Origin of the sequence: Zestosphaera sp. (assembly GCA_038727705.1) — an archaeon.
Classification (GTDB): domain Archaea; phylum Thermoproteota; class Thermoprotei_A; order Sulfolobales; family NBVN01; genus Zestomicrobium.
The window spans coordinates 324249-439591 of sequence record JAVYVJ010000002.1; the positions used below are offsets into that span (position 1 = coordinate 324249).

The 115343-nt window shown below is 54.2% G+C and carries 122 protein-coding genes, 4 tRNA genes and 1 rRNA gene (2 of these 127 cut by a window edge); 51 read left to right on the plus strand and 76 right to left on the minus strand.

All coding sequences use genetic code 11. From position 1 onward, the window contains the following. Positions 1 to 1464: the 3' portion of an FGGY family carbohydrate kinase gene (locus QW772_05840; GenBank protein MEM0038429.1), read on the plus strand. Its footprint begins 12 nt before the window's first position; the window shows 1464 of its 1476 coding nt (coding positions 13-1476); its start codon lies off the left edge, out of view; its stop codon occupies positions 1462 to 1464. A 12-nt stretch (positions 1465 to 1476) separates the two neighbouring features. Here the strand turns inward: QW772_05840 and QW772_05845 are convergent, their stop codons facing one another. The 5 genes from QW772_05845 to QW772_05865 are packed head-to-tail and all read right to left on the minus strand — an operon-like array spanning position 1477 to position 6550. Then, positions 1477 to 2175, minus strand: a complete 699-nt coding sequence (locus QW772_05845; protein ID MEM0038430.1) for an ABC transporter ATP-binding protein — start codon at positions 2173 to 2175, stop codon at positions 1477 to 1479. Between the two features lie 56 nt (positions 2176 to 2231). Next, the gene (locus tag QW772_05850; protein MEM0038431.1) at positions 2232 to 2636 is read right to left on the minus strand and encodes a hypothetical protein; all 405 of its coding nucleotides are present in this window, start codon (positions 2634 to 2636) and stop codon (positions 2232 to 2234) included. Beyond that, positions 2615 to 4216 (minus strand): hypothetical protein, encoded by a 1602-nt coding sequence (locus QW772_05855; GenBank protein MEM0038432.1) that lies wholly within the window; start codon positions 4214 to 4216, stop codon positions 2615 to 2617. Before QW772_05855 ends, QW772_05850 begins: the two co-directional genes overlap by 22 nt. A gap of 1 nt (position 4217) precedes the next feature. Beyond that, entirely contained in the window at positions 4218 to 5894 is a 1677-nt protein-coding gene (locus tag QW772_05860) for a hypothetical protein (protein MEM0038433.1), read from the minus strand. 17 nt (positions 5895 to 5911) lie between these two features. Further along, positions 5912 to 6550 (minus strand): DUF447 family protein, encoded by a 639-nt coding sequence (locus tag QW772_05865; GenBank protein MEM0038434.1) that lies wholly within the window; start codon positions 6548 to 6550, stop codon positions 5912 to 5914. 66 nt (positions 6551 to 6616) lie between these two features. On the opposite strand from QW772_05865, the gene QW772_05870 reads away from it, so the two are divergent. Both QW772_05870 and QW772_05875 read left to right on the plus strand, forming a co-directional pair. Beyond that, the gene (locus QW772_05870) at positions 6617 to 7390 is read left to right on the plus strand and encodes a 6-hydroxymethylpterin diphosphokinase MptE-like protein (GenBank protein ID MEM0038435.1); all 774 of its coding nucleotides are present in this window, start codon (positions 6617 to 6619) and stop codon (positions 7388 to 7390) included. Next, positions 7317 to 8279, plus strand: a complete 963-nt coding sequence (locus QW772_05875) for a hypothetical protein (GenBank protein MEM0038436.1) — start codon at positions 7317 to 7319, stop codon at positions 8277 to 8279. Before QW772_05870 ends, QW772_05875 begins: the two co-directional genes overlap by 74 nt. A 27-nt stretch (positions 8280 to 8306) precedes the next feature. On the opposite strand, the gene QW772_05880 is transcribed toward QW772_05875, so the two are convergent. Continuing rightward, the gene (locus QW772_05880) at positions 8307 to 9290 is read right to left on the minus strand and encodes a hypothetical protein (protein ID MEM0038437.1); all 984 of its coding nucleotides are present in this window, start codon (positions 9288 to 9290) and stop codon (positions 8307 to 8309) included. A 73-nt stretch (positions 9291 to 9363) separates the two neighbouring features. Here QW772_05880 and QW772_05885 point away from each other — a divergent pair, with 73 nt between their 5' ends. Next, entirely contained in the window at positions 9364 to 10248 is an 885-nt protein-coding gene (locus QW772_05885) for a RimK family alpha-L-glutamate ligase (protein ID MEM0038438.1), read from the plus strand. A 25-nt stretch (positions 10249 to 10273) separates the two neighbouring features. On the opposite strand, the gene QW772_05890 is transcribed toward QW772_05885, so the two are convergent. Together QW772_05890 and QW772_05895 are read right to left on the minus strand one after the other, a co-directional pair. Beyond that, positions 10274 to 10774 (minus strand): Lrp/AsnC family transcriptional regulator, encoded by a 501-nt coding sequence (locus tag QW772_05890; protein MEM0038439.1) that lies wholly within the window; start codon positions 10772 to 10774, stop codon positions 10274 to 10276. Beyond that, the gene (locus tag QW772_05895; GenBank protein MEM0038440.1) at positions 10755 to 10982 is read right to left on the minus strand and encodes a hypothetical protein; all 228 of its coding nucleotides are present in this window, start codon (positions 10980 to 10982) and stop codon (positions 10755 to 10757) included. Before QW772_05895 ends, QW772_05890 begins: the two co-directional genes overlap by 20 nt. An 84-nt stretch (positions 10983 to 11066) precedes the next feature. On the opposite strand from QW772_05895, the gene ilvA reads away from it, so the two are divergent. After that, on the plus strand, positions 11067 to 12281 hold the full coding sequence (ilvA, locus tag QW772_05900) for a threonine ammonia-lyase (protein ID MEM0038441.1): 1215 nt from the start codon (positions 11067 to 11069) through the stop codon (positions 12279 to 12281). Continuing rightward, positions 12274 to 12612: a hypothetical protein gene (locus tag QW772_05905; GenBank protein ID MEM0038442.1), complete on the plus strand. Its 339-nt coding sequence runs from the start codon at positions 12274 to 12276 to the stop codon at positions 12610 to 12612. Before ilvA ends, QW772_05905 begins: the two co-directional genes overlap by 8 nt. Positions 12613 to 12688: 76 nt before the next feature. Here QW772_05905 and QW772_05910 read toward each other — a convergent pair whose 3' ends face one another. Then, on the minus strand, positions 12689 to 13405 hold the full coding sequence (locus tag QW772_05910) for a DUF1614 domain-containing protein (GenBank protein ID MEM0038443.1): 717 nt from the start codon (positions 13403 to 13405) through the stop codon (positions 12689 to 12691). 262 nt (positions 13406 to 13667) lie between these two features. Between QW772_05910 and QW772_05915 the strand changes: the two genes are divergently transcribed. Then, positions 13668 to 14516 carry a hypothetical protein gene (locus QW772_05915; GenBank protein ID MEM0038444.1) on the plus strand — a complete coding sequence of 283 codons (849 nt, stop codon included), beginning with the start codon at positions 13668 to 13670 and terminating at the stop codon, positions 14514 to 14516. Positions 14517 to 14539: 23 nt separating this feature from the next. Here the strand turns inward: QW772_05915 and QW772_05920 are convergent. The 3 genes from QW772_05920 to rrf all read right to left on the minus strand — a co-directional run bounded on the left by QW772_05920 (position 14540) and on the right by rrf (position 14933). After that, positions 14540 to 14629 (minus strand) — tRNA-Gln (locus tag QW772_05920). Positions 14630 to 14633: 4 nt separating this feature from the next. Next, positions 14634 to 14723: transfer RNA gene (locus tag QW772_05925), tRNA-Met, on the minus strand. Between the two features lie 92 nt (positions 14724 to 14815). Then, positions 14816 to 14933, minus strand: a 5S ribosomal RNA gene (rrf, locus tag QW772_05930). Positions 14934 to 15147: 214 nt separating this feature from the next. On the opposite strand from rrf, the gene QW772_05935 reads away from it, so the two are divergent. The 3 genes from QW772_05935 to QW772_05945 all read left to right on the plus strand — a co-directional run bounded on the left by QW772_05935 (position 15148) and on the right by QW772_05945 (position 16532). Continuing rightward, complete coding sequence (locus tag QW772_05935; GenBank protein ID MEM0038445.1) at positions 15148 to 15837, plus strand: SagB/ThcOx family dehydrogenase; 690 nt, start codon at positions 15148 to 15150, stop codon at positions 15835 to 15837. Next, complete coding sequence (locus QW772_05940) at positions 15834 to 16187, plus strand: hypothetical protein (protein ID MEM0038446.1); 354 nt, start codon at positions 15834 to 15836, stop codon at positions 16185 to 16187. The genes QW772_05935 and QW772_05940 overlap by 4 nt, the downstream gene beginning before the upstream one ends. A 213-nt stretch (positions 16188 to 16400) precedes the next feature. Then, complete coding sequence (locus QW772_05945; GenBank protein ID MEM0038447.1) at positions 16401 to 16532, plus strand: hypothetical protein; 132 nt, start codon at positions 16401 to 16403, stop codon at positions 16530 to 16532. A gap of 40 nt (positions 16533 to 16572) precedes the next feature. Here QW772_05945 and QW772_05950 read toward each other — a convergent pair whose 3' ends face one another. Further along, positions 16573 to 16755, minus strand: coding sequence for a hypothetical protein (locus tag QW772_05950; protein ID MEM0038448.1), 183 nt, complete (start codon positions 16753 to 16755; stop codon positions 16573 to 16575). A 62-nt stretch (positions 16756 to 16817) separates the two neighbouring features. Here QW772_05950 and QW772_05955 point away from each other — a divergent pair, with 62 nt between their 5' ends. Next, entirely contained in the window at positions 16818 to 17450 is a 633-nt protein-coding gene (locus tag QW772_05955; protein MEM0038449.1) for an IS607 family transposase, read from the plus strand. Next, positions 17425 to 18693, plus strand: coding sequence for a transposase (locus QW772_05960; protein MEM0038450.1), 1269 nt, complete (start codon positions 17425 to 17427; stop codon positions 18691 to 18693). The genes QW772_05955 and QW772_05960 overlap by 26 nt, the downstream gene beginning before the upstream one ends. Before the next feature lie 287 nt (positions 18694 to 18980). Here the strand turns inward: QW772_05960 and QW772_05965 are convergent, their stop codons facing one another. After that, complete coding sequence (locus QW772_05965) at positions 18981 to 19118, minus strand: hypothetical protein (GenBank protein MEM0038451.1); 138 nt, start codon at positions 19116 to 19118, stop codon at positions 18981 to 18983. An 87-nt stretch (positions 19119 to 19205) separates the two neighbouring features. On the opposite strand from QW772_05965, the gene QW772_05970 reads away from it, so the two are divergent. The 4 genes from QW772_05970 to QW772_05985 all read left to right on the plus strand — a co-directional run bounded on the left by QW772_05970 (position 19206) and on the right by QW772_05985 (position 23791). Further along, entirely contained in the window at positions 19206 to 20507 is a 1302-nt protein-coding gene (locus QW772_05970) for a hypothetical protein (GenBank protein MEM0038452.1), read from the plus strand. Further along, positions 20504 to 21958 carry an acyl-CoA reductase gene (locus tag QW772_05975; GenBank protein MEM0038453.1) on the plus strand — a complete coding sequence of 485 codons (1455 nt, stop codon included), beginning with the start codon at positions 20504 to 20506 and terminating at the stop codon, positions 21956 to 21958. The genes QW772_05970 and QW772_05975 overlap by 4 nt, the downstream gene beginning before the upstream one ends. 17 nt (positions 21959 to 21975) lie before the next feature. Beyond that, on the plus strand, positions 21976 to 22968 hold the full coding sequence (locus QW772_05980; protein MEM0038454.1) for an NAD-dependent epimerase/dehydratase family protein: 993 nt from the start codon (positions 21976 to 21978) through the stop codon (positions 22966 to 22968). A 112-nt stretch (positions 22969 to 23080) separates the two neighbouring features. Then, positions 23081 to 23791, plus strand: coding sequence for a phenylalanine--tRNA ligase beta subunit-related protein (locus QW772_05985; protein ID MEM0038455.1), 711 nt, complete (start codon positions 23081 to 23083; stop codon positions 23789 to 23791). Positions 23792 to 23920: 129 nt separating this feature from the next. On the opposite strand, the gene QW772_05990 is transcribed toward QW772_05985, so the two are convergent. Genes QW772_05990 through QW772_06010 form a run of 5 tightly spaced genes read right to left on the minus strand, consistent with a single transcriptional unit; the run spans position 23921 to position 28438 of the window. Further along, positions 23921 to 24349, minus strand: coding sequence for a hypothetical protein (locus tag QW772_05990; protein MEM0038456.1), 429 nt, complete (start codon positions 24347 to 24349; stop codon positions 23921 to 23923). Positions 24350 to 24397: 48 nt separating this feature from the next. Then, on the minus strand, positions 24398 to 25876 hold the full coding sequence (locus tag QW772_05995; GenBank protein ID MEM0038457.1) for a hypothetical protein: 1479 nt from the start codon (positions 25874 to 25876) through the stop codon (positions 24398 to 24400). 37 nt (positions 25877 to 25913) lie between these two features. Next, positions 25914 to 26891 (minus strand): hypothetical protein, encoded by a 978-nt coding sequence (locus tag QW772_06000; protein MEM0038458.1) that lies wholly within the window; start codon positions 26889 to 26891, stop codon positions 25914 to 25916. A gap of 2 nt (positions 26892 to 26893) precedes the next feature. Continuing rightward, positions 26894 to 27901, minus strand: a complete 1008-nt coding sequence (locus QW772_06005) for an SPFH domain-containing protein (protein ID MEM0038459.1) — start codon at positions 27899 to 27901, stop codon at positions 26894 to 26896. A 6-nt stretch (positions 27902 to 27907) separates the two neighbouring features. Continuing rightward, positions 27908 to 28438 carry a hypothetical protein gene (locus tag QW772_06010; GenBank protein MEM0038460.1) on the minus strand — a complete coding sequence of 177 codons (531 nt, stop codon included), beginning with the start codon at positions 28436 to 28438 and terminating at the stop codon, positions 27908 to 27910. 112 nt (positions 28439 to 28550) lie between these two features. Here QW772_06010 and aspS point away from each other — a divergent pair, with 112 nt between their 5' ends. Beyond that, positions 28551 to 30305, plus strand: a complete 1755-nt coding sequence (aspS, locus tag QW772_06015; protein MEM0038461.1) for an aspartate--tRNA ligase — start codon at positions 28551 to 28553, stop codon at positions 30303 to 30305. A gap of 82 nt (positions 30306 to 30387) precedes the next feature. On the opposite strand, the gene QW772_06020 is transcribed toward aspS, so the two are convergent. From QW772_06020 to QW772_06050, 7 genes are all read right to left on the minus strand, one after another. Then, the gene (locus QW772_06020) at positions 30388 to 31092 is read right to left on the minus strand and encodes an ABC transporter ATP-binding protein (GenBank protein MEM0038462.1); all 705 of its coding nucleotides are present in this window, start codon (positions 31090 to 31092) and stop codon (positions 30388 to 30390) included. 1 nt (position 31093) lies between these two features. Next, entirely contained in the window at positions 31094 to 31864 is a 771-nt protein-coding gene (locus QW772_06025; GenBank protein MEM0038463.1) for an ABC transporter ATP-binding protein, read from the minus strand. After that, entirely contained in the window at positions 31861 to 32910 is a 1050-nt protein-coding gene (locus QW772_06030) for a branched-chain amino acid ABC transporter permease (GenBank protein MEM0038464.1), read from the minus strand. Before QW772_06030 ends, QW772_06025 begins: the two co-directional genes overlap by 4 nt. Continuing rightward, positions 32907 to 33863, minus strand: coding sequence for a branched-chain amino acid ABC transporter permease (locus QW772_06035; protein ID MEM0038465.1), 957 nt, complete (start codon positions 33861 to 33863; stop codon positions 32907 to 32909). The genes QW772_06030 and QW772_06035 overlap by 4 nt, the downstream gene beginning before the upstream one ends. A gap of 78 nt (positions 33864 to 33941) precedes the next feature. Continuing rightward, entirely contained in the window at positions 33942 to 35207 is a 1266-nt protein-coding gene (locus QW772_06040) for a penicillin-binding protein activator (GenBank protein MEM0038466.1), read from the minus strand. A 508-nt stretch (positions 35208 to 35715) separates the two neighbouring features. Beyond that, complete coding sequence (locus tag QW772_06045) at positions 35716 to 37182, minus strand: sodium:solute symporter family protein (protein MEM0038467.1); 1467 nt, start codon at positions 37180 to 37182, stop codon at positions 35716 to 35718. A gap of 7 nt (positions 37183 to 37189) precedes the next feature. Then, positions 37190 to 37414, minus strand: coding sequence for a hypothetical protein (locus QW772_06050; GenBank protein ID MEM0038468.1), 225 nt, complete (start codon positions 37412 to 37414; stop codon positions 37190 to 37192). An 89-nt stretch (positions 37415 to 37503) separates the two neighbouring features. Here QW772_06050 and QW772_06055 point away from each other — a divergent pair, with 89 nt between their 5' ends. Further along, the gene (locus QW772_06055) at positions 37504 to 38415 is read left to right on the plus strand and encodes a hypothetical protein (protein MEM0038469.1); all 912 of its coding nucleotides are present in this window, start codon (positions 37504 to 37506) and stop codon (positions 38413 to 38415) included. A gap of 242 nt (positions 38416 to 38657) precedes the next feature. On the opposite strand, the gene QW772_06060 is transcribed toward QW772_06055, so the two are convergent. The 5 genes from QW772_06060 to QW772_06080 form a co-directional block, all read right to left on the minus strand. Further along, on the minus strand, positions 38658 to 39335 hold the full coding sequence (locus tag QW772_06060) for a hypothetical protein (GenBank protein ID MEM0038470.1): 678 nt from the start codon (positions 39333 to 39335) through the stop codon (positions 38658 to 38660). Next, the gene (locus QW772_06065; protein ID MEM0038471.1) at positions 39332 to 40294 is read right to left on the minus strand and encodes an ArsA family ATPase; all 963 of its coding nucleotides are present in this window, start codon (positions 40292 to 40294) and stop codon (positions 39332 to 39334) included. Before QW772_06065 ends, QW772_06060 begins: the two co-directional genes overlap by 4 nt. Next, the gene (locus QW772_06070; protein MEM0038472.1) at positions 40291 to 40584 is read right to left on the minus strand and encodes a hypothetical protein; all 294 of its coding nucleotides are present in this window, start codon (positions 40582 to 40584) and stop codon (positions 40291 to 40293) included. The genes QW772_06065 and QW772_06070 overlap by 4 nt, the downstream gene beginning before the upstream one ends. A gap of 104 nt (positions 40585 to 40688) precedes the next feature. Further along, positions 40689 to 42530: a carbon starvation protein A gene (locus QW772_06075; protein ID MEM0038473.1), complete on the minus strand. Its 1842-nt coding sequence runs from the start codon at positions 42528 to 42530 to the stop codon at positions 40689 to 40691. A gap of 10 nt (positions 42531 to 42540) precedes the next feature. Continuing rightward, entirely contained in the window at positions 42541 to 42786 is a 246-nt protein-coding gene (locus QW772_06080; GenBank protein MEM0038474.1) for a hypothetical protein, read from the minus strand. Between the two features lie 352 nt (positions 42787 to 43138). Here QW772_06080 and QW772_06085 point away from each other — a divergent pair, with 352 nt between their 5' ends. After that, complete coding sequence (locus QW772_06085; protein MEM0038475.1) at positions 43139 to 44431, plus strand: SLC13 family permease; 1293 nt, start codon at positions 43139 to 43141, stop codon at positions 44429 to 44431. A 37-nt stretch (positions 44432 to 44468) separates the two neighbouring features. Here QW772_06085 and QW772_06090 read toward each other — a convergent pair whose 3' ends face one another. The 12 genes from QW772_06090 to QW772_06145 all read right to left on the minus strand — a co-directional run bounded on the left by QW772_06090 (position 44469) and on the right by QW772_06145 (position 58236). After that, positions 44469 to 44882: a hypothetical protein gene (locus QW772_06090; protein MEM0038476.1), complete on the minus strand. Its 414-nt coding sequence runs from the start codon at positions 44880 to 44882 to the stop codon at positions 44469 to 44471. 77 nt (positions 44883 to 44959) lie between these two features. Next, positions 44960 to 45937 carry a biotin-dependent carboxyltransferase family protein gene (locus QW772_06095; protein ID MEM0038477.1) on the minus strand — a complete coding sequence of 326 codons (978 nt, stop codon included), beginning with the start codon at positions 45935 to 45937 and terminating at the stop codon, positions 44960 to 44962. Then, positions 45930 to 46649 carry a 5-oxoprolinase subunit PxpB gene (gene pxpB / locus QW772_06100; GenBank protein MEM0038478.1) on the minus strand — a complete coding sequence of 240 codons (720 nt, stop codon included), beginning with the start codon at positions 46647 to 46649 and terminating at the stop codon, positions 45930 to 45932. The genes QW772_06095 and pxpB overlap by 8 nt, the downstream gene beginning before the upstream one ends. A 5-nt stretch (positions 46650 to 46654) precedes the next feature. Further along, on the minus strand, positions 46655 to 47434 hold the full coding sequence (locus QW772_06105) for a 5-oxoprolinase subunit PxpA (GenBank protein MEM0038479.1): 780 nt from the start codon (positions 47432 to 47434) through the stop codon (positions 46655 to 46657). A gap of 54 nt (positions 47435 to 47488) precedes the next feature. Then, entirely contained in the window at positions 47489 to 49039 is a 1551-nt protein-coding gene (locus tag QW772_06110; protein MEM0038480.1) for a sodium:solute symporter family protein, read from the minus strand. Further along, entirely contained in the window at positions 49032 to 49250 is a 219-nt protein-coding gene (locus tag QW772_06115; protein MEM0038481.1) for a hypothetical protein, read from the minus strand. Before QW772_06115 ends, QW772_06110 begins: the two co-directional genes overlap by 8 nt. A 105-nt stretch (positions 49251 to 49355) precedes the next feature. Next, the gene (thrS, locus tag QW772_06120) at positions 49356 to 51083 is read right to left on the minus strand and encodes a threonine--tRNA ligase (GenBank protein ID MEM0038482.1); all 1728 of its coding nucleotides are present in this window, start codon (positions 51081 to 51083) and stop codon (positions 49356 to 49358) included. Positions 51084 to 51126: 43 nt separating this feature from the next. Next, complete coding sequence (locus QW772_06125; protein ID MEM0038483.1) at positions 51127 to 51261, minus strand: hypothetical protein; 135 nt, start codon at positions 51259 to 51261, stop codon at positions 51127 to 51129. 26 nt (positions 51262 to 51287) lie between these two features. Further along, a complete protein-coding gene (locus tag QW772_06130; protein ID MEM0038484.1) occupies positions 51288 to 52598 on the minus strand; it encodes a radical SAM protein in 1311 nt (436 codons plus the stop codon). Between the two features lie 228 nt (positions 52599 to 52826). After that, a complete protein-coding gene (locus QW772_06135) occupies positions 52827 to 54041 on the minus strand; it encodes an FtsX-like permease family protein (protein ID MEM0038485.1) in 1215 nt (404 codons plus the stop codon). A gap of 2 nt (positions 54042 to 54043) precedes the next feature. Next, a complete protein-coding gene (locus QW772_06140; GenBank protein ID MEM0038486.1) occupies positions 54044 to 57643 on the minus strand; it encodes a hypothetical protein in 3600 nt (1199 codons plus the stop codon). Positions 57644 to 57864: 221 nt separating this feature from the next. Further along, on the minus strand, positions 57865 to 58236 hold the full coding sequence (locus QW772_06145) for an iron-sulfur cluster assembly protein (protein MEM0038487.1): 372 nt from the start codon (positions 58234 to 58236) through the stop codon (positions 57865 to 57867). A gap of 132 nt (positions 58237 to 58368) precedes the next feature. On the opposite strand from QW772_06145, the gene QW772_06150 reads away from it, so the two are divergent. Further along, positions 58369 to 58794: a hypothetical protein gene (locus QW772_06150; protein MEM0038488.1), complete on the plus strand. Its 426-nt coding sequence runs from the start codon at positions 58369 to 58371 to the stop codon at positions 58792 to 58794. Next, complete coding sequence (locus tag QW772_06155; protein MEM0038489.1) at positions 58787 to 59320, plus strand: flavin reductase family protein; 534 nt, start codon at positions 58787 to 58789, stop codon at positions 59318 to 59320. The genes QW772_06150 and QW772_06155 overlap by 8 nt, the downstream gene beginning before the upstream one ends. Before the next feature lie 63 nt (positions 59321 to 59383). Here the strand turns inward: QW772_06155 and QW772_06160 are convergent, their stop codons facing one another. Together QW772_06160 and QW772_06165 are read right to left on the minus strand one after the other, a co-directional pair. After that, positions 59384 to 59986: a lysine exporter LysO family protein gene (locus tag QW772_06160; protein ID MEM0038490.1), complete on the minus strand. Its 603-nt coding sequence runs from the start codon at positions 59984 to 59986 to the stop codon at positions 59384 to 59386. A 6-nt stretch (positions 59987 to 59992) separates the two neighbouring features. Continuing rightward, a complete protein-coding gene (locus tag QW772_06165) occupies positions 59993 to 60271 on the minus strand; it encodes a hypothetical protein (protein ID MEM0038491.1) in 279 nt (92 codons plus the stop codon). Between the two features lie 96 nt (positions 60272 to 60367). On the opposite strand from QW772_06165, the gene QW772_06170 reads away from it, so the two are divergent. The 3 genes from QW772_06170 to QW772_06180 all read left to right on the plus strand — a co-directional run bounded on the left by QW772_06170 (position 60368) and on the right by QW772_06180 (position 62785). Further along, positions 60368 to 61105 (plus strand): ABC transporter ATP-binding protein, encoded by a 738-nt coding sequence (locus QW772_06170; protein MEM0038492.1) that lies wholly within the window; start codon positions 60368 to 60370, stop codon positions 61103 to 61105. 172 nt (positions 61106 to 61277) lie between these two features. After that, complete coding sequence (locus QW772_06175; protein ID MEM0038493.1) at positions 61278 to 62525, plus strand: ORC1-type DNA replication protein; 1248 nt, start codon at positions 61278 to 61280, stop codon at positions 62523 to 62525. Then, positions 62525 to 62785: a winged helix-turn-helix domain-containing protein gene (locus QW772_06180; protein MEM0038494.1), complete on the plus strand. Its 261-nt coding sequence runs from the start codon at positions 62525 to 62527 to the stop codon at positions 62783 to 62785. The genes QW772_06175 and QW772_06180 overlap by 1 nt, the downstream gene beginning before the upstream one ends. A 2-nt stretch (positions 62786 to 62787) precedes the next feature. Here the strand turns inward: QW772_06180 and QW772_06185 are convergent, their stop codons facing one another. The 3 genes from QW772_06185 to QW772_06195 all read right to left on the minus strand — a co-directional run bounded on the left by QW772_06185 (position 62788) and on the right by QW772_06195 (position 65602). Continuing rightward, positions 62788 to 64203: a replication factor C large subunit gene (locus tag QW772_06185; GenBank protein ID MEM0038495.1), complete on the minus strand. Its 1416-nt coding sequence runs from the start codon at positions 64201 to 64203 to the stop codon at positions 62788 to 62790. Then, complete coding sequence (locus QW772_06190; protein ID MEM0038496.1) at positions 64190 to 65206, minus strand: replication factor C small subunit; 1017 nt, start codon at positions 65204 to 65206, stop codon at positions 64190 to 64192. Before QW772_06190 ends, QW772_06185 begins: the two co-directional genes overlap by 14 nt. Positions 65207 to 65311: 105 nt before the next feature. Next, a complete protein-coding gene (locus tag QW772_06195) occupies positions 65312 to 65602 on the minus strand; it encodes a TRAM domain-containing protein (protein MEM0038497.1) in 291 nt (96 codons plus the stop codon). Between the two features lie 400 nt (positions 65603 to 66002). On the opposite strand from QW772_06195, the gene QW772_06200 reads away from it, so the two are divergent. The 5 genes from QW772_06200 to truD are packed head-to-tail and all read left to right on the plus strand — an operon-like array spanning position 66003 to position 68619. After that, positions 66003 to 66275 (plus strand): hypothetical protein, encoded by a 273-nt coding sequence (locus tag QW772_06200; protein ID MEM0038498.1) that lies wholly within the window; start codon positions 66003 to 66005, stop codon positions 66273 to 66275. Continuing rightward, a complete protein-coding gene (locus tag QW772_06205) occupies positions 66226 to 66684 on the plus strand; it encodes a hypothetical protein (protein MEM0038499.1) in 459 nt (152 codons plus the stop codon). Before QW772_06200 ends, QW772_06205 begins: the two co-directional genes overlap by 50 nt. A 2-nt stretch (positions 66685 to 66686) precedes the next feature. Continuing rightward, positions 66687 to 67019, plus strand: a complete 333-nt coding sequence (locus QW772_06210; GenBank protein MEM0038500.1) for a hypothetical protein — start codon at positions 66687 to 66689, stop codon at positions 67017 to 67019. Between the two features lie 4 nt (positions 67020 to 67023). Next, positions 67024 to 67380: a peptidyl-tRNA hydrolase Pth2 gene (gene pth2 / locus QW772_06215; protein MEM0038501.1), complete on the plus strand. Its 357-nt coding sequence runs from the start codon at positions 67024 to 67026 to the stop codon at positions 67378 to 67380. Positions 67381 to 67398: 18 nt separating this feature from the next. Further along, positions 67399 to 68619 carry a tRNA pseudouridine(13) synthase TruD gene (truD, locus tag QW772_06220; protein MEM0038502.1) on the plus strand — a complete coding sequence of 407 codons (1221 nt, stop codon included), beginning with the start codon at positions 67399 to 67401 and terminating at the stop codon, positions 68617 to 68619. A 337-nt stretch (positions 68620 to 68956) separates the two neighbouring features. On the opposite strand, the gene QW772_06225 is transcribed toward truD, so the two are convergent. The 5 genes from QW772_06225 to lysW/argW all read right to left on the minus strand — a co-directional run bounded on the left by QW772_06225 (position 68957) and on the right by lysW/argW (position 72823). After that, the gene (locus QW772_06225) at positions 68957 to 69292 is read right to left on the minus strand and encodes a YbjQ family protein (protein ID MEM0038503.1); all 336 of its coding nucleotides are present in this window, start codon (positions 69290 to 69292) and stop codon (positions 68957 to 68959) included. Positions 69293 to 69566: 274 nt separating this feature from the next. Beyond that, complete coding sequence (locus QW772_06230; GenBank protein ID MEM0038504.1) at positions 69567 to 70637, minus strand: M20/M25/M40 family metallo-hydrolase; 1071 nt, start codon at positions 70635 to 70637, stop codon at positions 69567 to 69569. Further along, on the minus strand, positions 70606 to 71772 hold the full coding sequence (locus tag QW772_06235; protein ID MEM0038505.1) for an aspartate aminotransferase family protein: 1167 nt from the start codon (positions 71770 to 71772) through the stop codon (positions 70606 to 70608). Before QW772_06235 ends, QW772_06230 begins: the two co-directional genes overlap by 32 nt. Before the next feature lie 2 nt (positions 71773 to 71774). Then, positions 71775 to 72641 (minus strand): lysine biosynthesis protein LysX, encoded by an 867-nt coding sequence (gene lysX, locus QW772_06240; protein ID MEM0038506.1) that lies wholly within the window; start codon positions 72639 to 72641, stop codon positions 71775 to 71777. After that, positions 72629 to 72823 carry an alpha-aminoadipate/glutamate carrier protein LysW/ArgW gene (lysW/argW, locus tag QW772_06245; protein ID MEM0038507.1) on the minus strand — a complete coding sequence of 65 codons (195 nt, stop codon included), beginning with the start codon at positions 72821 to 72823 and terminating at the stop codon, positions 72629 to 72631. The genes lysX and lysW/argW overlap by 13 nt, the downstream gene beginning before the upstream one ends. Positions 72824 to 73018: 195 nt before the next feature. Between lysW/argW and argC the strand changes: the two genes are divergently transcribed. From argC to QW772_06265, 4 genes are all read left to right on the plus strand, one after another. Then, positions 73019 to 74071 carry an N-acetyl-gamma-glutamyl-phosphate reductase gene (gene argC / locus QW772_06250; GenBank protein ID MEM0038508.1) on the plus strand — a complete coding sequence of 351 codons (1053 nt, stop codon included), beginning with the start codon at positions 73019 to 73021 and terminating at the stop codon, positions 74069 to 74071. Positions 74072 to 74080: 9 nt separating this feature from the next. Next, entirely contained in the window at positions 74081 to 74881 is an 801-nt protein-coding gene (locus tag QW772_06255) for a [LysW]-aminoadipate/[LysW]-glutamate kinase (GenBank protein ID MEM0038509.1), read from the plus strand. Continuing rightward, complete coding sequence (gene lysM / locus QW772_06260) at positions 74878 to 75306, plus strand: HTH-type transcriptional regulator LysM (protein MEM0038510.1); 429 nt, start codon at positions 74878 to 74880, stop codon at positions 75304 to 75306. The genes QW772_06255 and lysM overlap by 4 nt, the downstream gene beginning before the upstream one ends. Before the next feature lie 242 nt (positions 75307 to 75548). Next, positions 75549 to 77252 carry a thiamine pyrophosphate-binding protein gene (locus QW772_06265; protein ID MEM0038511.1) on the plus strand — a complete coding sequence of 568 codons (1704 nt, stop codon included), beginning with the start codon at positions 75549 to 75551 and terminating at the stop codon, positions 77250 to 77252. 246 nt (positions 77253 to 77498) lie between these two features. Here QW772_06265 and QW772_06270 read toward each other — a convergent pair whose 3' ends face one another. Beyond that, positions 77499 to 77774, minus strand: coding sequence for a hypothetical protein (locus QW772_06270; protein MEM0038512.1), 276 nt, complete (start codon positions 77772 to 77774; stop codon positions 77499 to 77501). 241 nt (positions 77775 to 78015) lie between these two features. On the opposite strand from QW772_06270, the gene QW772_06275 reads away from it, so the two are divergent. After that, complete coding sequence (locus tag QW772_06275; GenBank protein ID MEM0038513.1) at positions 78016 to 78408, plus strand: tripartite tricarboxylate transporter permease; 393 nt, start codon at positions 78016 to 78018, stop codon at positions 78406 to 78408. 317 nt (positions 78409 to 78725) lie between these two features. On the opposite strand, the gene QW772_06280 is transcribed toward QW772_06275, so the two are convergent. The 6 genes from QW772_06280 to QW772_06305 form a co-directional block, all read right to left on the minus strand. Further along, positions 78726 to 79769 carry a hydroxyacid dehydrogenase gene (locus QW772_06280; protein MEM0038514.1) on the minus strand — a complete coding sequence of 348 codons (1044 nt, stop codon included), beginning with the start codon at positions 79767 to 79769 and terminating at the stop codon, positions 78726 to 78728. Positions 79770 to 79823: 54 nt separating this feature from the next. Continuing rightward, complete coding sequence (locus QW772_06285; GenBank protein MEM0038515.1) at positions 79824 to 81035, minus strand: PLP-dependent aminotransferase family protein; 1212 nt, start codon at positions 81033 to 81035, stop codon at positions 79824 to 79826. A gap of 64 nt (positions 81036 to 81099) precedes the next feature. Next, entirely contained in the window at positions 81100 to 83049 is a 1950-nt protein-coding gene (locus tag QW772_06290) for a TRAP transporter large permease subunit (GenBank protein MEM0038516.1), read from the minus strand. A 33-nt stretch (positions 83050 to 83082) separates the two neighbouring features. After that, positions 83083 to 84267 (minus strand): TAXI family TRAP transporter solute-binding subunit, encoded by a 1185-nt coding sequence (locus QW772_06295; protein MEM0038517.1) that lies wholly within the window; start codon positions 84265 to 84267, stop codon positions 83083 to 83085. A 194-nt stretch (positions 84268 to 84461) separates the two neighbouring features. Then, positions 84462 to 85448, minus strand: a complete 987-nt coding sequence (locus tag QW772_06300) for an alpha/beta hydrolase (protein MEM0038518.1) — start codon at positions 85446 to 85448, stop codon at positions 84462 to 84464. A 120-nt stretch (positions 85449 to 85568) separates the two neighbouring features. Continuing rightward, a complete protein-coding gene (locus QW772_06305; GenBank protein ID MEM0038519.1) occupies positions 85569 to 86234 on the minus strand; it encodes a Snf7 family protein in 666 nt (221 codons plus the stop codon). Between the two features lie 115 nt (positions 86235 to 86349). Here QW772_06305 and QW772_06310 point away from each other — a divergent pair, with 115 nt between their 5' ends. Further along, positions 86350 to 87339, plus strand: coding sequence for an SIS domain-containing protein (locus tag QW772_06310; protein MEM0038520.1), 990 nt, complete (start codon positions 86350 to 86352; stop codon positions 87337 to 87339). Positions 87340 to 87548: 209 nt separating this feature from the next. Beyond that, positions 87549 to 88364: a GTPase gene (locus QW772_06315; protein MEM0038521.1), complete on the plus strand. Its 816-nt coding sequence runs from the start codon at positions 87549 to 87551 to the stop codon at positions 88362 to 88364. On the opposite strand, the gene QW772_06320 is transcribed toward QW772_06315, so the two are convergent. Together QW772_06320 and QW772_06325 are read right to left on the minus strand one after the other, a co-directional pair. Beyond that, entirely contained in the window at positions 88345 to 89613 is a 1269-nt protein-coding gene (locus QW772_06320) for a VWA domain-containing protein (protein ID MEM0038522.1), read from the minus strand. The two genes, QW772_06315 and QW772_06320, sit on opposite strands and share 20 nt — an antisense overlap. Continuing rightward, complete coding sequence (locus QW772_06325; protein ID MEM0038523.1) at positions 89610 to 91862, minus strand: AAA family ATPase; 2253 nt, start codon at positions 91860 to 91862, stop codon at positions 89610 to 89612. The genes QW772_06320 and QW772_06325 overlap by 4 nt, the downstream gene beginning before the upstream one ends. Before the next feature lie 161 nt (positions 91863 to 92023). Here QW772_06325 and QW772_06330 point away from each other — a divergent pair, with 161 nt between their 5' ends. From QW772_06330 to QW772_06345, 4 genes are all read left to right on the plus strand, one after another. Then, a complete protein-coding gene (locus tag QW772_06330) occupies positions 92024 to 92383 on the plus strand; it encodes a transcriptional regulator (protein MEM0038524.1) in 360 nt (119 codons plus the stop codon). 31 nt (positions 92384 to 92414) lie between these two features. Continuing rightward, entirely contained in the window at positions 92415 to 93806 is a 1392-nt protein-coding gene (locus tag QW772_06335; protein ID MEM0038525.1) for an MFS transporter, read from the plus strand. Between the two features lie 380 nt (positions 93807 to 94186). Beyond that, on the plus strand, positions 94187 to 94435 hold the full coding sequence (locus QW772_06340; protein MEM0038526.1) for a DUF433 domain-containing protein: 249 nt from the start codon (positions 94187 to 94189) through the stop codon (positions 94433 to 94435). Beyond that, positions 94416 to 94784 carry a DUF5615 family PIN-like protein gene (locus tag QW772_06345; protein MEM0038527.1) on the plus strand — a complete coding sequence of 123 codons (369 nt, stop codon included), beginning with the start codon at positions 94416 to 94418 and terminating at the stop codon, positions 94782 to 94784. Before QW772_06340 ends, QW772_06345 begins: the two co-directional genes overlap by 20 nt. Positions 94785 to 94837: 53 nt before the next feature. Here QW772_06345 and QW772_06350 read toward each other — a convergent pair. Next, positions 94838 to 94911: transfer RNA gene (locus QW772_06350), tRNA-Pro, on the minus strand. A 365-nt stretch (positions 94912 to 95276) separates the two neighbouring features. Between QW772_06350 and QW772_06355 the strand changes: the two genes are divergently transcribed. Beyond that, a complete protein-coding gene (locus tag QW772_06355) occupies positions 95277 to 95687 on the plus strand; it encodes a secondary thiamine-phosphate synthase enzyme YjbQ (GenBank protein MEM0038528.1) in 411 nt (136 codons plus the stop codon). Positions 95688 to 95692: 5 nt separating this feature from the next. Here the strand turns inward: QW772_06355 and QW772_06360 are convergent, their stop codons facing one another. After that, positions 95693 to 96424 (minus strand): hypothetical protein, encoded by a 732-nt coding sequence (locus QW772_06360; protein ID MEM0038529.1) that lies wholly within the window; start codon positions 96422 to 96424, stop codon positions 95693 to 95695. Positions 96425 to 96482: 58 nt separating this feature from the next. Beyond that, positions 96483 to 97202 (minus strand): HesA/MoeB/ThiF family protein, encoded by a 720-nt coding sequence (locus QW772_06365; protein ID MEM0038530.1) that lies wholly within the window; start codon positions 97200 to 97202, stop codon positions 96483 to 96485. 206 nt (positions 97203 to 97408) lie between these two features. On the opposite strand from QW772_06365, the gene QW772_06370 reads away from it, so the two are divergent. Beyond that, a complete protein-coding gene (locus QW772_06370; protein MEM0038531.1) occupies positions 97409 to 98134 on the plus strand; it encodes a helix-turn-helix domain-containing protein in 726 nt (241 codons plus the stop codon). Between the two features lie 11 nt (positions 98135 to 98145). On the opposite strand, the gene QW772_06375 is transcribed toward QW772_06370, so the two are convergent. Further along, entirely contained in the window at positions 98146 to 98499 is a 354-nt protein-coding gene (locus QW772_06375; protein MEM0038532.1) for a nascent polypeptide-associated complex protein, read from the minus strand. A gap of 49 nt (positions 98500 to 98548) precedes the next feature. Here QW772_06375 and QW772_06380 point away from each other — a divergent pair, with 49 nt between their 5' ends. The 3 genes from QW772_06380 to speE are packed head-to-tail and all read left to right on the plus strand — an operon-like array spanning position 98549 to position 101100. Beyond that, positions 98549 to 99847, plus strand: coding sequence for an MBL fold metallo-hydrolase (locus QW772_06380; protein ID MEM0038533.1), 1299 nt, complete (start codon positions 98549 to 98551; stop codon positions 99845 to 99847). A 2-nt stretch (positions 99848 to 99849) separates the two neighbouring features. Next, positions 99850 to 100170 (plus strand): FeoC-like transcriptional regulator, encoded by a 321-nt coding sequence (locus QW772_06385; protein ID MEM0038534.1) that lies wholly within the window; start codon positions 99850 to 99852, stop codon positions 100168 to 100170. A 48-nt stretch (positions 100171 to 100218) separates the two neighbouring features. Continuing rightward, on the plus strand, positions 100219 to 101100 hold the full coding sequence (speE, locus tag QW772_06390; GenBank protein MEM0038535.1) for a polyamine aminopropyltransferase: 882 nt from the start codon (positions 100219 to 100221) through the stop codon (positions 101098 to 101100). On the opposite strand, the gene QW772_06395 is transcribed toward speE, so the two are convergent. From QW772_06395 to pyk, 3 genes are read right to left on the minus strand one after another with little or no spacing between them, the layout of a single operon-like run. Continuing rightward, positions 101093 to 101962 carry an Mrp/NBP35 family ATP-binding protein gene (locus QW772_06395; protein MEM0038536.1) on the minus strand — a complete coding sequence of 290 codons (870 nt, stop codon included), beginning with the start codon at positions 101960 to 101962 and terminating at the stop codon, positions 101093 to 101095. The two genes, speE and QW772_06395, sit on opposite strands and share 8 nt — an antisense overlap. A 60-nt stretch (positions 101963 to 102022) precedes the next feature. Beyond that, positions 102023 to 102802 carry a hypothetical protein gene (locus tag QW772_06400; protein ID MEM0038537.1) on the minus strand — a complete coding sequence of 260 codons (780 nt, stop codon included), beginning with the start codon at positions 102800 to 102802 and terminating at the stop codon, positions 102023 to 102025. Positions 102803 to 102849: 47 nt separating this feature from the next. Continuing rightward, entirely contained in the window at positions 102850 to 104244 is a 1395-nt protein-coding gene (gene pyk, locus QW772_06405) for a pyruvate kinase (protein ID MEM0038538.1), read from the minus strand. Positions 104245 to 104300: 56 nt separating this feature from the next. Here pyk and QW772_06410 point away from each other — a divergent pair. Continuing rightward, positions 104301 to 104374 (plus strand) — tRNA-Thr (locus tag QW772_06410). Positions 104375 to 104538: 164 nt separating this feature from the next. On the opposite strand, the gene QW772_06415 is transcribed toward QW772_06410, so the two are convergent. Further along, complete coding sequence (locus QW772_06415) at positions 104539 to 105822, minus strand: hypothetical protein (protein ID MEM0038539.1); 1284 nt, start codon at positions 105820 to 105822, stop codon at positions 104539 to 104541. Positions 105823 to 105839: 17 nt separating this feature from the next. After that, the gene (locus QW772_06420) at positions 105840 to 106523 is read right to left on the minus strand and encodes a methyltransferase domain-containing protein (protein ID MEM0038540.1); all 684 of its coding nucleotides are present in this window, start codon (positions 106521 to 106523) and stop codon (positions 105840 to 105842) included. Between the two features lie 521 nt (positions 106524 to 107044). Here QW772_06420 and QW772_06425 point away from each other — a divergent pair. Then, a complete protein-coding gene (locus QW772_06425) occupies positions 107045 to 108019 on the plus strand; it encodes a hypothetical protein (GenBank protein MEM0038541.1) in 975 nt (324 codons plus the stop codon). Here QW772_06425 and QW772_06430 read toward each other — a convergent pair. Beyond that, positions 107994 to 109139 (minus strand): glycosyltransferase family 4 protein, encoded by a 1146-nt coding sequence (locus QW772_06430; protein MEM0038542.1) that lies wholly within the window; start codon positions 109137 to 109139, stop codon positions 107994 to 107996. The genes QW772_06425 and QW772_06430 overlap by 26 nt on opposite strands. Positions 109140 to 109328: 189 nt before the next feature. On the opposite strand from QW772_06430, the gene QW772_06435 reads away from it, so the two are divergent. The 4 genes from QW772_06435 to QW772_06450 all read left to right on the plus strand — a co-directional run bounded on the left by QW772_06435 (position 109329) and on the right by QW772_06450 (position 113569). Continuing rightward, positions 109329 to 109976 (plus strand): MBL fold metallo-hydrolase, encoded by a 648-nt coding sequence (locus tag QW772_06435; GenBank protein MEM0038543.1) that lies wholly within the window; start codon positions 109329 to 109331, stop codon positions 109974 to 109976. Between the two features lie 106 nt (positions 109977 to 110082). Then, positions 110083 to 111270, plus strand: coding sequence for an amidohydrolase (locus tag QW772_06440; GenBank protein MEM0038544.1), 1188 nt, complete (start codon positions 110083 to 110085; stop codon positions 111268 to 111270). 111 nt (positions 111271 to 111381) lie between these two features. Further along, positions 111382 to 113262: an aldehyde ferredoxin oxidoreductase family protein gene (locus QW772_06445; protein MEM0038545.1), complete on the plus strand. Its 1881-nt coding sequence runs from the start codon at positions 111382 to 111384 to the stop codon at positions 113260 to 113262. Between the two features lie 79 nt (positions 113263 to 113341). Then, complete coding sequence (locus QW772_06450) at positions 113342 to 113569, plus strand: MoaD/ThiS family protein (GenBank protein ID MEM0038546.1); 228 nt, start codon at positions 113342 to 113344, stop codon at positions 113567 to 113569. Here the strand turns inward: QW772_06450 and QW772_06455 are convergent. The 4 genes from QW772_06455 to QW772_06470 form a co-directional block, all read right to left on the minus strand. Then, positions 113566 to 113775, minus strand: a complete 210-nt coding sequence (locus tag QW772_06455; GenBank protein ID MEM0038547.1) for a hypothetical protein — start codon at positions 113773 to 113775, stop codon at positions 113566 to 113568. The two genes, QW772_06450 and QW772_06455, sit on opposite strands and share 4 nt — an antisense overlap. A gap of 66 nt (positions 113776 to 113841) precedes the next feature. Beyond that, entirely contained in the window at positions 113842 to 114183 is a 342-nt protein-coding gene (locus tag QW772_06460) for a cupin domain-containing protein (protein MEM0038548.1), read from the minus strand. A gap of 109 nt (positions 114184 to 114292) precedes the next feature. Then, positions 114293 to 114955, minus strand: a complete 663-nt coding sequence (locus QW772_06465) for a DUF47 family protein (GenBank protein MEM0038549.1) — start codon at positions 114953 to 114955, stop codon at positions 114293 to 114295. Next, positions 114952 to 115343, minus strand: partial view of an inorganic phosphate transporter gene (locus QW772_06470; GenBank protein ID MEM0038550.1) — the end only. The gene runs 634 nt beyond the window's last position; 392 of the gene's 1026 nt are visible here — the last part of the coding sequence; its start codon lies off the right edge, out of view; the stop codon is at positions 114952 to 114954. Before QW772_06470 ends, QW772_06465 begins: the two co-directional genes overlap by 4 nt.

Sequence of the window (115343 nt, forward strand, 5' to 3'; positions counted from 1 at the left end):
TCCATAGATTTAGGCACGACCAACCTCAAGACCTCCGTGCTTGAAATCGGTGACGACCTGAGGCAGGTTAGGACGTTGAAGTCCATCGTAAGCAGGCTAACGCCTCACACTCCAGAGCCCGGGGCCCACGAGCACAGCCCGCAGGAGGTGAGGATGCTCATCACCCAGCACGTGAGGCATCTAACACGTAGCTTCAAAGTGGATGCGGTAGTCCTGGCGACGTACCTCTTCGCTACGGTGATTGTTGATAGGGAGCTTAAGCCGAGGAGCAACATAATCACGTGGCTGGATGAAAGGTCAATAAAGTTCGTTAGGCTTGTCGGAGAACGCGGGCCCGAGCTCTACAGAAGGACCGGATGCCCGCCAACACATATCTACACCCTCCCTAAGCTACTATGGCTCAGGAGATCATGCCCGGCAACCCTTGCCAACGCCTTAATACTTGACGGGAAGTCGCTCCTGACCTCATGGATGCTGGGGTACCCGGTGACAGACCTCTCAACAGCCTCAGGAACCTACCAGATGCTGAATATAAGCGAGCTTAAATGGGATCCGCTTGCGCTGGAGACTGCGGGTGTGGATGAGAGCTCGCTCCCGCAACTGGCTGAAGCGTACTTCACGGACGTATTGAGGGAGAGCGCGGCGGTAGACATGGGGCTGAAGCCAGCAACGCCCGTGATTCTAGGACTATATGACGGTGGTTCCATGATATTCGGTCTAAACGGGGGTGTGAGGGATGTGGCAGTCATGAACGTCGGCACCAGCGCCATGCTAAGGGCTGTGGTCAACAAACCTGTGGTTGACTCATCACCGCACATGAGGCTTCAGACGTACTACCTACTCGATCGCCTGTGGCTCAGCGGCGGGGCGGTGAACAACGCCGGCGTCGTTGTGGAGTTTATGGTGAAGCTAGTGAATGCTGACGTAAGCGAGCTCCCCAGGATTTTAGAGGGGGCTCCGCCTAAACCGTGGGAAACCCCTCTAACCTTACCCCTACTTCATCCGGAGAGACTGCCGTTCCTGCGGAGTGCGGGTATGCACATACTCTCCATAGGGCCTGGCACCTCAGCGCGGGCACTGATCTGGGGGGTTGTGGAGGGGGTGTTAATGCTTCTAAAATTACTAGGCGATAGCCTCCACGAGAACGGCATCCCGTACGGGGAGGTAAGGATCGGCGGGGGGCTGGCTAGGTATAGGGGCGTCCGTGAGATGGCCTCACTGATCTTCGGTAAGAGGGTGGGGTATGTGGGCGGTGTTGAGGCGTCGCACATAGGCAACGCGCTACTCACTCTGAGAGCTACTGAAGGCGTCAAGGCGGTGGACGAGTTCGTCAGGAACGTGGGCACGTTACTGGAGTATGAGGATTTCAATGAAGCCCTCGCCAGGGAATATGAGCTGAAGTACTCAAGGTTCAAACGCCTGGTCTGCAGTGACCTGCTTCAGCCGAGCTCTGAAGGTTCATAATGGTAGGGGTGATTAAGCCCTGCGTTTGAGCGCGGCGTCCTTCAGGTAACCGTCCAGCAGGTTTAGAGATCTATCCATGAGGTCGAGGAGTCTCGGGTCGTGCGTGACTATAACCACGGTCGTTTTGAAGTCCTTCCTTATCTTTGTGAAGAGATCTATCACCTTCAACGCGGTGTTCCAGTCGAGGTTCGCCGTCGGCTCGTCAGCCAGGAGCACTGAGGGGGTCATGACCAGAGCCCTCGCTATAGCTACCCTCTGCTTCTCACCGCCGCTCAAGTGCTTCGTCCTGACGTCGACCTTACTAAGGAGTCCTATGTACTCCAGGACCTCCCTAACCCTCCTCACCCTCTCCTCCCTCCCGACCCCCGCTATCAGCATCGGTATCTCAACGTTCTCGAACACTGTGAACTCGTCTATCACGCCGTAGTCCTGAGGTATGTAGCTGACCACGGTGTTCCTGATCATGGCCAGCCCGTTCTCGTCAAGCATGTTAAGGTTGTAGCCATCCACGATAATCTCCCCCCTGTCAGGCCTCACCAGCCCTGCAATCATCTTGAGTAGCGTGGTCTTGCCTGAGCCACTGGGTCCGTGGATACCCACTATCTCCCCCCTCCTGAAGGAGGCGTTGAGGTTCTTCAGCACCACTACCTTATTGTTTCCCTCGTCATACGTCTTCCACACATCCCTCAGGAGGACGACGACATCGCTCACACACCACACCCCGAGAAGATAGTGTTTCAGCAGGTGTTAAATCTGAAGCGCTTTAATCACGTGGCGGCCCTAACGGACCTGTAGGTGAGGTTCAGCGTGGCTAGCGTGGCCGTGAACGTGAGTGTGAGGGCCGACAAGGCGATGATCGGGCCGGCCATGATGTACGGGGTCGAGATCAGGCCGGCGACTAGGAGGGAGTATAGGCTCAGCAGAGCCTTCACCTGGCCGGGCCTCAGGCCGTGTATGAAGAGTACGTAGAGGACTGAGGCGTGGATTCTGAAGTCCACCACGACCGCCGCCACGGAGGCTATAACGCTTAAGGACAGGACTGCGTACTGGACGGCAACGCTGCTCCTGAAGGTCAGGAGCAGCAGGATGTTGAGCGCCGTGACCGCGGACACCTTGACTCCAGAGCTCCTGCCAGCGACCCGGCTGAAGATCAGGAGTATGTCGCCTCCCAAGCCTTAACACCACCTATTACCTTAGAGACTGCCAAAGCGTTGATGCTCCTGCTCATCGTCTCGGAGATCTCCTCAACCCCGAAGACCATGCTGTTTATGGTGATGTGCGTCCCCCCCTCCCCAGGGTTTATGAATATAGCTAAGTCCACGCCCGAGCCCCATGAGTCGACGTAGTCCATCTTAGCGTGTACGAAAGCCTCCCCTCCCTCCACCCTCCACTCGATCTCCTCCACGTAGAAGAACTCGTTGGCCTTAATGAGGTCCGCAATCACCTCACACAGCCTACTTACGTCCGCCACCGGCGTGATCAGGACATATCTGGCGGTGGGGGGCATGAACGCCTCCGTAGCCAGCCTCTCAGGCCTTACTTTGAGGCCCATGTAGACCGTCGAGACAACCCATGCTAGGAGTAGGGCGACCATGGAGTTGAGGGTCGCTGCGCCTCCCATGGACGCGAACACGTAGGTTAGGGACGCCAGCCCGGGGGTTAGGATTGACATGATCGTGTAGCCGACGACTATGACCGTTATCGCCCAGGGCTGGAAGCCCATGTACGATATCTTGTCCCTCAACTCCCTCAGATAGGGGACTGTAGACGAGAAGACGGAGATTATTATCACGGAGGCAGTCACTGAGGAAATAACTGCTGAGACCACTGACTCCGCGGTGGGGACGCGGACATCGGATAGGAAGTACGCAACGCCGTTGCCGACCACGGCCACCTCGCTGACGGGGTACTGGGGTTCAAGGAGGCTGTAGAGCTCTGAAGGATCTACGAACCTGCTGACACGCCTCACCACCACGTCCGTCACCAGCTCCCTACCGCTGCCGCAGGTTCTGACAGCGTTCCGAAGCGACGTGATGAGGACGTGCTGCAGCGGGACTGTGATAGGTTCCGTGCCTACGTAACCCTGGATGGGTATTAGCGGTGTCCTGTAGAAGATGAGGTAGTTCCTGAGCATATCACCGTTAACGCGTATCAGAAGCACTTCGTAAGAGATGTCGTCGACCTTAAGGAAATCCGCAACGAACTCACTGCCGGCCTCGCTGTAGAGGAAGACGCGGTCCTGAAGGCCCCTCTCGATACCCAGGCTCTTCAAGACGGTGTCCTCAACACCCACCAGCACGTAGATGAGCTTCCTGCTTCTCTCGAGGGTGTAGGGAGGGTCGAGGATCACCCTATAGAACTTCAGGCATTGCACGTCTGCACCCGCACGCTCCAGTATCGCTGAACACGCGTCGGCGTTGACGGGGGTTTCGAACCTGACCATCAGGTCGTAGAACTCGTTACCGATGCTTCGGTCTTGGACAACCACCAGGTTGTTCTCGTACCTGGTGTTAAAGCCTGATATTATGACAGACGCCACCACCGCCGCGAGGATCAGGTATGTGGACGGCTTCCTCAAGATGAGGAGGCTCAGCTTGTAGATGCTGACGATCCTCGCCAGCCTGGCCTTGACAGATATCTTGAACTCCCTGACCATGGCTGACTCTACGCCCACGTACTTAATCGCTGAATAACCGACGGCGGCCATGACGAATACGTATACTGAAAGGAAGAATATCTGGGTAATGCTCACCTCACATCACCCCGCAGATGCTCATGATCACCGATGTAGCAACCCCTAAGCCGGCGCCAGCCAGGATCAGCGAGGCGTAGGTCGTCAGGGATTCATACACGTCAACACCTATCCTGAAAGCAACGTACTTCAGGGCGGACGCCGCCAGGAAGAGCAGGCCTAAATCCGGTGTGAGGGTGACGCCCAGTAGCACGCCGAAGAGCGAGACGCTGCCCAGGCCTGCTAGCCTCAGCACGACAATGAGGGACACCGCTAGGACGAGCCCGATGATTATGGAGTGCGTGTTGAAGGATGAGAGGCTCCCGCTGTAGAGGCTGTTCATCCACATGACGAGCGGAACCCACCTCAGCAGGTTGAGCTTAGGTGAAGTCAGCCCGAAAGAGCTGAGTAGGAGGTGACCGTAAATCAGGGTTATCGGCGCCCCGACCAGCATTAGGAGTGCTGGCAGGAAGGTTGACACCTCCGCCCTAACCTCGAGGGTCTTCCCCGCCTTGACGTAGTTGAGGGTGTTCGCTGCCACGAACTGGGGCATCGGCACGCCCGTGTAGGGGTCCAGAAACACGTAGGGCACCGCACCCCTGGCCCCGGATATGAACAGCGTCAGCGTGGCTATTGGCAGTGTTGCCTGGGAGACCGTGCCCGCCTCACCAGCAACCCTTAAGGTGAAGATGGTTAGGAAGAGCTGGAGTATCACTATCGCAGGCACCGCTACGAGCAACGTGTGAGGGACTTCCGAGAGCATCAGCACGGGAACTAAAGCACTGGTGATGAGGACCACGGACACGAGGAGGTACCGCATCAAGTACCTGCTTAGATACACGTACCTAAGCGAGGTCTTGATGTAGGCCCAGCTAGTGACTATGTAGTACGATGAGGCGACGGCGAGGAAGCCGCTGATGAGGGATGCGGTGTAGGGCGCTGCGGCGGTAGCTAGCGCGCGGCCGTCCAGCGATGGCGTGGAGATCAGCAAGCCCATCGAGGCCAGCAGGGGGGTCACGGCCAAGTATGTCACCAAGTTGCCTAACCCTATCCCAACCGAGGTGTTGAGAGGTATGAGAAAGGCGAGCATAAGTATGAAGACATCTACAGATAACGCGAGGCCTGAGCCCGGGAGGACCCGCTGGAGGGCGGGCGTCACGTCTAGCGTCAAGCCCCCCGAATGCATGAGGGCGAGCTGGCTGAGGAAGCCCAACATGACGGCCGTCACCAGGTACTCCCTCCTCAAAGACTTACCTACCTGGATGACCCTGGCTATGGAAGCGCCTATGGGGTAGGGCAGCTTCTCCCTCTCCACGTAGTGCTTGTAGAAGACGTAGGCAATGATGGATCCCGAGATCGAGACGGCGGTGGCGTACGAGTAGAACAGTATGGTGTCGAGGCTCAAACCGCCGGAGTAGTACATCCAGTGAGGGAGGTTGATCACCGCGGGGTCTCCGTAGGCGTTAAGCATTGTGTAGGTCACGTACATGCCGGCCGTAATCGTGGTCGATATGGAGATCCCAGCCGCTATAGTCACCCCTAGGAAGTGCTCGAATACGGTTGGCGTCCTCCTGCAGACAGCTCTGAAAAGCACCAGGAAGATGATGGCCGACACCACTCCCGCTATCTCCGCGGTCGTGTAGCCGGTCACTGCGTACCCGTACGTGTCCGCGAAACCCTGAAGGAGGCCGACAACCAAACCCAGCAGGACAGCCCCTACCAGCCTTGACGTAACCCACCACCGACCAGCCGTCTTAACGCTTCCTCAAGCTCGTCAGCCATGTCGACCAGCTCCCCACTCCCTAACCTTCTCACTAAAGTAAGGTTCAGTTCTATTAAATTTAGGTAATCACTGACGGCGTCCGCGTGCTCGTTGCCCGCGCCTGCCAGAGCCTTAACCTTAGTGTAGTACGTCAAAGCCTCGAGCAATGCATTATTGGCTCTGCTGAGGGCTAGCCTCGACCCCGTCCCCGTGTAAACATCATCAAAGTCGATGAGGAACACCGCCCTCACGCCCTCAACCCCTGCAAGGCTGGCGTGACCCTCCACATACAGGTCGAAGTCGCCGCAGATCACCGGGACGTTGCCACGCCGCCCCGTCCTGAACCCCAGCTCGCCGGGTCTGAGCAGGGCTTGAAAGAAGTACCTGGCGTCTTGAGTGAAGTTCAGAGTTAGGTAAGGCCTTACCATAAGGTTACGGTAGGTCGTGGTTGAGGTATAGGGTCTGAGCAGTAGCTGAGTCCCGGAAAACTCAACCCCCATGGGGGATGCGTGAGGCGTTAGATCGTTGTTTGAAGTCACTGCTAATGCCTCGTGATGCCCGAACCGCAGAAACTTCCGTAGCTCAGCAGCCATCGCATCCAACCCCAAGGAATTTAGGGTATAGCATTTAATTTAGATTTCGAGGGAGGGGTTAGCGGCGTGGTTTTCGGAGGCCTGAGGGATGAGGTTCGGTGGGCATCACTGCATGAGATCGTTAGGCGTGAGTTCGGATTCGACGTTGAGGAGGACTTCAACGCCGCTGAGGTCCTGAACATGATCATTCAAAGCGGTATGGCCTCCCGCGAGACCGTCGCGGGGAAACTGCGAGGCCTAGTGGGGGGCGCCCGAGCCCTAGTCGTTGGAGCCGGTTCTAGCTGCGTCGACGTTAAGGAAGTGTTCAAGCACTATGACGTGCTCATAGCTGCTGACGGTGCTCTGAGGTGTTGCCGGAGCGTCGGCGTCGAACCCCACGTGGTTGTGACGGATCTGGATGGTGTGGGGTTAGGCGACCTACTCACATTCGAGGGCGTTATAGTGATCCACGCTCACGGCGATAACGTGGGGAGGCTGATCTCCATGGTGCCTCTCCTGAAGGGTAAGGACGTGTTAGGGACTTCCCAAGTGCCCCTCAAGACCTCTAACGTAAGTGTTGCCGGGGGATTCACGGACGGGGACAGGGCCGTCTACATAGCGCTTGTGAACGACGCGCGTGATGTGGGGCTGGTAGGCTTCGACTTCGAGGGATCGGTGGGAAGGTACTCTAAGCCGTATCTAACTGGGGAGGTTCCGGCAACCCCGGTTAAGAGGAGAAAGTTTTATTGGGGGAGATTCCTAATTGAGTTGATGGGGTTGGGCAGCGGTGTCGAAGTACGCTATGCGTGCAGTGCGTCTGAAGGTCCCCTACAGGCTTCACCTAGGCTTCTACAGGTATAGTGATCCACCACACTCCTTCGGCTCCACCGGCATCGTGGTGAGGGAGCCCTACTTCATCATGAGTGTCGAGAGGGTCTCAGGCCCCACAGTTATCGAAACACCTACCGAAGAGTCGAGGGACCTGATCCTGAACACGCTGTTTAGGATGGGTGTTAGGAACGGCCTCAAGGTAAGTGTTGAGGGTTTGGTTAAGCATCACGTGGGGCTGGGATCAAGGACTAAGTTAGTGATGAGCCTGCTTAAGGCCCTCACCGTCGTCGGGTGCCTGGGTCCGGGAACGCGGATTGACGCTGTCGCCAGGGGGTTGGGGGTGGGTCGCGTGTCGGGGGTGGGGATCCACACCTTCCTTAAAGGCGGGTTCGTCGTGGACACAGGTGTCGTGAAACTCGGTAACGCGTTGAGGTACCCTGAGCTGCTGCTGAGGTTGAGGCCGCCGCCATGGAGCGTGTTGGTCGCCATCCCTGAGGGGATCACGGGGCTGCGTGAGAAGGACGAGGAGCCCATACTCAGCAACGTGGAGCCGCACAGGAATCAGAAGGAGCTTTACGAACTCCTCATACACCTAACGACTGCAGTGCGTCTGAGCAACTTCGGAGTCTTCAGCAAGGCCTTATCGAGAATACAGCTTCTGGCCGGTCAGTACTTCAGCAGGCATCAAGGCGGTGTATACTCCAGCGAGGAATCAGCCCTGATAGCTGAGACGCTACGTAGGAGCGGCGTGGAGGCTGTAGGGCAGAGTAGCTGGGGGCCGACCGTGTACGGATTCGTCGAAGACGGGAGGAAAGCCGCGAGAGCTACTGCAGCTCTAGAGGGTTTGAGGGCCTCGTTGAGGCTGGACTATTGGGTGACGAAAACCTCTGTACGAGGATTCCTCACCGAGGCCTTCTAGGATGGCTAAGATAGCGTCGTGGACATGCTAATACCCCACCAGGACGTAGTAGATGGAAAGAGAGAGGACTGTGTTCACCAGGATTAGGATGTAGTAGGTCCTCACCAGCTCCCTCTCGGCCATGGGTTCCTTCAGGACGAGCAGCTGGACCAAAGTCACTGGGGCTCTCGCATCCATGGAGGGCCTCATCCTCATGTCCTCAGCGAGCTCGACCGGCCGGACTATCTCCTCCTTATTCCTGAGTCCGCTGACGCTTGTGATTAGGCTGAATCCGTTGATTATAAGCGGCGTTGAGAGCATAATCAGGAGGTACTCCCTCCTGAGGAGGACTGCCTCCGACGCAACTAACGCCCCCAGAATGAATGAGCCGCTGTTACCGTTGAAGATCTTCGCTGGATATGTGTTGAAGGCTATGTAGCTAATGAGGAGCGACGTCACGAACAACGCGAAGTGGAGCCCTCCATCCATAGGTGGGGGCCCCCACCCCAGAACGCTTGAGGCGGTCATAGCGGCTGACGAGGCAAGGGCCACCCCGACCGCGACGCCGTTGTGTGTGTCGATCATGTTGTAGGCGTTTATGGAGACTGTGTACGCTAGGAGGAGGAGGAGCGGGTATATTATATGTAACCTTAATTGACCCACAAGCGGGACGTAGGGCCGCGGAATGTACGAGGAGCTGAGGATCACCGGCAACGCAGGCGCCGTCAGAAGTACGACCTTCCAAAACGCGTTGATCCCTCTGAAATCGTCGTAGAGACCTAAGAAGCCCGCGATTAGGGCCGCCATCATGTGGTGAGGGACGTGCGGCACGTTATTCAGTGTGGCGAGCAGTAATCCAAAGAGCGCGGTCACCATGTAGGCAGGCCCCGCAGTCTTCGGCACTGCCGGCCTGCCTGGCTTGTGGACATCGGGTGCCACTAAACCCTTCCTCCTCTCTAGAGCCATGACCACGTACGTTGACACTGCAGTTACGGCCGAGGCGATCAACACCCACTCAAGCACCTGAACCACTCTGAGGTTTAATAGATGCCCCGACCTTTATAATTAGCGTTACGACTTAGTCTTGAGGTAACCCGTCTTGAGGGTGGCGGTGATTCACGAGGCCCCTGTCCCACCTCAGTCAGCCAGGGAATTGCTGACGGAGTTGCTGAAGAGAGGGGCTTCAGTCCTCTACTTGAGGATCTCCAGACTCAACAGCGAGGTGTTGAGTGACGGCGGGCTGAGGATTAGCTATGGGACCGAGCACGTGCTTGAGATTGACGGCGGTCTTGTGAGGGGGGTTGGCTCTGTGACAAGCATGGAAGCCCTGCTCAAGAGGGTGAACACGTTGAGGCAGCTTGAGATGAGGGGGGTGACGCTCATGAACAGCGCTCAGGGCTTCATGAACGCGCGTGACAAGTACAGAGCGACGCAGCTCCTGGCTAACGCAGGGTTAAGAGTCCCTGAGACCAAGCTGACGGAGGACGTGTACGTGCTGAGCGAGACTGTGAGGAACTGGGGGAGGGCGGTCTTCAAACCCCTCATAGGGAGCATGGGGTATGGCTCACTCCTCGTCACAGACCCTGACGTGGCATTCATCATAGGTAAGACCTGGCTCAGCCACAGCCAGCCAGTACTGCTTCAGAGGTACATGAGAAGCAAGGACCGTGATATAAGGGTCTTCGTGGTGGGCGGCGAGGTGTTAGGAGCTATATACAGGTACAAGCCTGAGAACACATGGAAGACGAACGTAGCTCAGGGGGCCAAGGTGGAGGGGGCGGTCGTCGACGTGGAGCTCAAGGAACTCTCGATCAAGGCTACGGAGACCTTAGGTCTGGACTATGCTGGAGTGGACGTTGGGGAGACTGAGGAGGGTTACGTCATATATGAGGTGAACGCCATGCCTAACTGGCAGGGATTCTACGCCGGGACGGGCATAAGCCCGGCGCCGAAGATAGTTGAGTGCCTGTTTAACAGGCTGAGGAAATGAAATAAGTGAACGAGGGCTGAACCCACTAAGCACGCAAAAATATTTTCCTGACCCCCTCACTCTCCAGAGTCTTGAAAACGTACTTGACGTCCATCTCCGTAACGCCCTTAATCAGTGCGATCCTGTCAACGGTTGACGTCAACTCCTCGCTGCTTGTGGATGCCACCTTAATGAGGAGTGGGTACTCGCCGCTGACTTCATACACCTCAAGTACGTTCGGGTAGCTCACGAGCTCCTCGACCACGTTCCTGATGTGTTGAGGACTTGCCTTAACCTCTATGTAGACCTGTTGCACGAGCCCCAGGCGATTCAAATCCAGGCAGGCGGTGAACCCCTTGAGAATACCCCTCTCTTTAAGCCTCCTCACCCTCATGTAGATCGTGGACTCACTCACGCCTAACTCACGCGCGAGCTGCCTGAACGGGATCCTTGAATCGTTGACCAGCCTAGCTATTATCTTGACGTCGAGCTCGTCCACATTCGTGTAGATCCCTGCCTCGACCGTCTCACCCACACCTCCCGGCAAACCTGTTCACTATCACCAAATAATAATTGCCCCCAACCTCCTCAACATCCACCAGCGAGAGCCCCGACCTTATCACCAGCTCGACATACCTCTGTATCTCCGTTACGTTAGTTATCATTACCTTAGCGCTCTCCCCACATCCCAGCGTGTTGCTTAACTCGCTGAAGAGCTCCCTCGCCTCCTTAACGCTCCTCACAACTCTCTGCACTCACTCCTTACCTGACCTTAATAGGTCTCGAGGTCTTTAAAGCTTAATTACCTGCTCACCGGTCCTTACTCTAGGGTATTGTGATTGGAGGATGAGTCAATTCTGGAGTTAGTGTTTAAGGCTTCGGAAGTCCTTAAGTCAGTCGTACACAGGACGCCGACCGTTCACTCAGCCTTCCTCTCCTCAGTAACCGGGAAGTCCGTCTACCTTAAGCTGGAGAACCTCCAGAAGACCGGGTCGTTTAAGGTTAGGGGCGCGTACTTCAAGATCTCCTCACTGCCTCAGGACGTGATGGTCAGGGGCGTTGTCACCGCATCCTCCGGAAACCACGCTCAGGGGGTGGCTTACTCCGCCAGGGAGTTGAGGGTGCCTTCAGTCATAGTGATGCCTGAGACCGCACCGCCCTACAAGGTCAATGCTGTGAGGTCGTACGGCGGTGAGGTGATACTGCACGGTCAAATATATGACGAGGCCTACCAGAAGGCGCTAGAGGTCTGTGAGAGGACTGGGATGACGCTCATACATCCGTTCAACGACCCCCACATCATAGCTGGTCAAGGCACTATAGGGCTGGAGATAATGGAAGACGTCCCGAAAGTCGACACTGTCGTGGTTCCTATAGGGGGCGGCGGCCTGATCTCGGGGATAGCTCTCGCCGTCAAGAGGTTGAGTGGCGGGAGGGTTAAGGTGGTGGGCGTGGAGCCCTCGGTAGCCGCCAAGACTAGGGCGGCTCTGGAGGCAGGTCACCCGGTCAAAATGTCACCTCAACCATCGCTGGCCGACGGGGTCATAACTAAATCCCTAGGCGATCTGACGTTCAAGCTGATTCGGAGGTATGTGGATCAGGTCGTTGAGGTTGAGGAGGATCAAATAGCTAGGGCCATATACCTCCTGCTGGAGAGGACTAAGTTACTGGCTGAGGGTGCTGGGGCGCTGTCAGTGGCTGCGCTACTGTCAAGAGGTGCTGAGATTCCTGGTGACACTGTCGTGGCTCTTGTGAGCGGTGGGAACGCTGACCTGACGACTCTCTACAGGATCTTGATGAGGGGCTTGATGAGTGAGGGCAGGGTGGTCAGAATAACTGTATCGCTGAAGGACGTGCCGGGCAGTCTGGAGAGCGTGTTGAAGGTGCTCGCCGACCTAAGGTGCAACATACTGGAGATAACTCACGACAGATTTGACCTGGATATCAAGCCCGGGTACGCGAAGGTCAAGATACTCATGGAGATTCCTGAAACGCGTACGTTAGTTAGGGCGGTTGAGAGGCTCAAGGAGCTGGGGGTCGAGGTTCTTGAGTGACCTTAAGGCCTTCAGCACAACATTGTTGCTGGAGTCCTCGCCGGACACGTACGAACTGCTCGTCAAGACGCTCGCCAAACTTAAAGAGGATCTGCTCAGGCTGGGGTACACATGCAGCGTTGAGGAGCACTCCTACCTGTGCAGCTCTCCAGACACTCTAGTGAAGATCTTCCCCCTACCCCACACCGTGGAGACCCGCATGATTGAAGCACACCGCTTCACAATCAAAGTGGTTCTAACCTCGCTCGACCCGAGGAAGCTGGTCCAACTTAACGACCTAGTGGCCACTAACGTAAGGGGCTCTGGACTCAGATACAGGAGGACGGACTGACCCTGACAACTCATCGCTGGTTGGTGCACGTCATAGCCTTGGTTGGGCTGAGGCGGTGGTGGCCGCTTGTGGAGCCCTACAGAGAAAGGGCAGCTATGAGGTTGTAGAGCATTTTGGAGGTCAGTGCTGAGACAGCTGGTAGGAGAAAGATAGCGTCTCTAAAGCCGTAGCCGCCTATGACGACTGACTTGCTCTTGAAGAGTGCGGTGAGCCTGAGGTTTATCAGATCTATACCCACTGAAGCCGCGAGGACGCTGGTTGAGTAAGCCGTCAGGAAGAGGGCTTCCGCATTCAGTTTGAGGTGGGTCCCCAAGGCAAGTGCAACGGCCGTGGTCACCGCTATACTTGACGCCACCGATATGAAAACCCCCTTCTCAGACACTATCCTGGAGAGCCTGTTGTAGGTTGCGGTTAAGAATAGGAGCACTGACGTGTAGGTCGTGACCGGCACTAACGAGCGGTAGATCAGGTATGTAAGTGCTGCCAGAGACAGGGCGACGGGCACCACAAACCCGGCAAGGTTGACGTAGACCCTCGGCTTGAAGGTCGCCCTCAACCTAACCCTCTGAAGTATTGTGAATCCGCCGAAGCTGATGCTGACCAGCTTATACAGGTCGCCGGCAACGCTCCTGCTCAACATGAAGAACCGCACTCCGGAGCCGCTGTAGACAGCTAGGGTTGAGATGAGGGAGAGGTAGAGGGAGGCATCACTACTCAGTCCGGCCCACACGCAGAACTCGTAGAAGGTAAGCAGGGCTATCATCGAGCACGTGATCTCCTTAATCCGCACCACCGAATATATGCTTGCAGAGTCATTAGTTTTAAGACCTAACCCATAGCGAGAGAAGGACTCCGGCCGCCCTGCAGGTAAATCGTGGGAACCCGTGCATGTGATGGTGATCGGCGAACTTCCTGAAGGGGGTCTTAGCCCTTCGGAGCGAGGGTCAGTGAGACGGTCACGTTCCCCATTACTTTGGACGGCCAGTCATCACTCGAGCCTGCGGTGCTGCCGAAGTTTTTATTTGCTGTGCTTCCTTAGCTTTAGGGGTTTAGGGGTGGCGGCAGTTCTGCGCGGCCTAGTAGACTCTGTCGATATGGCGGTGTATTCCTACGTCAAGCCCGGAGCGCCGCACAGATATTCCGTTAGGTTCAGGGATTTACGTCCATTTATAGCCACCTTAACTTCAGCGCTGAGACACTACATGAGGTCTATCGAGTTAGGGGTTAGTGTGGCTACAGGCGCTATGGGCTTAGTTGACGTCAACGTGGGGTCCTTGATAAGGGATTCGATCCAGGATAACATCGCGTTCTTGGGGAGGGCGCCGTTGCCTGAGTTACACGTGTTTCTGGTCCCAGCATGTGTGGCCTCATCATATACCCTGAAACTTAAGGAGCGCTTCACACTACAGACGTTCTTAAGCGCTAGGAGATCCCTCCTCATCTACAGCAAGCCGCAGGAGGTCGTCAAGGTCTACGAGGCCTTCAGGAACGCCGGCGGGGACTTGGGGAGGGCCCTCTACGAGTCAGGCGTTACCTCAACTAAGATATCCTCCGAATCCCTCACGCTGGAGGAGTTCCTGAACATCCTGGGCAACCGCTATAGGTACATAGGATTCACGTCATCCAGGTACCACGCAGTAGTTGAGGCTTCCAACGAGTTCATCAAGGAGTATGAGAGGGAGAGCGACTGGAACTCGGCGGCCCTCACATCCTACTCGGTACTGCTGAACGCTCTGGGCAGCGATGTTAAGCCTCCCTTGAGACAGAGAAGCAAGGACGAGTTCAAGAAGGCCCTTGAGTTGGACGCCGAGCTGGGTAGCAGGAACGTGGACTACACACCGCTAATACCCGCCCTAGCCGAGTCGATCCTAATAGGTCTCCTATCAATATACCCGCCGAAGTGAGATCACCCCCGGGACTATGAGTGTGGTAGCCGGGCGGGGATTCGAACCCCGGTCACGGGGGCGCTCCCCAGAGGACCAGAGCCCCGCATCCTTGGCCGCTAGACGACCCGGCTACACTGGTGCCGCCGCGGGGATTCGAACCCCGGACCTCCGGATGTCCCAGACGACCGTATGAGTCCGGCGCTCTGCCCGCTAAGCTACGGCGGCACCAATAAACTACTACATAACCCGCCTTAAAAACTTGCTCACTTCAATTCACGCTAACGCCTGGAACGCTACTGCATGTGTAGGAAGTGGCGGGATCCCGGTTTGGGAGGGCTGCGGGGCCTCGCGGACCCCACTGCCCTCTCAACGCGGCCAGCTTAACTTCCGGGATCTGACGAGTCCGGGTGTTTCCTGACCGCTATGACCGGGACCGCCACTAATTCTTGTTGGAAGAGGGTTTTTAAGTCTTATAGCCTCCTGAGTGTGTTGTTGGACGCGCAACTTAATTAACGCCTTAACCTAGGTCTCTCGGGTGCTTGGAGTGCGGTTCGGGTTCGTGTTGTCCGTATTACTGTGTGTGTTTATCGTCCTGTACGTAGTCACCTCTTTATTTAGTTTAAACCGGGATTTAAGTGGTGTAGTGATTGTGGGCGGTGAGGTCCTTCTTCCCCTGCCTGATAAAGTGACTACAGTCTCTGTTGAGGAGGCCATACTCCTGAGGAAGAGTGTTAGAGAGTGGGCTGATACCCCGATAAGTATCGAGCACCTCTCACTCCTCCTCTGGGCTTCTCAGGGGGTTGTGGAGGAGGTTGACGGCTGGCTTAGGAGGGCTGCCCCGAGCGCTGGAGCCACGTACCCCCTCGAAATATACGTGGTTGTCGGCACGGAGGGGGTCTACTTAGGTGATGGAGGCTACTTAGCTGCTGGAGTGTATAAGTATGATTACCGGAGGAACTCCGTGAGAATCGTCAGGGAGGGTGATGTGAGGAGAGAGCTGTGGGAGGCAACCCTAAGGCAGGACTGGGTTAGGGACGCACCGGTGAGCGTGGTCGTGTGTGCCGTGTATGAGAGAACCACGTGGAGGTATGGTGAGAGAGGCGTCAGATATGTTCACATGGAGGCCGGGCACGTCGGTCAGAACATATACCTGATGTCAGTAGCGCTGGGTTTGGGGACTGTAGCGATAGGTGCCTTTCACGACGAGGATGTGGCTGAGGTTATTAGGGCCCAGCGTAACGAGCACCCCATCTATGTGTTTCCCGTAGGGGTCCCACAGACACAGCATTTCATGAGCTTTAAAGATCTTCAAGACCTATACTCAAGGTTGAGGGGATGAGCAGAGCTAGGAAAATCCATAGGTGCCTTAAGATAGTCGAGTACACCTCACTACCGCTGACTCTACTCCTCCTGATCTACGTGCTGAGCGGCTACGGAACTGTCTCACCGGTTCCCGGCGTGATCGGGTTCACGTACCCCACATCGGTCAGGATACACACGTTGCCGTTACTGAGGTATTTGACGGCGGCGATTGCGGCGTTACATCTCTACGGCGGTGCTGTGGTGCTTGCGCACAGACGCGTAAGGAATGCGATACTCGTGAGGGTTATTGAGGTCGTCGGCCTAGCGCTCGCCCTGCTTACGGTGGCCCTCGCCACGATAAGTGAGATATACATGATACTCAGCTGACCGTTTTTCGGTGGGTGGTGTTTCATCGCCCACCATGGTTCTGCGTTTAACCCCAACGTAGCCTACCTCTCAACGACCTCCTCCCCAGCCCCGCCTACGGGAGCGGAGCAACGAGGAGAGCAGTCCGCACTCTCCCGCGTTAAGGTTTCAATTCCCAAGTGCTTGTGTAGCACACTTACACCTTATTCTCAACTAATAGGTTGGGCGTGTTCAGTGGCTTTTGCTGCAAGCCCCTTCACCGTTGGGCTGATCGTGCTCGTCATCGGCGTTGCGGTTGTGCTGCCCGAAGTTTTCCTAGCCTACGACACCTACAACAACTACAGACCCCCTTCTGCCCGTAGGTAGTGACTTACAGTCTTCGGTAACGAAAACTGTCCACGACTGTCTACGAGCTACTCAATCTAGTCATTAAGCTATGCTTCCTCGGCGCGATGATTCGGGCTGGCTCGATAATCCTGGGGGGTTGTGAATGTTCTTTTTTGTCTTGAATGTATTTGAGCGCTGTGAGGTATGCTGACGCTGTGTGTCTATCTAAACCATACTTCTTCATTACAACTAGGGAGTGCAACTGTTTTGATGTGTTAGGTTTATAAAGGTTTTTGTAGGATTTTTTATGTTGGTGTAGGTTGTTTGGAGAGGTACTACTCTACTAGGGAGGTCTGCGGGATTCTCGGAGTAACCAATAGGACTTTGAGGAGGTGGATTAGTGAGGGGAGGATTAAAGCTGTCAACGTCTACGGTAGGTGGAGGATTCCCGAGAGCGAGGTTAAGAGACTTCTCGGTCAACCAGTTGAAGAGTTTAAGGAGGTTAAGCTCCTCAGAGCAGTTGTGTATGGACGTGTGAGTGGCTCTAACCAGAAGAGGGAGCTCGAGAACCAGGTGGATGCATTGAAGAAGTACGTTGAGCAAAACGGTTGGAGGCTCGTAGCAGTAGTAACGGATGTTGCCAGCGGGTTGAACGAGGATAGGAGGGGACTGAGGAAGGTTCTTGATATGGCTAAGAAGCATGAGTTCGACGTCCTGGTTGTTGCCTACAGGGATAGGTTAACAAGGTTTGGCTTCACATACCTACAGGAGCTGTTCAAAGCTTACGGTGTAGATGTGGTTGCTGTCTTTCAGGAGGAGCCGAAGGACTACATGCAAGAACTCGTTGAGGACATGGTCGAAATAGTAACGTCATTTGCGGCGAGGATATACGGTAAGAGGAGCCATAAGTACGAGAAGCTGGTGAAGTGTGTTGAAGAATCAACTAGAGAGCCTTGAGAGAACGGTTCTACTGGTATCACCGAAGCTCACGAGCAGGAAGCTTACTGCTCTCAGCTACGTCTATGAAGCCTATGGAGAAATACTGAGAGAAGCACTAGACTACATGTACTCTAAGAACGTAGCCTCATGGGTGAAAGCGAAGAAAGAGCTCTACAGGTACTTCAGGGAAAAGTACTCGGAGTTACCATCGCACTACATTCATGAAGCAATACGTGATGCATCCACCAGGTTGAAGTCTTTCCTCAAGCTGGAGAAGAAAGGTCTTGCTTACACGGACAAGCCAGAGGTGAGAACGTGGAGTGTTGGCTGTGATAACCAGATGTGGAAGCTTACTCTGCAGGGAGTTTCAATAGCCACTCATACGGGATGGGTAAAAGTACCGTTGCTACTCCACAAGCAGTTCTACAGGTATTGGAATAATGGTTGGAGTCTTAGAAGCTCATGTAGGTGGAAGCTGGTGAATGGGAGACTAAAGCTCTACGTAGTGTTCTCCAAGAGCATGGAGACCAGAGTAAGCTACAGCAAGGTAGTTGGTATTGATATAAACGAGAACAACGTAACGCTCTTCATACTCCCCGACAACAAAGCAGTAACAGCTGTAACCAACCACAGCAGGATTGTCCTGGGCTACGCCTACAGGAGGAGAGTTCTCCAGGAAAAGCATGGAAACAACACGAGGTCTCTCAGGATAGCTTTTAGGAAGCTACGGGAGAAGCACGTTAAAAGAGACTTGAGGAACAAGGTTGCATCCTTCGTGGTTAAGGTAGCTAGGGAGGAGAGAGCTGTTGTTGTTCTGGAGAAGCTTCCCAAGAGGTTTCAGGATAGAGCACTAGAGAAGAACGGGCTGAAGTCGCTGAATGCACATAGGCTTAAGCAATCAGCCATCAGAGGCATCCAGAAGCAGGTAGTGGAGAAAGCACTAGAGCATGGTGTAAGAGTAGAGCTCGTAGACCCGAAAAACACGTCCAGAAGGTGCCCTATGTGTGGCTCCAGCCTAGTTCCAGTGACGGGCAATGCCCAGAGGAGGGGCTGGAGCCCTAGGTTCGTGAAGTGCACGAGGTGCGGTTTCACCCATGACAGAGACGTAATAGGAGCATGGAACATAGCTCTGAAGCTAAATGTGAGCCCCGTGCCGTTGGGCTCGAACGGTGCCCATGACCCCTGCGTGGAGTGGTCAGTGACCACGGTGAACCGCAGGGTTGAGGCACAACCCGCCCTAGGAGAGCCTACAAAAACCTAGAGCGGGAAACGGTGGATGGGTGAGCTTGTGGTTCCCCTGGGATCCGCTAGAACAGGCTTCAACCCGTATCTCAGGCTCATGGTTACTGCGTGGGTTAGTAGTCGTCTCTTCGCGAACCTGGACATCTTCCTGTTGGCTGTAGGTGATCTAGTAAATTTTCTCCGCTTAACTTTACTGAGGCCCTCGAACACAGCTGCACCAACTCCATGGCGGTACGCGTACTCAACTAGCTTAGAGAGCTTGAAGCCTAACAACCTTAGCCTTGTTTCTCGGATAACCAGGTGATGTCACTTCGTGGACCACTCTGTTCTCGTATCCGCTGTTCTTCCATACTCATCCACTACCACCATGTCTATCCTGTCGCTGTTAACGTCGAAGCCTGCAATTAAATTCCCTCTAGCTTCACCGCGCTTGAAGTACTTCAAGTAGAGCTCTACGGGCACTGATAAGTGGAGGTAGACTTTACAGGGGTGAAGGGTGAACTATAAAAACATGAACTCGGTTTTGATTTGGTGCTGATCCTGGGTAATGAATTACCGTCCATAGAGGAGATATACGCAGCCGCTCAGAAGAGCAAGTTCCTCAACGATCCACACGTTAAGAGGTTGTGGGAGCTCTCAGGTGATGTGGGACTCTTCAGCAAGTCCCCCGAGTACCTCAGGAGTCTGAGGGAATCACTGCTCAGAGACTCTCTAAAGTTCTTCGTGAGGCACAGCGACTTCTACGCGGAGCTCCTGGAGAGGCTCGAGATAGATCCCGGGAGCGCCGGGCTGGAAGACCTGGCCAAGCTCGCAGTCCCGTCCGATATGATGAGGGGTGAGGGGTACAGGAAGTTCCTTATAAGCGACCTCGATGAGGGCGGCGTCGTGTTCTCCTCAAGTGGAACCACCAACAACACTCCAGTGAGGGTGTACAGGAGTCACCTGGAGCTGGCCATGATGACTAGGGCAAACACCAACCTGTTTGAGTACGTCTACGGCGGCTTACTGGAGGAGGGGAAAGGCCTGGCGCTCTTCCTCGCCGCCAAAGAGTTGAGAAACGCGCTTAACTTCGTAGCGTTCGTGGACCTGGCCCTCCAGGGTAAGAGGATAAGGCTCCTCTACGGAATGGATCTAGTCAGCACAACGTCCAGCGGCGGGTCGCAATGGCAGAAGCTAGTCCCTAATAAGAAGGCAATCATGGAGTTCCTCAAGAGTAAGGAGGAGCCTAAGCTCCTCTTCACAGCCCCTGCAGGAGTGCACCTACTTACTCAACAGTTCGAGGGGATGAACGCGCTTAAGAAAGCCCTCAGCAAGCTCGTTACCGGAGTACCCCCCGTAGACCTGGGTTCTGGGGGAGTTATAGTCACTGGCGGGGGTAGTAAGGGGTTCACCGACCTACCTCCCTACGATGCCATAGTCGAGAACGCGAGGAAGTACTTCAAGGCGAGGGATAGGGAGGGGAGGGAGGTCCCCACGCCCTTCATGGACGTGTTGGGAATGACCGAGACCCTTACGGCGCTCATCGACCGGCACGGAGTCATGAACAAAATCCCGCACCCACTGCAAGAGGCATTCCTCCTGGATCCGAGGACATATGAGGTGATCGAGGAGCCCGGGAGGGAGGGGGTTCTAGGCATTTACGACCCCCTCGCTGTCTCATGGCTTGAAGTCTTCCTCCCTGGAGATGTGATGAAGTCCGTTGAGTCAGAGAGGTATTACGGTAGGGAGTACGTATACTTGAGGAGGCTCACTAAGGACGAGGGCTGGGATCTTCAGAGGGCGTGCGGCGGGACTCTCGAGGAGTTGATGCGTGGGAGGATCGTGAAGCAATGAGTTTAGAACCCCTTCACCCTGGGGCCGGGGGTTTAACCTCAACCCCCGTTGAGGAGGGATTAAGGCACTCAGAGCCTACTGTGGAGTGGCTCAGCAACTACCTAAGCAACGCCAAGAAGGTTCAGGAGAGCGTGAGGGAGCTAGGGTTCAGGAGGCGTGTAAGGGTCGTTGCAGAGCTTGGCAGGATATGGTTGGAGAGGTTAGAGGGCAGGGCTTTAGAGGGCTTGAAGGAAGAGCTCGTGAAGAACACGGGCTATAGTAGTGCTATGATTGAGAACGATCTTCGACTCGCTGGCGAGGTCCTCAAGGAAAGCAATATCGAGCTACTGATCGACTCAGGCCTTGCCGGTGGATGGAGGAGCCTAGACGAGTTCGTTGAGGTGGCGCCCGGCGAGCGCCTCATGAACCTTCCCGCAGGACCCGTCTTGATAATAGCTTCAGGCAACTCCGTAGTACCCCCGCTAATACCCACCGTCACATCGCTAGTCACCGGCAACGTGACTATATTGAGGCCCTCCCTGACCAACTACAGGGCTGTTAGGGAGGTCTTCAGGCCTCTCGAGGATCTTGCCAAAGTGTCTGAAGACGCTTCAAGGCTGGGGGAAGCCCTAGTGCTCACCTACCTATCGCACAACAGCAGGGTCTTCGAATACCTCGTGAAGGAAGCACCAGTCAGGATTGTGAACTACTGGGGCGGCGAGCCGGGAAGGTCCATCATCGCTAGGTCGGTCGCAGAGAACCCCCATAAGCCCAAACTCTACGTTAATGGACCGTTGACTGGGGTGGCTGTAGTGGACGGTGCTTCAGCAGGCAGCTGGGTTGCAGAGGCCCTTGCTAGGGAGGTCATGATGTATGACCAACAGTTGTGTAGTTCACCAACCCTCGCTCTCTTGATTGGCGATTACGGTAAGGCGGTCGAGCTGGCTAGGGAGGTCAGCAAACACCTTGATTCCTACAGCTCTATCCATAGGATTGAAGTATCTGAGGGATGGATGTTCAACCTCGCAACTCTGAGGAAGGCGCTGGAGCTCAACGGCGCTAAGGTCATACGTTCAGGCAGCCCTGAGAACCCTTACACCGTCGTGGTCAGCAGGGGGAGGTCCTCATTCACTGGACTGAGGCTAGTGCCGCTGAACATACACTCCAGGAGGCGGTTTCTGGAGATCGTGGCGGTCTCAAGCATCGACGAGTGCGTCGAACTCATCAGGGAGTTACCCCGAACGCCTGGATATGCCGGGATAGACGGGGTCCAGACAATCGCCATAGGCGTGGAGGACGAGGGGAGGAGGGTCGAGTACATTAGGAGACTGAGCAGGGCCGGCGTGTATAGGATAGTCCCTCTTGGTGAATCCTTCCTGAGGACTCCATATGAGCCGTACGATGGCGAGTACATACCACGCTACTTCACGTACGTCCTCTACTTCAGAGGGAGGCGCGCGGAACTGAAGTGAATGGGTGAGCAGGATTGATGGTGCTGGTCACCGGTGCCTCAGGCTTTTTGGGCGGGCACCTGGTCGAGGAGTTGATGAGGAAGGGTTATAGCGTAAGGGGTATGGTCAGGGACCCCCGCAAGGCTCAGCGCCTGAACGGTCTAGGCGTCGAGGTCTCCTACGGTGACTTAACGGTGCCGGAGACCCTGCCTCAAGCGGTCAGAGGGGTTGACGCCGTAGTTCATCTCGCTGCATACTACACGTTCACAGGCTCGAGGAGGCTCTACAAGTTGGTCAACGTGGAGGGCACTCGAGCCCTAGCTCAGGCCTCACTTAAATCCGGTGTCAGGAGATTCATATTCTGCAGCTCAACGGAGGCAATAGGTCCTGTGGCAAACCCCCCAGGCGATGAGGACACACCACCTAACCCTCAGTTCGAATACGGCTGGTCGAAGCTCCGGGCGGAGGAGATTGTAAGGTCCTTAGGTAACTCAGGTCTTGAGTACACGATAATTAGGCCCTCAGGAATCTACGGCCCCAGGAACGTCGACGACGTGGCCTACTGGTTCATAATGACCGTAGCTAAAGGCGGTCTCTTCTCTAAATTCACGGTGGGGAGCGGCGAGCACCTAGTTCAGTTTGTTCACGTGCGTGACGTAGTTCAGGGATTTACACTTGCGCTTGAGAAGCCCGACGTATCAGTCGGTCAGACCTACATAATCAGCGATGAGAGGGCACACAGGTACAGGGAGGTATATGAGATACTCTCGCAGATACTGGACAGGGAGCCACCCAAGCACAGGATAAACCCGACTTTAGCTAAGGTCGTGCTGGCGTTCACGGAGCTATACGATAGAGTGAGGGGTGGTGGGAACCTAATGTACAGGATGAAGATAGTTGATGCCGTAACAACGCACAGAGCCTACAGAATAGATAAGGCCAAGAGGGAGCTGGGGTACAAGCCGCAGTATGATTTAGTGAAAGGGCTTAAGGAAACTATTAAGTGGTACAGAGATAACGGTTACATATAGGAGTAACCGTGGGGCCTGATCTCATTGCAAGCCCCACCACTTGAGGTCGCCAGCGGCATGGTGGGCGGTTCCATGGATCGCTATTTAAATTGACTCTCAAGATAAAACGGCGATGCCTGTGGGTGGAAGGCTGTGCGACGGATTGGACGTCCTGCTTGAGGTCTCTGATGAGGCTCGAGAGCTCGGAGTGTTCGTCTCGTATACGGTGGCGTGGGGTGGGGGTGGAAGGCCCCTCCTTGATCCCCTCGCCGACGCCATCGACGAGTTCTTGAGAACTGTTAACTCTAGACACACTCTCGAAACTCTTAAGGAGGACCCCATCGTGAGGGCTTACAGAAACTTCTACTGGAGGTTAGGCATTGACCCAACTAAGACGAGGCCCGCTAGCGAGGCCCTAGTCAGGAGAGCTCTCAGAGGTTCCTTCCCGAGGCTGGGCGTAGTTGTTGACGCTGGCAACATAGCATCAGCCGAAACCCTCGTGCCAATAGGTCTCTACGACCTTCAACACTCATCACCCCCCTTCACAATGACACTATCTAAAGGGGGTGAGATCTTCAGACCCATAGGCGGTGGGGCGGAAGTGCTGAAGGTCGGGGTCCCCATACTCGTTGACTCTAGGGGCACCGTCATGCACCTCTACCCGCATAGGGACTGTGTGGAGACCATGAGCAGAGAATCGACGAGGGAGGTGCTTATAGTCGGCGCAGGGGTTCTGGGAGTGCCTGAAGACTTAGTTGCTAGAGCCACTGAGAGAACCGCTGAACTACTTGCTAAAGCGGGATGGTGCTGGTGCGCCAAGTCAGTAATGAAACCTAAACCTTAAGGACATGGGGTTGTGAGGTTCTTCCCTCACCGCACCTTCAGCCTCTCACGTTACATTACAACGTTCCTGCGAGGATCGCGAGTCCCACTTCTTTATGAAGGAAGGTGTCTTGACCAACTGCTCGTTGCGTCAGACCCTTACGAATTCCTTCAACTTGTAGGTCCCGAGCAGTATGTAGGTCAGGACAGTCATCAAGGCGATGCCTACGTGATAGGCTGATACGGTGAGCCAGGATGCGATAGTTAGCAGTATTACCCCTGCAAGTATTCTGGACGCGGTCGGACTGACTGTGAAGCGGTATCTACCCTTACCCTCGGTTCCGACGCCGTAGAGCCAGAGACCGTTTATGTAGAGTGCTGTGATCCAGGGGAGTAGGGGGGCATCATTTAGAGGTATTGCTATAGATACTGCGGTGGCGGCCATCAGCGAGAGCATAAACACCGTGAAGTCCCTGAAGCCCGTCGACTTAACATAATGTCTGAAGGTAAGGAAGACCATCAGGGCTGTGCTGATCAAGGCTAAAGCGTCACCAAACATAACACCAATGTTCAGATTCATACCACCTAAGAGAGTTTAGGGCTCACCAATTTTAAAGTGAAGGAAACCCTACACAGAGAGTTTCTCAAGAATCTCCACGTTCGTGCTGAGCTGTATCCTCAACCTATCCTCGAAGTCTAGAGTCCTGCTGTCAACCTGTGTGAAGGGTAGGTAGAGGAGCTCCTTAGCAGACGTTGACGCGAACGTTATCCTGTCCCTGTAGTGGCTGTTGGCACTGGATATGTATGCGTCGGCGAGCTTCTCAGCGTGCACGAATGTTATCAGCGGTGGCACAGTCCTCGCGCGCGGCGGTAGGTTAGCCCTAACCTTCCTAGTTAGGAGTTCCCCCGCGAGTATGTGCGCCGGTGCTTCGTGGACTCTGTCAGGTGGCACCGGCCTGCCGGCTTGCACCCCTAACGCGTCGACCACTGGGTTCAACGCATACGGCGCTATGCCGGTCACCATCAACATCATCGAGGATTCAGCCCCCTTCCTGAGCAGGAGACCCTTCACGTAAGAGAACTTAGTCCCGACGATGTAGTATGGTATGTGGTAGGTTCCCGAGCCCCGCACGAGATCCACTTCACCCAATCCCGTCTTACTGTAGACCACGTTCCTCACGTGGCTCGTGACCTCCAGGAGATCCTGCATGGGCCTCCTGTACGTCTCCCTTAACCTATTGAATAAACCTGCATACCTCTCAAACCACTCAAGCACCTTCAGCGGATCCTCGCCGGCTGTGAAGAGCCTGTTAGCCGAATCCACTATGTTCGCCAGCGATTCGGCACATAACTTCTCAATCTCGAGAATCCCCGGATTGGCTTCAGGCAGCGCCTTACCCGAGATCCTCTGGAGTAATGAGTTGTAGAGGCTTATTGAATCCCTTATTAAAGTCAGTGAGGAGGAGGTGTTGCGGTTCATCAGCTCGTTGACGGCGCTCAGCATCGCGTGCACTGCCCTCAACCTCTCCCTGACTAGGGAGAAGCCCGGCGCGTCGGGCAGCAATTGAAGCGCTTCGGCGACGTTCTTGAGAGCCATTTTAACATCATTAACACTTAGTGTTCTGAGCGCGTTCAGTAAGTGTCCGGCGATCGTTTCGTAGGCCAGCGTCTCGCTAAGCATTCTCTGATCGTCCTCCGTAACGGCGAAGTCCTTCAGGCTCTCTATCTTCAGAGCCTCCTCAAAGAATTGCTTAGAATCGTCTGTGACGCTGGCTCCAGAGGCCATGAACGGAACTATGGGATGCGAGAGGCACTGCAGGTACCTAGCACGTACGTTCGAACGCGTTAAACTGACCCTGGGCTTTATGATGCTCTGGAAGATCTGGTACCTGGCTGCAGTGTCAACCGTTGTGGAGGTAACTATAGCCGGTGGCAGTATATCCCTTACCCACCTCTCCAGCTCTTGCTTCAGCTCATTAACGTACTTTGAAGAGTCCACCAGCCTATTAGTGTAGCCGCAGTACTCACACCTAATCCACTCATCACCAGGCTGCGGTTTCGGTAGGGGTGCGCCGCAGTTAGTGCATCTAAGTTTCTGCACTTCCACCGACGACACCGCCGCGGTCACTGCGCGTCAGTTAGCGCTACCTCCTCTCGAACCTTACGGTAGTCCTCATCAACTCTATCCTTGACTGCAGCTCCCTTATCCTAGCGTTTAAACGTTCCTCCATCATCCTCATCTCCTTGAGGGCCAGGTCGTAGTAGTTCCTCGCTATCCTGTCGCTCAGATCACGCACCATGGTGTAGCACACCCTACACACTGCAATCCCCCCACCTTCAATCATGTACGGGGCCTCCCTCCCGTAGCGCGACTTAATGTACTCGTTGATGGAGGCGGGCAGGTATATGTAGTTCACCTCCTCACCCTGGATCTCTCTATGGCAGACCCAGCATCTAGTGCTCTTACTTAACTTGACTATCTTGCCGTTGACGTGGTCCCTCACCTCAGGCGTTGATTGCTGAAGGAATGCGAGGGCCTCCGAGTACAGCTCCACCGCCTTATCAGGCTCGTTTTCCTCGACCCTGGCTGCTCTAATCACTCTGGCGTAACCCAGTAGCCTGAACCCTATCACTGAGAGGGCCTCATGTATGCCCACCACATCCTCGAGCACGAGCCTCCTAGAGCCTTCAGCCAGGAGTAGGTTGCCCACCCCCTCGTACTTGTCGGCAACGTCCAGGTCCATGGACCTAACTCTACCTACCTCAAACTCCGGCAGGCTGGTTATCTCAGCCAATAGCTCGAGATCATGCAGTAGTTCAGGAGGCCGCACCTTAGCGGCCAGACCTAAGTCCAGCTCCACGGCAGGGTCTAACTTCCTGCACTGCTCAGCAGCCTTCCTGAACGATTCTGGGTTCTTCTTGAGCAACGCGTCGTAGAGGAGGGCGTAGAAGAGGGCTAGGTCGGCCTTGCCAACTAATTCAGGGTTTCGTGACTTGCTGGCCACTTCATACGCTTGAAGGAAATTCCTCACAGCCCCTTCGAGATTCCCCTTACCCCTGTCGCTGAAGCCCTTACTCATGGCCTCGCTGAACTTCTCGGCGTCGCTCTTGAAGAACATCATTTCTACATCTCCTGCTTGTACTTCTCCAGGAGTTCCTTCTTCATGCTCTCGTACTCCTCCTGCGTTATCAGCCCCTCGTCAAGCATTTCCTTCAACTCCCGCAACTTCTCAACTATCGGGGTTTTCCTCTGCGGTTGTTGAGGCGGGGCTGGTGGGGCCTGCTGTGGTTGTGGCTGCGCCTGCTGCTGAACCACCGGCTGGAGCAACCCAGGCATTGCTATGAGGGCCCCCATCCACCCTGCTGCAGGGGACCTGCCTAAAGCCCTCATAATCTCAACGGTCTTCACTATCTCAAGAACCTTGTCCTCATCACCCTTCTGTATGGCCAGCAACAGCGGGAGTCCGTAGGTAGGGTCTTCCTTCTCCATCCTCTCGAGCTGCGGGAGGCTCACACCACCTATCTTGACGTCTATCAGCTCGAGGCCCCTCTGCCTGAAGGCATCGTGTATGACGCCTGCCTTGATTCTGGCTGAGACCTCGCTGAGGTTAGAGTATATCTCGACGGCTGTGTACTTGCTCATCTCCTGGATGAAGCTCTCCATGAAGTAGTTTCTGATGAAGTCTGCTACCATGGGTGAGGAGAACTCCCGCAACGCTCCTGCAACCTGCGTCAGGAACAGCACAGGATCACCTACGCGGTACCAGAACTCGCCGAAACTCTGGAGTTCCGTCATGTAGAGCGTCCTAGGACCTAGCTTGACCCTGGTGGAGAGGCCGAACCTACCCCTGAACTGCTTGAGCGAGATGAAGACCACCCTAGCTTTAAAGGGGGTCTCACCGTAACCCATGATGAGATTGAACGCCCTGGTGAGTAGTGGTAGGTTCTGCGTCGTCAGGACGTGGCGTCCGGGCGGCAGGACGTCGTAGATCTTCCCATCCCTCATGAATACGGCGGTCTCGTACTCGTGAACCACCAGAACGCTGCCCCACCTGATGTCCTCGTAGGGGTACATCCACAGTATGTCGTCAGGCCCCGGGTTAACCCACTCGATCACGTTGGTCTTGCTCACACATCATCACCTCATGAAGCCTGCCAGGACACCCTCCCTCTCACTCAGTTTAACCTCATACTCGCTGATCTTGCCCTCCACATCATTCAGCAGGGAGCTCAAACACTCCGGGGTGGTGTCAGGCGCTAAGAGCTTGCTTGTGAGCGAGTTCAGGGCGGATATAACGTCGGCTAACGTTAGGTCGTGCTCAAGCATTCTGGTCAGCTTCTCCTCATCCACCTTCACCACGTGGAATAGCGGTCTATAGCCGTATGGGGCGTGCCTGGTCTTCTCAGCCAGCGAGTCCAGCCTGTAGATCATCGATTCAACACGCTTGGCATCCCCGCTCAACCCCCCTCTAGATACAAGGGCGGAGTAGAGACGCCTGAGATCCTCTAGACTCCTCCTCAACCTCCTGAGGAGCTCGTCCCTCACAACCCTGTCCGTCTCTCTGATGAGTTCCTTCTCCTTGTAGCCCCTATAGCCGGGAAACACCATCAGGAGTTTCTCATAAAGTCTAAGCTCCTTCTGACTCAGTTTCTCCACCTCCTCGTACAACCTACTCCACCACACAATGTCCAAAGTATAGGATGCGTCAGAAGCTTATATACGTCGCACCCAGGCTCTCATTCATAGCCTTATATTTAGCTGTTGTCTGTATGTGTTGTTGGTGTGGTGGGTGAGTGCATTCCCTAAGAGGTCACACTGGTGCGGCGAGCTCAGGCGGGAGCACATCGGCGCGGAGGTGGTTGTTAACGGATGGGTTCACACGATACGTAGGATGGGGAGGATCACATTCATCCTGGTCAGAGACAGGACAGGGGTTGTTCAAGTGGTCATGAGTTCTAGGAGCCCCTACTATGGAATGACTGAGAATCTCACGCCTGAAACTGTGGTCGCTGTGAAGGGGGTTGTGAGGGCGCGTCCTCCAGCCCAGGTGAACCCTGAGCTACCGACCGGCGAGGTCGAGGTGGAGTTGAGGGAGCTTGTAGTGCTAAGTAAGGCTAAGCCCCTCCCGATACCGGTCTTCGACCCCGAGCTCATGAAGACCACGTCGGAGTCCATGAGGCTTAGATACAGGTACCTCGACCTCAGGAGGCCTGAAATGCAGAGCAACCTGATCTTCAGAGCTAAGCTAATTAAGACCCTCCGGGAGTTACTCGATTCCAGAGGTTTCATCGAGGTCGAGACCCCCTACCTGGCTAGAAGCACCCCCGAGGGTGCCAGGGACTTCCTAGTGCCCAGCAGGCTCTATCCAGGCAAGTTCTACGCCTTAACTCAATCACCTCAACTCTTCAAGCAACTGTTGATGATAGCCGGGTTTGAGAGGTACTACCAGTTCGCCAGGTGCTTCAGGGATGAAGACCCAAGGGCTGATAGGCAGCCTGAATTCACTCAGCTGGATATAGAGATGTCCTTCGTAACTAAGGAGGACGTGATGAAGACGGTTGAGGATGTCATGCGTGAGGCGTTCATCAAAACCCTCAACGTTGAGTTGCCCAATCCGTTGCCGAGACTGACCTACTCTGAGGCGCTGAGGAAGTATGGGGTAGACAAGCCGGACCTACGGTTCGGAAACCTCTTGGAGGACGCTGACGAGAGGGTGAGAACCCTCCTCAACGCAGGACCCAGGGACTCGGTCAGGGTGCTGAGGTTCGGAATCAACGAGAGGGGCGTTGAGGAGGTTGGGAAGCTTATTGAGGGGCTTCTGAGCCATGAGGGCGGTGTGAGGCATTACTACGTCATCAGGGGCTCAGGCATCTTAGCAGGTGGGGAGGCCTCCGTAGGTAACGAACTCCTGAAGCTCCTTGACGTAGGCATCGGTGAGGCCGCCGTGGTTGCGGTGGGTAACTATGAGAAGGCCTCAGAGACTCTAGGGACTCTCAGAAATTCTTTAGGTAGGTACCTAGGCCTAGTTAAGAGGGATGAGTACGCTATGGTGTGGATCACGGAGTTCCCGCTCTTCGAACTCAATGAGGAAGGTGCCTTAACATCTAAGCACCACCCCTTCACGTCGCCGAGACCTGAGGACCTGCCGAAGCTGGAGGCAGCACCTCTCGACGTTATAGCGCAGTCCTACGACCTAGTGCTGAACGGTTACGAGGTGGGGGGTGGGAGCATAAGGATAAACAGCAGGGAGCTGCAGGAGAGGGTGTTCAAGATACTCGGTCTATCTGCCGACGAAATGAATGACAGGTACGGCTTCCTGCTGGAGGCGCTGGACTACGGCGCACCACCCCATGGTGGGATAGCCATAGGGGTGGACAGGTTGACGGCAGTGGCTCTAGGGCACGATTCGATAAGGGAGGTCATTGCGTTCCCGAAGAATAAGGAGATGATGGATCCCATGACCGGGGCGCCCGGCAGGCCGCCTGAGGAGCATCTGAGGGAGATTAAATGGCTTAGGATTGCAGACCACGTGTGACTTTGGTGAGCGTGCTTAACATGGCTCGGCTACCCGCAGTATGCGTTGATTCTTAACTAATGAACGCTTACTCCACAGACGATTATTCCGTACTTACGAAGAAGAGCTTCTCCACCTCCGCCCTCATTAAATCCTCTGCCGGCGCCTCCTTAACTATCCTACCGCTCACTAACACGTAACCCTTATCAGCCACTTCGAGCGCTCTCCTGACGTTCTGCTCGACCACAAGTATCGTAACGCCCTTCCCCCTAATCTCCGCGATCTTCTTCATCAGGGCGGCCCCGGCCTTAGGTGCGAGCCCTGCTGTAGGCTCGTCTAGGAGGAGTAACTTCGGCTTAGTCATTAAAGCCCTGGCGACCGCCAGCATCTGCCTCTCACCGCCGCTTAGCGTCTTAGCTTTCTGGTTCCTCCGCCTCTCTATCTCAGGGAACAGGTTGAACATCTCCTCAATATCGCTCCTGATGGCGGGGTCGCTTCTGATGAAGGATCCCATCTGAAGGTTCTCGAAAACCGTTAGGTTGGGGAATACGTTATCGAGCTGCGGTGCGTAGCTAATACCAGCCTTAACTATTTCGTGTGTCCTCATCTTCTGCAGGGGTCTTCCCTCGAAGAGGGCCTCGCCCCCGTGAATCGTCGCAATACCGAATAGCGCATTCAGGAGGGTGGTCTTCCCGGCGCCGTTAGGGCCTAGAACCGCCACTATCTCGCCCTTCCTCACACTCAGGCTTATGCCCTGCAACACCACCATCTTGCCGTAGCCGGCTTTCAAGTTGCTCACGTCAAGCATCTCAGACACCTATGTACGCCTCTATGACCTTAGGGTCTGAAACAACCTCCTGAGGTCTGCCCTCAGAGAGGAGTTTGCCGTTGTGGAGTACGTAGACGTAGTCAACGTACTCCATCAGTATCTCAAGCCTGTGTTCTATTATAAGGAATGTTAGGCCGTGTTCGTCCCTCAACCTCTTCACGTACGTGAAGAGTTCCCTAGCCATGGAGTAGTCAACTCCTGCCGCAGGCTCGTCCAGTAAGTAAAGCTTAGCGGGGGTCATGAGCCCTCTGACGGTCTCCAACATCTTTATGTGTGCGGCAGACAGCTCGGGGACCTTAGAGTTCACGTAGGACAGCATGTTGAACATCTTGAGCAGGTGGACAGCCTTCCTGGCGAGCTCCCTCTCCTGATTGACCCAGGTCTTCGTGAGGAGTAGCTTGCTGAGGCTCTCACCCCTCTGCCCTGATGGGGTTACGAGTATGTTCTCAAGCACTGTCAGCGAGTTAAACAGCCTCGGTATCTGGAATGTCCTCACTACACCCTTCTTGAAGACCTCGTTCGGGTTCAGCCCGTCTATCCTAACCATGTTCTCAGATTCTCTGAACCATACGCTACCCCTGTCAGGGACGTAGAAGCCTGTGATGACGTTGAAGAGGGTGGTCTTTCCAGAGCCGTTGGGGCCTATGAGGCCTATTAGACCCCTCTCAGGCACTGTAAGCGAGACCCCGTCCAAAGCCCTGACGCCGCCGAAGTATTTGGCGACGTCCCTAACTTCGAGGAGAGCGCTCATCCACCTTCACCCGTCAACACTTTCCGCACTTCCTCAACGGCGGGGGTCTTCACAGGCTTCTCCGGTAACAACCCTCTGGGATTGACGAGAAGAACCACCACTATTAGAAGGCCCACTATGACCCACCTGAGGTAGTCCGGCGATATGACGGTCACGCCTAATTGAGGGGTGACGAACGTCAACACCCTGTCCACGAGCGTTATTATTGCAGCGCCCAGTAAGGACCCCTTCAAGTTCCCGAAACCTCCTAGGATGATCATGGCCCACACGTTGAACGTCACGGCCGGCACGAACATGTTTGGATTAACCGATGTCAGGTAGTAAGATAGGAAAACCCCTGCAACGCCCGCGAATCCGGAGCCGATGAAGAGCATAGTTGCTTTAATCCTCGGCACGTGCTTCCCCAGACATAGGGCGGCTATCTCGTCATCCCTCACGGCCTTAAGGGTCCTCCCTAAGGGGGAGTTAACCAGCCTGTCACTGACTAAGTACGTCAGCGCTAGGAAGCCCAAAACCATTCCTAAGAAGGCCGCATCACGTGCCCTGCTATCCGGGATCCATCCGAAGGGGGTGGGGATGGCCATCAAGCCCTTACTAGCGCCCACGGGCTCATAATGAAGCAGGAAGATCCTCATGAGCTCGCCTGAGCTCAGTAATGTGAACCCTACGAAGGCCGGGCCCACCCTGAGTATGGGGTATGTGAGCACGTAGCCGAGGAGCCCGGACACTGCGAACGCCATAATCAGCGACAGCAGGAGCAGGCCTATGTTGAGCAACGGTGCCTTATTAGCCAGCTGGCTTAGCAGTATAATGCCACTTATGCTGTATGGGGGAGTCTCGGCCACGTTGACCCCGTTGAGGATTAGTATTAGGTAAGTCGTTATGGCGGCGCTTATGTAGGCTCCGACCCCGTAGAAGACCACCTTACCGAAGTTAGTTATCCCGCTAACCCCTGACTCCATATTCAGTGATATGGAGAGTATCGAGTAAATGCCGAAAAGGGTTAACCAACTAATCAGGAACCCGACAATGTCGAACGATATCATTGCTTTGAACCCCTCCTCAAAAACCTGTAGGGCAACCCGCCCCCAGCGCCAAGCGGTGGGAAGAGTATGAGCGTAGCTATTAAGGTTGCGAACGTTAGGAATGGTTTGAAGCTGGTTGGGATGCCCAGGTACGAGTTCAGTAGGGCTATCCCTATATTCTCTATGGAGGCTATGAGGAGTGCACCAACGCCTGTTCTGAGGAGCGATACAAGCCCTCCTATGAAGCCCACCGTGAACACCTGAAGCACCATCGAGTCACCGGCCTCCGGAGTCACTGCTCCAGAGAATGAGGTCCATACAACACCCCCCACGGCAGTTATACCGCCGCAGATGAACCACGCCAAATTAACTATGAGGCTCCTCGGTATGCCGGTTATCTCCGCTAGTGAGGGATTGTCGGCAACGGCTCTCATAGCCCTACCCACTTTAGTCTTCTCCAGCATCAGGTAGAGTGCCAGGACAATTAACGTTGCGGCAATAATGCAGGCGGCTAGCGCCTGACTGATTTCGAAACCCATTATTGATGTCCTAGGGACGTCGGAGTAGGTGATCCTCCCGTACGAGACGAAGTTCCTGCCGGTGTAGAAGTGCATGACGTCCGTCAGCATGTAGAGAAGGTATTTATAGGCTATCCACAACCCCATGGAGGATATCATCAATATTGCTGGAGTAGACCCTCTTCTCTGCAGGGGCGTGAAAACGGTCACGTTATTTAAGACCGCTATGCCGCCGGTAATTAGGAATGCTAAGGCGGCGGCCAGCCACATCGAGTTAAACCCCAAGGTTCCGTGGAGGAAGATAGCCACGTACGCGCCGTAGGTTATAAAGTTCGCATGCGCGAAGTTTATTACTTTGGTGGTTCTGTAGCTCAGCGTTAAGGGCAGGGCGAAAATCAAGTAGAAGAGGGAGTATTGGATGAAGTTGCTTAAAGCTTGGGAGAGACCGGGGATCAAGCTGTACCGCCCTCCTCGTATTTGGATACCATATCCAACACCAAGCGTAAATAACGTTAAATCATTTACTTTAAAAACTCATGAGTAGGCTTTCTCGACGAATATTATAGAGCCTCTCTCATACAGTCCAACGTCCTTGTACTGGTAACCTTTAGGTCCTCCAGGTATGATTGCCCATATACCGTAATCTTGCTGTGCCTTATCACCAGCCTCATCGAATATGGTCCACCCGCTGGGCCCGTAATACGTCTTAGCCACCTCAATCAACGCACTCCTTATGGCCTCGCCCTCATAGCTTCCGGCCCTCAGTATCGCCCACCCAGCAAGTTTAACCGCATCGTAGAGGTTCTCGCTAAAGACGCCTGGCTCGATGTTGAACCTCTTAGACATCGCGGTTTTGAAGCTTTCGTAGAGCGGGTTGGCTATGAAGAGGGGCCTCGTGCCGTAGAGCCTGACCTTAGACGCGAAGCGCCCTACAGTGACTGAGAGTAATTCCTCCGCGCCGTGAGGCCCCTCTGAGATAAACCATCTAACCTTAGACAGTACATCCGACTCAGCGGCATGCGATAATATATTAGCGCCGTCCGTGTCGAAGGCCACTAGAACGACTGCCTCAGCCCCCTCACTCTGGACCCTGCTTGCTAATGTAGCGACCTCAGACGCGTAGTCGGAGAGCCCGGTCTGGTAAGCTAGTTTGCTGAGGACGTTACCGCCCAGCTCTTTAAAGTACCGCTCGAAGAACTCCGCGAAAGCGTTGCCGTACTCGTCATTCCTGTTGAACACTATAACCTTCCTAGCGCCTTCCTGGTACGTCAGAACCGCTAGGGCCTTGGCTTGACCAGCATCAGAGCCCACAGTCCTGAAGACGAAGTCGTTGGGTATCGCTAAAGTGGGGGCGGTTGACGAGGGCGATATAATGAGTATCTTGTTAGCGTCGGCGTACGACTTAACCACCTTCACCTGAGAACTGGCTGCAGGCCCTATGACCACCTTAATCCCCTGCTGAGCGAAGCTCTGAACGTTCTGAAGGGCTTTCTCCTCGACAGTGCCGTCGTCCAGTATCACAGACCTGAACTCAACGTTGAATCCGTAGGCCTGAACCTCCCTGTTTAGATCCTCTATCGCCAACTGAACCACCTTCTCCCACATCTTGCCGATGGAGGAGAGCTCCCCCGATAGCGGGAGCGTGAACCCTATACTGTAGGTCTTCTTAGCAGGGGTCAGTGTGACGGTCGTGGTAACTCCGCCAGCACCGCCTACCGCGGCGGACAGGGCGTAGCCGGCCGCCAACCCTATTATCAGAGCTATCGCGATGAGCGCTACTGACCTCATATCCAGTGCCATACCCGAGACACCTCAGGTTACTACTGACATCTATGTTTTTAAGCTTTTCTGTTGACAGAATGAAATAACTGCAATGACTCCTGGATATGTTACATAATCGTTGAACAAGACCTCTACATATGATGGAAATCATTATTTATATAACTTTTACAATTGAAAGCCTTACCACCTAACATAAACTCAACTAGATGAAAGAATCGTGAAGTCTTTACGTTCCGCTAGTAATTTGCGGTAAAACTGTTAGGCAATATTATGTTGAGGTTCGTCAAAACAGCCCTTAGGGTGAGGAGGGCTGCTTTCTTTGCTGGTGTTTTAGGAAGGGTTTGTAGGAGGCCTTGCGTCGCTAGGCTCGGCAACCGCCAACGAACCCGCAGGGGTATCTCTGGGGTAAGGTGGAAGCCCCTGAATGAAGAGAGGGGCGGGGGTTAAAACATCTGGAGGCGAGCGCGGCCAGAGTGTAGTTGCTGAGGTGCTCGAGGGAGTGTTGAGTTTTGATTTTGCTTGAGCCTTAAGCCCCTTTCCCTTCTGAGAGGAGTCTTCTAGCGCAGTGCACTAGAGTGATCACTAGGAGGTTTGAGGCGAGTCCCCACACTATGCCGTGTATTCCAAGCGGTTCTAGCTTCCATCCGTAGTACCTCATTAAGGCGAATATCCCTAACACCGTTAATTCGCCTGCTATCAGGCCGCTCGTCACCTCATGCTTTCTAAGGCTTTTCCAGAAGATACCTATGAAAAGGCCTGGCAGTAGTTGAGCCACACCTGCATAACCTACCAGGAGTAAATCCACTAAGAGTGCGGGGGAAGTGTATGCTAGGATCGTCGATACTACGCCTAAGCCCGCCACCGCCACTCTAGTGATGTTTATCAATTCCTTATCACCTATCTTAGGTTTGAAGACCTGCTGTATCAGGTTTCTCGAGATGGTGCTCGCTTGATCCAGGAGTATACCTGCGGCGGTGGAGAGCGATGCTGCAGCGCCGCCAGCGGCTATTAAGCCCAAGACGCTTGGCCCGAACGACAGGCCAACCAGGTTGAGGAATGCGTAGTCCGAGGACCTCAGCTTGATGCCTAGAGCGAGGGCGACTAAGCCCATGTGCGTGACCCACAGAGATCCCAGTATTAAATACCATGAGTTGAGAACCATGCCCTTCTTGAGCACTTTAACGTCCTTAGCCGTGAATAAGGTCTGGACTCTCTGAGACCAGCACCAGAAGCCTAACCCAGTCCCAACGACTGATGAAATGAACCAGGTTTCAGGCCTTAACCCTCCGGGGCCTGGGAGGGTCAGGTGTGCTGGGGACACGGACGCTACGGCATCGTAGAGGCCCGGCAGGCCGCCGAAATACTTCAGTATTAAGGCCCAACTACCGCCGAACATTGTTACGAGCATTATCGCCCCCAGGAACACGTTAGTAAGGGCTATGGACACCATGCCCCCCAGGAAGACGTACAGGATAACGAGACCGAGGACAGCCACGGAAAGGTGTAGTGAGGGCAGCATGCCGTACGACACTGTGTCCAATATTATCGAAACCGCTTGAATCTGTAGCTGAACGTACGGGATCTGAAAGACTATGGACACTATCGCGGCCAGAACCATCAGCAGTTTGCTGTCATACCTCCACATAATGAAGTCGGAGAGCGTCATCAGATTATGTTTCTTAGCTAAGCTCCAGACGCGCGGCGCCAACAGGTACCCAGCAACGTACCCCAGCAGTGAAGTGCCCCAGGCAAACATGGTGGCCGCCCCGTAGGTGTAGGAATATCCTGCAGTGCCCAGGAACGTGTAGCCGCTGTAGATGACTGCCGCGGAGTTCAGGAAAAACACTATAGTCCCTAACGTCCTCCCAGCGACTATATAAGTGTCAGCCCTTAAGGTCTTTAACCTCAGCCTCGAAGTTATTAACCCTATAGCCACCGATATGAAGATAACTGAGAGGACTATCGACGACGCGATGATTGGATCCTGATTCAAGCCTCCCTCACCTCTCTAGCGTGTAGAGGATTGTCAACGCGGTTGCCGTGATCACCGAGACGAGTATGTAGTAGAACCAGAGTAAAGGAAGTCCCAAAACCTTAACATCAGCCCTATTGACGAAGGGCAGCAGGACAGTCCAGAGGACGTATATGGCTATCCCTACGATCACCTGGTGAGCCTTAGGTCCTGAAGGAGCTTCCTCCAAGACACCACCCGTAGAATAAAGCACGTTGAATTAAAAAGTTTTCTACGACATCCAACCTGAGTGATTTCCTTAAATATTCTCCCTAACAAACATCTTTATTAGAGTGTGCGAGAGTGACCATAGTTAATGAGTTTAGTGTAGCCTCCCCGCTGGATGCTAGTGAAGTTCTCACCATCCTAGCGGACCTCCAGCTCCACTTGAGTCTGTGGCCCGTTCTGGAGTCTCTAGCTGAGGTGTTAAGCGATAATGAGGTCTTAGCTGATCTGAAGGTGGGGGATTCCCTGAGCCGGGTACACCTTAAGATGAGCACAAGTAAAGAGGGTGAAGTTGCGGTCATAACGGTGGAGGGGCACGATGACTTGAGTTTGGAACTCAGGCTGAGCGTCGTGGGCAGGAAGTTGGTCGGCAGGCCCCTGACCTTAATTAGGGGGAGGATCGTGGTCAAGTCGGCCAACGAGAAGGCTCTGAAGCCGTACATTAAGACATTCGTTGAAGCCTATCAGAACAGGCTGATCGGCGCGCTACCTACAGTACTTGATGCGTGGAGGAAGGGACTCGTCAAGAAGATGGGAGTGAGGGCCGCGGCACCGCCGCCGGTGGAGGCAGCCCCTAAAGAGCTACCTAAACGTGAGGAACTTCCTAAGCCTGAACTCAAGCTGGAGGGTGTGAACGTAGTAACGAGCCCCACAGCCCTTGATGATGAGGTGCTGGTAAGCAACATAATCCTTAAGTCCCACATCTTAAGCACGGTGAAGGAAGAGCTCAGCGGCCTCGAACTCCTGAGGAGATTAAGCGAAATGTACACCGGAACGGGACTTAAAACCCTCTACACACTCGCGATAGACGCTGAGGGCAACAAAGTCAGGGTATTGTTTAGAGATGATGCCATCGTGGGAGTTAGGGTTGAGCTACGGGAAGGCACCATCATTAGCGGCGTAGATGCGGTGAAGAGGCTTAAGGAGCTGGACAAGAAGGTCTGGAGGATCTCCACCTATTCAATACCTAAGGAACTGTTTTCATCGTGATCTTAATGACCCCTCGATGCCCCTCCGCCGTTTCGGCATCACTAACGCAAAAAAACGTTAATTGACGCGGCTGGAAGAGCTTCGGCGAGCTTAGTGAGAGAGGTAACACGTCCCTCATTCATAGTTATGTCATGTGAGGAATTCTTGCCGCTAGGTAGGGAAGGAGATCCGCTCTTAAGCCGGGGTCTTCTCCCACACTAAAAGGCAGATTTTATCCGTTGAGACCGTGTGCGTCAACAGTCCTAAACCTTCTCGTGGTGCGGCCCCACGCTTCTTGAAATGTTCCTGATGAGGAAGCGAAGGGATTCAAGCAGTTCACGCACTGAACCTAACTCAGGTTTGGACACCACCTCAACTGCATTAAGCTCCTTGTATGCTGAAAGCTTGTAGATGGGTTTGGAGGTTGTGTCCACTATTCTGTTAAGCAGACCAACATCCTTAGGCTCCTCGTAGAAGACTTCGTAAATCCCTCTCGCAGTGCTTACTGTGGTCTTACTCAGCCTTTCTAGGCGTTCCCCAAGATCCTTTGCCAGGGTGTTCATAAGTCTTGACTCACCCCTCTTGACCGCGTGCAGATCCCTCAGAACGTTTCTCCCGGTGAGCTCCAACATTATGGTTACCCTATCGTCGTGTCTCAACGCCTTGGCTACTGGGTAGTAGAAGAAGGAGTATCTGGGTGTGGTCGTGAGCAGTACGTAGGCCCTCCTCCCTTCACCGAGTTCGTACACGGCCTTATACCCGACGAGGTACCCTAGGAGGGTGTACTCCTTATCCCTAGGCCTCAGTTCCCTCTCCAACTCCTCAGTGAAATCCTTCATGAACTTAATCATCCTCCTCCTCATTCTGAAGTACCATAATGCGGCAGCGACCGACACTGCCATCAAAACTGAGATCGCGATCGCTTCAAAGAGAGTGTTCATGCATACCCCCTGACTACAACTACAGTGTCTCTTAACTTAACTATATCCTCAAGACTGGAAGGTGGGCTGCTGGCATGCGGGATCATGATGGACCTGCATTCTATAGACCTGAACTCCCTGAGCGTCTCCGCCTGCTCGGCGTAAGTTCCCAGACTAGCGGCCACTTCATCTGGAAGGACTTTATTCATCACTAAGAGCTTAGGTTTAATGGTTAACTCGTTTTCTAGGAAGTTGAGGATCTCCCTCAGCTCGAACATCGGCAGGGGTTCCGGGTTCGTGACTACTATGTACGACGTTCTTAAGGGATTGCTTAGCACCTCCTTGACTCTGGAGTATGTGTTCTTCAGTTCGTAGAGTTTTTTCAACGCTGGGTCCCTCATCTCGAACTCCTTGCCGAGGGTCTTAGCTATGACGTATCTGAGTGACACTATCCTCTCCCTGATGTTGATCAGCTTGTCGAGCCAGAGCAGGTAGAGCCTCGGCAGGGCTAGGGTTCTGAGGGAGACGCCTGTCGGCGGCGTGTCGACCACGACATGCTTATAACCTTTGTCCCCGTACGTGTCAGCCAGCCACCTTAGAAACACCTCCTCCTCCACCCCTGGCGCATACTTCATGGCTTTAGTGACGTCCTCCAGGTTGAGGACTGTAAGTGACGGAAACATCTCAGCCATGAGGTCTGAGTAGCTCGACATCAACTTCCTGGCTGAAGCCTCTATGTCCAGCTGGCATGCCGAGAGGTTCTCCGCAACCTCCACGGTCTCCATAGGCTTGCGTAAGCCAAGGTACTTCAGTATGTGTTTAGCCGGGTCGAAACTCACTAGGAGGGTCCTGCCCTGAGACCTCAACTCGTTAGCTACTAAAATGGATGTCGAGGTCTTGCCGACGCCGCCCTTCCCCAACACCACGATTACGTGAGGCTCCCCTTCAAGGGGCTTAAGCAACTCAGTTAAAACACTCACCACTCGCCACCCAAGGAGGACATGAGGTCCCCTAGGACATCACCACCCCTCACAGCCCTAGACTCAAGGATTTTCAACTCACTCTTGAGGGCGTCGAGCAATTCTAGACTGAGAATCGGGGAGACGGTCCTAACGCCTACCAGAGTCCCTAGAATCATCGTTACAAACGCTGCCTCCAGCTCGTTGTGCTCCAGCACTAGCGCGCTGACGCTCTCCTCTAATATGGCTTGGTTGATACCCTTGATAAAGGCGATCACCTCGCTTAAGATTCTCCTCATTAACCTAAGCAACCTACACCCCCCTTATTCTCGCCACTGCAACTATTAAAACATTGCCCGCTAGCTAAACGGAGTTTGTATGAGGGGTTCGAGTTTAATAAAAAACGTTGAAGGGTTTATTTAGCCCTTCTTAACCCGCTCACGAACAGCCCTATCAGCAGGAAGTCAAGCACTACCGACACAGCCACAATCGTTCCTGCACCAGCTTGGTAGAGTGGCGGTAGGCCGGGAACCACTGCGTAGAGCCACCATATGAGGCCGACTGTGACAGTCACCCACAGGAAGAGTGCCGGGATCATTAAAAGCAGTGAGGTACCCCCTCTAACCTTCTGTATTGCGTAGGCCCACAGCGTGGCAGTGAGTAGGGCAAGGGCGGCGAGCAACTGGTTAGTGCCTGCGAACGCGGGCCATATGATCGAGTACGCGTAGACGGTCGTGACCCTGTTAAGCTCTGGTATGAAGACCTCTATCTTGGGGTAGGCCATGATCGCGCCGAAGACCACCGGTATTATTGAAGCAACCCATCTATTTGTTAACGCCTTATAAGCTGACTCGCTCTTAGGCTTGAGCCAATCGAAGAGCTCTCTCCAAGCGAACCTGGCCAACCTGTTGCTCGTGTCCAGAGTGGTCATCACAAATCCTGAGAGTGCCCACGCAGCGAAAGTCCTGAACGTCAGGAACGCGCTCTCAAACACTCCGGGGCCGAAGATCCTTGACCAAGCCACTGCCTGCTCCAAGCCGTAGCCGACCAGGAATCTATCCGTTCCAGCAAGTCCTGTGATGACTGGGACTGTCGTAGTGTTTATGCCTGCCTTCAGAAGCGCGCTAGATACAGGGAGACCGGTCGCGGAGGCCAGTGATGCGAAGTTCCACGCGAGCGCGATCGGCGTGATCACCGCGAGGGATGAGAGTGCCCCCTCCGTCAACATGCCTCCGTACCCTACAAGCATCGCGTCCAGTTCGTTCGACAACTGCTTAGAGGTCGTGCCGGACCCAACTACCGAGTGGAATCCTGAGAGGGCCCCGCAAGCGATAACCAACGGAACTGTGGGCCAGAAGTAAGCTATGTTTGCCTTGCCGGCTGCAGTGCCCGCTATCGCCCCTATTACAGTGCCGGGGGCTGCGAAGCCTGTGTATATGGGGCCTGTGAAAGTTAGATCCGGTATTATGAACGCACCTATGATCGCAAGACCCACGAAGACCCACAATAGGTACGCGTTTATGTAGTCCCTAGGCTGCAGAAGGTACCAGACAGGCAGGGCTGCAGCCACTATAGCATAGAGTGAGATGACGACCACCCACGCCTCATAGGTTAGGTAGAGCGGGGTGTTCAGTGAGTAGAAGAACGCTACAACCAGGAGTATCAACGCTATCGCCGTCCCAGTCTTAACGCTCACCCCGGTCCTGTAGACCAGTAGCCCGAAGACCAGCGCTATCGGCATGAAGAGAACGGTGATCGTCGCCGCTGTAGGGGTGCCCACAAAGGTTGAGGAAGCCACACTGAAGAACGCCGCCAAAACCAGCACTAGGGCGAACCAGACGTACGCGAGGAATATGTACTTAGCCTTCCTCCCCATCACGTTCTCACTTATGCTCATTATGGACACGCCGCCGTGTCTCACGCTAGCCATAATGGCGAGGTAGTCATGGACCGCGCCTATGAATATGTTTCCGAACAGAACCCATATGAAAGGAAGGCCCCACCCCCACACCATGGCTAAAGCCGGGCCCGTTATAGGTCCTGCCCCAGCTATTGAGGCGAAGTGATGGCCGTAGAGCACATACTTATTAGCTGGCACGTAGTCAATCCCGTCAAACTTCTCGAAGGCTGGCGTCATCCTATCCGGGCTGGCCCCCACAACCTTCTTCTCAAGTATTCTCCTCCCATAGAACAAATACGCTAGGCCATACACCGCCAACACAATAACCAAAACCAATATGACCGGTGAGCCGTCCACCACAACCACCCTAACTCAGCTTCCTCCCGGTCTTAGCTTCAACCAGTTTTTTGAGGTTAGCGGGTACCTCACCAAGCCACAACGCAGGGCCTAAGATAATCAGCAGGAAGCCTGCGGAGATCAGCAAGGCGTCGGCGGCGACCTGACCCTTGATCCCTATCCCCCCGACCGTCAGGCCGACGTAGAGTATCTCATAAGCGAATATTAGGAGGCTTAGAATGGTGATCACCAGACCTAAGACCTCCTTGGCGCCCACTAAAGATGCACCCCGTATAATATTTAGAGTCCCCTCCTTAAAAGCTTTTTATATTAACCTTAGGATGTGGTCCATGATATTTTTACAGTAAAGCAGGGCCGCAACACATCAAACTGATCAGCTCGTTCCCGTGATGAAAAGATGGTAACCCGCTAAACACAGGCATTAACATACTGGGTTAGGGATCAAGCTTCATGAAGACCTTGCATAAATTACGAACTAGATAAGATGCTCACTAAATCGGCAAACACGTAATGAACTGATCTTCAGCTTAAGCACATCTTATGAAAGAGGGTTTAGCTAATCACCACGTGTTTAAATTTCTGCATCATTTTTCTGTGGGTGTGGCGCAATGGATGCGAGGCAACTGATTGCGTTGGGTGTTCTGATTTACTTAGTACTCTCCCTCATCCTCAGGTCCAGGCGTCCTAAGACCCCTGTGTGGGCCCTCATGGCTCTAGCGTCTTCCCTGGTAGTTGTTGGCGGGTTGGTTGAGGTGGATGAGCTGGGTTCCACCATAGATCTGGACGTCATACTGTTTCTCATCGGCATGTTCAGCCTGGTCTCCCTCGCCGAGTCCTCCGGTCTCCTGGCCGCTATCTCGTTATCCCTGATCTCCAGGTTCAGGAGGAGGAGTCACCTGCTCTACGCCGCGTCCCTCCTATTCGGGGTTCTCTCAGCGTTGGCAGTCAACGACACTGTGGCCCTGATGGGGCCGCCCATAGCGTACGTGATTTCAAGAGCTACCTCCATAGACCCTAAGGCGTTGTTCCTTCTCCTAGCGTTCTCCGTGACTATAGGGTCTGCAATGACCCCCATAGGGAATCCTCAGAACGTCCTGATAGCTGTTGAGTCAGGCATCGAGGCGCCTTTCCTAACCTTCGTGAAGGTCCTAGCGCTACCCACGCTGGCGAACTTAATTCTGACCGCATACATCATCAAGAGGGTATACAGGGTTAGCGATGCCCCGGTAGAGCTCACAGCATTGCCTCAGGAAGCTATAAGCAGCAGGAGAGACGCCCTACTGGCTGGGGCAGGACTTGCGGCCGTCATCACAGCGCTCGTGATGAACGACCTCCTCGAGCTCTCCGGCCTCCCACACGTAACTAGCAGGGGCCTCATACCATTTGTAATAGCCGCCGGCCTCTACGTATTCTCAACAAACCCCAGAGGGCTGCTGAAGTCTGTTGACTGGGGTACCGTGATCTTCTTCATAACTATGTTCATAACTATGGATGGTATCTGGCGTAGCGGCGTGCTCCAGCCCCTCTTACTCTACATGGTTCCTACAAGACTCGAAGGTATTCGTAATGTGGTAGCGATAACCGCTACCTCAGTGATCTTGAGTCAGGCCTTAAGTAACGTGCCCTTCGTCAAGCTGTTCATACACTACATGCAGTCCCTCGGGTATGACTCAAGCAACACCATTTCATGGATTACGCTGGCCATGTCGTCAACTATAGCGGGTAACTTAACGCTACTGGGGGCAGCGTCCAACATAATAATCCTGGAGGCTCTGGAGACAAGGCTTCACTACACGATTTCATTCAAAGAATTCACTAAGGTTGGATCCGTAGTCACTTTGGCCAACCTGCTGGTTTATTCAGCGTATTTAACACTACTGCACCTCCTTCCCGTCGCTTAAAGTCGAGTTATACTACAACTATGGCAGTGCTTAATACCTACTCAGGCTTCAACAGCCCGACGCTGATGAGCACCCTCCTGGTTTGAGTGACGAGCCACCTGTCAGGGTTTGATGACCTGCCTAGCGTCAGTAATTCGCTAACCACTCTGCCCTGCTTCTCGTCAAGCAACATTAGCCCGAGCAGGAAGGCCTTCTCCCCAGTAGTTAAGGGCTTGCCGAGCTCGCCGGGGAGTTTCGTGAAAGTGTTGCCCAGGTCGCTTAACCCCCACACGTCATCACCGACGTTAGCCGCTAATGGATTCCACCTTAGTAGAACATCCCTCACCCAAGACCCTCTAGGCCGTAAACTGGGGTATTTCTCACGTAGCTTAACCCCCACCTCCTTGCGTGCCTTAGGGCCCTCCGCTAGAATCCTAGCTACATCCCTACATCTGACATCCAATACGGGCAAGAGATATCATCCCCTCTATTTTCTCTATTACAGAGTTTTTAAAGCCCAACCACCCTACTGAGGGTGGAAGGGTTTCCTCAGCCCCAGTACTCATCGCTCTCCTCAGTCGTTAGGGAAGGCCTCTCCACCTCGTTGAGGTAGTTGGAGGTAAGCCTCTCCGCTTCATCAACACCTACCTCAACGAACCTGACCCTACGCCCTGGCCTAGCCTGCGCTAGGATATCCAGGTCTGGCGGTACTGCATGGAGGGCTACTGCATAACCGCCCGTAGTCTGCGCATCGGACATCAGGATTATGGGCTTCCCGTCCGGCGGTATCTGAACATACCCCCTGTCAGTAGGTATTGATGGCAGTCTACCCAGCCTCGAAGCTGACCCAAGGGAGGGCCCGTCCAGCCTGTACCCCATACGGTCGCTCTCCAGCGTAACCACGTACTCCGACCTAAGAAGCGTGCCCAGGTCCTCCAGTTGATCAGCGTGGATGCCTTTAGTGGCTCTAACGACTATGGTCTCGCCGGTTTTAGGGAGCTTCTCGTCAATGTTTAAAGCCGGCCTTAAGTTATACAACCTAGCCCACAGACCATCCACGTCCACATCAGCGCTTACTAGCGTGTCACCCGTCCTGAGCGGCCTCCCCAAACATCCGAAGCCACCCCTAACGTATGTTGACCTGCTGCCTAACACGCTCTCACACTCTATACCCCCGGCCACAGCTACGTAGTAGACATTACCTCTGTCTGAGGGACGCACTACCAACTCTTTACCTGACTTCAGGTAGACAGGCCTCCAGGGAGGGATCTCGTATTGATCAACGTACACTTTGGGAAGGCCGCCCGTCACGGCGACGATTAGGTCCCCGTCACCCCTCAGCCTAATGGAGCCGATGAGCTCCATCAACGCCGCACCCACCGCATTCCCCACGAGGGCGTTGGCGTAGGAAGCGGACGTGATGTCGAGAGCCCCGGAGATCGGTACCCCGAGGGTCCTGTAGCCGTGTCTGCCGAGGTCCTGCACCGTGGCCACTCCGGCTAGGTAGGTGATGTGGAGGTTAACCACTGTACTCACCCACGTACAGGCCTCTGAGCCTGCTGAACTCCTCCACACTCACGGGCTTGAAGGTCACCACGTCGCCCGGAGCTATAGGTATCGGCGGATCCCTCCTGTAGTCAAACATAATGAGGGGTGTCCTGCCTATCAACCTCCAGCCTCCCGGGCTTTCAAGACCGTACACACCTGTCATCTTACCCGCTATGCCGACGGAGCCCGCTGGTATCTTGACTCTAGGCGTCTCCAGTCTGGGCGCCGCTATTTTAGGATCCACCTCACCTAGGTAGAGGAAGCCCGGCGTGAAGCCCAGCGTGTAGCACGTGTAGCTCCTTGAAGTATGGAGCGCCACAACCTCCTCCTCCCTCAAACCCGCCCAAGAAGCGACTGACTGCAGATCCGGCCCTAACTCACCGCCGTAAGCTACGGGAACCGTGAATCTTCTCGGTCTGTAGACCTCGCTTAACTCGACCTGCCGACTCCACTCCCACAACTCCCTGACCTTCTTGACTAGCTCGCTGCTGGACGTTGACCTCGGGTCGTAGAACAACGCAAGAGACGTCACCCCGGTCACCAACTCCTCAACGAGCCCTGAGAGCTCCCTCTTAAGCGTGTAGTACAGCTTGTGCATAGCCTTAACGCACTCAGGGGTGACGTCCTTGCAGACGTCCACGTGGATTACGTAGCCCCCGCTACTAATGATCCTTACTTCGGAGGACCCCATAACCTCTAAACAACCTCTGACATCGGCTTGATCTCGACGCCGAATTCCCTGAGGCTGGCCTTAACTGATTTGGCGAACTCCACAGCCTTAGGACTGTCGCCGTGGATGCATAGAGTGTGCGCCCTGATTTCCACGGGGCTGCCGTCCAACGCCTGCAGGACCCCCTTATCAATTATGCTTAAGGCCCTCTCCACGGCCTTGCTGACGTCCGATATGAGGGCGCCTGGAGCCCCCCTAGGGGCCAGCCTGCCATCCGGCATGTAACCTCTGTCTATGAACGCCTCGTAAGCCACCTTCAGACCCAACTCCTCAGCAGCCCTAGCCGCCCTCGACCCGTACGGCGCCACCACTATGAGCCCCCTATCGTAGGAGGCCACGGCCTCGGCGATCGCCCTAGCGTAGTCCTCCCTAACCCACGCCATGTTGTAGAGAGCCCCGTGAGCCTTAACGTGCTGAAGCCTGAGTCCCTCAACCCTCAGGAAAGCCTCCAGAGCGCCGAGCTGATAGACTATGTATGCCTTTAAATCATCGAAGTCAACCCCCATCTCCCTTCTCCCGAAACCCATCAGGTCCGGGAAGCCTGGGTGAGCGCCCACAGCAACCCCGAGGGACTTAGCAAGCCTAACAGAACCCCAGATGCTTGCCGGATCCCCTGCGTGGAAGCCACATGCTATGCTGGCTGAGGAGACGTGTTTGAAGAGCTCCCCCTCATCAACTAACCTCCACCTGCCGAACGACTCCCCAGCGTCCGTGTTCAGGTCTATTCTCCTAACCAACGGAAGCACCATAGACAATAATCTAAAGAAAGATTAAAAACTAGAGACTAAAACATGCCTGCTCTACTTCATGTAGAGTAGCCTCATGTACTCCTCGAAAACCTTCTTCTCCCCATCGGCAGTCTTAGTGAACGCGCTGATCAGCAGCGCCAGAACCGTGTTAACGACAAGCCCTATCAGTCCAGCTATGGCGGCGTGGTAGGTGACCGGCATGCCGAAGTACTTTCCGGTCTGCGCTGTGAAGAGGGCGACCGCTATGGAGCCTACGGCGAAGCCCGCCACAGCGCCGTTCCTGTTAATCAGCTTCCTCCTAGGTATTATCATCTGCAGTGTGAGTGGGAGTAGCTGCAGGCCCCCGGCGACCGCTATGGACGTCACGTCAAATATCAGGCCGGGCTTCAGTATGGCGAAGTACCAGCCTATGAGGAGCCACACCAGCATGAGGACCCTGCTTACAGTGACGTACTCGCCCTCCGGCTTACCGGGCCTTACGTACCTCTGATAAATATCCCTAACCAGTATTAGGGAGGTCGAGCCGAGGAAGGAGTCCAGGGTGGACATCGCTGCTGCGGCGGCCCCCGCGAGCAGGAAGCCCGCCAGGGCAGGGTGCAGGAACGTGTATATCATGACGGCCATCACTGCGTCGGAACTCCCATACTTAGCGGTGAGCGCGGATATGAAGCCCTTGTCCAGGACTCCGGGCATGCCGACGGCGTTCACGACTGCGGCGGCAAGCCCTACCAGCGCCGTCGGTATGTAGTAGGAGGAGAGGTACACGGCCGTCCCGAGCGCTGAGGTCTTCAACGCCTTCTCGTCTTTGGCGACGTAATATTTTATCCAGAGGTGCGGTAAGAGCATGAGTCCCGGGGCGTATATCATTATGGCACCCAACATCATGAGGGGGTCCCAGTTCATGGTGAGCAGGGATGGCTTGATGGTCCTGACCTGATTCATCAACTCAGGCACGCCGCCCGGAGCAAGCCTCTGCAGTATCATAACCCCAGCGATTATGACTCCTACGTACATCCACACGCCCTGAAGCACGTCGGTCCAGTACGCCGCCCGGAGCCCGCCTAAGACTAAGTAGAGTGTTGTGACCAGCATTAATATGAGTGAGCCCCACATATATGGTACGTTTCCGCTGCTACCTATGTCCATAATTAGGCCCAGCCCGACGGCCTGAACAACTATGTACGCTATGACGAAGACCGCCATGACCACGGCGACGAGGACTCTCAGCGCTTCACTCCTGTAGAAGTCTGCCAGGGCATCAGCGGGTGATATGTGGCCTCTGGCCTTACCTAACTTCATTAATCTAGTTCCAGCCAAGTACATGAAGACCGCGGCTCCTGTAGTCCAGGCCGAGGAAGCAACCCACCACGTCACTCCAGTAGTCGCGTAGGTAGCCACGCTCGTCAGGAACGCGAATGCGCTGTGATATGTGGCAGCTGTGGCAAGGAATGTGACTATAATGCCTGCACGCCTGCTTAACACATAGAAGTCCTCAAGAGATTTTTTAAGCACCCTGCCGGACAGAAACCCAACGATCACTACGGAAAGGCAGTATATGAAGATTATTGAGAGCGTGATTTGCCATGCCTCCACATCAACCACCCCTCTTCAAGTCGTAGGCCGCGTAGCCAATGAATATCAACAGGGCCGCAACCCACCACAGTATGGAGTATGTGTAGGTAGTGCTGAGCCCTGCTAGAGGCGTCGGGTCAGCGCTGTTAACTAAGAACACACCGAAGGCTAAAGCCCACACAACCAGCACCAGCACAACGAATAAGGATTCGCTTGACCCAGCCCTACTGCTTGAGGGCATATAGGTACCTCAGGTTAATTGACGACATACAAGTTAATAAACACATTCTTATCAACAATAAATGTAGAATCGCTCTTTTTGACGCTGTGCCAGTGAGAACCGCCATCAACTAGTGTCCGAGGATGCGGCTTTCATCTTAAGCAGGTTTAGCAGGGCGTCCTGTTTTAATGCCCTGCCGTTTACCTCCTTCGCAAGGGCCTCTATGAATGTGTTGAGGGGTACATCCCCTGCCTGCAGGTTGCCCCTACCCCTTACTGTGACAGTTCCGCGTTTAGCTTCCCTCTGGCCGACGACGATGACGTACGGTATCGCCTGCTCGTAGGCCATCTTTACCTTCTTCTGCACCGTCTCCTCGCTTAAGTCTTCGTGCACCCTGAACCCTGCACTACGTAGGAGTTCAGCCACCCTCTGAGCGTAGTCTGTGACCTCCCTGGACACGGGGATCACCACGGCTTGCGTCGGGCTGAGCCACGTCGGCAGCCTCCCCTCAAACTCCTCAATCAGTATAGCCATGAACCGCTCTATACTGCCCAGTATGGCTCTGTGAATCATGACGGGCCTCCTCTTGCTACCGTCACTATCGATGTACTCGAGGTTAAACCTCTCTGGGAGGGCGAAGTCCACTTGGATGGTAGTGCATTGCCACCACCTGCCCAGCGAATCCCTGAAGTGCACGTCTATCTTGGGTCCGTAGAAAGCCCCCTCACCCTCCCTGACCTCGTACGGAATTCCTAAATCGTCTAAAGCCTGCCTAAGCGCGGCAGTAGCCTTATCCCAAACCTCCTCCGAACCTATGTACCTCTTAGGCCTCGTGGATAGGTAGATCCTGGTGTTCTCCCTAGCTATGCCGAACAACGCGAGGAGGTTGAAGACCTCCCTCACTATGTTCTTAACCTCATCCCTGACCTGGTCCTCCCTCACGAACGCATGACCGTCATCCTGGGTGAAGCCCCTTACCCTGAGGAGCCCGTAGAGCTCACCTCTCTTCTCCCACCGGTAGACGGTGCCGAATTCAGCCAGCCTGATCGGCAGGTCCCTGTAGCTACGCGTCTTACTCTTAAAGATGAGTATGTGGCCCGGACAGTTCATAGGCTTAACGCCGTACTCCTCACCGTCGACCTCAGCCAAGACCATCTTATCCCTGTAGAGGTCGTAGTGACCGCTCATCCTCCACAGGACGGACTTGTAGACGTGCGGCGTGTAGACCTCACTGTACCCCAGCCTAGAGTTCATCTCCCTAACGAGCCTCATTAACTCCTCCCTAATCACCTGACCCTTAGGGTGGTAAATCACTAAGCCCGGACCCGCCTCATCATAGAATCCGAAGAGCTCCAGCTTCTGTCCTAAGATCCTGTGATCCCTCCTGAGCGCCTCCTCATAGTACTCCAGCCACCTACTGTATTCACCAGCATCGTCGAAGGCAACGCCTATCAACCTAACCAAGCTAACGCCCGGCATCGGGTTGTGTGCAGACACGTTCCGCACCAGGATGGCCTTCACAACGCTTGAGGAGGGCCTCACCTCAGACTCCAGAAACACCTCAATACCGTTTACTGAGTAGGCGGCCCTACGTCCAAGCAGCCTGAGGAGGTCGTCGTCAGCCACACCAACATAGCTTATGCTTGCTTGCGAGGAACTCTCAACCTCCAGAACAGTCCTCTCAATCTTCCTGACTAGATCCTCCCCAGGCCACATCCCGGAGGTAGGTATGAAGTCGCACTTAAACCCGTCCTCAGCAACGCTACATCCAGCAGGCCTCAGCCACGCGACCTCCCTAGAAACCGCGTACTGCAGGATCAGGCCCGCGCGGGCTAGGACCTCGGGCTTCAGCATCACAGTGTTTGGCGTTGCATCACCACCAACCTCTTAACAGCCATCACTTAATAAGCGTGTTAAGCTTAATATAGCCTAAGCCAGCTTCAGAGCAGTGACCCCTATCACTCTCCACCCTAACGACCCTGACTTTAAGGACCCTCCCAACATCGCTGACGTCCGCGTTAGGAACCCTCACCACGGGGCCGTGGGGGAGTGTGTAGGCTATGAGAGTCCCCTCACGCGTTCGACGCCTACAACATTGAGCACAGCCCCAATCAGCTCCGCCTTCCTGAGTTTGTTAAGCCTCCGCACCAGGTAGTAGAGCCCCTTGTTCCAAGTCATCACAGCAGGCCTGCCCTCGGGAAACCCCTCGAATGCGCTGCCCTTAAGCGGTCTGAATCTATATAGCGTGAACTTCTCCACCCCCATCCTGCTGAACCTCCTAACGGCATTCAAGGACATCCTAGCGCTCCCACCAGTCTCTCCGGGCAATCCGTGTATCAGGTATATGTATGGCCCTAAACCATGCCTAACCAGCAGCTCGACCGCCCTGCAGACTTCATTCACCGTCGACGGCCTGCCCAAATTCACGTGGAGCCTTGGATCCCCCGACTCCAGACCTAAGTGGACGCTGGTCCCATTGAGGTGTTTCCCAAGAACCCTCGCTACATCCCCGGTTAGTAGGTTAGGCTTTATGTTCTCAATCATTACATAAGCGTCACCCGAACCCACTTCAGGGATTGAGGTCAATCGAGTTAGTAGCGACTCAATAGCGCTTAGGTTGGGCGGCGGGTTCCTGGGGTCCGTCAGGAGCTCCGGAGCCACCAGTAGGTCCCTCCCGTAGTCTAGGAAGTCAGGCGCTGAGAGGACCACCCTCCTGACCCCCAGCTTAATCAGCTCCCTAACCTCCCTGACCACCAGGTCCTCAGGCCTCGATCTAGCGGGCCCGTAGAGGTTGGGGACGGAGCAGTACCCACAGCCAGGAGGTATCCCCAGCGGGCATGACACACGCTCGTGAAGCGAACCACTTCTACAGGACCCGCAATCCACGCACTTCCTGCCATCCGCCAGCCTAAGCCTAGGTCTGAAGTAGTTGGAGCACCCGCGAACCACCTCCACATAGACTCTGGCACCCCACCAGTACGGATACGCTGCAACCAAGCTCACTGAGGGTGCGTAGCTCCACAAGGGCGGTGAGGGAAGCCAGGGTAGCGTATGCGTGACTCGAGGTTTGCCCCCCTCCATGTACGCTAGGTTGGGCACTTCCTCCGGGGTTGCGTCCCTCACCCCACCAATCAATTCAACAAGCCCCGGCAGCGTGCCCTCAGCCTCTCTAAGCGCTACGTAGTCATACCCAACCTTCAGGAGATCGCCCCAGTCCACCGAAACAGGGCCGCCAGCGACCAGCGTGGTCCTACCTCTCAGCAGGGACGCAACTCTTACTACGGAGTCAATGTCTGAACTCATGCCGGAAACTAAGGTCGCGTCATAGCCGGACACATCAACAGCGCCCCTGAGCACCTCGTCACACACAAACAAATCTGCCCCAACGCCGATCACGTCCCTAGTGACGACCCTAGACCCCCAGACCCGACGCCTAGGCAGTCAACGATAGCGGCTTTCAAAGCACATCACTAATCCACAGAGTGTTCAGAGATAATTAACTGAGGCCTTCCATGGGGCTAGGGTTTGCGCATGCGTTCACCTACATACTGAGGGTCTATACCATGTCCGTTCTAAGGGGCTAGAACGACTTCGTTGTCACTCGTACCTCAGTGCTACGGCTGGAGGTATTTTAGCGGCCCTGAAGGCAGGCAGTATACCGCCCGCTATACCCACCATTATCGTTATCAGAACTGTAGTGATTATGGTGCCCGCAGTTATTTCCGGGTTGGCCACTATCTGTAGGTTGCTGCTTCCGGCAGCTATGCTCAGCCCCCTTGAGGCCAACGCATGCGCCCCGACGACGCCCAGCGTTATCCCTATACTCCCCCCTATTAGTGACATGATAACGGCCTCAGCCAATATCATCGTGACCACCTGCCTGTCCGTGAAGCCAAGCGCCTTCAGAACCCCTATCTCACGCGTTCTCTCAATCACTGAGGTGATCATGGTTGAGGCCGTTCCAGCGACCGCCACTGCGAACGCTGAGAGGGAGGCCGAGAAAACTATGAAGTCTAGGGCTCCCGTGACCGAGGACACAGTCCTAGCTATCTGTTGGAATGCAACTATGGTAACTTTATCTTGGTAGGTGCTCCTCAACCTGCGCGTCAGCGAGTCAACGAGTGAGGGATCCTTAGCTATTATGAATATTCCTGACATGTCCTTGATGTTGAGGAGTGCAGGCCCGCTCCTCACGGGGAGGAAGATGCTTTGGTCGGGGGATACGAATGCGGCCCCGCCAAACTCCTTTAGAATCCCCTTAACCCTGACTGAGACTTTCCTCACATTAACCTTACCGCCGCTCACCACCTCCACTATGTTGAGTGTAATGACGTCACCTACGTCGTAGACTTTAGTGTCTGTAGCGGTCGAATACGCTATCGAATGCCCTACTACACAGTAAGTTAGTTCAGTGTCTGTAGGGAACTCTCCAGACTCCATCTCCAGATTGCCTATAGCTTTAAGTAGAACGGCGGCGTCAACAGCGTACATGAAGACGCTTCTCCTCCCTTCAGCGGTTTGAACGAATCCTTGAGTGGAGTAGAACGGGTCGGCGTCGCTGACCTCATCCAAACCCCTGATGAAGTCGATGTCGGACGCGGACAGCCTGTATTTCTCAGAAGGAAGGATTACGACGGTGTTCTGACCCAACGTCAATATGCTTTGCTCGATGAAGCCCGCGTACCCCCTCACAGTCGAGGTCATCATGACTAACGCTAGAGGACCTATAGCGATGCCTATGATCGTCAGAATCGCTCTAAACCTCTTCTCGGTCAGAACTTTCATGGAGTACCTGAAGATGTCGTTGAGCAAAACTACTCCCTCACCTGAGGGACGGGATGTGTCTTGAGGTACCTGTAGAGGATGAACGCGACGAGGGCCAGAAACACCGCGACGAGGGCTAGTATACCGTACCTCAACGTAGCGTCGACCGCCTGGGGGGCTGTCACCGTTGGCGTGGTGGTTGCGACGGGGGTCACGCCGAACTCCCTAACTAACACCTCCTCCTCATTGTAGGGGTTTCTATAGCTCAACACAAGCTTGACGGTCTCCACGTACGTGCTCAACTTGAGTGAGACCGCGAAACTTGTTTGTGAGGATGGATCCACATCACCGACGAATACCTCACTGCCCTCCACACCCCCGCCGACTAGCCTAGCCACTATCCTCTGAGCCTGAGCATTCCCAACGTTTATCAGAGTGCTTGAGAGCCTGACCTCATTCCCGGTGTAGATCACTTTAACGTCTGTCAGCATGAGCTTTATGTAGGGCTCAATGCTAACGGTGAAGGTCGAGTTCATAACCTGCCTCAAACCGTTCGACGTGGTGTACACCACAGCAGCCATGAACGGAATGTTACCGTAGGTTATGGAGGCAGGGACTTGGGGCGAGGGTAGCGGATTGATGTAGACAGGCATCTTGAGGGTTACCACGTTGCCCGGATCCAGCCTGCTTATGTATATTGGTGTGGTTTTGGGGAGGATGACGTAAGACCCGTATGGGTAGACTGCTAGGTAGACGTTGTAGGCGGGGGCGGTGCCCACGTTGAGAAGTTTAAGGGTCATGTTGGCCTCTCTTGACTCCCTAAAGCTCAGGGAACCCTCACTCCATACCTGAATCAGTATGGGGGAGCCTAACACGCTTACAGGTACCCTGAAACTCTGTGTTCTCAAGTTACCCCAGTGGTCTATGAAGGAGACGTTGAATAACGCGTAGTACGTCCCGGGACCCGCTGAGAGAACATTCAGCGGTAGTGAGAAGTAGATGTAGTCACCCTTACTGAACTGCGTCTGCGTCGGCGTCTGGATGCTCATTGCCTGCGTGTAGTACCTAAGCAGTTCCTGAATCTGAGACCCACCGATCTGCTGAGTCGGTAGTTGAGGTAGTGACGAGACGGCCAGTATCCTTACTCTACTCTCATTATTTATTGAGGACGTGAGGCCCTCAGGCAGTGAAACGTCGGCCACCAACCCTCTGACGGAGGGGTACTCTGAGTTCCTCAGCGTTATGAGGAGGACGTTTCCGTAAGTCCCAGGCTCCGCCGGCCTCCCAGCCCAGGATGCCGTGATTAACTCGAGTCCTTGCAGGACGCCGTTAACGAGTATAGGCACCCTCAGCTCCTCACCAACCCCCACGCCCTCACCACCTGAGTTGACTAGGTAGGTGAGTCTTAATCTAGCCTCGTACGTGCCTGGATTCAACGCACCCACGTTCAACTGGAAGGTCAGCTGAGCGACTTGGTTAGGTTGCACAGGTCCGGGCAGGTATGCTGTGTTCAGGCCCTTACTGGCTGTGAAGCCCTCCGGGAGTGCGAGCTCGCCCAGGATTGACGTCACTGGGTACGGATAACGGTTGATTAACGATATTACGTAGGTGGCGTTCTGCGTGTTGGGGTATGTGGGGTTGTTATTCAACCAAGCAAACCCTATTAAGCTTAGGTTCCCTAGCTCTTTAGGTGGGTACCTACTCACAGGTATTGAGGCGGGGTAATTCATGCTCACCGGGATGTTGGAGCCGTACATCGTCACGTAATAGTTGACGGAGATCGTCAAGTTTAGGCGGTTCCCGCTAAACATAGTCAGGTTAACATATGGGGTCAATCTGCATGAAGTGCCCGGACTCAAGTACGTGGAGCAAACCCCTTCACCGTCCACCACACCAACGGTGTGAGGGGCTGACACTCTAACGTAAACGTAGCTCGCCGCATACCTGCCCAAATTAGTTATCTCCACGTGGAGTGGTTGCATGCCCTCCATCCCGTAGGAGACGGTCGGTGCAGCGGTGCCCCACCACACCTTACTCAAGACTACGTCGGCGCTGTATTCGTCCGGGCTGGAGATTGGGACCTGGAGGTTCAGGTCTACGGTGCGGTAAAGTATTGACGTGCCTGTCCTGCTGGAGTACGTAACCGTGAGCAATGAGTCGTAGAGGCCTGGCCTGGCGTTAGGGCTTATGTCGACAACCATCTGCAGTAGGCATGTAGCTCCGGGTTGAACTCCTGCGAAGCAAGCCCCCCCGATCGACTTCACAGCGACGAATTCCGGGAGCTGAGGGAGGACTTTGAGGACCGTGAGGGGATCCTGCCCCAGGTTGCTTAACCTCACGTTAAGCACTACGTCCTTCGAGGATGGGAGGGCCTCCGCCACACCCCCCTGATAACTCCATTCAACACTGCTTAACCTGAGGACGTCCTCCACAACCACCGCGGCCCTGACAGGTAGTGTGATGTTGAACCAGAACTCGGCACCACGGTATGAGGCAAGCCCCTCTAGACGGAGGCTAGCCAATATGATGTCTGGGCGGTTCGAGACATTAAGTACTATATCGCTGAAGGTCAGTGTGGCGGTATCACCATAACTTAACTGCCGTCCAAGAGGGAGCACCACATACTCCCTCCCGTCCCTCGCTCTGAGACCCTCAGGAAGGTTTAAGATAGCGACCAACGAATTTATCGTTGCCAAATCCTTATTCTGCAGTGTAACGAAGAGCGAGAGAGCTCTTCCCTCAGGGTATGCGACACCATAACTCCAGCCGCTGTCAACCACGACCAGTTTAGGTGCCGCACCCCCGCTAACCCGCACGGCTGAAGCAACTACGACCCTACCGTCGTAAGTGACGCCGTCCTCAGTTCTTGAGGTTACGTTGAGATCGAGGTAGACACTGTAAGAGCCGGGCGTCGCTGACGGAGGTATGTCAACACCCCCGACCTCGAGGACATACGTGCTACCACTAGGCATTGACGGTAGTTGAACCCTAATCTTTTCAGGCTTTAGGGGTTGTTGAAGTGTTATAGTGCCGTACCCTCCCATAATGTCTGAGGGGCCTGGATTCCTGACTCTGATGCTCAAGGCAGCGCCCCGAGTGCCGGGGAACACTTGATCCGACCCCCACCAAGAATCCACAACCTCTAACGAGGTGGCAGGGTAGTGGCTAACTATAATCGGCACCTCGAGCGTCACGTAGTTTATTTCCGAACCGAGTCTGTAGGTTACATCAACCTGCAGGCGGTAGATCCCAGGCCACACGTCGTTTGAGACGTCAACTTGAGTCCTAAGCTGGAAGACCTCCCCAGGGCCGAACCTGTTGACCCATGAACCGTTTGTTGAGAGGGCTGAGACGCAGGAGGACACTCCGGCAGAGAATTTGAAACCCCACGGAAGCCTGAAGCACCCCTGAACCCCAGTAATGTATTCGCTCTCATTATTCCTGAGTTCAAGGACTATACGTACGTTCTTACTGCCTGGATATATTGAGGAGCCGCCCGCCGCGTTGTATTGGGTCGAACTGACGAGAGTGAGGGCGTTTTGACCTCCCATCACGTAGAGGGGTGCCACCAAAGCAAGCACCAGCGAAGCTAACACCATGCTTAAGACGGACAGCGAGAGAGCCTCCTTCCTCAGCTCCACCCCCATCACCTGAGTTAAACTAAGAACGACCGGTTATATACGTTAAATAATAACTGAGAACACTCCTTCGACTCAGGACATGGGCTTGTTTTCTGTGCTTTTAGTGTTCTGGGTGTTTGTCGGGGACCCCGGACCCCTAGGGTCGCGGCAACACGTGTGGGAGGGGGTTAGAGGAAACTACGCCAAAACAACCTAGAACAGAGACAGTAAGACCGGCTGGACCTCCATCTTCATTTCCGTGTCTGCGATGCGGTGCCGTGCATGGCTTCCCAATACTCCATCAAGTCGTACCCGTAGAGGGTCTTGAACGCCTCCCTACCTTCAGGGGTCATTCTGCTCGGATCCCACGGCGGGTTGAAGGTGAGTTCCACCGTGACCTCTCTGACGCCGTCGATGCTTCTTAACGTGTCCTCCACCATAGATACCAGCGAGCTGGCTAACGGGCAGCCGGGGGCTGTCAGAGTCATTAAGACGTAGACATCCCCTGCCTCACTAACTCTCAGGTCATACACGAGTCCTAAGTCCCACACGTTTATAGGTATTTCAGGATCGTATAAGCCCTTCAGAGCGTCGATTGCCCTACCTCTTAAGTCCGAGCTCACGTCAATCACCTACTCACTAAAATATCATTAACAGAGTTAAATAGGTTCTGACCCCCACCTTGAAGGGCAAGACTTTCAGCTGTAAGCAAAAGTTATAAGCATCCACGTCGAAGTGGGAGATGGTATGCTAGGATGCTTAAGGTAGGGGTTTTCGACTTCGCCAGTAAGTATGTGGTACCAGCCATTAAGAAGATGCTTATCGGGATTCTCTACAGGGAGTACGGCTTCACCCAGTTAACTATTTCGAGGATGTTGGGGGTCTCTCAGTCGTCGGTCTCCAAGAACGTCTCTAAGTATAAGCTACTCGCTACGGAGTTGGGGGGTCTCTCAGTTGTTGAGGCGGCTGTGAGGAGGTTGGCGGAGGGGTTGGTGAACGGGGACCTAAGGGTCAAGGATCTTGAGTTAGCTATAGACGTGCTGGCTTTGGAGTTGCTGCGCGAGGGGCATTTATGCAAGTATCACTCACTGATCTCGGAAGATATTAAGCTCGACTCATGTAATCTATGTCGGGAGCTCTTCAGAGCTAATGTGTTGGGAGGTGGTGATGCAAGTGTTTAAGTACGTTACTAGGGTGATGCATCCGAGGCCCGTGAGCATCGTTGTAAGTAGGTCAAGGGATGGGAAGGTTAACGGCTGCGCAGTCGCCTGGTTCATGCCGGTCAACGTCGACCCCTTCATGTTTGCAATCACGTTAAGTCCTAGAAGGCTGACGTACGAATACATTAAGGAGTCGGGGGAGGTAACGCTGAACGTAATACCCTACAGACTTGCTGAGGCAGCCCACCGTGCCGGCAGTGTTTCGGGTAGGGAGGTGGAGGATAAGCTCACGAAATTCGGTTTCGAGTTAGAGCCCTCGGTTAGGGTGGGCGTCCCCCACATTAAGGGGGTTCCAGCATATGCTGAGGGGTTGTTGAGGAATGAACTGCAGTTCAGCGACCGCTCCCTGATGGTGTTCGAGTGCGTCCACGTCCACGTGGACGAGAAGTACTTTAAAGACGGCGCCTTCACAGAAGACACTGAAGTACTGCTTCACGTCGGAGGGAACACGTACGCGAGACCCTGCCGCTATGTCAGGATAGACTGACCGCCACCCTCGAAAAGCCGAAGTAACTTTTTAAACCACGTAGCATCAAGTGTTAGCGTTGATTCAGTTTGAGAGGAGAGTGATCGCAGGTATTAATACCGGCACCATGACCGTCAGCAACATGCCGTGGACGAACGCCATGACGCCCACCTCAGCACCGCCCACGGAAGTTATTAGGGGCAGCGTCGTGTCCATGGTGGTAGCCCCGCCCACACTCACCGATGAGTACCTCCACCTCCTGGCGAGTAACGGGTAGGTGAGGTACGTGTAGACCTCCCTCAATACGTTGGACACGTATCCGAGGAACCCTACGTACGGATCAATGTTGCCCAGGTACGTTCCTGTGAAGCTGTACCAACCCATGCCGGCAGCTATTGCTAACGAGTATCTCAATGAGAAGCCCGTCAGCAGGTGGGTCACTAGCCCGCCGGTGAGGGAGCCGGCAACCGTTGCCAGGGGCATCACTAAGCTCCATAAGGTCCTCCTCCTAACGGTGCGGAGGACGCTGTCGAAGTCCAGGCCTATCGTGACGCCTGTTATGAAGATCAGTCCCAGAAGAACCGTCCACACCAGCTCCTCAGGAGTTCTGAAATCGAGCGCCAGCCCGGCCAGTATCCCCAGAACGAAGACGACTGAAACCCATGAAACCCACACATCCCTGCCCATGACACCTCAACCTCTGACAATGACGTACGCAACCGCCAGACTGAGGGCTGTGGGGATTGCTGAGAACATAAGTACCGTGAGTAAGACTTGAGCGCCGCTGGACAGCATGTCTGGCAGCACGTCAGCCACCCTCAATCCTATCATGAAGACTAGAGTGTAGGTCATGAGGAGGGCGATCCCCCCTAGCCTGCTCCTCAAACTGTCCTTCAACGAACGCCTGCGGGAGAGCGCGTTGATTGAAACGCCTACGATTATGCCAGCACACAGCGCTACTACGACTTCCAAGCCAGCACCCTTGTCCTCTAGACGCTTTCAGCGTTTTAAGCGTTAAGGCGTTATAGTTTTTATTGCTGAGCTCAGCGATTAGAGTAGATGTGGCTGATGAGCGCCCGGAGTACTGACGCGATAATGAGGTTGGAGGACGTTTGGAAGGCCTACAGAGTGGGTGATATAGTCACCTGGGCGTTGAGGGGCGTTAACTTAAGCGTTGAGAGGGGGGACTTCATCTCCATCATGGGTCCTTCAGGCTCCGGCAAGACGACGTTGCTTAACATACTCGGCCTGCTTGACAGGCCCACTAGAGGCAGGGTATATATAGACGGTGTTGAGGTCTCCGGCCTGAAGTCAGATGAACTGGCTAGACTTAGGAACAGGAAGATAGGGTTCGTCTTCCAGCAGTTTAACCTAATAGCTCGGATGACCGTCTACGAGAACATAGAGCTATCTCTAGTGCCTGCGCGGGTCTCGACGTCCAGGAGGCGTGAAATGATCTTAAGGGCTCTGAAGTCCGTCGGGGGTGAGGAGGGGTGGCTTGTGAAGAAGCCGACTCAACTTTCCGGCGGGCAGCAACAGAGGGTGGCTATAGCTAGAGCACTGGTGAATAACCCGGAGATAATACTTGCTGACGAGCCGACGGGGAATCTGGACAGAGCGTCGGCTAAGGTTGTGTTGGAGACCTTTCTTAAACTCAATAGAGGGGGTCAGACAATCATAGTAGTTACTCACGACCCCGAGGTAGCGAATTGCACTAATAAGATCCACCTAATCAGGGACGGCGTGATAGTGGAAACCAAGAAGTCTGAGAGGAGCTTATGTATAGCGCTTAAGGAGGCTCCGTAGGTAGAGGGGGTCTGAGCGTCCTGACGCACCTCGCGTAGAACATGCAGACCTAACTGTTTGCTGAGGGCCCCCGGCTCGTGAGCGGGTTCACATCTTGCCGAGTCAGGGGGGTCGGGTCGCGGAGGACTTAAATACAACCTAACGCATATCCTACTTTAGGTTAAGCAGAGAGATGAATGAATTACGCGAATTAATCGAGAGTGAGATTAGGAGGCCCTCCGTCTTCATTGATGAGTCAATCCTGTACCCTGAGTATGTGCCGCCCGTGATAAGGCATAGGGATGAGCAGCTGAGGCAGTTGGTCAGGCTTTTCAAGCCGGTGGTCCTGGATCCCGGAGCGACCAGCGTTAAGGCCCTCCTAGCAGGGCCTGTAGGCACTGGGAAGACCGTGACCGCGTCAGTGTTCGGACGTGAGATGGCCAGAGTGGCTGAGAAGAAAGGCGTTAACCTGAGGTATGTCCACGTTAACTGTTCTAAATCCAGAAACCTTGTAGGCGTCATGAGGGAGGCTAAGGGGATGTTAGGGCTACACATACCTGATAGAGGTCTCTCCTCGAATGAGTTGTTGTCGATTTTTCTCAGGATGTTGGACAGGGAGAACATGCACATAATAATGACGCTCGACGAATTCGATTATTTTCTGGGCGTCGCCCCGCCGGAGGATCGCTACTCCTTACTGAGGCTTTACGACATATTCCAAACTAGCGTTAAGAGGGTGAGCATGCTCTTCATAGCCAGGGGCTCCCCGGCCGGCGTGTGGTCGAGGGTGGATACGATGACCGGTGGTTACTTGATGAAGAACTTGATATCGTTCGAGCCGTATAGGGCTGTTGAACTGCATGCGATACTTAAGGATAGGGTGGAAAGGACCTTCTACGAGGGAGTTGTTAGTGATGAGGTACTCGACCACATATCCAGGATGTGTGGTTATGATACGGGTGGCGACGGAAACGCTAGGAGGGCGCTGGCGATCCTGCACGCTGCCGGCAAGCTGGCTGACAGGGAGTTCGCCGAGGGGAAGACCAGCAGAGTCACGATAGAGCATGTAAGGCAGGTTATTGGCCACGAATATCCGGCGCTGATAGATCTGCTGGATTCACTGCACTATCTCGGGCTGCATGAACTTCTGGTGCTTAAGGCAGTGGTGCAAGCGCTTAAGGAGAGCGGTCTGGAGTACGTCCCCATAAGCATAGTTGAATCTACCTACGAGAGGATCTGCAATGAGGTTGGTGAGACGCCTAAGAAGCACACCCAGCTCTACATGTGTCTGATGGACCTCAAGCAAAGGGGTTTAATACTGACCAGGAGCTCTATTAAGGGGAGGAGGGGCAGGAGCACCTACGTGGGTTTCGGGATGGCGCCCTTGAACGAGACCCTCCAACGACTTGATGCGGTAATCAAGCAGGTGAAGGTGGTCTAGTGAACAATTCCCTCGAGGACGTGTTGCTGAGCAGGGCTAGGGTTAGGGTACTTAAGATAGTTTTCAGCAAGGGTGAGGCAAACATAAGCCAGGTGGTTAGGGAGACGGGCCTCAACCATAAGCTGGTTTCCAAGCACCTGAAGCACCTAGTTGACGCAGGCTTGGTTGAGGAGGTTAGGATCGGCAGGCTCAGGCTCTTCAGGCCTAACTGGCTCAACCCTAAAGCCAGGATAGTTGAGGAGTTGATTAACATACTCTGAACTCACTTCCTGGAGAACGCGTCCAACCCACTCCTCCCTGGATGATCTGCTCTACCAACTGGCTTGCTGATGTTGCCGCGGGCCCTAACTCCAGCCTGATTCCCGGACCCCTCAGCCCGTGATCTAAGCATCCTCCTCAACTCCTTGACTTTAGCGACTACTTCATCACCCCTCTCCCGTGAGAGGTATTTGATCATTGCGTCTGTGAGGTTCAACGTTATGGCTAGTCTTGCTGCAACGTCCACATTCGTCTCGAAGATCGCTTTAACGTAGGGCAGAACCTCCTTCAAGACCTTGGCCTTAGAGGTGTGTACGTGCGCCCCTATCGCTTCCGCTATGCTCTCCCTCAACACCCTGGCCTCCTTGGTCTGGGACATCAGCCTTATCTTCTCGGGGAACTGATAGCTAACCCACCTGTACTTAGACTTGACATCATTCTTCGGTGCAAGAGCAACCCCAGCAGTCATTAACTCAGTGACGTATGCGAGGAGATCCCACGAGTTTGTCCTGACTATCCGCCCCCTGTAGACGTCGGCCTTAGCAAGCACCTCATAAGCCCTCCACAAGTCCTCAGGGTCTGTGAACTGCCTCGGAAGGTTTTCGTTTATCCACTCCATCAGTGTGTCCGGATCCAGATCCGTCTGGGTTGCGTTTAGCCTGGCCTGCCAGATGTACTTGGATGTGAAGATATTACGCACGACCTCAAAGGGCTCCAACACCCTGTCCCTAGTCCTCAGTATCTGCTTAGCCAACTCCTCAGTAACTTTACCGGCGCCCTCAGCAACCGCTTCCAGATCGTTTATCGCAGACCTCAAGTCACCCCCGGACTTCTCAGCTATAAAATTAAGCGCTCCCTCATCGCAGGTTAGACCCTCAGAGGAGCATATCCTCCCAAGAACGTGGACGACGTCCGATTTCCTCAGTCTCCTGAACCCGATGAGCAGCGACGCTTCCCTTAGAGGCCTCAGCCTGAGATCCCAAGGGTTGTTAGCGATCATGACCACCGGGTTCTTGGTAACCTCCAGGAGGTCGAGGATTGCCTCAATAGCTCCTGCGTCAACAGCGCCGGTGACGGTTAGGCCGTCTATCTCGTCCAGGAGGATTAACCTCCTCTCGGCGAAAAGCCCTCTCTGCACGCTGGCCAGTCTAGCCACCCTCTCAATGTCCTGAGCCCTCCTGTAGTCGCTGGCGTTCATCTCAACCAACTGCAGCCCGTACTCCCTGCAGAGGGCCTCGACCACCGAGGTCTTCCCAGAGCCGGGCGGGCCGTGGAGGAGTGCTGCCTTCCTCTCAGCCCTTCCAGCAAGCCAGTCATCAAGCCACTTCTTGAGAGTCTCCACCGCCTCCTTCTGATTCACGAAATCGCTGAGTTTCCTAGGCCTGTACTTGACGACCCAAGGAACCTTACTTGCCGACACGTTTAGGCGTTACCCCCATCACCTTCTTCCCAACGGCCGTTAGTTTAGCCAGCAGAGCGTCAAGCTGAATCTCCTCGTCAGCGCCCTCGACCAACCTGAACTGAACCTCACCCACATAGTCGACCAGCTCTATCTTCAAATCCTCGGGAAGTTCAGTGTCTGATGAGGTGAGCTCCCTATGGATCTGCTTGAGGACGTCAATACCTGAAAGGCCGTAGGTGATCATTAAGTTCCTTAAGATCGTCCTCGCTTTCATGAAGTCACCGTTTAGGGCGGTCTTAACCATCTCCCTAACCTCCTTCGGATGCGCTAGGCCGACCACCTTATAGACGTTGGAAACCGTTACCTCACCCAGCGTCGCCGCCGTCTGCAGGATGTTTATCGCCTTCCTCATGTCACCCTCGCTCAGATCGTGTATCGAGTCCAGCGCGTCCTGAGCACACTTAACACCCTCCCTAACGCATATCCACGAAAGCCTCCCAACAACGTCCTCCCTGCTTAACGGCACGAATCTGAATACGGCGCACCTGGACTGGATGGGCTCGATGATCTTACTAGGGTAGTTGGCGATCAAGATAAATCTCGTTACTGCGACATACATCTCCATGAGCCTCCTCAACGCCTGCTGAGCATCGCTGGTCATGTTGTCGGATTCGTCCAGCACAATCAGTTTGAACGGCACGTTCCCGTGCATCTTAGTTCTGGCGAACTCCTTCACCTTAGTCCTGATCACGTCGATCCCCCTTTCGTCCGAAGCGTTCAGCTCAAGTAAGTACGGCCTATAATCACTCCCGTATAGGTCGTGGGCGAAGGCGTGCGCTACCGTAGTCTTGCCTGTTCCCGGGGGGCCTGCGAAGAGCAGGTGTGGTGTGTTCCTCTCCCTTATGAACTGCTTGAGCCTCAGTATTATCTCCTTCTGATTCACCACCTCATCCAGCGTTTTAGGACGATACTTCTCGGTCCATAGTAGCTCAGCTAGAACCCTGCTTGAGTCTTCACTCAACTCAGGCACCCGATTTATTATCTGAGGAGCCAGCCTTATAACGATTTGGCTTAACGGGGCTATGGCACACCTTGAGCTCAGCCCTCACGCGCGGTCGGGGAGGCTCTACTTCCTAGAAATCCCCAGCCTCTCCGTGACTGACGCATGGAGGACGTCGTTCTCAATCTTCTTCACTACCACCCTTACCTTCTCCCCTAGAACAGCCCTCGGCACCACCACCTTTAAGTTGTTGTGATACCCTATCCCCCTCCCCTCACCGTCAACCTCAATTATCTTCACCACCAACTCGTCCCCTACTTGGGGATTAGACCTGGATCTACCGCTTTTGTCATAGTATATGCTGAAGCGCTGAACGTTTACTGAGTATGGGTCAGAATACTTCCTGTACTTAGTCATTCATTCCACCTATCCCACCTAAAGGTACGTACATGACTTCTACACACTATAATTAACGTGTTTAAGGTTTATAAACCGTGAGCCCTAAGGCCTGCCCGCGTTGAGGTGATTCGAGGCTTCGGCCCTATAGTCAGGCGATACCGTCCGCTACGTTGTTCTTGTCCGTGATTGCTTAGGCCCCGCGTGCCGGTTCATCGCAATCCCCCGAACCGGGAACACTGGAACGACCGCTGATCCTTAAGCCTAATTGACCTCGGACAGGCCTTTCATAGCCCATCAAGTCATCGCCCTTCACCCCAGCCCTCATCCCCGGCTAACTGCAGCAGGGAACTCCCGACACCCCAGTGTTGGATGCGTAAGTTATAATACTGTTAGCAGTTAATCTAGAGGGTGTGAGCGTTTGGTTACAGTGGTAATTCACGTGGATAAGGACGGTGCTAAAGTCGGTTTCTACGACGAGGAGGGTAAGTTGAGGGATTCGGCGGACCTCAGGTCGGGACGCAGGATCGTCCTGGACTTCAGGGGGGTTAACGAGGTCCGGGTGACTCCCTACAGTTTCTCAGAGGGTGTTGTGGTCGTGATTAAGGATTTCAAGGAGTTCAAGACTATGGAGGTCGGAGGAGTTGAGGAAGCCGCTGGAGTTGAGGGTGGAGAGGTCGAGGAGCCGGAGTAACCTCCACAAAAGAACATCCCTCTACATGGTGATGAGCAAGAACTGTGACAAGGCCAACTATACAGTCGTTGAGAAGGTGGGTGTGAGACCTGCTTACGCAGTCGGGAATGCTGAGCTGCATAAGGTAGCGGTGCCCGAGGACTCCTTCGCCGTCCAAGCGACCTTCACGCTCAATCCAAGGAACAGAGTGAGTGGTGAGATCATAGTGCTTGACCCTGAGGGAAGACGACTTTCCAGGGCCGTCTACAGGAAGCTCAAGGTCAGGGTGCTTGAGGGCGGTGATCCCTTAACTCTAAAGATGCTCAAGTGCTTATTCGACTCCCTGAAGCTGTTGGTGAAGAAGTACAGCGTGCTGCACCCCGTCAGCCGTTTAGGAACACCTTCAAAGCGCTATAGGGAGGTTCCATAGCGATGCTATCTCCGGAGGAGATGAGGGTCAAGCTACTCGACCAGCTGCGGAACTTGGGCTTCGGCATATTGACGGCGTCCGAATATCAGGTCGCGAGCAGGCTGCTCACAATCGCCGGGGTCCATAGGGACGTAATCGTCAGGAGAGTGCCACAAACCCAATACTACGTACTCGAAGTCGATAAGAGGTCGTTCATATCAGAGTGCAGGAACCTGGCCAGGAGGAACGAAGTCACGAGCGTGAGCCTCCTAATCACCTGCGTCGAGAGTAAGAAGGCAGAGACCCTGGGTAGGATCATGGAGAAGCTATCTCAAGCCAGGTTTGAGGGTGTCTAATCAGGTGTTCAGATTCAAGCAGGTTATATTGGTACGCATGGACCTTGAGATGAGCAAGGGCAAGCTGGCCGTGCAGGTGGCCCACGCATCGGTCACGGCCTTCATGGAAGCTCTTAAGGCCAGGAGGGAGTGGGCTGACGCGTGGGTTAGGGAGGGGCAGAAAAAGGTGGTCCTCAAGGTGGCTGATCTGCAGGAGCTCACTACCTATTATGAGGAGGCGAGGAGGCTGGGGCTCCCGGCCTCGATGATTGCTGACGCAGGGCTCACGGAACTCCCTGAAGGCACGGTGACGGCTGTCGGGATAGGGCCGGCTCCTGAGGATCTGGTCGACAGGGTTACTGGCAATCTGAAGCTCCTTTAGGAGGGCCGGGTTACGTCGATGAGCCTCGCGTTCTCAGAGCACTGGCTCGACAAAGTTGTGGGCATTCTCCTCTACAGCAGGCCGGAGTTAAGGCTCGGCGAGAACGTAAGGTTCTTCAAGAGTGGGGACTTCTTCAAGGTCTACGAGATCGACGCTGAGGGCGTCCAGGCAGTACCGCCTAACCCTTCCTCAAGCGATGGAGAGCCCTTCACCTGCAGAGGGGGTGAGGTACTTCGGTATGTCCTCTGTAAGGAGGGGTTCTCAACACCTGAGGCCGTCGGGCACATATCTGCGCTCATGGAGGCTGAAGTAGCATATGCTGGTATTAAGGACTCTGAGGGACTCACGTGCCAGTTCATAACGGTTAAGTGCAGGCCTGGAGCGAGGCGTGAGGCCTACTACGAGCTACTTGAAGGCAGGATTAAGCTGTTTCTTCACGGCCGCGCCGACGTCATGCTTGGGAGGGGCGATCTAGGCGGCAATCGCTTTGAAGTAACTCTGCTCGGGGTCAACGCGGGCGACATCGCAAAGTTGGAACGGCTGAGGAACAAAGGAAGTGATATGAGTTTCCTTAATTACTACGGGCACCAGAGGTTCGGCACTAGAAGGCCTGTAACCCACCTTGTAGGTCGGGCCCTGCTGGGAGGGGATGTTGGAGAGGCTGTTGAGCTAATACTTGGCAAGCCCTACCAGAGCGAATCGCCGAGAGTGGTTGAGGCTAGGAGGGCTTATGAGAGGGGGGACTTCAAGGAATCGCTGAAGCTCTTCCCAAGAAGTTTTAGGGTTGAGAGGCTCTTGCTGGGGGAGCTACTCAAGGGAAGGAGGGCTGAAGAAGCCTTAAAAAGAGTTGACGAATGGCTTCTCAGGATGTACGTAGAGGCCTACCAGTCCTACCTCTTCAATACATCCTTAAGCAAGTTAGCAACGGACTTTGGAGGGGTTGACGAGCTAGCGAGCGCGTGTGATACGCTTCCAATACCCAGACCCGGCTTGAGGGTGCTGGACAGGTGTTCCCAGGAATTCATCGCGGCCGTTGAAAGGGAGTTGGAGATGATCGATGATACAAGTGCGTACACTAAGTACCTAAACAAAGGCAACCGTGAAGCGACGTTCACACCGCAGAACCTCACGATGGCGGTGAATGAGGACGTAGTGACGTTAAGCTTCACCCTGAAGCCATCAACATACGGGACTATACTCATACGCGAGTTGATTACCACACATCGCCTCCTGCATTAGATAATACCCAGCTAATCCTCACCGGTCTAACGAGCGCACACGTGGATAGCTAGAGGAACAACTACATCTCTGGCTAAAGTCTCGTTAAGACTTCGCTAGAGTACCTAAGATGATGACAAGCACCCGGACAGTGATGCGGGCTTTGCCCCAAGCTCAGGACATGAAGAGGTGTCTACTGATATGGTCTGCAGGCATCGCGGAACACAGGATTAAAGCACGATGCATTCCAGCAAGGTCCATAACAGCCTAATGTAGGGGCGGCAATGTTCAAAGCTAGATGCTCATCCCTAATGTCTGAGGCGGGCCGCTTAAACCATAATATTCAAGAAGACATGAGTTACTCAGGCTCCACCAAGACGGCAGTCCCGTAGGCAACCATCTCCGCCGCTCCACTCATTATGGAAGACGTTGCAAACCTAACTCCTAGAACAGCGTTCGCACCCATAGCTTTAGCTTTCTCAATCATTCTGGAGAGTGCTTCATTTCTGGAGGACGCTAGAAGTTCCGTATACTCCACTATCTCTCCGCCGGCCAGGTTCCTTAATGCAGCCACTATATCCCTACCTACGTTCCTAGCCCTGACGGTGCTGCCGCTAACTATACCTAAAACCTTCTTGATCCTATAGCCGGGCAACGTCTCGAGCGTAGTAACCAGAAAATGAGCCTCGGACACAGTTTCACCTACTAAATTTAGGTCTCTACTCCTTAAAATGGAGCTTAAATCGTGCAGAGTTGAGCTTAAATGCTTGAACCGGTTTTACCCACCTTAGCGAGACACACGCTTCCATTACACGGAGGTTCCTACAGTTGGAAGCCCCCGCCCCTCATAACACCGTTGCTCTTCGCGCTGTTTCTGGCCGCCATAATAATTGTTGGAAGCCCCCGCCCCTCATAACCGAGAGGTCGGCGTGGATTTAGCGTGAAGTCCTAGGCAGTAGGTGGAGACGCTACGGGTTACTGCAGTAGTCGGTTATCGTGTCCCGGTAGATTCTGGCGCCTAGTTCCAACTCCTCGATGCTTATTTCCTCACGGTCTGTGTGGGAAAGCTCCGACCTTCCAGGCCCGTAGCTAACTATATTGCTGGTTAGTCCTGCCAGCAGATTCATGTCGCTGGTGCCGAGCTTGAGGACAGGCGTTGGTTTCAGGTTGTTTCTTATGATGGCCCTCACCAAGGATCTGACTATTGGCGCGTTGACGCTCACCTTGACGGGTGGTGTTTCATCATCTATACTGTAGACGCACCTCTCATACCCGTTGGAGAGGAGCTCCACTAACTTACCCTTGACGGCATCCAACCCTAACCCCACTGGAACCCTTATATCTACTAGGGCGTCGCACTCCCTCGGTATGACGCTGAAGGGCATACCGCCCTTGATGTAGTTCATGCTGAGACTTAAGTTCGGGATTGAGCCAAGTAGCGATTTGAGGTCTAACCACAGTCTCATTAACTCCTCAATTGCCGAGACCCCCTCGCTAGGATTCGATGAGTGACCACCACTACCCAAGCACTTAAGCTTTAGTTTGATGGTACCTCTATAACCAATGACTACTCCGTCACACCCTGACGGTTCGCCGACCACCACTGCCGTTGGCTTAGCTCCGCCGGAATTCAGGACACTCATTAATGCCCTGGCACCCGGGCTCCTGCCCTCCTCACCCACTAGCGCTACTACAGTAACTCTGCATCTATCGTCCACGTGCTTGAGAGCCTCTAACGCTCCCACAGTGATCGCCACCAACGGGCCTTTAGCGTCCACCGCACCCCTGCCTCTGAAGACTCCACCCTCATAATCTACTGGCAGCTCGCCTGCAACTGTGTCTATGTGCCCAGCGAGTAATACCCACCTACCCCCGTTGCCATGGTCTATGATTGCGTTGCCTGCGTGGTCGGCGTGCGCGTCAACGATGTGTAGGCCATTCACGAAGCTTATATACCTCCTGACAGCCGCCTCCTCACTGCCGGTAGGGCTGTAGGTCCTGAGCAACTCAAGCATTAACTCTTCTAGCAACCTCCTCATCTAGACACCTGTCCATGGCTGAGGCTATTGCCGAGACGTCCTCGTCGTTAATGAGGTATGGAGGCAGGAGCCTAACCACGGTGTTCCCTGCCTTCAGCGCTATCACTCCTTCCCTCTGTAGACACTGGATGACGAATTTGGGATCGAACCTCAGCTCCACCCCGACCATCAGTCCGACACCTCTGACATCCCTGACCACTCGGGAGTCGCTGCACACCTTGCCCAACTCGCTGAGTAACTTACTACCTACAGTGCATGCTTTGCCAGCCACGTCTTCCTCCATCAGCACTTCAGCGGCGGCCTTAACCGCGGCTAGCGCTATGGGGTTACCGCCGAAGGTGGTTCCGTGATCACCCTCACCTAACTGAGGGCCTACGTCTTCCCTGAGCAATGCTATTGACACAGGTACTCCACCACCTATCGCCTTACCAATCAACATCACGTCCCCATAGACTCCGTACATGTCTGAGGCCCACGTGTATCCAGTCCTGCCACAACCTGTCTGAATCTCGTCAACTATCAGGAGAGCCCCCCTGCTCTCGGTGACTTCCCTAAGTACCTTCATGAACTCCCGCGTCGCCGGGTTAATCCCACCCTCGCCCTGTACTGGCTCAACCACCACCGCAGCGATGTCCTCGGTCACGGTCTTCTCCAACGCGCCCACATCGTTGAACCTGGCAAACTCTACGTCGAGGAGGGGCTTGAAGGGTTCCCTATACCTAGGATTCCACGTGAGTGACAGCGCGCCAAACGTGCGTCCATGAAATGAGTTAATGAACGACACGAACTTAACCTTCCTCCTAACCTTTCTAGCGACCTTCAGGGCGAAGTCAACGGCCTCAGAGCCGGAATTCAGAAAGAACGCATAGGTGTAATGCTTAGGCACTATCCTCCCGAGAGCGACTAATGCCTCATCTCTGAGTTCATTGTCAAACGTTGCAGGTAGGGTCATTACCTTACCCAGTTGCTCATTAACCGCGCGAACTATCTTCGGATTCCTGTGACCTAGGAACGCCACCCCATGACCTGTATGACAGTCCAGATACCTGACGCCGTCAACGTCCCACACGTACTGACCCTCACCTCTGACGATCCTTAATCCCCTGGACGTGTAGAGGTTGAGCTGCTTGAGCATCACTACTCCCTCGCCACACTGATTAGGTGTTCCAGAACCTTACGCGTGAGGTCATAACCTGTGACGGCGACGGTGTTTCTGAACTCCGTGACGGCGTTCACCTCATCCACCACGTAGCCCTTCTCAGGGTGCTCGAATACGTCGATCCCAAGGAAGTCCCCCCCAACCGCCTTGGCAGCCCTCAGCGCCAGATCCTCGAGCTCGGGATCTATCTGGGCAGGCACCGCCTTACCACCCCTGGCTGTGTTCGTTATCCAATGGTCGCTGTACCTGTATATCGCTACAGGAACCTCCTCTCCCACGGTGAACACTCTAATATCTCTGCCGGGTTTCCTCACTAACTCCTGCACGTAATAGACGCTGTACATAGGGTTATGCATGAAGGACCTGTGCTCGACCACGGTCCTTAGATCCTCCTCATCATCCACTAGTGCGAGCAACTTACCCCAACTACCGTGTATGGGCTTAACCACGAAGGGGTACCGTAGCCCGTTCCCGACGATCCTATACACGGTATCGTGGTTGAATGTAACATACGTGTCAGGTGTCGGAACCCCGTTCCTAACGAGGAGTGATGTGGTCCAGAGTTTGTCTTGACATGTCATGATCGTGTATGATTTATTCATGACGTTAATGCCGTAAGATTCCATCAATATCGTGGACTCCAGTGAGTTGTAGAAGCTGACGGATCTCTGAAGCGCCACATCAACCTCACCTACACCCGTCAGAGACTTGTCGCCTACCTTACCGAAGACTGTTGGGACGTGGAGCGGTATGATATCTACACCGAGCTTCCTAGCTGTGTCTATGAAAGACTTTTCCTCCCATCTAAGGATATCGTAGAGGAGTAGTAGTCTTACTCCCCCCAATCCTCTCTAACACCCTCCAAAGGTTTTAACCCCACCAAATCACCATCCACAACTACCTCCAGTGTAATGCCGCACTCATGCTCAACTAACTCGCCGGGGAGGGCGTCGTCAGGCACGTTCACTTCACCACCGCAGACAGGACACTTAGCCATCATTGCTTGCACACCGACTTGAGTCTTCATGGTTCGGTAGTTAAAAACTTCGGTGCTGGGTTGGGTGCTGGTTGTTTGAACTGAATGCATGATTTCAAGACAAATCATCAAGAGTGCGGTGCGGAAACCGCACCACATATTCCTTGACTGGAACGAAGGATGCATGAGTACGTAGCTAATCACTTAATAAGCGTCTGCGGAAAGTAGCTAGCTTAGGGAGTTGGGTTGTCAGTCAGGGTTGGCGTGGTCGGCGCCTCTGGGTATACCGGCGGTGAGCTACTCAGGTTGCTCGCAACTCATCCGGAGGTCGAGGTGACGTACGTAACATCCAGGGAGTACGCAGGTAAACCCGTGCACTACGCCCACTTCAACCTCAGGGGATACTATAGGGGGTTGAGGTTCAGCGAGTTTAAGGTCGATGATGTAGTGAGTAGGTGTGACGCGGTGTTCCTATCATTGCCTCATGGCGTCTCAGTGAGCTACGTGCCTGAGCTGGTTGAGGCGGGTCTGAAGGTAGTTGATTTGAGTGCGGACTTCAGGTTGAAGGAGCCCGAACTCTACGAGATGTGGTACGGCTTCAGACACCCGTACCCAGATCTTCTTAAGAGGGCTGTGTACGGTCTGCCCGAGTTGCACAGGGACGAGTTAAGGAACGCCGACCTAGTAGCGTCACCAGGATGTAACGCTACTGCCGTAATATTGTCATTGATGCCCATTGCCAGGGCAGGTGTTGGAGATCTGAGTAGAGTCGTCGCCGATGTCAAGGTCGGTAGCAGTGAGGGTGGCTCCAGGTCTTCCCCTAGTTCGCATCACCCTGAGAGAGAAGGTGCTGTAAGGCCTTATGATGCTGAGGGTCACAGGCACGTGGCTGAGGTCGAGCAGGAAATCGCTCGACTCGCGGGCTGTGGGGTCGGGATCTCCTTGGTGCCTCACTCAGTGAGTAGTGTTAGAGGGGTTTTGACATCCACACACGTGTGGCTCGGCAAGGACATTGATGACGTGGAGATCATGAAGCTCTACATGCAGGCGTTCTCTAAAGAGCCCTTCGTCAGGTTCATTAGAACCGTGCCTCCCGGCTACCCGGACCCGAAGTACGTGGTAGGCAGCAACTACGTGGACTTAAGCTACGCCGTGGAAAGGAGGTTGGGGAGACTGACCTCCTTCGCGGCTCTGGACAACCTGGTTAAAGGGGCTGCAGGTCAGGCGATACAGGCGTTCAACGTAGTCATGGGTTTCGACGAGACTCTGGGACTCAGGCACCCACCACTCAAGCCTTAGGTGATGTGCATGGTGTACGTCGTTAAGGTTGGTGGTAAGGTGATTGACGGAAACCTGCACGGAGTTCTAGAGAGTGTCAGCAGGGAAGCCAGGCACAGTCAGATAGTGTTGGTTCACGGAGGCGGCAACGTGGTCACCGAGTACTGCAGGAGGGTCGGCGTAGAGCCCAAGTTTGTGGTGTCGCCTGAGGGCATCAGGAGCCGGTACACTGATAAGGACGAACTCGAGGTCTTCATAATGGTGATGGCTGGCAAGCTTAACAAGGAGATGGTCTCTGGTCTCATAGCAAGAGGGGTCAAGGCTGTGGGCACATCAGGCGTCGATGGGCCAACACTGATCGCGGAGAGGAAGAAGAGGATCGTGGTCGTGGACGAGAGAGGCAGGAAGAGGGTTATAGACGGTGGGTACACAGGAAGTATAATAGGTGTCAACACGAAGTTCATAGAGTGGCTACTCAGTAGCGGCTACACGATCGTCATGACTCCCGTAGCAATCGATGGTGAGGGCAACATGCTGAACGTCGATGCCGATCAGGTAGCTTGCAAGGTGGCCACATCCATTAAGGCGGACAAGTTGATGATACTGACTGACGTGCCCGGCGTTCTCTTAGGCGATGAGGTGATAGGGAACGTGAAGGTCAGTGAGATTGAGGACATACTACCTAAGGTAGGTGCTGGCATGAACAGGAAGTTGATGGAGGCTGTTAACGCGCTGGCGGGTGGTGTTAAGGAGGTAGTAATATCTTCAGGATTGGCGGAGGACCCGCTCAAGCGCGCGCTAGACGGTAAGGGAACGGTGTTAACTCCTTGAGGTCAGTTTTCCTGGATGAGACGGATCTGAAGATACTCAGCGTACTCAGGATGAACTCCAGAACATCGTATGCAGAGATGGCTAAGGAGCTGGGGCTGAGTGAGTCGGCAATACGTAAGAGGATCAGGAGACTGACTAGACTTGGAGTCATAAGGAGGTTCACCATAGACTACAGCATATCCAGTGAGGTTAGGGCGTTAATTCTTGTTAAGACGCAACCGCCAACGCCGGTGCCGGAGGTCGCTAGGAACTTAATGAAAGTCACATGTACGGATAGGGTTTACGAGGTGACTGGCGAATACGACATAGTGGTCGCGAGCATAACCACGGACATCCCAAGCCTGAATAAGTGCATAGACGAAATCAGGTCAGCTAAGGGAGTGACCTCAACTAATTCTATGGTGGTTCTGAAGATGTGGCCGTAACAATTTTTTGAGGTCAAATACGTTCGGAAGGGCTTAAGGTATGGCAACCGTTTCCATGTTTCAACTCAATGTCTGGCAACTGTTCTCAGGATGATGATAGCGGATTCATAAAAAAATCCAAGCTACACATCTAACAGCGTTTTGGACGTGCGCCCGCACGGTCTGGATTGATGGTTAATCTGAAAGAGGGGATTGTGGGTATAAATTAGGCTGGGGTGCTGTATTGTACTTGGGGTTTCGTCTTGAATGGAGCTAAAGCACTCCTGGAGATGCTCAGAGGGTATGACGTTAAGCACGTCTTCGGCCTTCCAGGTGAGACCACTCTCCCGCTTTATGCTGAGTGGGTGAAGTTCCCTGAGATCAAACACGTTATGTTCAGGGATGAGAGGAACGCGTGCTTCGCGGCAGACGGCTATGCCAGAGCGTCCTACAAGCCGGGTGTGTGTGAAGCACCGAGCGTTGGTGCAACCCACGTCATACCGGCGGTGGTCGAGGCGTATAAGTCATCACTACCGATGATTTTCATAACTACCGACACTCCCCTCTACTTGGAGAAGAGGAACGTGCTAACAGGCTTCGACCAGACATCCCTGTTCAGCGGTCTTACTAAGGAATCGCTGACGGTCCTGAGGGCTCAGGACATCCCCTTCATGGTCAGGAGGGCCTTCAGGGTCGCCACGACAGGGAAGCCAGGACCCGTCCACCTCAGAGTCCCGCTGAACGTTCTTGAGGAGGGGGCGGATTCCCCCGACCTTTACGTCCAGAGGGAATTCTCTAGATATCCTGGCCACAGATACACTGCCGGGGAAGACATCATAGCTAGGGCCGTTGACCTGCTCCTCACTGCCGAACGTCCTGTGATCGTGTGCGGTCAGGGAGCTCTTTACTCCCAAGCATGGGATGAGTTAGTCGAGCTGGCGGAGATGCTCGATATCCCGGTCGGCAGTACCATGACAGGCAAGGGTTGCTTCCCTGAAAACCACCCGCTCTCCATAGGGGTTGTAGGCGCTAGAGGAGGGACTAGTTTCTCCAACGAAGTGTTGAGAAGAGCTGACGTCGTCTTCTATGTCGGGTGCAATACTGACCAGGCAGTAACAGATGCCTGGACTCTACCGCCTTCGGAAGCTAAGATAATACACCTGGACATAAGTGAGGCTGAAGTTGGTAACACGCTGCGAACTGCAGTAATGCTGGTGGGCGACGCTAAGAGCACCCTAGGGAAAATGATTGAGGTGCTAAGGGTTAAGAATCTCAAAAAGGGTCCTGAGAGAGTTAAGGAAATAGAGGATGGGAGGAGATCCTACGAGGAGAAATTACGCACGTACACCCTGCATTCCGAGTACCCTATAAACCCGGTAGCGTTCGTGAAGATCTTAGAACAAGTCCTGGCCGGAGATTACATCATAGTCTGCGACCCTGGAGTGAGTGCAATATATACAGCAGCGTTCTTCAAGGTTAAGAGCGCGGGCAGGAGGATGATCTTTAACTACTCCATGGGGGCTCTCGGTTACGCCCTACCAGCGTCTGTCGGGGCGGCCTTCGCCAAACCTGATGCGACGGTAATTGCGTTGATCGGTGACGGAAGCTTCGGCTTCACCGCGGGCGAATTGGAGACCCTGTCTAGGCTGGGCGTTAACGTCAAGGTAGTCATCTTCAACAATCAGAGCTTCGGATGGATAAGAGCTTCCATACTTTTCCGATACGGCCCTAAGTACTTCGCGACGGAGTTCAAGCCTGTTGACTATGTAAAGATAGCTGAGGGGTTTGGGCTCAACGCCCTCCGAGTGGAGGGACCTGAAGAGGTGGAGGCTAAGCTTAGGGAGTTAATGAAGGTTGAGGGACCTGCGTTAATGGATCTACCGGTCCTACCGGAGGATAAGTTAGTGCCGCCGGTATCTAGCTGGGCGTCTAAAGCCGAGAAGCAGGGGATAAGATGCATTTACTGAATCCACCATCCTCATCACAAGCATGAATAAGCTCTTCAACGCGTCGGTCACTATGAAACGTTGAGGACTCTACTGCGAACGCGTAACAACCACTTTTATCTCCAACCCTTAATCCCAGCTGCTTGCCTGTTTTGACGTTATTATCGTAGCAAACGATGTTGATGTGGTTTGGTGCGTGTGTTTCGTCATACCCCCTGATAGTGCATACGGGGGCATTGTTTACGACGACCCTATCGTTAACCAGGATCACACCCCCCTAGTCACCTCAAAGAAGCAAAGATATGCGGCACCCCTAGCCGTACCACCAGGTCTTGCAGAAGGGTCTGCTGTAAGGATTAACTCATGGATTTCATACTTCCTCAATGCCCGCGAATGTGGAGCTATGAGGTTCAACGACCTCTCAGGCAATACGAGATCCATAACAGCGACGACCCTGCCTGCAATAGATCCTTTATCCGCGAAAGTTACGTCAGTGCTGATCTTGAACGAGGAATATGGATCCAAGCCCTGGCTACCCTTCAATCCCAATGCACCGCAGTTAAGGTACTGTCCACGTTTATAAAATCTCGGTTATCACGTACATGTCGTAATGTCGAAGTAATTCCATCCTAGGGTTCACCCGCGTGCAGGGCAGCTATGGCCACTCAAGTGGCATACGCTGAGGGGGTCAGCAGATCCAAACGACGCGAGGAGTACGGAACCGGGTCGGTGGAAGCTCTAGCATACACTCATGCTACGATAGGGGTTACCTCCCGGAGCGTTAATACCCATGCTGACGTTCGGGATGCCTGGGGATTCAGTAACTGCGGTGATACTGGGGGCATTCCTAATACACGGGCTCATCCCAGGCCCCACGCTGTTCTCTGAGCAGATGCATATGGTGTTACCTATGCTTGCCGCATTCCCGATAGCTTTCATCCTCTGCTACATAACCACGCCGATCTTCGGCCCCTTCGTCGGCAAGGTAATAGGGGTGAGGAAGGCTTTCCTATATCCATTCATCATGTTGGTATCGTTAACCGGTTTGTGGGTAATGACATACTCACCCACGCAACTGACGTTATGCGTTGTTTTAGAGGTAGTAGCATACCTGATTGAGAGGGGGCGCCTCCACAATATCGTTCTTCATGGGATACATGCTAGTGCCTCAGTTTGAACATCTATTCAGAATAGCTTGGATGGTCAGTAGAGCGGAGATCTTCATAAAAAGTCCTTATCAGCGCTGTTTATACTGCTCACACTTGTGTACACAGTATACGTGATACGCAAGTCAAAGAGCGGGTATTAAACCTACACACGTGCTGAAGCCGCGATCCCCCCATCAATGCCGCCGCAATTGAGGAGGGTTTAAGGGCCTCCATGAACGCAGGAGCTACATAGCTTCAGAACCCCTTACGAAGCGCTCTGTCGATACCTCACTATTAGCGTGAGGGGGATTTTAAAAGAGAACCTAGCGGAATTCGTGAAGGATATCTATAATAAAAATTCTTGACACTCTCGCAGGTCAGGGCGCTTGCCCAGAACCTCAGGGTTGGCTATGTTTACAGGCCTGCAGCCCATCAACACCCTCACGACGTCCTTATGCGCGGTCACGGTCTCCCTTTCGTAGGCTTCGTAAGTGCATGATGCGAAGTGAGGGGTAGCTATGACATTACTCAATTGCAGCAAGGGGTGGTCTTTAGGGAGGGGTTCTTTTTCGAACACGTCTAGCGCGGCACCGGCTATCCACCCCTCCTTCAAAGCCCTCACTAGGGCCTGCTCGTCAACTATGGCTCCTCGGGCCGTGTTAATAAGGTACGCTGTCGGCTTCATAAGCCTCAGCTCCCTCTCCCCCATCATGTGGTAGGTCACGGGCGAGAGTGCCGCGTGTATAGTAACTATATCCGATTCCCTGAGGAGCTCGTCCAGACTACCGACCATCACTATGTGAATGCCTCCGAGGGCCTCGCGCTGGACGTATGGGTCATAGCCTATTAACCTAACCCCGAACGACTGGAGTATCCTAGCGACCCTCCTCCCTATAGCGCCTAGTCCCACCACTCCAACGACTTTCTCCTTGAGCTCGCGGGTGAAGTTGCTTTTCTCTATAAGGAGTTCGCTCCTCCACAGGCCTTGCCTTAATGCCTGGTTTAGGAAGCATATCTTCTTAAGCACGCACAATATTAAACTGACTGTGAACTCCGCAACGCTGTCGGAGTTGGCTTCAGGCGAATACACGACCGGTATGCCTCTCTCAGTGGCTGCCTCAAGATCGACGTTGTCTGGCCCCGGCTTAGAGCCGTACTTAGCTATGACCTTAAGCCTCGGGCTACTGTAGATGACTCGACGGGATACCTTATGTTGAGAGGTTATTATGACGGCGTCGAAGTCCTTAAGCACTTCAGCCAGCGCCTCCTCATCATATCTGACCCCATGTTTCCCCACGATAACCTCGGCCACCTCCTCGAGGATCCTGTGTGATTCGGGCCACTCAGGCTCGGGTATGAATACCCTGAAGCTCTTTATGCAAACCACCACTAGTTTCGCAAGACCCGGCGTTAAAAAGCTTTACCTGCGAGAAACGGGTGGGGTTCAGCTCAGCCTCTTCCTAACAACCCTTCCTAAAGCCTCCACCCCACCTTCTATGTCCTCAACCGGCGGGTAGCTGAAATTCAGCCTCATAGTATTCGAACCCTCCTCATCCACGAAGAACTGCCGTCCCGGAATGTAGTACACACCCGCTTGGAAGGCCTCCGGAAGCATCTCCTCCGTATCCACGCTTTCGGGAAGCCATATCATTATGAAGAGCCCGCCGACCGGCCTCACCCACCTGCCCTCAGGCACGTGCTTCTCAAGCGCCTGCAACATGAGGTCCCTCTTAACCTTGTAGAGGCTCCTAGCCTTACTTATGACCTCAGCAACTATCCCCCTCTCAATGGCTATTCTCGATATGTACTGACTCAGCGAGGGTGTCTGAATGTCTATGAGTGCTTTCACACGCTCTAAGTGATTCACCAGCTCCTTCTTAGCTAGTATCCAGCCCACCCGCAGAGCCGGTGCAAGTATCTTGCTCATCGTGCTCAGGTAGATCACGCGGCCCTCCCGATCCAGCGTTTTAAGGGGGGTTACGTCCGCCTCCTCGTAGGTGAAGTATGAGTACGGGTCGTCCTCAACTATCAGGAAATCGTGCTCGCTAGCTAGCTCAATCAGATGCTTCTTCCTGTCAGCACTCATGGTGGCTCCAGTCGGGTTGTGGGCGACTGGAACCACATACACGAACTTAATTCTAGAGCCCGCTGACTTAAGTTCCTTAAGCCTACCCTCAAGAGCATCCACATCCATACCGTTCTCGTCCACCGGCACCCCAATCATCCTCGGGTTCGCCGTCCTGAAAGCATTTATCGCCGAGAGGTATGTGGGGTTCTCAACGGCAATGTAGTCCCCGGGGTTGATGAGCAACACCGAGACCAAGTACAGCGCTTGCTGCGAGCCCGTCGTCACTATGACCTCGTCATCTCCATCAACCCTGACGCCCCTATCCCTCATGAAGTTCTTCAGGACTTCGACAAACGTCCTATCACCCCTAGTTGAGCCGTAGAGCAACACCCTATCCCTATACTGAAGCATCACCTCCTTAGCTATCTCGCCCAACACCTCGTAAGGGTATATCTCAGGCCCCGGGTTACCGACAGCGAAGCGCACAACCTTCGCCGGCCTAACTCCCTCAAGCCTCCTGGCCGCCTCCCTGGTCGCGAGAGGTCTATAGTGCCCTGCCCTATCGCTTAGGAACCTCTCATACGACATTTTAATCACTAATATCAAGACCTTGCGTAGGACTTAAAAATACAGGTCATAGTTTTATGGAACTTCAGGCCTGCCGCGCGGCCTTCATGACCTTCCAAGCCCTCAGGAAGGCATATACCACTAAGGGCAGCGTTAAGACTAACCCCAATATCTCGTAGAGCCCTCGAGTGAATAACAACAGCGCCGAACTAACCACCAACAACGCCTTAAGAGCCACGTCTAAGATCTTTCTATGATGCAACGCCCAGTACGCGACCACCTCTATACCTATTATACCCAACGCCAGCTCAGCCCCCGTGAGAATCTGCTCTACCCCCGGGGCCAGCACCAGCTCCGGCTTGAGAGGGGTCACGGCGATTATCAGCGGCAATCCTATGCCCATCTTGACCAGCTCCTTCAGGACGGACGTGAACGAGACCTTAGCTATCCTTGATATTGTGGCCGCAGCCACGGACATAGGCGGCGCGAACTCTGCGTGGACGCCTATGAAGAAGGCCGTGAACTGCGCTGCCCAGGGCCTGATCCCCAACCTCATTAAAGCCGGGACGACCACAGGGTATACTATGACGTAAGTACCCAGGGGCGGGACTCCCATCCCGACTATGTATCCGAACGCGTACGACAGCAAGATCACTAGGTAGAGGTTTCCAGCACCTAAGCTGACTATCGCCGACCCCATCTTAAGGGAGAGCCCCGTAACGGTGAATAGGGCTTTGAGTATGCCTAAGAGCGCCAGCAGGAGGGTTAGGTTAGCCGTCTCGATGGAGAAGAACTCCAGAGCCTTAACAGTCTTCACACCTATATCCTTGATAACCTCCAGAGCCTTAAGCCTCCTACGGAAACCCACGAAGAGGTTTACAAAGATAACCGCCGCCAACACCACGCCCGCCGACCTTATCGCAGCGAGTGGTGCGTAGACCCAGGAAGCCATAAGCACTATGAGGACTAATATCCCGCTCGCGAAGAGAAGTACGTAAACGTAGTCCAGTAACGATAACCTCGAGCGGGTTGCCGTTGAACCGCCTTCAACACTGTCCGCCCTAACACTCTTCAACGATATGAAGTAAATAGCCGCAGCAAGGCCTGCGAAGAAGACCAGCGCGGGAACGAATCCCCTAATCATTACCTCGAAGTAGGGGACGCCGAGCGCGTCCGCCATGACGAACGCGGCAGCCCCCATCACTGGAGGCATCAGTTGAGCCCCTATTCCAGCTGCGGCGGCCATGGCGGAGGCCATGGCCAGCGGGACGCCTAAAGTCTTAACTATGGGTACTGTGAGACTCCCGACCGTGGCGGTCGCAGCGCCTGCACTTCCGGTAACCATCCCTACCGGAACCCCCACTAGTATGTTGGTTTGAGGTATGAGTTTAGGCGACCTAAGCTTCGAGAGGACAACTCTGTTGGTAGCCTCAACCAGGCCGAACCCGCTCAGTATGCCCACGAAGAGCATGAAAGCACTTATGACAGTCGTCGCGATTTGGGAGAGGCTCTCGAATACCCCTGTCGAGAAGTCGACACTCACCGCGGCTATGAGTCTTGAGTAGCTGAGTCCCGGATGGTTAAGTATTCCGGGGAAGTAACGGCCGTAGAGCACGTTCAATAGGAAGAACATGGTTATCGCGAATATAATCGGGTATTTAACGGCCCCGAACCACAGTATCACCACAGCTATCAACGCCCCCATAATGAGGTCTGTCTGGGTGTAGAACCCCATCCTAACGCTAACTAAGTCCCAGAAGTTCTCGTTTATGTAGTAGCCAGATAGTAGTGACAGCGCTATGAATACGATGCCGACAAGCGCGTTAGCATATAGATTCCTGACCTTCGGTATAAGGGGGTCCCTCCTGTAGAGAGACTCAATAACCCACACCACCACGGAGACTGGGACCATGATCACAACAAACTTTCTGGCACCCTCCCAGCCTGTGGTGAAGTAGTACAGGATTAGCACCGCATATATTATAATCAGCGCTAGCCGTGCGTACCTTAAGGCCCTCCCCAACAAGTTCTTCAAAACACATCACCTAATAGGGTTTGGAGCGAAAAATTAGCTACCGGCTATCTTCCACTCACTCTTCCATACCCCCTTCTCCTTCAGGAACATCGCCAGCCCTGGATGCACTGGAACGTCCTTGTTGGTCTCGATCCCGGCGACCTGCACGCCGACGAAGTCTTCAGCAAGAAGCCTGAACATCGGGTTTAGCTCTGCCAGCTCCTTAGCGTGCGCCTCGAGAACTTTAAGCATCTTATAAACCACCTCGGCAGGAACCTCTGTCCCCACATGGAAGCCGTAGTAGAACCTGAGGGCCGTCAGTTTGGTGCCTGTGTTGAGCTTCACATCCGTTGAGAAGACCTCCTTAGGGGTAACGTAGTTCTCAAGCACCTCGAATATCCCTAGCGCGGGGGCTTTAGCCTTGAGGACCTCCACCTCGTCCGGACATGGATTGAGTATCGCCAGTGGGACGCTGAGCTCTGCCTGCCTAGCCCAGTCCGGCAGACCGTAAACCCCCACGGTGTAGATGTTCGTTGCCACTATCACATCCCTCTCCAGGGCGTCTGGAACCATGCTCCAGTCAATCTCCACCTGCTCGAAGGTGATGTTGAGTACTTGAAGCGCGGCCCTCAAAGCCGCCCCGACGTCCCACCCCGCCGGGCCGGAGAATATCTTCATGCCTTTTAAGTCACGCCAGCAAGCGATCTTACCCAGGTTCTTTTGATGTATGGCTATAGTTACCTCGTTTGTGTAAGCCCAGAACGTCTGCACAGGCCACCTACCTGGGGTGAAGCCCTTGAACCTCCCGGACAGTGAGTAAAGCTCGGTAAACGATGGAGTGGATGCGTAGCAACCTCCCAGCTCACCGCTTGCATAGCCCTTTATGCTGGCCACAGCCCCTGCAGTAGGCATAACACTTATCTCAAGCTCGGTCATATGCCTGTTAACCACGTCGGCTATCAACGCTAAGCCAGTGTACCCCGCACTACCAACTGAGGCTGTACCCCATTGAAGAGTGATCTTAGATATGGGTGTCGTTGGTGTTGGCGTGGGGGTTGTCGGAGTAGTTGCTGGGGTCGTTGTTGGTGTGGGGGTCGTGGGCTTAGGCGTAGTAGGGGTCGGAGTAGGTGTGGGTGTTGGCGTAGGTGTTGGTGCCATTAGGAACTGGTAAGCAACCACAGCAACTATTAGCACGACTATTGCTACGACTACTCCCAACAAAGTTTTCTGGGACGCCATAAGACATCCCCTCTACTAATCAGTTATTTAGGTTTTAATCAGTTATTTAGGTTTTTAAGTATTACCACTGTTTAATCGTTACTAAATCCTTTGAAAAGTCTTGCGCGGGTCTAGATGGGTTGGCTTAAATAATTTCTGGTGGGTTTAGATCCTTAGAATGCCTGATTGAGTGTTAACTGGAACCGGATTTCCTCTCAAGCACTCACCCTAAGGTTTACTATGAATTCCTCAAGTGTTTGAATGAACTCATCCGGTTTTTCCTCATGCGGTAAGTGTCCGCATTCATCCATCACCACGAGTTTGTGGTGGGCCGCTGGATTCAGTAAGCTGACCAACTCCAGGCTGTTGCTGAGGTTTACAATCTCATCGTTAAGGCCGTGGATGATTAGAGTAGGGGTCTCTAAGTTACCTATCCCATCCCTGATGTCGGGGAATCCCTTATACTTCATCAGCCAGTAGAGGCCCTTATCCCAGTCCTTAGCTCTCAAGGGATACTTATAGCCTTCCAGCACATCCTCAGTTAGCTTTGACTTATCGTACCAAGCCCTGTAGAGTATCTGCTCCAACTGCCCTATGAAGCCCCTGACTACGAGGGGGCCGTACTTCTCGGATAGGGGTATTGAATACAGTAGGGTCTCATGAAGCGAGTTCCGACTGGGCTTCCACGCCGGTGCAACGAGAACCAGCGCCTCCACTAGTTCGGGATAATTGAGCGTGAAGAGTATGGCAACCCCGCCTCCAGCGGAATGTCCTATGAGGACTGCCTTGCTCACGTTGAGCTTCCCAAACAGTCTGTAGGTCAGCTCCACCTGTCCTTCAGCGGTGTAGGGGTTGAAGCCCGCCTTAGCTGGATCCACCCTCTCGCTGAGTCCGAAACCCGGTCTGTCGAAGGCTATTACCCTGCCATAGTTACTGAGCGGCTTAAGCACTTCCCTCCAACTGAAGACACTAGCTCCAAAACCGTGAAGGAGGACGAATGTGAGATTACCTCCCCCGTAGTCCTCGACGTAGTGTATCTTCACACCGTCGATCTCAACGAACTTACCCCAGCCCTGAGCTAAATCCTCGACAGGCTCGCCCACAGTCGGCACCGGTACGATATAGAGGATGAGGAGGGTTAGGGTTAAGGCTAGGACTGCCTTAAAGAACCTCGCCCTGATTAAAGGTTTCAGCGACTTCATCTAATCACGCCCCTAAAGCCCGTTAACGATGTGTACCATAAGCGTGAGAGCCTTTAACTCTTAGACGGTTTAGTCCCGTGAAGAAGGCTTGTTAGTCATTAAGTCAGTGAAAAATTATGCTTAGCTGGACTCTGCAGGGCTCTTCGCTTGTTCGGGAAGGCCTGAGGGTATCGCCGGCAGTGATGGGAACGTCTCCTTCATCCTCTGCTCAGCCACTACCTTAGCCTCCTCGAGTATCTTCCTCGCATCAGGCGTTGCATACATGCTCACCGACCCGACCCCTATCATCTCACCGGCCTCCATGACGGTCTCCTGCAGTATGTCCTGAATCTCACCTAGCTCTATCCCTATCTCGGGGAGTGTGGTCTTTATCGCCTCCCTGATGTCCTTGACCACACTGACTACGGGCCCTAGGTAGGCCGCTATCTCCCCTATCTCCCTTATGGACTCAAGCCTCAACCCTATCTGCTCCAGTGCCACCTGCACCAGGAAGAGGCTCTTAGCGACCTTCCTCAACTCAGCCACTTCATTAGCGTACATCGTGGCTCTCGTCTGGTCTTTAGATATGAACGCGTCCACAACCCTCTCGAAGAGCTCCTTATCCCTGGCCTTGAGCCTGTCAAGGTACACCTCAAGCCTCCTGGTCATGGAGTTCAGCTTGTAGTGAGCCATAGCTAGCCTGTACCTTAAGGGCTTCTCCCTCACGAACAGCTCCTTAATGTGGTCGCCAACCGACTTATCCTTACCCTTCCAAGACTTCTCGAACTCCTTGAAGCTCGAACCCAATTACTTCACCAACGCTACTCTTGCGATCAAGGAATACTTTTAAAGACTGAGCCTCTTACCCTCCTTTTTAAGGTCGAGCGAGATTTAACATTCGAGTCCTTGGAGAGGTGTCTGCATGAATAGTGAGTACTTAATGGACTACCTCGACTGGCCGGATTTGGTGAGGGCGGCGTTAAGCACGGAACCTGCGAACGCAGAGCCTCTGAGGAAGCCCCCTGAGGGCGTGGCGGTACTTGGCATGGGGGGCTCCGGAATAGTGGGTGATGTCCTGCAGTCAATGTCCGCCGAGAGGTTTGATGCACCGCTGGTGGTCATCAAAGACTTTAGATTACCCAGGTGGGTTGACCGGGATTGGTTAGTGCTGGCAGTGAGCTACTCAGGGGATACTATGGAGACCCTTACATGCCTTCAGGAAGCCCTCTCAAGAGGCGTTAAGGCGGCGGTAGTTGCTTCGGGTGGTATGATGATGGAGCTCTCGGTGAGTAATCGCCTTCCACACTTTAGGATCCCACCCGGGAGGACCCCAAGATCCTCCTTCCCAGCCCTCCTCCTAGGAGCTCTTAAGCTACTATCTAAGCTTGGCGTAGAGCTTGAGGGAATGGACGCTCACGAGCTACTCAAATCCCTTGAGGGCAGCGACGCACTTAAGGCCGGCGGCGAATTAGCTGACAGGCTCCACGGCAGGATGCCTGTCTTCATAAGCAACGTTAGATATTACCCACTAGCCCTAAGGGCTAAGGACGAGTTCAACGAGAACGCGAAGACGGTGGCTAAAGCGGAGGTATATCCCGAGGGATTCCACAACGACGTGGTTGGGTGGGAGGGCTGGTTCGGACCCGTGAGCGCCGTGATCTTCAGGGAGGTCGGTGACTACACGCTTGGATTCCTTGAAGAACTGCTTAAGAGCGCCGGGGTCAGCCTAACCGTGTACGAGATAAGCGGTGACTATGTGAGCAACATCATCAAGTGGTCTCAAATACTGGGTATAGCGTCAGTGGAAACAGCGTTGAGACGAGGATTAAACCCCAGAGAAACTAAACACATAGCCAGGTATAAAGAGTTCCTAAGGAAGTGCGGACGCACGAAACCTCTAGGGCAGGGTTGATGATCGCTTAGCCTTCCCCACCTCGTTGAACCTGGGGAAAGTTCACGAGCCTTACGGAGGGTGGTCCACGACCGCGGTGAAGCACTCAGCGGGGGAGAGACGAACCATACCCGACTGAAAGACAGCACCTAGAACGGGGCGGCTTGCATTCAGTTGTGATTAGGTGACGACTTATTAGCAGACTAGAAGCTTCTTACAAAGGGTAGGAGATGCTACTGGCTAACTGGAGGCTGGTCAGGGAGCTTCTGCAGGCGGTCGATTTAGCTGTGGAGGTGGTGGACGGCAGGGATCCCTCCTCGACTAGGAGCAGGAGGTTCGAGAGCATGTGCGGGGAGCTGGACGTTAAGTACGTCCTAGCGCTGAATAAGGCTGACCTCGTACCCCGCGACGTCGGGCGTGCGTGGGTTAACTACTTCAGGGAGGTTGAGCACGTAAATGCAGTCCTAATCTCGGCTCAGAGGAGGTTAGGCACTCTGAGGTTGAGGAGGGTCGTCAGATCTCTGTGCAGGAAGAAGCCGCTCATAGTCGGTGTTTTCGGCGTTCCCAAAGTCGGCAAGTCGACCCTCATCAATACGTGGGCCGGCAGACACGCTGCCGGAACCTCGCCACACCCCGGCACCCCCGGCTACACCAAGAAGGCACAGCTCTTCAACGTCGGCAGCGGCGTCTACCTCCTTGACACTCCAGGGATACTGCCCGTAGAGGGTGATGAGGTGGAGATCGCCGTTAGGATGAACCCCATCGACAACATAAGAAACCCGGTGGCTGTGGCCGTGTCCTTGATTAGGAGGGTGGTGAAGTATAACCCTCGAGCATTCAGCGAGGCGTACGAGATAGAGAGCGCAGACCCTGACGTGATACTCAGGGAGTTAGCTCTCAGGAGGGGATGGATCTACAGGAGCGACAGAGAACCCGTAATCAGTGAGTCAGCTAAGCTGATAATACGCGACTACCTGGAAGGCAGGATAAGGTTCTACGTGATGCCCCCCTCAAGCTTCGGCGAAGTTAGGCCTCAACGATCTTAAGTATCGAGCTCTTGTCAAGCGCGTTAACCATTAGATACTTATCGCTCAACGCCCTCAGGTCTTTATTGTCGCCTTGAATCATTACAGAGGAGAGTCTGGCGTTAGCCTCTCTAAGCTTACGCCTTAAAGTGGTTACGGAGAGCGCGTCCTCACCATCCGTTATCACCACAATGTCGGAATCCCTCTTAACGAGGCCGCTACCAACTATGTCCTCACACGCTGTCACGATCGCCTTAGTTATGTCAGTACCTCCACCGCTCTTGACCCTGGCTAAGTTTTTGAGTAACTCAAGGAACTCGGTAGGGCTCGCACGCCTGGACACCTTAATCAGGTCGTGCGGCATGCCGTCAAAGAACCTCATGTAGAACTCACGAACCTCCCTCCTAGACTTTATCAGGAGGGCTATAGCTGTTGCCTTAGCCCAATCTATCTTCTCACCCTCCATGCTCCCCGACTTGTCTGTGAGAAGGTAGAGGGGGCCTAGGGACTTGCTCACCTTCTTGTCGTAGAGCAGGAGCTTGGACTCAGTGTAGCTCAGGAGGAGATATTTTGTCGGCAACGCTAGTTGCGCGGGAACCAGCCTCTCCAAATCATCGCCCAGGTCGTACCCGTCGAACTCCCCCCTGTTAAACCTGTCATACCTCTTTCTAGCTTTCCTGGTGATGTCGGGTATTAATGAGAGGACCTCCAATATCTTGCTTACGTCCACGCTCCTCGACAACCTAAGGATCTTCTCCGAGTCCTCGTCCAGATCGAACTCACTCCCCACACCGGGTTGCAACCCCGACATGTAGAGTCTCTCAATATTCTTCATGGTCTCAGCCTCCTGAACGCTATTCCTCAGGGACTCCCTAACCACGGACTTCAGCGCGTTGCTGTTTATGCTGCCTGAATCCCTCGAGGTCAGGAGCTCCCTCCTCTCATCGAGCAATTCTACGAGGTACTGGATTACGGAGATCGAGATGAGAGTGGATATGAATGAGTTCAGGATTGTATGTTGCTTGAGTTTGACGAGCTCCTCCGATTCGCTGACGGCCTTGACGAGGCTGTAGTGGAGGCCGCCCCCCTCATGCTCCTCCACAACTATGGCGTGAGGCAGGTAGAGGATGTAGAAGAGATCGGTAGCTAGATCCGTGGTCAGGAGACTGTGCCTAAGACCCAACTTAGCCGAGAGCTTAACTATCTTCTCCCCCCTATAGCGAACCACAGGATCCTCATAATCGATGCCCCTTAAGAAACCCCCGCTCAAACCCTATCAGCCCTCCTGCCCACTAACTCCGTAATGCTGCTCACCAAACTCAGGACATCCTCGCCGAGCCTCAGGACCTGAGGATCCTGGGACTCCCTCATGATGCTGAGGATCCTCGCCTTAGTCACCTCCAGCTCCCTCTCTATAGTTTCGAACTTCGCAGCCACGAACGAGCTCTCTATCCCCTCCAGCGACTTCACGTACTGCAGCAACTCCTTCAGGTTAGTCTTTATCTCACTCAACTCCCTCAAGTACTTGTAGGAGGTCTTCAATTCCTCCGCAAGAACTGCGTTAACCTTCTCGAGATCGTCCCACTCACGCGTTGCCACGTACTTTACGGTGAGCAGGTCCTCCTCAACCGCGTACCTCCTCCCACCTATTAACGCGTTGGCGGCGATCACCTTCAACGATTTCCCCTTACGTCTGTCAGTTAGGTGGATCCCCCTACTCTCTAGGGCGGCGAAGAGCCTCAACAGCTTCCCCTCAACACCACTTAAATCCACTTCATAGAGGGAGGCGTTAATCCTTTTCAGCTCGTCAACGCTCAGGATCCTGCCCCCATCACCTGCCTTACTCCCTAGCGTGTTCGCTCTCTCCAACTCCCACGAGGCTCTGAGGAGACCTCTCCATAAATCCTCCTGGACAGGTCTGACGAAGTGTCTTAGAAGGAATCTATCGTACACCGACTGGATCTCAGGGTCTTCGGGCACCTCGTTACTGGCTCCGAAAAGCGTCCACAGATCAACCCTCAACTCCGTGAAGCCATCGTACAGCATCCTCTCCTGAAGTAGAGTGTTCAGGGCGTTCAATATGGCTGAGTTGGCTTTGAAGATCTCGTCTAGGAAGGCTATCTGCGCATCAGGCAACTTGCCCGCGGTTAACCTGACGTACCTGCCGTCCTCCAGGGCTTTAATGTCGAGAGGGCCGAACAGCTCCGAAGGTTCCGTGTACTTGGTCAGCAGGTACTTGAAGAACTTAGCGTTCAGGAGCTCGGCCGCCCTCCTAACCAGGGCTGACTTAGCTGTGTTGTGGGAGAGGAGTCCGTTAGTGAAGAATGAGTGTGTATCCGGCACGTGAAAGTCGTAAACCCTTACCCACCCCTCAAGCCTTCTAACGCTCTTGACCTCATCCCACTCGAAGCCTGCGACGTGCATCCCCCCAGCACGGCACTCCATCCTCAATGACCCCCCAAACTTATGCCGGAGGGTGTCAAGCCCTACCATCTCAACGAGCCTCCGGAGGTTACACGACCCCTCCACGCTGAGGACGTAGCCGCCGTACGCACTGCGGTCGCGTATGGAGGAGAGCACGCCATACCTCAGCAGAAGTATTTGAACACCCTCTAAGAACGTCCTGCTTCTACCCCTCAGGGTCAAACACGCTCTGGAGCCCCACTCTAAGACACTACCGCACTCTAAAACACTCCTCAGAAACGCTGCAGAGACTCTGTCCGGTGAGGCGAGGATCGACCAAGGCACTCGTTCCCTCCCCCTCCCAGCAAGCCACTTAAACAGCTTGACTAAGTACCCTGAACTATACTTAACTATCTGTGAGGAACGTGGCTGGATCACTCGAGGCTCTAAGTTGAATAAGTCCTTCATGAGCGTCTCGATTCTCCCACGTAACTCCCCCTCATCAATGCCGACCCTGAACCCTACGGAGTAGTTGCTTAGGTAGCTACCTCTCATGACGAACGCTCCTAAAACCTCGGCCAGCCTCTCATCCAATACGCCAACACTCCTAACGCCCGACCGCTTAAGCCTCACGCCAAGCAGTTCAGCGCTCGGGATGCTTACGTAATGTGTTGGTGAGGGTAGTTGCGTTAAAACCCTGACCTTATCACCCCTCCTGAGATCCCTCATGCTGACCCAGCCTCTATCAGTCAGCACCGGATGGTTTGGCGTTCCGCGAAGTCTGAAACCCCTTCCTGTAATAACCTCGTACGTCTCCCAGACATCGTACACGTGGAGTTCAGTGGCCCTACCGGGGGGGAAGACGGGAAAGTCCGCTATGTAGACCCCGGGCACGAGGTTCTTCGCCACATCGTCTAAGTAGAGTAGCTTGCCATCCTCTGAGGAGATGATTGTATCTCCTGTAACGCAGCCCGGCTCCCCTACGAGGAGGGCGTGCTCGCCTGTGAGGAGGGCTAAGACTACCACACGCGACTCCTCATCCCTGCCCACGAAAGGTCTCTTAAGCTCCTCCTCAAACTTCTGAACCCTAGTAGCTATATCCCGAAGCCCAGACACCCAGTACCACTATCCAATACAATAAGCGTTATACATAATAAAACCTCTACATCCCATCCAGCACCCGGTCCTCCCTGGCAGGCTTGAGTACAGATCCCTCCATCGAGGGGAATCTATAAAGTTAAATAAGTGCACTATAATTTTGTTATAGGAGATGGTGGATGAAGACTTTCTGCGAGGTGTTCGTGAAGCACGTGCTACCTTCGTTGAGGCTCTACCTAGCCGTGAAGATGGTCAGTGAACACGGCTTCAGCCAGCTGGAGGCATCTCGACTGTTGGGGATTTCCCAACCCCTAGTTAATTATGTGGTGAATAAGCGGAGGAAACCCAAGATGATTGAGAGGCTCACTAGTATGGATCACCTTAAGAGCGAGCTCGACAGGATCGCCAAGGATTTGGCTGAGGGGAGGGTTAAGTCTGAGAGCCTTGCATGCGACCTCTGCGTAATCCTTAGGAGGGAGGGCGTCATAGAGCAGATCGCCAGAGACTTAAGATACGGCTTATGCGTCTGTGACGATTAGCTGTTCAAGAATCCCCCGCCTGTGACCCGGTTTGCAGGGGTTTAAAGAGCTGGAATTCATAGATGTGGGGGGAGGTTTTGGACTGCCCTACAGACCCCGGGAGGAGCCTTTGAACCTTACGGAGCTCGGCTCCGGCGCGTCTGTCCCTAAAGAACTTATTAAAGGTTTTGTAGACTTTAATGCTTGTCCTAGGTGTTTCGAGTTGGTTGAGGGCTCCAGCAGGTCGGTGAATACTGGGGCGCGAGCGTTGTTGACCGCTCTGATAGCGTTCTACACTATAGTGTATTTCCACAGGGTCATGACGGGCGTTATGAAGGTCGAGGTCGATCGCGTGGCGTCTGTACACAACGTCAGCCCGGACGTACTTATGGCCCTCCTGTCATCAGCTTACTTCTACGCCTACACCGTGGCTCAACTGTTCGTCGGCGCCCTGACGGATACCTTCGGCATTAAGAGGGTTGGGTTCCTGTTCGGTGTTGTGATGTGCGCGGGGGGCCTGATTATGTGTCTGATGACGCCGGCCTCCCTGATCATCGGGAGGTTCTTAGTCGGTTTCTCAGCCGCCGCGGCCTTCCTGGCCTACCAGAGGGCCTCCTCCCTCAGCTACGACGCAGGACATCAGGGTAGGTTAACATCCTACGCATTAACGCTCGGTAACTTAGGCGGGCTAGCAGCCACCTACCCACTACGCCTCACACTCAACACTGTCGGCTTGAGAACCAGCCTGATGGTTCTGACGCTGCTCGCGCTAATCACCGCCACCTGCGTATTAATAACCTCCGACGACCTAGGTTCTGGGAAGGGTGTTGAAGACCTTAAGAAGACCGTGATGTACCTTGGAGTGCTGGCCAGAGACCCGCACGTCTGGGGCGTTAGTGTTGGGGCTGTAGGGATATACGGCGTTACACTAGCTTACCAGACCTCATGGGGGCAGAAGCACATGATGGAGGCGTTCGGCATGAGTGCCGAGGCCGCTAGCCAGTACTTAATGCTGTTAGCGTTGGCATTCACGCTGACGTGCCCGCTGTCAGGCTTCCTAAGCGACAGGGTCTTAAAGCGCAGAAGGCCCGTCTTCCTAGCCGGATCGCTCGCATCGGCAACCTCATGGATGCTCATGCTGTACTCAACCTTAACCCATGACGTGGTAGTCCTAGCAACGTCCCTAACTATCTTAGGAATTGCATCAGGACTTCAGATAATAGCCTCACCCATGATTAAGGAGAGCTACCCGGTAAAGTACTCGGCAACGGCCATCGCGCTCCTGAACATAACGCTGTTCTCCAGCGCTGCAGTATTACAGACTGCGGCACCCCTGCTCAGCCTGCGTGAAGCAATCCTCACACACCTCATCATATCCCTAGCCGGCGCTTCTTTAGCGTTGACTGCAACGCGTGAGACCCTAAGACAAGCGAGCGCAACCTAGTGGGGCCACGGGGATTCGAACCCCGGACCGCTGGACTCCATCGGCATGCAGTAGATGATGTCGGCAACCACGTGAATCATACGTCATTACACCTCCACCATTCACTTCAAGACTGGAGTCAAGCATACTGCGACTCAAGTGAGGTGGTGAGGGTAGGGTTGAAGCGTTGCAAGGTCCCCTAAAACATACTCTAGACCCTACATCACAACCGAATCCTCCACGCCTGAACCCCTCATGAAGCGGGATCGGGATTTGAGACTAGACACCATAGACAGTTACTTATGGGGAACGCGTTCAATACACGTGATTCAGCAAGCGATAAGCTGACCCAGGTGAGGCGTTTAATAGCATGTTTAACATCGTTAACGGTAGGGTAGCATATGAGGGAAAGCAGTGAGGAGTTATTGAAGCGCATTACATGCGATCCCAGGGTAATGGTTGGTAAACCTGTAATACGCGGCACGAGGATAACCATAGACTTGATTTTAGAGTTACTCGCAGCTGGAATGACCCCTGAGGAGATAGCGGAGGACTACAGTATAAGCGTTGAGGACGTCCGCGCCGCTCTACTGTACGCTGCCAAAGCTTTGGGTAGGGAGGAGACGCTGATTGTCGAGTCGCAGACTTAAACTACTCCTAGATGAGAGCATAGGGCTGAAACCATATAGAGAGCTCAAGGAGAGGGGATACGACGTGCAGAGCGTTATCGCAGAGAACCGTGGGGCATTAGACGAGGACGTAATCAAGCACTCCATGCAGCACAATAAGATCATCGTAACGATGGATAAGGATTTCGGTTACCTAGCTCAAGCATACAATCCGCCGGGGATCGTGCTCCTCAGGTTAAGAGAGCCGCTAATACCGCGTAGGTTGGAAGCGATACTACGTGCGCTAAGTCTCGGTGAAGACCTCTACGGCTATATAGTTATAGTGACGGAGACCCGCATAAGGAGGAGGCAAATCCGCGTAACAAAATGATGCGGAACACCAGCACAGCGTGTGAGACCCTAAGACAAGCGAGCGCAACCTAGTGGGGCCGCGGGGATTTGAACCCCGGACCACGGGGACCCGAACCCCGCATTCTACCAAGCTAAACTACGGCCCCCACAAAACAATAAGAGGACAAGGATATATAAGGTGCTCAACCCACGTTACCTGAGCGGAGTTCCGCTCCCGCACACGCAGTGTCCATTTTTATCCTTAATGACGACAATATATTTGGTGAGCTACTCTGGTTAGATGTCCTTACTGCGGTTATGAAGGGGAGTTTAAGTCCTTAAGGAATCCCTGGAAGTTCCGCACCTACGAGGTAAGGAGGCTTCAATGCCCTAAATGCAACGGGATTTTCAACCACTACAAGAATCTTGCGGCTGGAGGTAAGCCGGAATTCACTATAAGGGTGAACCCGAGGCCTCTGAAGAGGTAGTACCCCTGCCCAGCAGCGTCGCCTAACATGCGGGGTCCTGCGCCGTGAGGATATACTCGGAGGAGTTGACCTTAAGGACTGAGAGGAGGTACCAAATAGTCAACATAACTAAGGAAGTTGAGGAGGTCCTCCTCAGAAGCGGTGTGAAGGAAGGCTTCTGCTTGATGCACGTTCCCCACGCAACTGCAGCATTAATAGTGAATGAGTACGAGCCGAGGATCGTTGAGGACTACATCAAGTGGGTTACGGAGACCTTCAGACCGGGTGGGGGGTGGAGACATGATGAGGTGGACGATAACGCGCATGCACACATAGCGTCGAGCGTGATAGGATCAAGCAGATTCCTTCCGGTGAGGAAGGGAGGTCTTGTGAGGGGTGCGTGGCAGGAAGTAATGCTGGTAGAGTTGGACGGACCTAGAGTGAGGAGGGTGTTCATACAGGTCGTTGGTGAGTGAGCCAACTACCTCCCCCGACTGTAGTTGCAGAGCGTTTTCAGAGGGCATTCACTGCACGCGGGCTTCTTGATCCTGCAGTATGTCTTGGCTATGGAGACTAGTGCGGCGTGAAGCATTTTGTAGTTCTCAAGGCTCTTTGGGACACGCTCTTCAAGACTCTTCTGGGCTTTCAAGTAGTTTTTAGGCACATCCAGACCGATCCTCGAGAGCACCCTCCTAGCAAGCCTGGAGACAGGCAGGACTGGCTTGTTACACGCGAACAAAAGCATGGTGTCGGCGGTTTCGGGGCCGACGCCCTTCAGGCTCAGCACGTCATCCCTGATGCTGCTTAAGTCCCTGTCAACGAACGACCGCCAGCCACCCCTCTCCACCACCAGCCTTGAGAAGGCCCTCAAGACTCTTGCCTTGCTTCTGTAGAAACCGACACCTCTAATCAGTCCCTCCACCTCCTCCTGACTGGCCTCAGACAGGCTACGGGGATCGAGTAGACCCCTCTCCTTAAGCCTCTTCAACGCCTTGTCGACGACCTCCCACCTGCTGAGTTGAACCAGCACCGCTGAAACACTTATCTCGAACGGGTCTCCGAAACCACCCCACCACTCATATGACTCGGGCTCGCGCATGAGCCAGCCGTACTTGCTGAGATTACCCCTCGACCACTCCCTGATTATTTTGAGCAACTCCATCATTAAGGCATCGTTAGATCCCGCATCAGCCATCAACCCGCTGCAGGACATCCAAGACATCCCTATAGTCCGCTTTCAAGCTCCAGGTATGCGGGGCTCACGCCGTTGATCAGCATCTGCACTCCTCACCAACCGTTAGCTCTAGCTTAGTGAATTCATACCTCTTTAGATCTACTACCAGCAACTTGTTGGTTAGGAGCTCACCAGCCCCTGTGAGGAGTTTTATAGCTTCAACGGCCTCGATAGCCCCTACAAGCGCTGGCGTCGGCCCTATCACCTGAGGGGGTCTCTCGGCGATCTTGCTCGCCCTCTCCTCACTCAGGTTTAAGACGCATCTGAGGCATTTGGTGACGCCTGGGACGACTGTGGTGACTTGACCGTAGAACTCTGAAATGCCGCCGTGCACCAAGGGCTTTCCAAGAGCCCAGGCCGTCTTGTCCACCACTATCCTGGCCGCCCAGTTATCGAGGCAATCCACAATCAGGTCAGCATTACTGACCTCCTCCCTGAACCTGTCAGACCTCACATCCTCAACATACCCCACCACCTCAACATCGCTGTTGAGCGACCCCAGCTTACTGGCCGCCGTCAACGCCTTAGGCTTCCCTAAATCCTCCTCCCTATAGAGGATCTGCCTGTTTAGGTTGCTGAGCTCCACAACACCGTTGTCGAACAGAATCACCTTACCGACGCCGGCAGCCACCAAAAGCATTGAGGCTGTGGAGCCCAGCCCCCCGACCCCGGCTACAACCACCCTAGCCCTCCGCAACCTCTCTTGACCGTCATGACCGAGCAGCGCGAGTTGCCTTAAGTACCTTTCGTGAATCACCTCCGTCCACCATAAATTCCTACCTAAATCAGCTATTTATGACTTCAAATACCTCGTGCGACATCCCCCATCGACGTACAGCCCTATAGACTCCAACCTCCCGCAGTCCCTCAGAAGCCACGTTCGAGACTGAGGCATCGGCGCGTCTTCAGCGACGGTAGCTTTATATTTTTGCCCGGAAGGGGAAAAATATTTAGTGAACGCCTTTGTCCTACGACTTTGTGTTGGAGTTGATAGCTCAGAGGATTGCCGGGGACATAGTTATGAGCGAGAACTGCGGTGCTTCACTCAAGCGGTGGAGGGAGACCTTCAAGCTGACTCAGACCGACGTCGGGGTGCTTATGGGTGTGAGTGCGTCGGTGATCAGCGACTACGAGAAGGGGAGAAGGTCGCCTGGAGTCAGGTTTGTTAAGAGGTTTGTTAAGGCTTTGCTAATGCTCGATAAGTCCAGGGGGTACCCGGTCGTCAAGCAGATAGCCAACACCCTCAACCTGAGTATAGGGGCTATAATGGACATCAAGGACTTCGGCGCCCCTATGAAGCTCGACGAACTGGTCACGGTGGTTGAGGGCTTCATAGTCAATTCCGTGGTGCCCAAGGATCTCGAGATCTACGGCTACACAGTACTCGATAGCTTGGAGGCCATAGAGAAGTTGAGCGGTAACGAGTTCTGGCAGATAATGGGGACTACATCCAGAAGGGCCTTGATATTCACTAAGGTGAGCACCGGGAGGTCCCCGATGATATCTGTGAGGATCAGTCCTGTGAAGCCGCTTGTTGTGGTACTTCACGGCACTAGGAGGGTTGACCCGCTCGCCATCAGGCTTGCCGACAGGGAGGGCCTGCCGCTCATAGTGTCGCTTAAGCCGGGGGCGGACGACCTGATAAAGACTCTGAGGAGATGGCTCTCAGAGCGCGAGTTGGGCAGCTGACCCCTCAGGCACTACTTCTCCGTAAGAATCAATATGGCTTGCGGTATATCCCCACCAGCCTTCCTCAATGCGTTCAGCGCTTCATCCCTGCTAGCGCCGGTCTGCTCCATGACGAACTTAATGTCGTCCTCGCTTATCGAGGGTGCCTCAACCCTCACCTCCTTATCAACCACCTCCTCAGCCCCACCGCTCACGTAGTACATCTTCTGACCTTGGAGCTTCATGATGACGACCTGAGCGTCCCTGATTATTATCTCCTTATCCTGCAGCTCAATGGCCACCGACCTGACGCCGTTTAACTCCTCAGCATCAATACCTAGCTGTTTCATCCTCCTCCTGAGCTCTCTCGGATTACTCGGGAACATGGACACCACCCGATCAGTCTAGATACTCTACTACTAAGAATATTAATTCTTGACAGTCCTATATATAGGGTTTGAGGTGCTCAAGGTAAGGATACTTGGCGGCGGGCGTGAGGTGGGTAGGGCCGCTGTAGGGTTGCAGCACGGCGGTGGGAGGCTTCTCCTACTGGACTACGGGGTTAACTTCGACGAGGAGGACAAGCCCAGGTTCCCAGACCATGTGAGGCCCTCAGACGTAGCAGGCCTCGCCCTAACCCACGCCCACTTAGATCACGTCGGGGCGGCACCGCTCCTCTACGTGTCAGGAAGGGTGCCCGTCGTGACCACCTCCCTAACTAAGAGGCTGTGCGAGCTCATGATCAAAGACTTCATAAAGATCTCCGGCTATTACCTCCCCTACGAGGAAACGGACCTCAGCAACATGCTTGACGGCACCTCCGAGCATCCCTACGGGGCTGAGGTAGGTCTTGAAGGCTACTCAGTGAAGCTCCTCAACGCTGGGCACATACCGGGCAGCATGATGGTGCACGTCGAGGTCGGCGGTAGCAGGGTTCTCTACACTGGAGACATAAACACCATAGACACTAGACTCGTCACCAGGGCCGCCAACCAAGGGCTTGACGCCGACGTCCTGATCATAGAGGGGACGTACGGGTGGACCAAACACCCGCCGAGAGAGTTGGTTGAGAAGGAACTCATAGACTCCGTCAGGGAGGTCACTGATAGAGGCGGTAACGTACTGATTCCGGCGTTCAGCCTCGGCAGGGCTCAAGAAATACTTACACTACTCTACGAGAAGTTCGGCGGTGATGTGTTTTACGACGGCATGATAAGGCAGATATACGACATATTCGTGAGCTACCCTGAATACATAAACAGGTATGAGTCCCTCATCAGATCGAAAGAGGAGTTCAAGGCGGTGGTCAGGTCCTCCCAGAGGAGGAGGATTGCGGAAGGTAGGGGTAACGTCATCGTGGCGTCGGCGGGGATGCTTAAGGGAGGCCCCGCCCTCTACTACTTGAAGAGGCTTGCGGAAAACCCTGGGAACGGGGTCTTCATGGTCTCCTATCAAGCGCCTGGAACTCCGGGGAGGTCCTTGCTTGAGGATGGCGTGCCGTCGGAGGAGATCGGGTTGGTTAGGGCGAGGGTTCAGTGGTTCGACTTCTCCAGCCATGCAGGGGTTGACGGCCTCTTGGAGCTGGTTAGAGGCTTAAAGAGTTTGAAGCACGTTGTGATAGTCCACACTAACGAGAGGGCTGGAAGCGTCTTCGCCTCCAAGATTAAAGAAAGCCTCAACGAAGTCAGCGTCCACCTGCCGCAGAATGGTGAGGAACTCCTTCTGGAGGTCTAGTCTTGGATAGTGGTGAGGAACTTCTAAGCGAGATACTCAAGGCACTGTGCTCCTCTAAGACGCTAACCACGAACGAGCTGGCGAGCGCGTTCAAGCTGAGGCCTGAGGACATCGATCTCCTACTCTCAATCCTGGTTGGTGAGGGACTGCTAGTGAGGGTTGAAGCAGGAACTCAGCGTTCGTGCACTGCCTGCCCCGTGGGGGCGTGGTGCGGCATGAAGCCCCCTCACAATAACCTCCCTACTGCCAGGATCACGTATTACAGACTGAGCGAGGCCGGCCTTAAAGCATGCGCCGATATCTCGGCTCGACAGCAACCCTAACCCACGTGGAGCCGACAGTTTATTAAATTCACACGATCATTATTGTTGGTGTGCGGGTTGAGTGAGGTTGGGCTGGGATTAGTCTTGATGCAGGGGATAGCCCCCAACACCGTGATGTTGACCAACGTTAAGAAGGTGATCCTGACGGCCAGGACTAAATACCAGGAGGTACAGATAGCTGAATTCCAAGATTTCGGGAGGGGATTAGTCCTCGATGGCTATATCCAGTCGACTGAGGCGGACGAGCACATATATCATGAATCACTGGTTCAGCCGGCGATGACGACGCACACTAACCCCAGGAAGGCCTTGATAATAGGCGGCGGCGAGGGGGCTACGTTGAGGGAGACGCTGAAGCACAGCACCGTCGAGGAGGCGGTGATGGTGGATATAGATGGGGAGTTGGTGGACTTCGCCAAGAAGTACCTGGACTTCATGCATAAAGGTGCCTTCGACGATCCGAGATCTAAGGTGGTCATCGAGGATGGACTCAAGTACGTTGAGGAGGCCCCCAAGCGGTATTTCGATGTCGTGATCAACGATCTGACGGACCCCTACGGACCTGAGGTCGGGCGTAAGCTCTACTCCACCGACTACTACGTTAAGGTAAAGGAGGCGATGAGCGATGACGGGATTCTAGTGACTCAAGCAGGTAACTCGTTCTTCTTCCCCACGACATACAGGGACGCCGTGAATAGTCTGAAGAGCGTGTTCAACATCGTCAGGGAGTACTGGGTCTGGATACCCTCCTTCGGCTACGCGTGCAATTACCTGATCGCTTCAGACGTGCATGACCCCCTGGAATTGAGCGCCGAGCAGGTTGATGAAATCTTGAGATTGCGTGGGGTGGTGAACAAGTACTATGACGGGCTCCAGCACGTAGCTATGATGAAAAGCAAAGTAATCGTGGGGCGGGATTTCGCTAGGTAGCTTCGTCCGCCCCCCCACCTACGTTGTTGAGGGTTTCAACGATCTTGGTTGCCGCATCCCTGAAGGCCTTAGTCACAGGGGATTCAGGGAACGTCAGAACATACGGCCTTCCCTCATCGTTGGCCTCGCCTATCCTGGGGTCTAGAGGTATCTCGGCAAGGAGGGGTACGCCGTACCTCTCTGAGAGCGTTCTTCCAGAGCCTCTGCCGAAGACCCTGTAGGTTTTGCCTGTGTCGGGGCAGTAGAAGGACGACATGTTTTCAATAAGCCCTATCGGCTTCTTACCTAACTGCCTGTAAAACATTATCGACCTGCCGACAACCAGTACGGAGAGTTCAGAGGGTATGGTCACGAAGACCACTCCATCTATCTTCGGGAGTTCTTGAGCTACTGTGATGGCTTCGTCGCCCGTCCCTGGCGGCATGTCTATGATCAGGATGTCTAGGCTGCCCCACGATACGTCCGTTACGAACTGGAAGATTGCCGTAGTCTTTATAGGCCCCCTCCAGATGACCGGGGTGTCATCGTCCTCCAATAGGAAGTCAAGGGACATTACCTTAAGCCCTAAGGGCCCTACAGCCGGCTGTATACCCCCCGACAAAGCTATCAATCTCTGACCCCTCATACCGAGGATCTTAGGGGCTGAGGGTCCATGGAAGTCGATGTCCATTAGACCCACCTCACGTCCCATGCCCCTCAGCATTAGGGCCAGGCTGGAGGCTACGAACGACTTCCCAACACCGCCCTTACCGGAGGTCACGGCAATAACGTGCTTTACATCCCTAAGTCTTTCCTGCGCTGCCTGCTTACGCGGATCCGCCACCCTAGGCGGCAGGCGCATGTTGGATCTACTACCCTCCATAGTCACCCCCCAATACATTACCTCGCACTCTTAATGGCGTTCAGAACTATTAAGCGACCTTCACGAAACCCCGACATCCGTGAGCGTGAACGCCAGTTCGTGTCCTTCTGAGATCATCTTGACTTTAAGAGGTACGCGGAGTTCCTTATCGATCCAGAGCATCACTGTCAGGCTTGAATCGCCCTCGCTCACCGTGTATTTGAGAACTTCCGTGACCCTATCCACGGTGATCGTGTTGATCTTCTGCAATGCCGATGTGCTGACGTTTATCGCCGAGAGCGTCAGGCTGACGGTTTCGTCACCTACGTAGTCCTCAGTGATTGAGGCGTTCCTCTGCTGCAACCTCAGCATGTTTATCAGGAGTTCCTCAGGCTTGCTGAGCTTGGGGGGGAGGGTTAAGTTCGACTCCCGAATTAACTCTATGCCCAGCCTGCCCAAGACCGCGTTCACGTGCGGGGCCGCAGTGTAGTACGCGAACCACGTGCTCATGTTCCTGCTGTAGAACGCCATTATGAGTAGAGTGTCTGATACGGAGAGCGAAGTGTTGAGGACGTAGTCCCCTCGAACACGGTACCTGACTATGAGTGAGGTGTTGGTGAGGTTTTTAGCGAACACGGACTCAACGTCCTTCCTGAGGGCGTCCAGCGGGTTAACGGGGGTCTTAGCGCTTGCCGCAGGCATTGCAGGAAGTCCGAAGAACGTTATGTAGAGGCCGGACGCGATCATCGCGACTATAATCACCAGAATGATTATGTCCAGCCTCCTCAGCTTGGGGGCTAGACCTCTAGATTTCTTCTTCTTGACTACCTTGCCTACCTCCTTCTTAGGCTTCTTGGACATCCGCATCAGCTCACAAACCAATATACATGAACTTTATTTTAAGTTTGCTATTGCGTGCTGGATACGCTTCTAACCTTAATCACCTGCTCCCTATCCCTCAACCCATAGGTCAGGACCACCACCTCGTTCGCCCTCAACTCACCCTCCATCATCAGCTCGGAATACAGCTTCTCAAGGCCTTCCATGTAGCCCTCCGCCTTAATGACCCTTACCTGAGCACCCCACACTATGGAGAGCTTCCTAGCAATCCTCACATCAGGCACTGCAACGTAGAAGCGCGTTTCAGGCCTCAGCGAAGCGACTGAGAACGCTGTCGTGCCCTTCATCGAGTATATCGCTAGCACCCCGTTGAGGTCCTCAGCTAGCTCCACAACCCCCTTAGCATACCTCCCCTTCAGTGATTTCATGACGCGCCAGCCCTCCCTTTGGACTGGGGGTTGACGCATCGACTCCGCCCTCTCCGCAATCCTCCTCAACCACCTAACCGCCTCAACTGGGTACTTCCCGACCGCGGTCTCCCCGGTAAGCATGAGGGCGTCAACACCCTCCAGCACGGCGTTGCTCACGTCAGATACCTCAGCCCTCGTAGGGACTGGATTGCTCGTCATGGATTCTAGGAGCTGGGTCGCCACAATGACCGGCTTGCCCGCCTCAAGCGACGTGTTCGCGATTTCCTTCTGAAGTACGGGCACCTCCTCCAGGCCGAAGTTCATGCCTAGATCGCCTCTAGCTACAAGCACGGCGTCGGAGGCCTCCACCACCTCGCTGAGGTTCTTCACAGCGTCTCTAGTCTCCACCTTCGTTATGATTAGTGCGTCACACCCCACGCTCCTGAGGAAGTTACGCAGGGCCTCAACGTCCTCAGCACCCCTGACGTGGCTGGCGCCGACGTAATCCACCCCATCCCTACATAATACTTTAACGTCCTCAGCGTCCTCGCCTGTGAGATACGGTAGCTCGAACACCCTCCCAGGGAACGCCACGTTCTTCCTGGATCTAAGGTCGCAGGTGCTCAGCGCTTGAGCTGTGAAGCACTCCTCAGAAACCTCAACCACCCTGAAGCGAGCCCTCCCGTCATCCATGACCAGCAGGTCGCCGGCCGCGAGCTCCTTAATGACCTCCTTGTGGGGGAACGGAACCCTTAACTCAGTCCTTGAATAGCCCGACACACAGAACCTGACAAGGGAGCCCGCCTCAACGTGGAGGACCTCAGGGAAATCCCCCAGCCTCAGTGAAGGCCCCCTAATGTCCGTGATCACCGCTGCAGGCCTCCCCACAGATACCTCAGCGTCCCTGACCCTGCGGATGAGGGCGCGCCACTCACCCAACCCCCCATGAGCTAAGTTAATCCTAAAGCCGGACACCCCCTCGTGAAGCAAGGACTCTATAACCCCCCCGGAGCTGGAGGAGGGACCTAACGAGGCAATCAACTTAACCCTCAAACCCCACCCCCATTAGTAAACGTTATAAAGCCTTAAGTAAACACAAATAGACGGGGGCCGCCGTAGCTCAGCCTGGTGGAGCACCGGCCTTGTAAGCCGGGGGTCGCGGGTTCGAATCCCGCCGGCGGCTCACCCCTTCTTTGATTGTTGAGGGTTTGGAGGTCCCACCTTTTATGTAGGTCAATCAGCAATAACTCACTCATCGCATATGTTCAGTCCGCTGAGCCCGGAGAAGTCCTTTATCTGGAAAATATCGAGACGCCAAGTATGGCGAGAGAAGGCCGTGAGATTCGGCTATCGGTCTTCAGGACGGGAAGAGACTTTAGGTTTTCTGACGCAGAGTAGCAGAAGGAGTATCAGAAGTATGTTGCGTTCCAGGTAAAAGGGCTGCGCTACTGACCTTACGTACCAGGGGGCGTAGAGTGGGGTTTGACCCAGTAACTCCCTAATGATTGGATCGGTGATGAACATTGCTATGAATAAAGCGTTCAAGACATCTGATACGAGCAGCAGTGGGTAGGAGAAGACACTGTTGTTCGGGATCGCAAGCAGGGCTAGTGGCAGTATGAGGAGGAAGTACTGGGGTGGATTGATGTAGTTGAAGACGGTAACAGCGTAGGTGGCTGCGAGCATGGCGACGTACATGTTAACAGTCCGTCCCTTCAGCACGTATACCGCCGTGGTGAGGGCTACTGCCGAGCCGATGAGCAGGAACGCTGTCCTGTGAAGGGGTGAGAAGATATCTGGCACGAACCACATGTAGATGCAGTTCTCACAGTACCAGCCAGACACGTAACTATAGATCGCGAAGAAGCTTTCTGGACTCAGCAACGCGTGGAGCGCCAGCGGCGCGATGCCTGCAACCCCTCCTAAGATGTAACTCAGCGTCTTAAACCATTCACGCATCCTCAAAAGCGTCAGGAAGACTACGTATGCAACAGCCACGGGTATAATCTTGGCTGAAACCGAGAGCCCGAAGAATAGCCCCGACAAAAATGGCCTGCCACGCAGGCAACAGTATAGGGCCGCGAGCATCAGCGCCACAGCAATGATGTCGAAATTGTAGACGAGGTATACTGCCATGGAGGGGGATAGAATGTAGGGCAAGACCCGCTTACCTGGAACATTACTCAGCTCAACAACCCTTGCAAAAAGATAAACCGACAGAAGGAAGAACGCTCCCAGGAGGGCAGACATCACTGCGTAGAAGCATAAAGTGATAAGATGGTTAGGCGGTGTTCCCTCAGACACGATCGAGGCTACTGTCTTGCCTAAGCAACTCGATGCGTAAAAGGCGCCCGCACTGATTACTGGATACTCAAAGAAGTAATCTACATAAGGTAGGCCGCAGGGATCCGCGGCCTTCTCATAAAGATAGAGGGTGTAGCTGGTTCCGTTATTGATGAGCTCCACTTCCACGTGCGGCATGATTCTGTTGTTAAATATGCTTATTAAGTCGGAGTAATCGATGATCCCTCGAAGCGGGTTGGAGGCGGCAGGCGCGTGGATCACGAGGGATATAGCTAACGTGATGAGAGACAACGCCACATACCCCCTACACTTTTTAGCTATCCGCATAATCTGCACCCTCCTCATCAACCCCCTTTACTGAATAGTATTACCTCACTACACGGATTGACCACCAGTCGAAACCTGTGGAAAAGCCCTGTTAGGACTCCCGCATATCCGGAGAGGCGGCTCTCTAAAGGGTATTGCCTCGACATGTTATAAAGGTAGGTAAAACTCCTAAGAACTTTCTCGAGTAACCTCGGCTTAACACTCAAGACCAGCTTCCTGCTCGCCTCCTCATCATACAGGAAGCCAACCGCCGTACCCATCGTGACCCACGTTGCCCTAGGCAGCAACCACACATGGGTTTCATCTCCCCTGAACGCCGCCCTACACTCCGGCGAAGTCGACGGGACCGATACGAGGAGGTATCCACCGGAGGTCATGGAGCGGTGGAGTTTTCTGAGAACACTCAACGGGGAATCAAGGTGCTCAAGTATGTTGAGCGCTAGGACGAGTTTCAGCTGCCCATCACCAAAGACCTCAACATCATCTACATCTGTACATGACGACACGATACTCGGGTGCTTCATGTACATGTCAACAACCTTGCAGTCAATATCATATATGAACACCCTCCTGCAGACCCTTACGAGAGATAGTGGCGTGGGTAGCGTCCCACACCCTACATCAGCGCATGAGCCGTTCAACACTGCATCGCCGAAAAAATCCACTATGAGATCAGAGTAAAGCTTCCTTATCATAACCATCAACTACCGCAATGAATGCATTCACCATGGAGTAACACGTGACCTGGCACTAATCAGTAGCCATCGCCAGCGAGAATGCATCCCCCCTCCACCAGAGTCTCCGTCAGGGAGTGAACTCCTGACTAGTTTCAGGCGTCTTAATCCTCCCTCGTTAAGGCTGCAAGCCCCTGCAGTGATCACGCCGTGACCGCTGATCATCACCCCCCTGTCCACAACCCTTAACTTATGGATGGAGGTTTGCATTTTGCCTCCATGGATTATTTATATGGCAAAGCGGATTTAAATGGGGATGAGGCTTCATGGTTAATGGTCTTCCCCTCCATAGCCTTTATGGAGGAGGGATAGGGAACCTGGGACTGGATCTCGTTCAAGGACTGCACAACCCCTGGAAGCCCCGTCACTATAGGGCACGAACCCCGCAAGTAACCCCGGCACTTTACCCTACCCATGGAACTGCTCCCCAGGAACCCGGGTAGATATTAAAGGCATAGGACAGCCATCTAGGGGCGGTGGTGTTGATGTTGGAGGTTAGGAGTGATGCGTTATCCTCACGTGTCACCGCCATATCTAGGCTGAGGAAGTACAGACCTAGGGATGTGGGTTCCGCTGGCTCTGAGTGTCCTTTCTGTCCCAGTAGGGAGTATTCCACGCCGCCCGCAACGCTGGTGGTTAAGCTACGCGAAGGTAAGGTGGCGATCCTCAAGGATACCGCAGGTGAGAGGGTTAAGGGGTGGTCAGTGAGGATTTTCCCCAACCTCTACCCAGCGTTTTCAACGGAGGGCAGCGGCCTCGACTACGGATATCATGAGGTGGTTGTGGAGACCCCGGAGCACCAGACGGAACTGCACTCAATGAGGTGCGAGCAACTCGGCCTAGCTCTCCACGCTTCGTTCCTGCGGTTGAGGGAGATATACTCGGACAATCGGGTGGTGCATGGGTTAATCTTCAGGAACTACGGTGCTGGAGGTGGGCGTAGCTTAACACATCCTCACACGCAACTCGTAGCGACCTCTTTCGTCCTTCCTGAGGTGATGGCGGAGGTAGAACGCGCTGAGAAGCACTACGTGAGGAGTGGTAGGTGCCTTTACTGCTCCATGGTTGAGGAGGAGATGAAGTCTGAAAGGCTCATTCACGCGGGAGGAGGGTTCGCCGTGATTGCCTCCCGCGCCCCGAGAACGCCTTACGAGACGCTCGTGGTGCCCGTCACACATACCCCAAGTCCTTTAGATCTCCAGTTGAGTGATGCGGTCGAGTTGGCGAGGGTGTTGCAGGCCCTCATGAGGGCATACAGGAGTGTCTTAGGCGACGTGGGCTATAACATGTGGGTGCATCTACCCCCTAAGGGGACGGGGGCTAACTCCTACCACTGGCACGTTGAGGTGCTACCCACCACATCAGTTTGGGGCGGTCTCGAGAAAGGAGGGGGCGTCTACATCGTGGACACGTCCCCAGAGGAGGCTGCCGCCGAACTCAGAAAGTACTTTGCTGTGACTTAGCTATTATCTTTAGGTACCCTGCCACCTCCTTAGCAAACCTGTCGGGGTTGAAGTACCACGCCCTCCTGTAGGCAAACTTCCTCATCTGCGCCAACTCCTCTCTAGGCGCTTTAAGCACTTTGATCACGTAGTTGATGAAGTTGCTGTCCTTCCCAGCCACGAAGCCATCCCTCCCCGGGGTTATTAACTCGGCTAAACCAGACTTTTCAGGCAGGATCGGTATTGCGCCCTGACTCATCGCTTCCACAGGAGCCATGCCGAAGTGCTCCCCAACCCTCAGGTGCACGTACACCTTACTCTCCCTGTAGTACTTCAGCATCTCCTCAGCGGAGAGCGGCCTGTCCACCATAGACACCCCCTCCACCTGCTGCGCGGCATTTTTGAGTTTCTCGTAGTACGTGGCGAACCTCCCGTCAGGTATCCCTATTATGAGGAGCCTGGAGTCCGGGACCGCCGGCTTCACGTACCTAGCGTACCACTCTATCAGAACGTCCTGCCTCTTCTGAGGCACAAACCTGCCGACGCTCACTATTACGTTCTCCCTCTCCTCCTCTAGGTTTGGCTCGTCGATGAAGTAGTCCCACTCTACAGCTGGGTAGACGACGTTGCTCTCCACCTTGAAGGAGTTGTAGAGGGCTTGAGCGGTGTAGTTAGAGTTGCTCATGTGGAGATCAGCCAGTCTGTAGAGGTCCTCATATATGTATGGAAACCTATACATAGACAGGAATGTGAGCATATTGTAGGCCGTCAACTCCTCCTCAAACGGATAGTGGATGTAGATGGCTGAACCTATCGTGGGCTTAACTAGCTTCGCCAGGGCTGTGTAGACCGGCTCCTGAATCATGGTTAAGCACACGTCAGGACTGTATCTCTTAATGGCCTCATCTATGGAGTACATGGCGTTGATCAGCTTCTCAATGAAGACCGACGAGGAAGTGGGGGTCACTTGGTACTCTTTTATGGACTCAAAGAACACCCCAGGGTGTTCGTGGAACTCGGGGCTCTTAGAGGTCGTTAGTACGACGACCTCGTTATTCATGGACGCCAGCTCATATATTAAAATCTTGGTGAGTTTCTCACTACCCCCGAACACGTGGAGATGCGGATGCACAACCAACACTGTCAAAGACTTGCCCGACATACCGTTACCATAATACGGTATGCGATCCCGTATAATAAGTCTTAAACCCTAATGTAGGGCGTCCTCACCGCCCTGACAGGGCCTGCAGAACTCCTCCCCCACCAACCATTGATTTGAAACCCGTCATCGCGGTAACTTAAATACGCTCGATCCAAGGCGAGTGTGGGGGTGGATGTTACGAGGTACTGCAGGGTCGTAGGCGGGCCTTTAAAGACGAACACCTACATAGTTTACGAGGGGGACGCAGGCTTTGTGGTGGATCCTGGAGCGTATTTAGGCGATGTTATAGCTAGGCTGAAGCGGTTGCGCATCAAGGACCTGCGCTTCATTATCGCGACCCACGGTCACTTCGATCACGTGTTCTACGCTGGCAGGCTCTGTAGCCTATTTAACGCCAGATTCTACATCCATGAGCTTGACGTCGGGATCGCTTCCGACTATAGAGCCGTTGCTGAGAGGCTGTACGGCGACGTGTACGAGATGCCGGAAGACGTGGGATACCTCCATGACGGTATGACTCTCAGGCTTGCTGAGGACTTCGAGATAAGGTTCATCCACGCGCCCGGGCACACACGTGGAAGCACGTGCATCTTGACTGAGGGGTTACTCATAACTGGTGACACCCTCTTCAAAGGGACCGTGGGCAGGACGGACTTCCCCGAGAGCTCGCAGGACGAGATGGCCTCCTCCTTAAGGAGGCTTGCCAGCCTACCTGACGACCTCACAGTCCTTCCAGGACACGGCGACACCACGACGCTCGGGCGCGAGAAACGCACTAACCCGTTCATGAGGGACCTCCTCAAGAACGATGCCTGACTTCAGGTTAGAGCTGAGGACGTGGCCCCAGGTGGTTGGATGGCTTAACTCCCCCGCAAGTCGTTTTTATTATACTACCCTATGCTCTAGTAGGGGGTGCTCAGTCGTGAGTTTGAACCCTGTCGAGGAGAGGATTATCAGGCTGTCCAAGTCCCTCAGCGATTACGTGATTAGCTTAAGGAGGGACATACACATGTTCCCCGAGCTAAGGTTCGAGGAGTTTCGAACCGCGCAACTGGTTGCTGACGTGCTTGAATCCATGAACATCGAAGTCGTCAAGACCGCCGGCACCGGCGTTGTAGGCGTCATCAAGGGGAGGGGTAACGGGCGCGTCGTAGCTTTAAGAGCCGATATGGACGCCCTACCTATACAGGAGGAGAACGACGTCCCCTACAGATCTAGGGTTGCAGGCAAGATGCATGCGTGCGGCCACGACGCGCACGTGGCAATGCTGTTGGGCGCCGCTAAAGTCTTGCAGGAGATTAGGGAGGACCTAAGGGGTTCGGTGAAGCTAATATATCAGCCTGCCGAGGAGGGCGGCGCCGGCGCTAAGAAGATAGTTGATGAGGGGCACTTAGACGGCGTGAACGCCATATTCGGCATTCACGTATGGTCTGAGTTGCCTGCAGGAACCATAGCTACTAGGAAGGGGCCGATGAACGCGTCGGCGGACTCATTCATAATCAGGATCAAGGGCTTAGGAGGGCACGCCGCACACCCCGACCTCACCAGAGACCCAACTGCACCGGCCGCGGACATCTACAACGCACTGCAGAAGATAGTCACCAGGAACGTCGACCCCTTCGCACCGGTCGTCATATCGACACCTAGGTTCGAGGGGAGTAATGCAAGCAACATAATACCTAATGAGGTCAGGATCTACGGCACGTTGAGAACCTTCGACACGGGCGTGAGGAACAAGGTCCTAGAAAGGATGGAGGCCGTGGTCAAGCATTACTCCCTAGCGTGGGGGTGTGAGGGCTTCTTAGAGCTGGGGGAGGTCTCCTACCCGCCGGTGATCAACACGCCTGAACTTGCGGACTTCGTAATGAGCGTGGCCAGTAAAGTCGGGAGGACGGCCGAGGCCTCGATGAGCATGGGGGCTGAAGACTTCTCATACTACCTGCAGAAAGTGCCAGGAGCCTTCATCTCGCTGGGCGTCAGGAACGAAAGTAAAGGCATAGTATACCCGCATCACCACCCGAGATTCGATGTCGACGAGGACGTGCTGTGGGTTGGCACGGCGCTTCACTCACTCCTGGCCTACAACTACCTGCTGGCAAATCCTCTCTAGCGGTGGAGGGCTGACGCAATAGTTCCACGGATTAACCCTAGTAAGTCTACCTTCCCTATATCATAGACGAGGTTCCTTATTCGCATAAATTTATTTTCCCGCCAATTATTATTGGGTGAATTAGTTTTGAAGGGTTGGTGGGGCAGGGTCCTGAGGGTTAACTTAAGTGACAATAGCGTCAGGGTTCAGGAATACCCTCCAGAGGTGGCTATGGACTTCATAGGTGGTAGGGGTCTGGCGGCCAAGATACTGTGGGACGAGGTTAGAGGCGCTGACCCGTTGGGACCTGGCAATAAGTTGATATTCGCCTGCGGACCGTTTAACGGACTCCCAACGCCCAGCGGCGGCAAGATGGTGGTAGCCTCCAAGAGCCCCCTGACGGGGGGTTACGGCGACGGCAACTTAGGCACTATGGCAAGCGTTCACCTCAGGAGGGCGGGGTACGACGCGTTGGTGGTTGAGGGCGCGGCTAGGAAGCCCGTCTACATCTACATCGATGATGATAACGTAAGCGTCTTAAGCGCTGAGGGACTGTGGGGCAGGACCACGTTCGAAACTGAGAGGATTGTTAAGGACGTCCATGGCAGGGATGTTGGCGTCTTAAGCATAGGGCCCGGCGGTGAGAACCTAGTCAAGTACTCAGTGGTGGTGTCCCAGGAGGGGAGGGCCGGCGGCAGACCGGGCATGGGAGCCGTCATGGGCAGCAAGAAGCTCAAGGCCGTGGTTGTGAGGGGTAGTAAGGAGATACCTGTCGCCGATAGGGAGGCGTTGACGAGGCTCTCCCAGGAAGCCTACAGAGCGATACTTGAGTCACCTAGCTACCCGTTCTGGCGTAGGCAGGGCACTATGGCGGCGGTAGAGTGGTGTAATGAGAACTCCGCACTGCCGGTAAGGAACTTCAGTGACGGGGTCTTCGAGTTCGTGAGGAGCATGGACGGCTACGCCATGGAGGGGATGAAAGTAGCTCAGAGGGGATGCCCCTACTGCAACATGCAGTGCGGCAACGTAGTGCTCGACGCTGAGGGGAGGGGGAGCGAGCTCGACTACGAGAACGTAGCCCTTCTGGGGCCCAACCTAGGTATAGGCAAGCTGAACGAGGTCGCCGTCCTCAACAGGCTCGCCGATGAATTGAGTCTCGACACGATCTCGCTGGGGAACACGCTGGGATTCGTGATGGAGGCCAGGGAGAGGGGACTTATAAAGGATTCCGAGGCCCCTGAGTTCGGCGACTTCAAGAAGGCTAAGGAGCTGGTGCTTGACATAGCTTACAGGAGAACGGAGTTAGGCAGGCAGGCGGCCGAAGGCGTTAAGCGCATGAGCGAGGTCGTCGGGGGAAGAGAGTTCGCAATGCATGTCAAAGGTCTTGAGGTAAGTGGATACAACTGCTTCGTCTACCCTGCAATGGCACTCTCATACGGGACTACGGCGATAGGGGCGCACCACAAGGAGGCGTGGGTGATTGCCTGGGAGATAGGGACCGCACCCATGGAGGGTGAGAAGAGGAGGGCAGTCGAGTACAAGATCTCCTACAACCTGGAGAAAGCCGCTAAGGTCGTGGAGTTGCAGAGGCTGAGGGGCGGCATATATGAAGTCCTAACCGCCTGCAGACTGCCTTGGGTAGAGGTGGGCTTGAGCATAGAGTACTATCCCAAAATGTTAGAGGCGATAACAGGCGTTAAATACACGTGGGGCGACCTCTACAAGGTGGCGGACAGGGTGTACACGTTGATAAGGGCGTATTGGGTCAGGGAGTTCAACGGCAGGTGGGACAGGGAAATGGATCACCCACCGGAGAGGTGGTTCATAGACAGCCCTAAGAAGGGGGCCTTCAAGGGGCAACACCTGGACAGGAGCAAGTACGAAGAGTTGCTGAGTGAGTACTACAGGATACGCGGTTGGGATGAAAGAGGCATACCAAAGAAAGAAACGCTGAAGAACCTGAATTTGAGCTACGTCATACCGGAGCTGGAGGAGCGTGTGGTGCTTGAGTAGTTACGCAGGGGCGTCGAGAACAGTCACGTCACCAAAATTTTTGAGCGCAGAACACCCTCTATGAGGGTGAGGGCATTTGATGAGGGTAAGGCTCTTCGGGGTTTTCGCCCACATGGCAGGGGTTAACGAGCTAACCTTAGAGGTGAAGGCCCCAAGACCTGTCGGTGAAGTTCTTAAGGAAGTGATACCAAGATATGAGGAATTCCAAAACAAAATAATAATAGTTAACGGAAAGCCCTCAAGCGAGGAAGTTTTGGTGGGCAATGGGGATGAGGTGAAGGTACTGCCTGTGCTCAGCGGCGGTTAACCCTTGATTTCCCCCACCCGCTTAAGTATCCTCCTCGCCGACTCCATCACGTTCTCCACATTATGGTCACGCAGATTCACGCATAACGTACTGTATCCCAACCTCCCATACTTTCTCTGAGTACTGCATACACCGCCTTGACACTCGTTTATTCTAGGGCACATCAGAATGACCATCCTTAACTCGTCATTAACTAACGTCTTCACCCGTTCATCCTCAGCGGCGGGGTAAACCACTGGTTTCGAACCTCTCTCGAGCAGGGTCTGCGGGATCTATTTGAGGAAGTCCTCCCGCGGCGGGGAGAATATCTCAAGCACTACGGCTTTTCCAGGCCCGGGGTTGTAGGCTTCGTGAGGCTCGTTCGATTTAAAGATGTACGACTCACCCTCCCCTACCGTGACCTCCCCCTCAGGAGTTCTGAAGACCATTCCCCCCTTAAGTATGTAGCCCGCCTGCTCGTGTACATGCGAGTGCATGGGGACTCTGCTACCCTCATCCACCTCGAAGTACACCACCATTAAATTACTGCCGTAGACGAGGATCCACCTCTTAACGCCTCGCGCTGGTTCCTGCGGCCTTACCTCATTTCTTGAGACACGTATCAAGGCTCTCACACCATAACTATCGGGGGAGTGAATTTAAATACGATGTTAGGGGGCGTGATGCACTGGGTGGAGGGGTGACAGAGGGAAGCATCTAGAACGTGCTTAATACCTGAATCCACTAGACCGACAGCAGCGCTATGCTCCTCATGGTGTCTGCAACGTCCTCGCATTTGTTCATCGAGTTCTCTATGGAGTCCATCACTTCCTTAATCATTATGCACTGCGATATCTTGGACTCTTCGCAGTATTGCAGAATGTCCTTGAAGACATCGTGCCTGACGTCATCCGTCTCCTCCTCAAGCCTCTCTATCTCGTTCGCTATTTCAAGGACTTCCTTAGGATCCGTCAGGAGCTTCTCAGCGGCTTTCCTCATGAGGATTGACGCTTGGTGGGCATTGTCAGCCATCTTATACAACTTACTAAGTATCCCCCTAGGTATGCCGGCGGGATCCATCAGGGTGAGTCTCCTCGTCCAATCCTTCGCGTAGGCCGCCACGTCATCCGATGTCAGCGCTAACCTGACGAGCTCCTCCCTATCTATAGGGTGGAAAATCTCCTTACAGAGCTCTGAGAGCACCCTCCTCTTGATGTCGTCAGCCTCCTTCTCGTACTTGAAGACAGCGTTCCACTCCTTTTCAACATTCTCAACGTCGTTATGGGAGAAGAACTCTATCGTCTTTTTGGCGTGGTCCATCACCTCTATTATTTTGTTGACGTGCTCTATATAGAACCTAATGACCTCCCACTGCCTCCTCCTTGAGATCCAGGACCAAAGGGTCAAAACCCCACCCCCAAAATATAAGACACCAGGTAATAAATGCAGAGGCTGAGCCCAGCCGCTATGGGGAGCGTCAGGAGCCATGAAGTAATTATGAAGAAAAAGGTTCTGGCGTTGACCCCACGCCACCCGCTCTTGGCAAGCCCTACACCCACTATGGAGCCCGCTGCAACGTATGTGGTGGATATGGGTAGTCCATAGCCAAAGAGCAGGTAGGGTACAGTGGTGAAGAGCCAGACTGTGAAGGCGTTGGCGAAGCCCGCCGCCAGAGCCGTCATCAAGTCGAGTCTGGTGATCTTGTAAGCCAGTGTGTTGATGACCCTGTAGCCCAGTGTGAAGCCGCCGAGGCCTATGAAGAGTGACGCGTAGAGTGCGAGGAGCCTCATACTAT

Bases quoted from the DNA above. Each gene is read 5' to 3' on its own strand.
- QW772_05865 (MEM0038434.1), bottom strand. From the start codon at position 6,550: ATGGCTGCTGAGCTACGGAAGTTTCTGCGGTTCGGGCATCACGAGGCA.
- QW772_05940 (MEM0038446.1), top strand. From the start codon at position 15,834: ATGAGCAGAGCTAGGAAAATCCATAGGTGCCTTAAGATAGTCGAGTAC.
- QW772_05975 (MEM0038453.1), top strand. From the start codon at position 20,504: ATGAGTTTAGAACCCCTTCACCCTGGGGCCGGGGGTTTAACCTCAACC.
- QW772_05980 (MEM0038454.1), top strand. From the start codon at position 21,976: ATGGTGCTGGTCACCGGTGCCTCAGGCTTTTTGGGCGGGCACCTGGTC.
- QW772_05985 (MEM0038455.1), top strand. From the start codon at position 23,081: ATGCCTGTGGGTGGAAGGCTGTGCGACGGATTGGACGTCCTGCTTGAG.
- QW772_05990 (MEM0038456.1), bottom strand. From the start codon at position 24,349: ATGAATCTGAACATTGGTGTTATGTTTGGTGACGCTTTAGCCTTGATC.
- QW772_06000 (MEM0038458.1), bottom strand. From the start codon at position 26,891: ATGATGTTCTTCAAGAGCGACGCCGAGAAGTTCAGCGAGGCCATGAGT.
- QW772_06020 (MEM0038462.1), bottom strand. From the start codon at position 31,092: ATGCTTGACGTGAGCAACTTGAAAGCCGGCTACGGCAAGATGGTGGTG.
- QW772_06025 (MEM0038463.1), bottom strand. From the start codon at position 31,864: ATGAGCGCTCTCCTCGAAGTTAGGGACGTCGCCAAATACTTCGGCGGC.
- QW772_06030 (MEM0038464.1), bottom strand. From the start codon at position 32,910: ATGATATCGTTCGACATTGTCGGGTTCCTGATTAGTTGGTTAACCCTT.
- QW772_06040 (MEM0038466.1), bottom strand. From the start codon at position 35,207: ATGGCACTGGATATGAGGTCAGTAGCGCTCATCGCGATAGCTCTGATA.
- QW772_06060 (MEM0038470.1), bottom strand. From the start codon at position 39,335: ATGAACACTCTCTTTGAAGCGATCGCGATCTCAGTTTTGATGGCAGTG.
- QW772_06085 (MEM0038475.1), top strand. From the start codon at position 43,139: ATGGATGCGAGGCAACTGATTGCGTTGGGTGTTCTGATTTACTTAGTA.
- pxpB (MEM0038478.1), bottom strand. From the start codon at position 46,649: ATGGGGTCCTCCGAAGTAAGGATCATTAGTAGCGGGGGCTACGTAATC.
- QW772_06115 (MEM0038481.1), bottom strand. From the start codon at position 49,250: ATGCCCTCAAGCAGTAGGGCTGGGTCAAGCGAATCCTTATTCGTTGTG.
- thrS (MEM0038482.1), bottom strand. From the start codon at position 51,083: ATGCTGAAGCCCGAGGTCCTAGCCCGCGCGGGCCTGATCCTGCAGTAC.
- QW772_06150 (MEM0038488.1), top strand. From the start codon at position 58,369: ATGCTTAAGGTAGGGGTTTTCGACTTCGCCAGTAAGTATGTGGTACCA.
- QW772_06160 (MEM0038490.1), bottom strand. From the start codon at position 59,986: ATGGGCAGGGATGTGTGGGTTTCATGGGTTTCAGTCGTCTTCGTTCTG.
- QW772_06170 (MEM0038492.1), top strand. From the start codon at position 60,368: ATGAGCGCCCGGAGTACTGACGCGATAATGAGGTTGGAGGACGTTTGG.
- QW772_06175 (MEM0038493.1), top strand. From the start codon at position 61,278: ATGAATGAATTACGCGAATTAATCGAGAGTGAGATTAGGAGGCCCTCC.
- QW772_06195 (MEM0038497.1), bottom strand. From the start codon at position 65,602: ATGACTAAGTACAGGAAGTATTCTGACCCATACTCAGTAAACGTTCAG.
- QW772_06210 (MEM0038500.1), top strand. From the start codon at position 66,687: ATGCTATCTCCGGAGGAGATGAGGGTCAAGCTACTCGACCAGCTGCGG.
- truD (MEM0038502.1), top strand. From the start codon at position 67,399: ATGAGCCTCGCGTTCTCAGAGCACTGGCTCGACAAAGTTGTGGGCATT.
- QW772_06230 (MEM0038504.1), bottom strand. From the start codon at position 70,637: ATGAGGAGGTTGCTAGAAGAGTTAATGCTTGAGTTGCTCAGGACCTAC.
- QW772_06235 (MEM0038505.1), bottom strand. From the start codon at position 71,772: ATGCTCAAGCAGCTCAACCTCTACACGTCCAGGGGATTAAGGATCGTC.
- lysW/argW (MEM0038507.1), bottom strand. From the start codon at position 72,823: ATGAAGACTCAAGTCGGTGTGCAAGCAATGATGGCTAAGTGTCCTGTC.
- QW772_06255 (MEM0038509.1), top strand. From the start codon at position 74,081: ATGGTGTACGTCGTTAAGGTTGGTGGTAAGGTGATTGACGGAAACCTG.
- QW772_06285 (MEM0038515.1), bottom strand. From the start codon at position 81,035: ATGTCGTATGAGAGGTTCCTAAGCGATAGGGCAGGGCACTATAGACCT.
- QW772_06295 (MEM0038517.1), bottom strand. From the start codon at position 84,267: ATGGCGTCCCAGAAAACTTTGTTGGGAGTAGTCGTAGCAATAGTCGTG.
- QW772_06300 (MEM0038518.1), bottom strand. From the start codon at position 85,448: ATGAAGTCGCTGAAACCTTTAATCAGGGCGAGGTTCTTTAAGGCAGTC.
- QW772_06310 (MEM0038520.1), top strand. From the start codon at position 86,350: ATGAATAGTGAGTACTTAATGGACTACCTCGACTGGCCGGATTTGGTG.
- QW772_06315 (MEM0038521.1), top strand. From the start codon at position 87,549: ATGCTACTGGCTAACTGGAGGCTGGTCAGGGAGCTTCTGCAGGCGGTC.
- QW772_06330 (MEM0038524.1), top strand. From the start codon at position 92,024: ATGAAGACTTTCTGCGAGGTGTTCGTGAAGCACGTGCTACCTTCGTTG.
- QW772_06340 (MEM0038526.1), top strand. From the start codon at position 94,187: ATGAGGGAAAGCAGTGAGGAGTTATTGAAGCGCATTACATGCGATCCC.
- QW772_06360 (MEM0038529.1), bottom strand. From the start codon at position 96,424: ATGTCCTGCAGCGGGTTGATGGCTGATGCGGGATCTAACGATGCCTTA.
- QW772_06375 (MEM0038532.1), bottom strand. From the start codon at position 98,499: ATGTTCCCGAGTAATCCGAGAGAGCTCAGGAGGAGGATGAAACAGCTA.
- QW772_06395 (MEM0038536.1), bottom strand. From the start codon at position 101,962: ATGGAGGGTAGTAGATCCAACATGCGCCTGCCGCCTAGGGTGGCGGAT.
- QW772_06400 (MEM0038537.1), bottom strand. From the start codon at position 102,802: ATGTCCAAGAAGCCTAAGAAGGAGGTAGGCAAGGTAGTCAAGAAGAAG.
- QW772_06415 (MEM0038539.1), bottom strand. From the start codon at position 105,822: ATGCGGATAGCTAAAAAGTGTAGGGGGTATGTGGCGTTGTCTCTCATC.
- QW772_06420 (MEM0038540.1), bottom strand. From the start codon at position 106,523: ATGGTTATGATAAGGAAGCTTTACTCTGATCTCATAGTGGATTTTTTC.
- QW772_06450 (MEM0038546.1), top strand. From the start codon at position 113,342: ATGAGGGTAAGGCTCTTCGGGGTTTTCGCCCACATGGCAGGGGTTAAC.